The organism is Streptococcus marimammalium DSM 18627, from assembly GCF_000380045.1.
Lineage (GTDB): Bacteria > Bacillota > Bacilli > Lactobacillales > Streptococcaceae > Streptococcus > Streptococcus marimammalium.
The window spans coordinates 1-84,506 of record NZ_KB904359.1; the positions used below are offsets into that span (position 1 = coordinate 1).

Genomic DNA, 84,506 nt, shown 5'->3' on the forward strand with positions numbered 1-84,506 from the left:
CCTGAGATAGACACTAGACTTGGGGTATGACTGTTAGTAATATCAAAACCATTAATATCTGTTGTNTAGCCTAAAACAGCTTCTTCTGTCACACTATAAACAATCTTTTGACCATCTTTATATTCTGGTAAGTCTGTAAATGTATATGACCAGTTATCTGTAGCTGTGACTGTCTTAGTTTGACCTGTTGCAACACCATCTGCTAGAAGACTAATCACAATTTCTGTTGGACGAAGACCATCTTGGTTGTTGGCGTCATCCCATGTCTTAGTCCCTTTTATATTAACACTTTCTTTTAGATAACCAGCATTTTTTTGAATAATTGGTTGATCAATTGTTAAATCAAAATTATCTGTTGTGCCAGTTTGATTATCTATAATATGTGAACCTTGTATGTTTTCTTTCACATCCAGAAGTTTATAGCCGTCCGGTGTCAAAATCTTAATTTTATACTTACCATTTCGGTAAACATCCATGGTATAATATCCATTTTTATCTGTTTTGGTTGCGATAGGTTTCCCATCTAATCCTATCACTGGATTTCCTAAGCTATCAATCAATTGCACTTTATAATCTTTAAAAGGTCGATCGTTTTCTCCTCTTAAACCATCCTTTATTTCTAGATCTTCAAAAATATAACCTTCAACCTTATATTTAAACAATTCTATTGAAGCATTGTTTGATTCAGTAAATTCTAATTTTTTTGAAGTTGAAACTCCAAATGAATTAGTAGCGATTAAGCGTTCATTAACTGTATCTTGTAATCCATAACGCCCCAATTTTTCATCCTCTGGAGTTAAAAATGGAAGGAAAAATTCAACTGTTTTTCCAACTGGTAATGTAAAGCCATCAGTTAGAACAATTTTAAAAGCTTTTACTTGAGAATAATCTGATGGATTTGACAACCAATTAGCATTTTGATAAAAGTCCTCCATATTTTCTGTAGGTGTATCTGTTGTGTAGAAAACACTGTAACCTTCTGGTGCAACAATTGGTCCGTAGAGGTGTATGTTAAATTGTGATTTTCTTGGAATTCGTTCACCAATTAATTGATTGGTACCAACAGTTTTATCTCCAATATGTGGAAGAATATCTAGTAATACAAAAGTGCTGAAATCATCATCAGAATTATTAACAATAGTGAGACGATAGTCTCCTTTAGTTGCGATTTCTGCTCTTGCAATTGCTGGCGTTAAAGTGTAATCAACATCAAGATTTCCTTTAACAGTTTTTTTACTGATAAGTTCTTTTACAGGTGAATGATAAAAGTGACCTTGAGCTTTTGAAATAAGATCATCTGTTTTACCATTATTGTTGATATCGAAAATATCTTCTGTTACTTTGGAACTATCTGAAGCATTAATTGCTTTAATATCATCATTATTTTTCCATCCAACATATACCTCATTGATGTTTTCTCCTGGCATTGTATCCTTGGTCACTTCCATTTGATAATTAATTTGATAAGGAAAAGCATCTGAAGCTGTTTCTAAAGCTGTTGCGGTTACTGGAAGTATTTCCCAAACAAGTGCTGTTCGTCCAGTTCCTCTATAATTGAAAATAACCTTGGGTTCGTATAGACCATTTTTTAGACTAGAATGGTAGTGATAAGATCCTTTTCCATATTCAAGATTTAATATCGCAGAATGTGGAACATATTGAGTTCCTAGCGGTAATAAATCAACCATCTGAGTAAACTTGATTTCTGTTTCAGGTAACACACCATTCGCATTTAAATCAAGTGATACATCAATTTTTTCACCTGCACCAAATGTTTTATTTTCTGTCTTAACATTTTTTCTAACATGAAAAGTTTCATTTGGATCAATTAATACTTTATCCTCACTACGAATAATTTTAGTGACTTGGGGACCACCAACTTTATTGCCCAAAATCTCAGCTTCATTACTAAAAACATAAGGGGTAGTCAGTTTTTCTTTTGGATCCTTCATTTTCACATAAAGTGTCACTTTAAATTTCATATCTTCTGAGATTGTTGGTTTTAAAATACTCTTTTTTGAAGAAGTGTTTTCAGCTTCAATAAAGACTTTATCAACTTGACTATCAAATGTAAAAGTATAATCACTTTCTAGAAGAGAAATACTTTTTTTAACTAACACTTTCTCATTATTGCCTGTTTGTGTATAAATATTTATTGTCCCATCGAAAATATCGCTGGAAGTCTTTGGTAACATAATTTTTGAAAAATAAAGATGACTGTCTAGTCGACCATCAATTATCTTTAAATTTTCAATAGGTTTACTTGAAGAGTTGGTTACGAAAATATCCCAAGGTCCTTCCCATTTTTTAAGATAGTTTTCCTGATTATATATACGTTCCCATCCTTTTTTTTCAGCACTAAAAGCGTCTGAAACAGTTAATCTAAAAGTCATGCTGTCCTCATAAATAATACTATCTTCAGAAGCTCCTTTATTTTTTGGAATAAATTCTACCTGCATTTCATTAGTATAAAAATTAGAATCAGGGATATTTGGGTCATAAAGCTTGCCATTAGGAAATAGTAGGTGTAATTCTGGAGAATTTTGAAGATGATAACCTAGTTTAAAATCATCTAAATTAGTTGCTTTATAGGTAGCTGTTCTTGAGTTGGAATCATATGTCCAGTTTGGATTGTTAATTTCAGGAAAAATAGCACCTTCTGGAAGAGTATCTCTATAAATAATCGTCTCAATATCTCTATTACCAATAATATCTTCTATTGTTTTACTAATGTCAGTATGATGTCTGAAAGTAACTAAATCAAGTTTTGAAATATCATCACTTAGATAACCTGGATTTGTTGTGCTTTCTTGTCCACCAGAAACAATCTCTTGATCTGACCCTGAGAAAATAACATTAGCAATTTTAATTTGTTTTTCTGTTTCAACCTCTTTAATATGATAAGTATAATGGATGGTTTTTGAATCTAAAGGATTATCTATACCTTCAGCATAAATAGTTGCTGTTACGGGCAGGTGATAACCATTAGGTGTTGGTCCTGACGCCACGATAAATTTAGTTGGAAAACTAATATCTGTTCCGCCTGATAAATCTTTAAAATGATATTCAACGATATAATTATCTTCATTATCTTCTTTAATAGTGGCAGCTCCTTCAAGAGAATCAGGAGTTGAGGTAATAATCTCATCTTTTTTAATAAAGCTTTTATTAAATTTTAAAATAATGGTATAACTTTGGCTTCCTTGAGAAGAGGTTGTTGCAAAACGTACATAGGTCGCTGTTTGTTGTCCAGAAAAAAGAACTGTCTCCTCTTCTCCTCTTTGCCTGTTATAAAGTTCAAAGTATTCTAAAATAATGCCACTATTATCTTGATTTACCGGTAAGTTTTTACTTTTTATTGAGTCATCTGATAATTGATTGTTATTTAGATCAGTAGTCTGTTTTTTACTTGTTTCCACTAAAGTACTATCAATAGATGACTCTATATCTTCTGCAACGATCAATGAGGGGCTTGCTATTTGACTAAATAAAATAGTAAATAGCATAATACAATAAACTATCTTCTTTTTTAGAAAGAGAATCAAATTATTTTTTGTTTTCATATTTTACTCCTTGCTGTGATATGATTTCATTAGTTTTTAACTAATGACCTAGCATAAATAATTTAAAAAGCTAGTAAGGTGGTATATGCCACAAAACTGATAAGTTATTATGAATTTAAAAAATTATGATTAGTACCTCCTTAATTTTTATTATAAAAATAAAAAATCTTTTTTTGTGAGAATAATTATATGTTGAAATTGCTTTAAATATACTATTTTTTTTCAAAAAAGGAAAGAAATATATAAATATTTTAAAAAATAATTATCATGACTAACTGTTATTATCTTTTTTATTCTTTTTGTAAAAAACAAAAAAAGAAGACATAAATGTCTTCTTTTTTGTTGTTTATTCTTTTACTAATTTTTCCTTGATTTCATCATAAGAAAGAGCGTGAGCATCCTCTACTTCCTCTTCTAATGATCTTGGCATTTCACCAGTTTCATAGATAGATTTAATTTGTTGAGCATCAAGTGTTTCATATTTAAGAAGTGCTTCTGCAATCAACTTATGTTTTTCTCTGTTTTGATTGATGATGTCAGCTGCTTTATCACGCGCTTCATTTAAAAGTTCTCTCACTTCTTCATCAATCAAGAGAGCTGTTTGAGCAGAGTAAGATTTCTCTGGCGTCATTTGACCAGGCATCATAGCATGATTTCCTTCATATTGAACAGGTCCAAGTTTTTCACTCATACCATATTCCGTGACCATTGATCTTGCCATTTGTGTTGCTTGTTCAAAATCATTAGAAGCACCTGTTGTTTGAACATTAAAGATAATTTCTTCAGCGACACGCCCTCCCATAAGTCCTGCTAATTGTTCTTTTAAATCATCCTTAGATAGAAGATTTTGATCTTCCTTTGGAAGAGCAATCATATAACCACCAGCACGGCCTCTAGGAACGATAGTTACTTTATGAACAACACGAGCATTTGATAAAACAAGGCCAACAATGGTATGTCCTGCTTCATGATAAGCAACCATTTGACGCTCACGTTCAGAAATAGTTTTGTCTTTTTTAGATGGACCAGCAATCACACGATCTTCAGCCTCATCAATATCGCTAGCATCAATTTTTGTTTTATTTCTTCTAGCAGCAACTAAAGCAGCTTCATTAAGAACATTTTCTAGATCGGCACCGACAAAACCTGGTGTTTGTTGTGCAACAACTTTTAAGTCAACATCGTCTGCTAACGGTTTGTTTTTAGCATGAACTTTCAAAATTGCTTCACGTCCCTTAACATCCGGACGACCAACTAAAACTTTTCTATCAAAACGCCCTGGTCTTAAAAGAGCAGGATCTAAGACGTCACTTCGGTTTGTTGCAGCAATAACAATGATATTTTCGTTTCCTTCAAAACCATCCATTTCAATCAATAATTGGTTGAGTGTTTGTTCGCGTTCATCATTGCCACCACCCATTCCTGCCCCTCGTCGGCGACCAACCGCATCTATTTCATCAATAAAAATAATAGCACGACCAGCTTTTTTAGCATCTTCAAATAAAGATCTCACACGACTAGCACCAACCCCAACAAACATCTCAACGAAGTCTGAACCAGAAATACTAAAGAAAGGAACGCCTGCTTCTCCTGCAACTGCTTTTGCAAGTAATGTTTTACCTGTTCCTGGGGGGCCTTCTAAAAGAACACCCGCTGGAATCCTAGCACCAAGTGCCTTGTAGCGTTTGGGATCTTTTAGAAAATCAACAACTTCAATCAGTTCTTGTTTTTCTTCTTCTGCACCCGCAACATCTGAAAAACGAACTTTAACAGTTGTTTTATTGGCTGTTCTCGCCTTGTTTTTACCGATATTCATAGCACCACGAGCGCCACCACCTTGATTCATCATCATGGTGAAAAAGAAAATTAAAATGACAATGGGCAAGAAACCAACAATCAAAGATACCCAAGTACCAATAGAACTTTCTGGTTTAACAGTTATTGTTGTATTTGCTTCATCAGCAACTTCTTGTAATGTTTTTATAGAGGTTTCACTTGGTAAAATGATGGAAGTAAATTCTTTAACTTTTGTGCTTGAATTGCCAAAAAAAGCTAAATCATTATTATTTTCAATTGTTTTTTCAGTCTTATATTTTCCTTCAACAGAAATAATTCCACCATTAGGTTGGTAAGAAATGGAAGCCACTTCACCTTTTTTTATCTCTGAAACAAGGGTAGAGTAATTAATTTTTTGGGCTTGAGGTGATGAACCTCGTAAAAAATATTGTACTCCAAAAATAATGGAGATAATAATTAAAATATAGAGAAAAGGATTCTTGACAAACCCGTTGTTATTATTATTTTTCATTTCTTAATGATAAACTTTCTATGATTATTTTGAATAAACATCTTCTTTTAAGACACCTACATAAGGAAGATTACGATAATTTTCTCTGTAATCTAATCCAAAACCTACGATAAATTCATTTGGAACATCATAGCAAACATAATCAGCTTCAATAGCAACTTCTCTTCCTTCTGGTTTATCAAATAAGGTTGCAATTTTAACAGAATTTGCTTGACGATATTTAAACATATCTCTTAGATATTTAAGTGTTCTTCCAGTATCAATAATGTCTTCGATGAAAATAACATCACGGCCTTCAATGTTAGTATCAACATCTTTTAGAATTTTGACTTCTCCACTACTTGTAGTCCCACCATGATAACTAGAAACAACCATGAAATCAAGTTCAATTTGAGTATCAATGTGCTTAATCAATTCAGCTAGAAAAGGAATACAACCCTTTAAAACACCAACCAACAGTGGGGTTTTCCCCTGATAATCTTTTGTTAATTGTTGTCCCAATTCTTTAGCTTTTTTCGTAATTTCTTCTTGGGAATATAAGATTTTTTTAATATCTTTTTCTAACATCTTTTACCACTCTTTTATTCTTTTATTTTTTCAATAAGTAATGTAGCAATCATTATATCATTATTAGAGTGATTTCTCAAATATGTATCACCACCAACCATAACAAAAATAATAAAACCATCTTGTTCACCAATAATAGCATTTTGACGCTCCAAGAAAGAATATTTTCCGTCAATAAAAAGACGTCTAATTTTCTTAGAGTGACCGCTAAGTTGAATTTTATCCCCTTGTTTACGATGTCTTAAAGTAATTGGTGATTTGCTACTTAGAGAAATACCACCAACTTTATCTGAAAAAGAAAAATGATAGTTACTAAAATCTTCATTATTTCCGTATTCTAACACTTTTTTTGGTTTTTGACTATCAGTCTTTGGTTCCATTTTTTTTATGGTAAAACATTTGTAATCCTTAATCAAATAATAATTATTTTTTAGATAATGAGAATAGTTAACTTTTGTTTTAATAATGTGTAAAACATCTTCAAATTGATTTTTAGATAATTTTAAATCTACGAATTGTTCCAAGTAAGTTTGTAATAAAAAATATTGCACAGCATCAGATTGACTCAAAAAAACTTGACAATTCTGTGTTGAAATATCTTTTGTCAACAAATGTAAAGCTTGTTTTAATAATTTAATTTCTTTAGCTGTCTCAATAAGATGATGAGATAATTGAGGGTTTTCTTTTTTCAAAGAAGGAAGATACATATTTCTAATACGATTTCTAAGAAATGTATTAGAAATATTTGAGACATCTTCAAAATGAAAAACCCGTGGTAGATCTTTTTTCTTAATGGTTAGAAATGGTCTAATGAGTTCACCATTAAAAAAGGGTTGTTTTTCTTTTATGCCAGTTAAATGCATCAAACGGGACCCACGAAGTAACCTCATCAAAATTGTTTCTGCTTGATCATCTGCATGATGAGCAGTGACAAGTGCAGTATAGCCATATTCTAACATTATCTGTTTAAAAAACGTATAACGATGATTTCTTGCTCTTTCTTCTGAAAATATTTCTTTGAAATGACTAATATAAATGGGAATCTCGTGACTGGTTGCCCACTCTTTCAAATAACTTTCTTCTTCTTTTGAAGCTAAACGTTGATTGTGGTTAACGTGAACAATGGCAATGGAAATATTTAAGACTTTTTTATAAGCATATAAAAATTGCAAAAGTGCCATGGAGTCTGAACCACCTGAAACTGCAATCAATACCTTATTGTGTTTAGAAAAATAAGATTTTTTTTGAATGATTTTTAATAGTTGTTGATTGTTCATTTTAAAACACCATAAACATCATTTGCAATAGCTGTTATATCTTCGTAAGAAGCATGATTTGTAAAAATTGATAAAATAAACGGTTTTTCTGCATAGACAATCGCAACGTCATGTTTAAAATCGTAAGCATCTCCTATTTTGTGAGCCACTTGAACATTGATATCCTTTGAAATACGCTCGTTATCAAATTTTGTTTGAGAGAGGTAATCAATAATCATACCATTTTGATAATAAATAGCTTCCATCATAAGACCAGCTTGTAGGGCACTACTATTTCTATCAAGCATATCCCAATTAGTGCCAATAACCTTTGAAATACTTGTTTGATAATTAGCATCGTACTTATCATTAACATAATAACCTAATAAGTTACTAGCAACATTATCTGAATTTTGGCTAACTGCTTTTAAAAGGTACTCAAGAGTATATTCCTTGTCATCAGGAAACTTACTCATATCACCACTACCTTCTGTGTCATAAGCACCATCAAAGTTCATTGATGCTTCATTGTATTTAAAGCGATTTTCTAAAGAAAAAGTCTTGGTGTTAAGTTTTTCTTGAGCGTAGTACAAAATAGGAAGTTTTGTAATACTAGCTGAATACATGATTTTGTCAGCATTGATTTGTGACACTTCTTGACTTTCAAGATCCTTAACATAAACTGAAATATTTGCATTTTGATATTTTTCATTCAATATGTCTTGAACATGTGCCATGCGATTATCACTCTCAGAAAGTGTAGTAGCATCAATCCATCCTTTTTCTTCAACTTTATAATAAGTTCCATGGTTGGTTGTTGCTTTTTGTGTCACTTTAACACTTGTAAAATCAGCAACTGTTTTCTCTGATGGTTTCACACCCATTACAAAAGGTTGCTGGTAAAAAACAGCTTTTTTTCCTACCCAAAACGTACTCTCTACAGGCTCTTGACTTAAAATAACATCATCAAAAATTACATCGTGATTAGCACTAATAAAGCCACCATTTGATAACTCAAATATTGGCACGTTAGCATCATTGACAAAAAAACGGTTTAAACTAATTTGTGTGTTTGCGGTTAAAATTTTTAAAGGAATTGATAGATTCACATCTTCATAAATTTGAGTATTTTGTTTTAACACCGGATTTTCAGGGAAATAAGAAAAATATTCTAATTGACTGACAGGATTTTGTGTTAATTGATATTGTAAGCCGTTAGACAAAGAAACTTCTTTTTCCGTGCTAATGATGAAGAGAGGTAATAAAAAGATAGACATCACTAAAAAGAATGCGAATACTTTTTTCATTTCGTTTTTTTCCCTTTCTTCTTTGATTTTTCTTTTAATTGCTGATTTTTTTCAGATAATTCTTTTAGTTTATCATCTGAGTATGTCAAAAATTTTTCGATTGTATTAATTAAGTTTTTCATCATTTTGGTAGTAATTCAGGGGTTTGAAGAACAACTTCTCCCTCAAATTTATAAGAATATTTGGCACGCGCATACTTTTCAACATAATCTGTATCTTTTAAGCGATTAGCCAGTTCTTTTTTTTGCTTTGTTTCTTCTTCTAGAGTATTAAATTCTTTTTGCAATTCAATGATTTGTTGTTTTCTGTTTTCCAAAGCGACATAACTTGATACTAGGTTGTAGGTTGGTAAAATAAACAACAAGGTAATAACAATCAATATTAAACCAATAAAGCGATGATGTTTACGAATTTCTTCTTCTTCAAAACGTTTTCTTTGATTTGCATCTTTGATAAAGTCATTATTTAATTGAACAATATTAGGTTTTTTCATTTTTATCTATCCTTGTTTCACTAATGATTTCATACATTTTACTAGCATCTTCTTTTTTAGTGCTATCTTTCATCTCTATTACACGTACCAATAATAATTTGTTTCCAAATCTAATTTCAATAGTATCGTTATATTTTAATTTGGTAGAGCTTTTAGCCAGAATACCATTAATCTTTATGCGACCTTTATCTGCTACCTCTTTTGCAACTGGTCGTCTTTTTATTAAACGTGATACTTTCAAATATTTATCTAATCTCATAATATCCCTCACATCTCTTCATTTTATCACTTTTCTTTGTAGAATGGTAGAAAAGAAAATAATCTTTTATCAAAAATTTGCCAACTTTTACATAGTAAAAGAAAAATTCCAGCTCCTATAAAACTTGATAAGACTATATTTAAAAATAAAGCTAAACGACTAGTACTTGGTAAAAAATAACTAGTTATCAAAGTAAAACTTATCATTACAAGGACGGATAGAATAATTTTAGGTGTTAAAAGAGATAGTAAATTAACTTTTTCTTTTTTGAGGTAACAACTTAAAACAAGAATTAAAGCAAAAACTGTTGATAAACTAGCTCCAATAATCCCAAAAATTTCAGTTAAAGGATAGGTGAGAAATCCTTTTGCTCCAATTCCAATAAGAAGATAAAGTAAGGATTGTTTATTTTGACCTTCAATAAATAAGGTATGATGAAAAAATTGGATAAGACTAGTCAAAAAGATGATAAAAAGATAAATCATCAACGCATCAATACCAAGATTATTTTTAAATAAAAAATGATTCATTTTAGGTAAAATCGTTAAAAAACCAAGAGTTATCACGCCATTGAAATAAAAAATGAAAGCTAACAATAGTTTGTTTTCTCTCCAATAATCTTCTTTGTTTTGATGATAATATCGCGTTAACTTAGGAAGATAAGTAGTAAATAAAGCTGTTGAAAAAATGAGCCCAAATTGTATTAGGGGTTGCCCTCGATCAAAAATTCCTTTTTCAATTTCGGCTAAACTATTTGACATACCTTGAGAAACTAGCGCGTTTTTAATTAGAAACGCATCAATTAATTGAAATAGAAGTAAATAAATAGAAAAAAAGATAAATACAAGACTTGGAAAGCTAATATTTTTAAGGGTAGATAAATTTAAAGAACTGTTAGTTATGATTTTTTTAAAAGAAACAGGTACTTTTCTCATCAAGTAAATCAATGTAATGGTGCCAGCTAATAAATTACCAAAAATAGCAATAGTTGCTGTTTGATAAATCGTCAACTTCCAAACACTATAAAGGATTGCTGCTAAAATAATCACAGAAACTCTAATTATCTGTTCAATAACTTGGCTAACTGCTGTTGGTTGCATATTTCCTTTTGCTTGAGCTAATCCTCTATAAAATGAGATAAAAGGAATTAAGAGTACGGTTAAACCTACAATCTGAAGTGCTGTTCTTAAGGGGCTAGCTCCCATTAGTTGTGCTAAAAAATCACTAAAAAAGATTAAAATAAGTGACCCTATTCCTGAAATAAGACACTCTAGTTGAAATAAAATACCAAGTGTTTTTCTCTCTTGTTTTTGTGCCAAACTAGAAATGATATTGGGAAAGGCAATTAAACTTAAGGTAGTGATGATACCAATTAGAGGATAGATTTGTTGGTAAGCATAAAACCCTCTGTCTCCGACAATATTTTGATAAGGAATACGGTAGATGGCAGCTAAAATTTTCGATATCAAACCAGCTAGGACTATTAAAAAACTAGCTTTTTGAGTATAGTTAAGACTTTCTTTCTTTAATATCATCTAGTGCCTCTCCAAATTGTTTTAATTCTTCTAATATCACGTAATCTTTTTTGTTTCTAACATCGAAAACAATCTCAATTTTTCCTTGGTGTTCACTAATGCGAGCTTTTAGCTGAGTTTTCGAAATAGCTTCAAAGTAGTCTTGGGTGAGATAAATGCTTTGTGATTTTTTTTCAAATTGAATAGTCAAATAACCTTTATTTTTGTGAACACACGCTACAAATGCTCGATCCATATAACTTTTAATGAGAGCAATTTCTAAAAGATAAGCTACTTGATTAGGAAAGTCACCAAAGCGATCGATGATTTCTTCTTGTAGTTCTTGGTAGGTATCTTGATTATTAATTTCTCTAATACGTTTATAAATTTCAATTTTTTGACGCTCATCGGCTATATAATCATTAGGAAGATAAGCATCTATTTTTAAGTCAATTTCCGCATTACCTTTTTGTCTTTTTGGCAATTGACCTTGTTTACTAGCAATTGCTTCTTCAAGGAGTTGTGAATACATTTCAAAACCAACTGAGTCAATGAAACCACTCTGAGAAGCACCAAGAATATTTCCAGCACCTCTAATAGCTAAATCACGCATAGCAATTTTAAAACCACTGCCTAATTCTGTAAAACCTTTGATGGCTTCCAAACGTTTTTCTGAGACTTCTGTCAAAATTTTATCCGGATGATACATAAGATAAGCATAAGCTAAACGACTACTTCGACCAACACGACCTCTTAGTTGATAAAGAGTTGAAAGTCCCATATAATCAGCATTTTCAACAAATAAGGTGTTCACATTTGAAATATCAACACCTGTTTCGATGATTGTTGTGGCGACTAAAATATCATACTGCCCTTCAATAAAACTAAAGAGTGTATTCTCCAATTGAATATCACTCATTTGACCATGTACAAAACCAATATTTGCTTCTGGTACAAGGTCTTTTAACTCAGAAACTTTTTTTTCAATCGTCTCGACCCGATTATAAACATAATAAATCTGTCCACCACGATCAATTTCTCTTAGGATGGCTTCTTTAATAATCTCAGGGTTTGAAGGAGTAACATAGGTTTGAACAGGATAGCGATTGGTTGGTGGTGTTTCAATCAAAGAAAGATCTCTAATTCCTAACATTGACATGTGTAAGGTTCTAGGAATGGGGGTAGCTGTTAAGGTTAAGACGTCAACTTTTGCTTTTAATTGTTTTAATTTTTCTTTGTGCTTAACACCAAATCGTTGTTCTTCATCAATAATAATTAATCCTAAGTCAGAAAAAATAACATCATCTGATAAGATACGATGAGTACCAATTAAAATATCAACTTGCCCCTTTTTTAACCTATCAAGAGTTATTTCCTGCTCTTTTTTTGTTTTGAAACGACTAACTATGTCAACCATCACCGGATAAGCTTCAAATCGTTCTTTGAAAGTCATATAATGTTGTTGTGCAAGAACTGTTGTTGGGACTAGTATAACTACTTGCTTACCATCATTAACAGCTTTAAAAGATGCTCTCATAGCAACTTCTGTCTTACCAAAACCGACATCGCCTACAAGTAATCGGTCCATTGGTTGAGAACTTTCCATATCTCTTTTAACCTCTTTGATAGATCGCAGTTGATCAGGGGTTTCGACAAAAGGAAAATCCGCATCAAACTCTTTTTGACTATTATCATCTGGTGAAAAAGCAAATCCCTTTAACTGGCTTCGTTTAGCATAAAGTTTAATTAAATCATCTGCAATATCTTCAACCTGTTTAGATACTTTTTGTTTTGTACGTTGGAAGCGTCCATCATTTAATTTGTTAATTTTAGGCTCTTTGCCATCACTTGCAAGGTATTTTGAAATAAGATTAATTTGTTCAACAGGAATAGAAATACGATCTGAATTTTGGTACTGAATAGTAATATAATCTTTATGGATACCTGATACTTCAATGGTTTCAATACCTAAAAAACGACCAATGCCATGAATATGGTGGACAATATAATCACCTTTTTCAAGCTCACTATAGTTTTTGAGACGCTCTGCATTTGTCATTTGTGTCGTTCGTCTTTGGCGTTTTACTTTTTTATGAAATATTTCTTTTTCAGTGATAAAAACTAGTTTTTCATCAGCAAAATAAAATCCACTAGATAAAGATGATTGCATTAATTGAACGTGAAATGGAGCGATATGATTATTTTCAGTAATAGGAATATCTAAACCATATTCTCTAAACGTTGCTTGTAATTTAATCAGTTCTTTTTTGGTGCTTGATTGAATAATAACCGTTGTTTTTTGTTTTTGATAGCGATTAATCTCATCAACTAATAGAGGTAGTTGATTATAAAATTCTTGAATGGGATATTGATTACATTGATATAAGTCATCGAAAGTCAGATTACCTAACCCACGATGAATAGAAGTGAAAAAAGTTGCAGGCTGATACTTTTTAAATGTTTGAAAATGATCAGCAAAGTAGGTCACTGTTGAAAGTGACTGATTTTTTTGCAAATCATCTGTTAATAGTTGTGCACTTTCAAGCGTCAAACGTGTATTTTGATCGTTAATTTTTTGAAAATCATCAAAGAAAACAAGCGTACCCTTTGGAAAATAATCTTTTAGTGTCCATTCTTTTTCATAAAAGAGTGATAAAAACTGGCGATGGCGCTCTGGTTTATGAAATTCTTTGATTTCTCTTAAAATATCTTCTAAGAATGGTTTTTGTTCCTGATTAGCTACCTTTATCGCTTTTTCAATCTTAGAAGAAGCTCTCAAATAATCTTCTCTTGTTAGTAAGACATCATCTGCTGGATTGATATCTAGAGACTCTAAAGAATGAAGTGATTTTTGTGTCTCACTGTCAAATTGTCTTATACCATCAATCTCATCACCAAAAAATTCAAGTCGATAGGGAAATTCCTGAATAATGTCATAAACATCAAGAATATCCCCTCTTTGACTAAATTCACCTGGATTTAAAACTTGAGACACACGAACATAACCTATTTGATGAAGGTGATTAACCAACTCCTCGGGATTTTTTTCTTCACCAACCACTAGAGAAATGGTGGCTTCTTTAAACTGTTTTGGACTAGGTAACAAGACCCTAAGACCAACAATGGTTGTGACTAAAATGCCTTTTTTATTTTTATCTCGTAAGAATTTTAGACTTTCTAGCCGAGAAGAAGCTCTGTCTAAAGATGAAAAAATAAATTCTGCTGCTGGCACATCGTCAGCAAAAAAATGATAAATAAAAGTATCCTCAATCACACTTGAGAGATTTGCAATCAATTCTTCTGCTTGATGTTGTGTTGCTGTCACAATCACCAGTTTACCATCTTGTTCTTGATAAGCTTTAGCCATTACTAATGCTTTAGCAGAACCTGATAATCCCATGATAAGTTGACGTTTTTCTTGTTTAATTGTTTTTAACCATTTGGTGATAGTTGTATTTTGACCAATTAAGTCTAAAAGTGTTATCTTATCCATTATATTTTTGCATCATCTTTTCAAAATTTTGTTCGTGTAAGTAATCCTTGACAATAGTGTCAACCTTATCTAGCGTATTTAAGATACTTATCTTATTCTCTGTAGAAAATGGTGTTAAGACGTGTTTAATAACAGTCATTTTTCCAATAGGACGACCAATACCAACCTTAATACGCTTAAAGTCTTTAGTACCAATATGTTCTATAATACTCTTGATACCATTATGGCCACCTGCTGAACCTTTTTGACGTAGTCTTATTTTTCCAACGGCTAAGTCAAGATCATCATAAATCACTAACATATCATCAACTGACAAATTATAGTAGGTTAATAGAGCTCTCACTGCAATACCACTGTTATTCATAAAGGTAGTAGGTTTCACAACATATATTTTTTCATTATTGTAAAAAAAACTACCTATGTCGGCTTTAAAGACATTATCAGTTGTAAAGATTGTGTCAACTTCTTTGACAATAGTGTCAATTGCCATGAAACCAATATTATGTTTTGTTTCTTGATATTTACTACCAGGATTTCCTAATCCAACAATCATTTTTGTCATCTTTTTTTCCTTTACCTAAACACTAAAAGGGTTGGAAATAGTATTTCCAACCTTTTTAGTCATTAATTACACATTAAATCTAAATTCCATGATATCGCCATCTTGAACGATATACTCTTTTCCTTCTTCTCTTAAACGACCAGCTTCTTTAACTGCTTTTTCACTGCCATAGGTCATTAAATCATCATAACTCATGGTAACAGCACGAATAAAGCCTTTTTCAAAGTCAGAATGGATAATACCTGCTGCTTGAGGTGCTTTCATGCCACGTTTAAAGGTCCAAGCTCTCACTTCTTTTTCTCCAGCTGTAAAGTAGGTGCCAAGACCTAAAAGGTGATAAGCAGCCCTAGTTAGCTTATCAACACCTGATTCAGTTAAACCAATAGCTTCTAAGAATTCCCCTTTTTCATCATTATCAAGCTCAGAAATTTCTTCTTCTGCACGTGCAGAGATAACAACGACTTCAGCATTCTCAGTTGCAGCAAAAGTTCTAATTTGTTTAACATAGTCAATATTATCTGGATCAAAAACCTTATCTTCATCAACATTAGCCACATAAAGAACTGGTTTTGTTGTAAGAAGAAAGAGTCCTTTAACAACTTTTTCTTCTTCCTTATCAAAAGCAATAGTTCTAGCAGATTTTCCTTCTTCAAGGACAGGTTTTATTTTAGAGAGAACATTAAATTCGGCCACAGATTCTTTATCTTTTTGTGTACGAGCCATTTTTTCGACACGTGCATAGCGTTTATTAACAGATTCAAGGTCGGCTAAAATCAATTCTAAATTGATAGTCTCAATATCAGAGATAGGGTCAACAAAATCACTTTCACGCCCTTGTTCACGCATCACATTTTCATCATCAAAAGCACGAACAACATGGACAATAGCATCTACTTGACGGATATTGGCTAAAAATTTATTTCCAAGACCCTCACCTTTTGAGGCCCCTTTGACAATCCCAGCAATATCTGTAAACTCAAAAGTTGTTGGAACTGTTTTCTTAGGAATAATAATTTCAGTGATTTTTTGGAGACGTTCATCTGGAACTTCTACCATTCCAATATTTGGGTCAATAGTTGCAAAAGGGTAGTTAGCTGCTTCTGCACCTGCTTTTGTTATTGCGTTAAATAAGGTTGATTTTCCTACATTGGGTAAACCAACAATGCCTGCTGTTAAAGCCATAAAAATTCTATTCTCCATTCAAAAATTCAATCATTACTATTATAGCATATAATCAAGGGAAAAAGCCTGCAAGATTATTCTTAATAAGCTATACTTTTAGATGTAAGAAACAGTAAAATTAATAAACAATATTATTCTTTTAATATTTTCTTAAGTTTACGATTAAAATCATAGCGACTCATCATCACAATATGCTGACAATTGGTGCATTTTATCTTAATATCAGCTCCAACTCTCACCACTTCCCAACGATTGGCTTTTTTACCTGTAGCTTTGATGATGCAAGCATGTGTTTTTTTCATCTCCACTATAGAGCCTAAAACATACATTTTTAATCCTTTCTAGAGATAAATCTCTCTTTGTTCGCAACAAAGTGATAATTGGTTGGTTTCAATCACTTCACCATCTACTTGAACTATATTTTCTTTAATACTAGTAATAGTGACTTTTTTAAAGACCTTATGATTAATGGCAGTTGTATTTTGGTGTTTTTTGAAAAGAATTGCTAGTAGAGTCTTCACATTCTTCATTAATCCTTCATCTTCAAAATAAACACAGTCAATGTTAGTTCCAAAAGGACTAGCATTTGGCCAAACCACTATTCCTCCACCAAAATAACGACTATTAGCAAAGGATAAGAAAAAAATATTAGAAAGTGTTAATTTTTCTTGCTCTGTTTCTAGAAAAACAGTAGCAGTCGGAGTGCAAAACAAAGAAACAATACCATATAAAGGGTATACTAGTTTGCCTAGTTTAACCTTTCCTAGTATCGTTTTTAAAGGTGATGTTTCAGAAAAACTAATCACTTTAGCTGCAAAACCAAAATCAAGACTATTAATAATAATACCATTATTATAGTTAATGACATTGATAACCTGTTTTTGTTTTCGTTTGATAGCTAAAATAATATTATCAATATGATTAATTTTTAGTGATCTTGCAAAATCATTTCCTGATCCTGATGGGTAATAAGCAAAAGGAATATCTTTGGGTAAATGTGATAGGACTTTTGATAAAGTTCCATCACCTCCAATGACTAATATGGCATCCTCATTTTTGTTGTAAGAAGATAAAATGGCAGAAATTTGATTTTTTTCATCATCCACTTTAGTTGTAATGTAGAGTTTAAAGTCAATTTCAGGATAAATTTGTATTAGTTTTTCATACTTTTCAAGAGCAGACTTATCTCCTGAATTAGGATTAGCTAATAAGTATATTTTCATTAGTTAGTCGTCTTTTTCATTTTTTCTTAATTGGTACGTACAGGAGTGATAAGTTGAATGAAATTCTCTTTATCATCTGCAGGAAGTAGAGTAAATGGTCTTACCGGTGAAATAAACTGAATTTTTACTGTTTCACTCTTAAGAGCTTTTAAGGATTCAATCAAATAAGTTGGATTAAAGCTGATAATTAGATCTGAACCCGAAAGTTGAATCACATCTAATTCCTCATTTACTTTTCCAACTTCTGGTGAGTTAACATAAGCAGTCACTTTTTGTGATGTGATTTCTAATTTAACTGTACCATTTTGAGTCGCATTAGAAACCAAAAAGGCTCTCTCCATGGCTTGTTTTAAAGCACCTGTATTAAAGACTAAAGTTGTTTCAAATTGATTAGTTAGTAAACGATCAGTATCTGGATAATTTCCTTCTAATAATCTGGTGTAAAAATTAATACTTTCACTTCTAAACAACATCTGACTGCCAGAAAAGAAAACTTCAATGGTATCCACAGTATCTGAAAAAACTGAATTAAGTTCACGAAGAGACTTACTTGGAATGACTACATCAAAATTTTCTGAGGTTTTATCAAGAATCATTTTTCGTTGGCTAAGTCTATGTGAATCGGTAGCAACAGCCTTCAATTCATTATTGTTGGATAAAGTTAGATGAACACCTGTTAAGATAGGTCGACTTTCTTGGTGACTAGCTGCAAATACTGTTTCACTAATTAGTGTTTTAAATAATTCTGTTTTTAAAACAAGAGGATGAGTGGTTTCTATTTCTTGTAATCTTGGATAGTGAGAAACATCTTTTCCCTTTAGTGTGATTTCAGATTTACCACTAACTAGTAAAACTTGTTGTTGTTCAATTTCTTTAAATTCAAAAATAATATCAGGTAAACTTGATACAATATTTGTGAAAAAATTAGCATCTAATAAAATTGCTCCAGTTTTATTAATTAATAAACCTGCATCGTCATTATTAGATGAAATAATAGTTTCAATAGAAATTTGTCCATTAGAACCTGTCAAAATGAGAGATTCCTTATCTACTTCAATTTTAAAGCTAGAAAGAATAGGGATGGCATTTTTAGAACTAATAGCTCTTTTAGTTGTATTTAAAGCTTGAAGAAAAAAAGTTTTATTGATGGAAAAATGAATCATGGAACACTCCTTTATTTTATAAGTATTATATATAGTAATGGTAATAAGTCCTGTGTATAATGAGGAAAAATCATCAAATCCCTTACCTATCTAAGGGGAGAGTATGTTAATTACTTGTGGAAAAAGTTATTAATTAGCTATATTGTTATCCACAACTTTGTTTAATGGTGTTTTTGATAGATTTTATTTCAATCATTAAATTATCATCTTGTGCCAACATATTTTTAATTTTATTATAGGCGTAAAGAACAGTGGAATGATCTTTACCACCAAATTCTTTACCAATTTTAGGAAGACTGTTATCAGTTAACTCTCTAACTAAAAAAATGGCAACTTGTCTTGCAAGAACAATATTTTGATTTCTTTTTGTTGATTTGATTTCTTTAGTGGTAACACCATAAAATTTTCCGACTTGCTCTTGAATCATTTCAATAGGAATAACTTTGATGATTGTTTTTTCTTGTTTTCTAGCTCGTATAGCTTCTACTACCAATTCAATCGTAATTCTTGTTACTTTTTTAGTACTAGCAACTAAATTGATATCTTTTAGAGCACCTTCTAACTCTCTGACGTTTGAATCAAATTGACCAGCAAGATATTCAATTGTTTCTTGTGGAAAATCATAAGTATATTCTTTTATTTTTTCTTGTAAGATAGCTACACGTGTTTCAAATTCTGGCGGTGTGATATCTTGTGTTAACCCCCAACCAAATCTAGTAACAAGTCGATTTTCCAAATCATTCAGTTGATCAGGAGAGCGATCACTTGTTAAAACGATTTGTTTATTTTTATCTCTTAGTGCATTGAAAGTATGGAAAAATTCTTCTTGTGTACCAGGTTTTTTAGCTAGTGATTGAATATCATCAATTAATAGAACGTCTAAATTACGGAATTGATTTTTTAGCTCATCAATGGTTTTTAAACGAATATGAGTGACATATTCACTAATAAACTCTTCTGTTGTAATATATTTTATTCTAGCTTTTGGGTTATTTTCAACAATAAAATTACCAATGGCATTCAATAAATGTGTTTTTCCAAGCCCAGGTCCTCCCCAAATAAATAAGGGATTATAGGTAATACCAGGCGTTTCTGCTACAGCTCTTGCAGCAGCAAAAGCCCATTGACTACCAGGTCCTTGGATGAAATTATCAAAACGATATTTAGGATTTAAGTCGTTTTCAACTGGCACTGTTTCATAAAAAGGATGAGTTGATTGTGATAAAAATTCTGGCTGCTTAACAGATTCCGACTTTGTTAAAAAATCTTCAAAAACATATTCTGCTGTTATTTCAGCATCATAGATTTCAAAACCAGCAGTTAAAATGGCTGGTTTTAAGTTTTTTTCCCAAAAAAGTTTTTTATTTTTTTCTTCGATAAAGATAATTGCTACATTATTTTCAACCTTGATTAGTTTTGCATCGGCAATATAATAATCAAAAGCAGTTTGTCTTAATTTTTCTTGAGCTAATTCTATCAATCTGTTCCAAAAAATCTGCTCATTGCCCATCACAGTGCCTCCTAAAAGATTGTTCAGTTCTTACTATTTTAACACAAAAAAAAAAAGAAAGCCATCAAAATAGAAAGTTTAAAACAAAGTTATCCACAGTTGTTCAAAAACTATTAACAATATGAATATCACTTATCCACAACTTGTGGATAAGTGATACTTTTACTGTTTTTATTGGTTGAAATATAATTATTTATTGTTAATAAATGTGAAAATTAAAATTGTTTTTTAACAACTTAGTTTAATTTGTTGATAACTCTGTTGAAATCTTTTTCTGTTGAAAAGTTTATTTTTAGATAACCATTACCATTTTTATATTTAATGGAGACGGGAAGACCTAGACTTTTTTGTAATTCTTTTTCTTTTTCAAGGATAAAAATATCATATTGTTTTATTTTAGTGGCTTTACTACCATAAACTTTTTTTTCTAATTCACGAACACTAAGTGTATCCTTCAAAATTCTTTCAAACCAATAAAATTGCTTGTCTTTTGATTTGATACCAACTAATAATCTTGCGTGTCCTTGAGTAATCTTTCCTTTTTCAACTGCCTCAATTATCTCTTGTGGAAGATTTAATAGACGTAAAATATTAGTGATATAAGGTCGTGATTTCCCCATGTATAAAGCTAATTCATCATGTGTGAGTTGTTGTTGTTTGAGCACATTTTGATAAGCTTTAGCCTCTTCTATAGGATTTAAATCTTCTCGTTGAAGATTTTCAATAATGGCTTGTTTAATACTATCTTCGTCACCAATTGTTTTAATAATAGCTGGAATATTTTCCAAACCCGCTAATTTAGATGCTCTTAATCGTCTCTCTCCAGCAATCAATTCATAACCTAATATATCAGATTTTCTGACAATAATTGGCTGAATAAGACCATTTTCTTTTATTGATAGGCTTAATTCTTCTAGAGCTTGTTCATCAAAATGAATTCTCGGTTGGTAGGGATTTTTGTGAATATCCTTTATTGGAATTAATTTTAGTGATTCTTTCATTTTTCCTCTCAAACCTATTAAATACCTCTATAAATAGAGGTATTTAGATATCTATTAATTTCTTTTTAAATCATCAGTAGTTTTTGTTAGTTGAATTGTCTTTGTTAATTTCTTTTTACCACGATAGAAAGTTACTTTAATAGTATTATTAATTTGATGTTTATAAAGAACACTTTGTAAATCACTAGTTGTTTCAATTGTTTCTTCATCAATTGCAACAATAACATCATTTTTTTCCAAAATACCATTTGCTGGCATTCCTTCTTGTGTTGAAATAACGACAACACCACTTAGAACTGATTCAGGAATATCTAATTTACTAAATGATGAGGTTGGGATTTCATTTAGATTAGCCATTGATATACCAAGAGCTGGTCTATTAACAGAACCATTTGTTTCTAATTGATTAATAATAGAGACAACATCGTTTGATGGAATGGCAAATCCCATACCTTCGACGGCTACACTGTTTGTATAGTCACCACTGACAGTAATCTTACTAGAATTAATACCTATGACTTGCCCTTGAATATTAATGAGAGGTCCACCTGAGTTTCCAGGGTTTATGGCAGCATCTGTTTGTATGGCATTAGTGGAAATAGTTTCTCCGTTATCGTTTTTGGATGTAACTGTTCGACTAAGACTTGAGACAATTCCTTCAGTAACTGAGTTAGCATATTCACTTCCTAACGGGCTACCGATAGCAATAGCAGGTTCTCCCACATTGAGATTATCTGAATTTGCAAATTCAGCGACGATATCAACGTTTTCTGAAGAAATCTTAACAACAGCTAAGTCAGAATAAGTATCAGCTCCAACCAACTCACCAACAACTTTATTGCCATTACTTAGTAAAATTTCAATTTTTTGAGCACCACTGATAACGTGATTATTGGTTACTAAATAAGCATCATTTCCATCTTTTTTGTAAATAACACCAGATCCTTCACTATAGACAGTAAGACCAGAATCATCAACATAACGATCTTCATTTTCAGAAGTAAAGTAATCATAGTAGTTAAAACCATCCTGATTTTCCTGATAGTTGATAACAGAAACAACGGTATTTTGAATTGTTTTAACAGCATCAGTTGTTGAAGTTGTTGTATTATAGTTAGTATTACTTGTTTTAACTTGCGAGACAGATGTAGTATTAGAAAATAAATTATTACCATTTATTTGTAAGACGAAAAAGGTAGCAACAAAACCTCCTAGGAAACCAAATAGGATAATAAAAAAGAAATTAATGATTTTTTTGAAAAAACTAGATTTTTTTTTCACTGTTGTAACCTCCAAATTTTTCTTACATTCTATGATAGTTTGCTTAATTATACCTTAAATTATTTTAAAAAGAAAGTAATCCACAGGTTGTTGAAAACTTTTTTGAAAGGTGTGAAAATGAATGAAAAATAATATTAAGTTAGTATTTCCTTATAAAAGTTGTGCTATAATGTCATTATGAAAATAAAATTATTAGTGGTTGGAAAATTAAAAGAAAAATACCTCCAGGAAGGAATTGCTGAATATGTAAAACGCTTGGGACGTTTTACCCAGGTTGAAATTATTGAAGTATCAGACGAAAAAACTCCCAATCAAGCTAGCCAGGCAGAAAATTTTAATATTTTAGAAAAAGAAGAACAGCGATTATTGACTAAAATTGGTGAAAGAGATTATGTTATTGTTCTTGCGATAGAAGGGGAACAACTGTCATCAGAAAAATTGAGTCAAAAACTCTCACAAATCACACTTAAAGGCTATTCTACGATTACTTTTATCGTAGGTGGTAGTCTTGGTTTGAGTACTCATTTGAAAAAAAAGGCTAATCTATTAGTAAGTTTTGGAAAAATTACACTTCCACATCAACTGATGCGTTTAGTATTGGTTGAACAAATTTACCGTTCTTTTATGATTCAACAAGGTAGTCCTTATCATAAATAAAAACTCTTGGTTTTACCAAGAGTTTTTATTTTATTTATAGTATGATCTCAGCAGGATTCGAACCTGCGACCGTTCGCTTAGAAGGCGAATGCTCTATCCAGCTGAGCTATGAGACCAATTCAACCATTTCATTTTATCAAAAAAACTATCGATTTGTCAATAAGAAGATGTAAATCAATATTTTTAGCAAAAAATATCATATATTTTTAAAAAAAGGTAGACAAAATAAAATTATTTGTTATAATACTAAGAGTGCTAAGAAAAAATCTTATGACTTTTGGTCCGTTGGTCAAGGGGTTAAGACACCGCCTTTTCACGGCGGTAACACGGGTTCGAATCCCGTACGGACTATTTTTAGCTTTACTCTAATTGGTTATATTCCGGCATAGCTCAGTTGGTAGTAGCGCATGACTGTTAATCATGATGTCGTAGGTTCGAGTCCTACTGCCGGAGTGATAAGACTTATCCTAAGTTTACTTAGGATTTTTTATTTCTAAATACATATAATATAATAGTAAACCCTCTGAAACTTCAGAGGGTTTTTATTTACTTCCATAGTGCTTTTACTTTTTCTTGTACTTCTTGATTTTCTAAAAAATCGTCATAGGTTTCATCAATACGATCAATAACACCATTTTTTGAAATGACAACAATATGATTAGCTAGAGTTTGAATAAATTCATGATCATGACTGGCAAAAATGATATTTTCTTTAAATTTTTTCAGACCATCATTAAGACTAGAAATTGACTCCAAATCTAAGTGGTTGGTTGGGTCGTCAAGAACAATAACATTTGATTTTAACAGCATTAACTTAGAGAGCATAACGCGAACCTTTTCACCACCAGAAAGTACATTAACTGGTTTATTAACTTCTTCTCCACTAAAGAGCATGCGTCCTAAGAAACCTCTAAGAAAAGTATTATCATTTTCTTCCTTACTAGCAAATTGACGAAGCCAATCTAAAATAGAATCTTTACTTTCAAATTCACGAGAATTATCTTTTGGTAAGTAACTACGACTGGTTGTGATTCCCCATTTAATAGTTCCTTCATAATCAATATCTCCCATTAAAGCACGAATAAGGGCAGTTGTTTGAATATCATTTTGACCAATAATTGCTGTTTTATCACCTGGATAAAGAATAAAACTAATATTATCCAAGATGACTTCTCCATCAATAGTAACTTTTAAATTTTCGACTGTTAACAATTCTTTTCCAGTTTCACGTTCAGATTTGAAATTGATGAAGGGGTATTTACGGCTAGAAGGAACAATTTCTTCTAACTCAATTTTTTCCAACATTTTTTTACGTGATGTTGCCTGTTTCGATTTAGAGGCATTAGCTGAGAATCTAGCAACAAATTCTTTCAATTCTTTGATTTTTTCTTCTGCTTTAGCATTACGGTCTGATTGTAAACGAAGGGCTAATTCACTAGATTCTTTCCAAAAATCATAGTTTCCAACAAAGATTTTAATTTTTCCAAAGTCAAGGTCAGCCATGTGGGTACAGACTTTATTTAGAAAATGACGGTCATGAGAAACAACAATTACTGTATTTTCAAAATCAATCAAGAAATCTTCTAACCAACTGATTGATTGAATATCAAGACCATTGGTTGGCTCATCAAGTAAAAGCACATCAGGTTTACCAAATAAAGCTTTGGCTAGTAAGACTTTCACTTTATCACCGTTTGTTAACTCACTCAAATTAAGATAGTGTAATTCTTCAGGAATATTAAGATTTTGGAGTAGTTGCGCAGCTTCACTTTCTGCTTCCCATCCCCCCAACTCTGCAAAATCACTTTCTAATTCAGCAGCACGAACCCCGTCTTCTTCTGAAAAATCTGGTTTCATATAGATATCATCTTTTTCTTTCATAATACGATAGAGTTCTTCATTACCCATAATCACGACATCAATAGCTCTGATATTTTCATAGTCATAATGATTTTGACGAAGTACTGATAAGCGTTCATCCGGACCAAGCGACACATTTCCTGTTGTTGGTTCAATATCACCTGCAAGTATTTTTAAAAAGGTTGACTTTCCAGCACCATTGGCACCAATTAATCCATAGGTATTTCCAGCAGTGAATTTGATATTAACCTCATCAAAAAGTTTACGATCACTAAATCTAAGGGATACATCTGAAACTGTAAGCAATTTTTTACCTCATTATCTCTTTCTCATTTTCTTCATTCTACACGAAATTTGATTGTTTTTCAATGGTTATAGAAGAATGATTACATTGGATATAAGACATCTTCATCCATTATGTGGTGATCTTTGGTCAAACTAAAACCTCTTCCCATAACTTGTGAAGCAGGCATAATGATAACAAAAGCAGCTTCATCAATTTTTTGAATTTCTTTTTGTAGTCTAGGAATTTCATTGGTAAAAAGTGTTGTCATAATCATGTGACGTTGTTGTCCAGTAAAACCACCAGTGATAGGGATTTCGGTTACACCTCGTTCAATTATTGATGTAATGATTTCTTTGATTTGTTCTTGTTTACGTGAAATAATCATTACATTCTTAGAAGCTTTTAGACCAGAAAGTAAGACATTAATGACATAACCAATTGTAATAAGTGAAATGATTGAAAACATGACAGTATCAACATCAAAAGCAATTAAGCCAATAATAACTACAATTCCATCAACAATTGTCATAACAACCCCTAAAGAAAGCGAAGAGTAATTATAAATGATTTGCGTGATAATACTAGTTCCACCAGTAGAAGAATTTCCTAAAAAAACAATACCAAGACCAACTCCCATAATAACACCCCCAAAAATTGAGGCAAGAAGAGTGTTATGAGTAATGGTTGGTATTTTTTCTGTTAAACTAATAAAAACTGGAAAAATAAGAGAACCATATACTGTTTTAAAAAAAGTTGCTTTTCCTAGAAAAAAGTAACATAGCATTAAAAGTGGGATATTGGCAATCATGACAAAAACACCTGGCGACCATCCAAACAATTCATTGATTGCAATAGACAAACCTCCTAACCCACCAGAAACAATACGGTTTTCTAAAAACATGGCATTAATACCAATTGCAGCGATAAAAGCACCAATTGTAACAAATAACAAATCACGAATTTTATTTTTCATTGCTAATTCCTTTCAAAAGAATGACAAAGTCTATTATCCTATTTAAGAGGCACAACGTCAAGATATATGTTATAATTTTATTAAATTATATCAAAGGAGTTTAAAATGGGAAAACCTATTATTCTGACAGGAGACAGACCAACAGGTAAATTGCATGTTGGACATTACGTTGGTAGTGTTAAAAACCGTGTGCTTCTACAAAAGGAAAACAAATATGAGATGTTTATTTTTTTAGCAGATCAACAAGCTCTTACTGATAATGCTAAAAATCCAAAAAAAATTATTGAATCTGTTGGAGAGGTGGCTTTAGATTATTTGGCAGTAGGATTAGACCCTAAAAAATCAACTATTTTTCTTCAAAGTCAAATTCCAGAATTAGCAGAATTAACGGTTTATTATATGAATTTAGTTTCTGTAGCTCGTTTACAAAGAAATCCAACTGTTAAGTCAGAAATTGCACAAAAAGGTTTTGGAGAAAGTATTCCCACAGGTTTTTTCGTTTATCCAATTTCACAAGCTGCTGATATTACTGCTTTTAAGGCAAATCTTGTACCTGCTGGTTCTGACCAAAAACCAATGATTGAACAAACAAGAGAAATTGTTCGTTCTTTCAATCACACCTACAAAACTGATATTTTGGTGGAACCAGAAGGTATGTTTCCAGAAAATGAAGCTGCTGGGCGTTTACCTGGGTTAGATGGTAGTGCTAAAATGTCAAAATCGTTAAATAATGGGATTTACTTAGCTGATGATCCAGATACCCTTAAGAAAAAAATTATGAGCATGTATACCGATCCCAATCATATTCGTGTGGAAGATCCTGGAAAAGTAGAAGGAAACATGGTGTTTCATTATTTAGATGTTTTTGGTCGAAAAGAAGATAAAAGAGAAATTGAACGTATGAAAGAACAATATCAAAAAGGTGGTTTAGGTGATGTAAAAACCAAGCGCTTTCTTTTAGATATAATGGAACAAGAATTAGCACCAATAAGAAATAGACGTCTCGAATTTGCTAAAGATATGGGTGAAGTTTATCGTATGTTGGAAAAAGGCAGTGAACAAGCACGTGAAAAAGCAGCACAAACCTTATCTGAAGTCAAGTCAGCTATGGGAATTAATTATTTTAATAAGTTGTAAATAAGATTATTTTTTTGAGCTTAAAGTCATTGACAAATTATCTTAGCATGATATGATAGTAACAATCCATTTTAAGTATTATCACATTAAGAAAAGAGGAGTTGAACCATGTCAAATTGGGAAAAGAAATTTTTAAAAAAAGGGTACACTTTTGATGATGTTTTATTAATTCCAGCAGAAAGCCATGTGTTGCCAAACGAAGTTAGTATGAAAACAACACTTGCCCCCAATTTAACATTGAACATTCCTATCATTACAGCTGCAATGGATACTGTTACTGAAAGTCAAATGGCTATTGCAGTAGCACGTGCAGGTGGCTTGGGTGTTATTCATAAAAATATGAGTATTGAGCAACAAGCAGAAGAAATTAGAAAAGTAAAACGTTCAGAAAACGGTGTTATTATTGATCCATTCTTTTTAACTCCAGAGCATACCATTGCTGAAGCAGATGAATTGATGGGAAGATACCGTATTAGTGGGGTTCCTATTGTTGAAACCTTAGAAAATCGTAAACTAGTTGGCATTTTAACCAATCGTGATTTGCGCTTTATTTCAAACTTTAATCAGCCTATTTCTAATCACATGACCAGTGAAAATCTTGTGGTCGCTCCAATTGGAACAGACTTAGAAACAGCTGAGAAAATTCTTCAAGAACATCGAATAGAAAAATTACCACTTGTTGATGACAATGGTTGTCTATCTGGTTTAATAACTATTAAAGATATTGAAAAAGTGATAGAATTTCCAAATGCTGCAAAAGACGAATTTGGTCGTTTATTGGTAGCTGGTGCGGTTGGTGTCACTTCTGATACCTTTGAAAGAGCAGAAGCTTTATTTGAAAAAGGAGCAGATGCGATTGTTATTGATACTGCACATGGTCACTCTGCAGGTGTTCTTAGAAAAATTGCAGAAATTAGAAAATATTTTCCAGATAAAACCTTAATTGCGGGAAATATCGCTACTGCAGAAGGAGCACGTGCATTATTTGAAGCAGGTGTTGATGTAGTTAAAGTTGGGATTGGACCAGGTTCAATTTGCACTACTCGTGTTGTTGCTGGTGTCGGTGTTCCACAAATTACTGCTATCTATGATGCTGCTAATGTTGCTAGAGAATATGGGAAAACGATTATTGCTGATGGTGGTATCAAGTATTCAGGTGATATCGTTAAAGCTTTAGCTGCTGGTGGAGATGCTGTTATGTTAGGGTCACTATTTGCTGGGACAGATGAAGCACCTGGAGAAACAGAGATTTTCCAAGGTCGTAAATTTAAAACTTACCGAGGCATGGGAAGTATTGCAGCGATGAAAAAAGGTTCTAGTGATCGTTATTTCCAAGGAGCTGTTAATGAAGCTAATAAGCTTGTTCCAGAAGGCATTGAAGGTCGTGTTGCTTATAAAGGTGCAGCATCTGATATCATTTTCCAAATGTTAGGTGGTGTTAAGTCTGGTATGGGTTATGTAGGTGCAGCTAACTTGACAGACTTACACGAAAAAGCGCAATTCATTGAGATGACCGGTGCAGGCTTAATTGAAAGTCATCCTCATGATGTTCAAATCACTAATGAAGCACCAAATTATTCTGTTAAGTAAGATAAATTTAAGACACCGTTGCCATAGATGACAACGGTGTTTCTTAACATTAGTAATAAGTCTACACATATGTAAATGAAATTTACATATGTGTAAACAAAATGTAAAGGAGAAGAATGGAAGGAATATTATTCGCCCTCGTTCCTATGTTTGCTTGGGGAAGTATTGGTTTTGTTAGCAATAAAATTGGGGGGACAGCAAATCAACAAACATTTGGAATGACAATTGGTTCTCTGTTTTTTGGAATAGTTGTTTATTTAATAGCAAGGCCTCAACTATCCATTCAACTGTGGGTATTTGGGATAATAGGTGGCATTCTTTGGTCATTAGGTCAAAATAGACAATTTACAGCAATGAAACATATGGGTGTTTCTGTTGCTAATCCATTGTCAAGTGGTAGTCAACTTGTTTTTGGAAGTTTAATTGGTGCCTTTATCTTTCATGAATGGACAACTAGTATTCATTTTTCGTTAGGTAGCGTGGCTTTACTTTTTCTAGTGATTGGTTTTTACTTTTTAAGCAAAATTGATCCTATTAGAAAAGAAAAAGAAAATGAACTAACCAATTTTAATAAAGGGTTCATTGCTCTTACTTTTTCAACATTTGGTTACCTTTCTTACACTATTTTATTTAATAATATTATGATTTTTGATGTTTTATCAGTCATTTTACCTATGGCAGTTGGAATGATTATTGGATCTAGTTATTTTCTAAAATTTCAGTTAGATTTTTCACCTGTAGTTTTGAAAAACTCCTTGGTTGGTATTTTATGGGGATTTGGTAATGTTTTTATGTTGTTAGCCGCTTCTTCTGCTGGTTTAGCTATCGCTTTTAGTTTTTCTCAATTAGGTGCTATTATTTCAATTATTGGTGGTATAATTTTTCTTGGTGAAAAGAAAACTCAAAAAGAGACAAAGTGGGTTCTTACTGGCGTATTTTGTTTTTTAGTTGGAGCCATTTTATTAGGAGTTGTCAAGTCATATTAAAAAGCGGTTCATCAATGAACTGCTTTTTTTTGTTTAATTTTTCCGTTTTCAATATGGAATAGTTGAATATCATCTGGAACTTGATGGAGGTGATTTAAACTTGTTGTAGTGATAAATGTTTGAACATTTTTATGAATGTTTTCTAATAGCTTAAGTTGTCGATGATTGTCAAGTTCACTCATAACATCATCTAAAAGTAATATTGGATAATCATTTATTGTTTCTTTAACAAGGTCTATTTCTGCTAACTTTAAAGATAATATAAGGCTTCGATGTTGGCCTTGACTACCAAAGTTGGCACCTATATTGTTAATCGAAAACATAACATCGTCTCTGTGAGGTCCAATACCAGTATACTTTTTAAATAAATCTTTATCGAGTTGTTCTTTTAATTGTTTACGAAAGGCTTCTTCAACTGAATTTTCATGTGTAAACTTGACAGAAGGTTGATATGATATTGCTAATTGTTCTTGTTGATTTGAGATTTGCAAATGATGTTGCTTGGCTTTGCTTGACAACTTTTCAATAAATTTTAGTCGTTGACGGATAACTTGACTTCCATAAGTTATCAATTGTTCATCAAGAACACTTAAAAAGACAGGATCAATTTTAGTCGCTGTTTTGAGGTAACTATTGCGTTGTTTTAAGATGTGATTGTAATTTGACAAGTCAGTTAAGTAAAGCGGTTTAATTTGTCCAAGGTCTATATCAATAAATTTTCTTCTTAGAGTTGGTGAACCTTTAATGAGTTGTAAATCTTCAGGTGCAAATAAAATGACAGGAAGATGACCAATATAATCAGATAATTTTGATTGTTTTAGATGATTAACTTTTGTAATTCGTCCCTTATCTGATAAGATAATGTCAAGTTTTAATTTACCATGCAAACGATTAACATTACCTGAAACATTTAAATGATTCTGTGAGAATGCAATTAATTCTTTATCTGATTTGGTTCGATGACTTCTTGTTAGTGAAAGAAAATAGATAGCTTCAATGAGATTCGTCTTACCTTGTGCATTTTTACCTATAAAAATGTTAAGATGATGTGAAAATTTTAGGTTAGTGTTAGTATAATTTCGAAAATTTAGAAGTTTCAATGATTCAAGTTGCATGATTAAGTTCCTGGAAAACGAATAGCAGTTTTCGTTTTTTGATTATCTTTATTAAGTTTTTTAATTTTTTTTGCAATACATTCTTTTTCAATTAGATTTCTTTGATGTTCTTTTATTTCATCATTGTTAGGCATTGAGATTGAAATACTAATATTAATATCAGGAATTTCTACTAAATCACCTTTATAAATTTTTTTACCACGGCGATTCTCTTTGTTACCATTTAATAAAACTGTATGTTGAGCTAAAAAATGTTTAATGGCTCCTCCGGTTTGAATAATACCTTGTTCTTTTAATAAAGACTGTAAAGTAATGTAGTCATCAAATAATTTATAATCCATGTTTTCACCTTTCTAATAAATTATTATAGCACAAAAGAATGGAAAACAGACTTTTCTCGTTTTTAATTGAAACTATTTTATTAGCTATTTAAAAATTGTCAACATGTTTACAGTTGTGTTAATTATAATTATACCAGCAATACTATTTTAATAATTTTCAATACTAGTGTTATGGGATTAATGATACTGATTTTACTAATGCTAATATTGTTATAAAGTGTTATAATGAGTATTAATCAATGACTTTTAAAGGAAAAAACATGAAAATAACAGATGGTGTGACATTACATATTATTAAAACTAATCAATTTAAAACTAACCACCTGACCTTTCGTTTTTCAAGCCAATTAAATAAGAAAAACATGGCCAGTCGTTTTCTGGTTTCTAAAATGATTGAAACTGCTAATTCAAATTTTCCTAATACTACAAAGATAAGAGAAAAGCTGGCAGATTTATACGGAGCCACTCTTAGCACATCTGTTTTGACAAAGGGATTGATTCACATTGTTGATATCGATATTACTTTTTTGCCTGATTGTTATTTACTATCTAAAGACTCTATTCTTGAAGAGATTATTCAATTTTTATCCCAATTATTATTTGAACCCCTAATTTCTCTAGAACAATATGAATTAAAGACCTTCGAAGTGGTCAAACAAAATGCTATTCGTCAGTTAGAATTTGATTTGGAGGATCCATTTTATTATAGTGAGTTAGCACTCGATACTCTTTTTTTTGAGAGAGAAGAATTGAAGCTTCCTTATACTGGTTCAAAAGAAATGTTAGAAAAAGAGAATGCCTACACTTCCTATCAAGAATTTAAAAGAATGCTTACTGGTGATAGCATTGATATCTTTTTACTTGGCAGTTTTGATGATGCAAAAGTAATCGATTTATTTACTCAATTTCCTTTTAAAAGTAGACATAACGAAGCTTCTTTTTATCATGATCAAAAGATTTCAAATATTACTAATAAAAAAATTGAAGAAAAAAGCACTAACCAATCTATATTACAAATTGGTTATTCTTTTTCAAAACTAAAAAATCTCAAAGATTACTCGTCTCTACTTCTTTTAAATAGCATGCTAGGAGCTTTTTCACATTCAAATTTATTTACTGAAATCAGACAAAAAGAGGGATTGACGTACAGTATAGGTAGTGAAATAGATCCTTTTTTAGGAGCTTTATATATTTTTGCGGCAATTGATAGTCATCAAAGAAATAAAGTGATGACACTGATTAATCGTCAGTTAAATTTAATAAAATTAGGTAGATTTTCAACGGCTTTTTTAAATCAAACTAAGGAATTTTTAATTACTCAAAGAAAAATTATAAGAGACAATCCCAAAATGCTAATCGAAGAACGTTACAATCAAATTTTACCAGTAACTTACCAAAACATGTCAACGTTTATTGACAGCATTAACAGCATTCGTAAACGGGATGTTTTGGAAATTTCTAGCACAATAAAACTAAAATCAGTTTATTTTATGAGAGGAACTTTACCATGAGTGATTTAAAAAAAATAACTTATAGCAATATTGATGAAAATATTTTCTTCTCAAAACTTTCAAGTGGTTTACACTTATATTTGGTACCTAAAAACGGTTTTCAAGAAGTTTATGCTATGATGAGTTGTAATTTTGGTTCAATTGACAATCACTTTACAATCAATGGTAAGAAAAAATCAGTTCCTTTTGGAATAGCTCATTTTATAGAACATCAACTTTTTGATAAGGGGAGTCAAGGTGATATAGCTCAACAATTTTCTAAATTAGGTTCTGAAAGCAATGCTTTTACTAGCTTTGAAAAAACATACTATTATTTTTCAGGTAGTAATAATCTTTTAGCTTCACTTGAAATGTTGTTAACACTTGTTAGTAATCATGAGTTTACAGAAGAGTCAATTAAAAAAGAAAAAGATATTATTAAAAAAGAAATAAATCTTTATCAAGATGATCCTGACAACCGTCTTTACGAAGGGGTTTTAAAAAATATGTACCCTAAAACTTCGTTAGCAGAAGATATTGTTGGGACAAACCTTAGCATTGAAAAAATTACTGTAAAGCATCTTCAAGATTGTTTTTCATTTTTTTATCAACCATCTAATTTACAGTTGATTGTTATAGGTGATTTTGATATTAATGAGGTTTACAACAGTATATCAACAGTTCAAAATGAGTGGATAGCTGATAAAAAGACAATTATTGACAAATCACCTCTTTTTTTACACCCAATAATTAAAAAAAGGTCTATCATGATGCCGATTTCTATTTCCAAACTAGCAATTGGCTTAAGAAGAAATTTTTCTAATAAGATTTTTTCAATGAAAGAAAAAATACAAATTGATTTATTTTTTTCTCTTTTGTTTGGTTGGACTTCTCGTGATTATCAAAAATGGTACGATAAAGGAATGATAGATGATTCTTTTGCTGTTGAAATTACCTTGTCTAATCGTTATCAATTTATTGTTATTTCGCTTGATACTAATCATCCAATAGCTATGTCTAGCCATATTAAAAAAACATTAAAAAATATTTCCACTAAACATAATTTTACAAGTCAACAGCTTGAGTTGCTAAAAAAAGAAAGATATGGTGAGTTTATGAGAGGTTTAGATACATTGGATAATCTTGCTCATCAACTATTAGAAGTGGATGATCATTCTTACTTTGATTATCCTAATGTTTTAATGTCAATTACTTTAAATGAAGTTATTAAAGCTGGAAAAGAATTTTTAAATCAATCTGAATTGACAGAATTTATGATATTCCCAAAATAGTTAAAAATATTGATTTTAATTTGATATAATAGAAATATTAGAGAAAGGTTGGAATAAATTATGATGCAAAAAAGTATAGGAGATCTTTTAACAGAAGCGCGTGTTAAAAAAGGATTACAATTGGTTGATATTGCTAAAGATTTGGATATCGATGCTCAATATTTATTAATTATGGAATTGGGCCAATTTAGCTTAATCCCATCAGATCGCTTAGAAGAGTATTTAACACGTTATGCTACTGCTGTTAATTTGGATGGCAAATCATTATTAAATAAATATTACAATAAAGAAGTAATTGATGACACTATTCCTGAATTGCTTACAGAAGAACTCTTAGAGACCGAAAGTGATGATACAAGTAGTGACGACACTTCTGATACATTAGAAGAAGAAAACAGTGTTTCTGATGCCGTTGAAAGTGAAGCTGTATATACTATTTTTAGAGATAGTCTTAATAATAAGGCTCAAAATAATCACAATCAGCTAAATAATCATGTGGAAAAAAACAATCCTCTTGAGGAAATGATAACACCTTTGCTTGTTGAAGAAGAACCCTCTACTCCTTTAATTGAAGAAGATTCCTTTGAAGAGGATACATTAAGCAATCAAGATACAATGATTGCTCCTGCTGTGTTTTCAGAAACATCAGATAATGAAATAAAAAACAAAATTCCTTCAAAAACAAGCAGAAAATATCGTTCTAAAAATAAGCGAGAAGAAAAACGAACAAGTTCTTTCTTGCCCATCATCTTATTAAGTCTTTTGGCTGTTGGAATTGTTGTTTTTATTGGTTATTTTGTTATTAATCAAGTTCGCATTCCATTTATAAGTACTGATAATAATCCCTCAAGTAGTGTTTCTGAAACAAGTTCTAGCGAGACAACTGCAACAAATGAACAAGTAACGACAACAGAAGCTAGCAACGAACCAATAAATAACTCTACTCAAACAAACTTAGTCGTAACTGGCGGAGGAGATTCATTAAGTGTTAATGTTAAAAATGGCACAAGACCTGTTGAGGTGGTAATTTCGTTAGATGATGTTGAGAGTAGTTGGGTTTCTCTCACTAATTCATCGTTAGATGAAGGTGGTATTTTACTTGATGATCAAAATACTAGCTATACTGCAATTTTAACAGAAGGCACTACTTCTGCTGAATTAACTCTTGGAGTTAGTCGAGGGGTTAATGTTACTGTTAATGGCGAACAGCTTGATACTTCTCTTTTAGAAGGAAGCCCAAGTTATATTACTTTTACGATTGAATAAGAGGAAAAAATGATTAAGAAAGAAAACCTCCCAAATCTATTAACACTAGCACGCATTTTCGTAATTCCTTTGTTTGTAGTGTTAGCAAGCTTTCCAACCAGTATTTTATCACATAGGATTGCCGCTGTTATCTTTACCTTAGCCAGTCTAACTGATTATTTTGATGGCTACTTGGCGAGAAAATGGAAGGTTGTAACAAACTTTGGGAAATTTGCTGATCCTATGGCTGATAAAATCTTAGTTATGAGTGCCTTTATTATGCTAGTGGGCTTGCAATTAGTACCTGCATGGATAGCCGCTGTCATTATATGTCGAGAATTAGCAGTGACAGGATTACGTTTGCTATTAATCGAAAATGGAGGTAGTGTTTTAGCCGCTGCGCTTCCAGGTAAAATTAAAACAGCTACGCAAATGCTGGCAGTTATCTTTTTATTAAGTCATTTTGTAATTTTGGGAACAATATTTTTATATATTTCTCTTATATTTACCATATATTCAGGATACGATTATTTTAAAGGAGCAAGTTTCCTATTTAAGGATACGTTTAAATAAAAATGACTAATATTATTGAAGTTAAAAATGTGACATTTAGATATGATAAAGAACAAGAAAATCTAACACTAAATAATGTTTCGTTTCACGTGAAACATGGCGAATGGCTCTCAATTATTGGCCATAATGGAAGTGGTAAATCAACGATGGTTAGATTGATTGATGGCTTATTAGAAGCTGATTCTGGTGATATTTTTGTGTTGAATCAAAAAATAACAGAAGGCAATATTTGGGATATTAGACAAAAAATAGGAATGGTCTTTCAAAATCCTGACAATCAATTTGTTGGTTCCACTGTAGAAGATGATGTTGCTTTTTCACTTGAAAACAAAGGTATTTGTCACGATGAAATGAAAAAACGTGTGGAAGAAGCTCTTTATTTAGTCGGCATGAGTGAATTTAAAACTAAAGAGCCAGCTAGGTTATCTGGGGGTCAAAAACAACGTGTAGCCATTGCAGGTGCGGTTGCTATGAGGCCAGAAATTATTATTTTAGATGAAGCAACTAGTATGTTAGACCCAAAAGGTCGTCTAGAGTTAATCAAAACAATCAAAAATATCCGAGATCAATATGGTGTAACGGTTATTTCAATTACTCACGATCTAGATGAAGTTGCTCTAAGTGACCGTGTCCTTGTGATGAAACAAGGACAGGTAGAGTCGACAGCCACACCAAGAGAATTATTTGCTAGAGGAGAAGATTTATTAACGCTTGGATTAGATATTCCTTTTACTTCTTCTCTTGTTAACGCCTTAACATTAGAAGGGTTCAACTGTCAAGATGCTTATTATACAGAAAAGGAGCTAGAAGACTGCTTATGGGAATCACTCTCCAAAATGTGAATTTTACTTATCAAGAAGGTACCCCTTTTGAAGGAAGGGCTCTTTTTGATATTAATTTAACTATTGAAAATAAACAATTTACAGCTGTTATTGGGCATACGGGTAGTGGTAAATCAACTATTATGCAACTACTAAATGGTTTACATGTGCCAAGTGAGGGTGTAGTTTTTGTTGATGATACGATAATATCACCAGATTCTAAGACAAAGGATATTAAGTCTGTTAGAAAAAGAGTTGGCCTCGTTTTTCAATTTCCAGAAAGTCAGCTTTTTGAAGAAACTGTTTTAAAAGATGTTGCTTTTGGTCCACAAAATTTTGAAATTTCAAAAGAAAAGGCTGAGGAGATTGCTAAAGAAAAGTTAAAACTGGTGGGTCTTTCTGAAGATTTGTTCGAAAAAAATCCGTTTGAATTATCAGGTGGACAAATGAGACGTGTTGCTATAGCGGGTATTTTGGCCATGGAACCTAATGTTCTTGTGTTAGATGAACCGACCGCAGGTCTGGATCCAAAGGGACGACGTGAATTAATGACCTTGTTTAAACAATTATATGAATCTGGAATATCAATTGTTTTAGTAACTCACTTAATGGATGATGTTGCTAATTTTGCTGATTATGTTTATGTACTACAAGAAGGAAAAATTGTTTTAAAAGGGAAGCCAACAGATGTTTTTCAGCAAGTAGATTTTCTAGAAAATATTCAATTAGGAGTACCAAAAATCACCAAATTTGCCAAAAATTTAATGAAAAAAGGCCTTAAACTTGAGAAGCTACCAATCACAATAGAAGAATTTGTGGAGGCAGTTACAAATGGATAAACTTATTTTAGGGCGTTACATTCCTGGAAATTCAATTGTTCACCAACTAGATCCAAGAAGTAAACTATTAGCAATGCTTATTTTTATCTCAATTATTTTTTTTGCAAATAATGTAATTACTAATGTCATTCTTTTTAGTTTTACATTAGTGGCTATTTTGCTATCAAAAGTCAATATAGGATTTTTCATTAGAGGTGTAAAGCCAATGATTGGACTTATCTTATTTACCACTTTTTTCCAAATGTTTTTTATTAAAGGTGGAAATATTATTTTTGAATTAGGTTTTCTAAAAATTTCAGACTATAGTTTAGGCCAAGCTGCAATGATTTTTGTAAGGTTTGTTTTAATCATCTTTTTCTCAACTCTATTAACTTTAACAACAACACCTCTAAGTTTATCAGATGCTGTTGAATCTTTATTGACACCATTAAAGCCTTTTAAAGTACCAGTTCATGAAATTGGTTTGATGCTATCTTTAAGCTTAAGATTTGTTCCAACCTTAATGGATGATACAACAAGAATTATGAATGCTCAAAGAGCGAGAGGTGTAGATTTTGGTGAAGGAAATATCATTCAAAAAGTAAAATCCATTGTTCCTATTTTAATCCCATTATTTGCTTCAAGTTTAAAGAGAGCAGACGCCTTGGCAACTGCTATGGAGTCAAGAGGATATCAAGGTGGTGAAGGAAGAACAAAATATCGTCTTCTACACTGGCATTTAAAGGACACACTATTGATAATTACTTTACTAGGATTGACATTAGTACTTTTTTTATTAAAATCAACTTAAATTAATGCTTAAAATTATTGACACAATTTGACATAGTTGACAATTTCTTTAAAATAGAATATGATAAATTATGAATGAAAAACTTTTAAAAAGTTATTTTATAAACATTTAGAATAATCTAAATTAGATTAATTAATGTTATTGTCAATAAAGTAAACTGTAAACTTTAGACTTTTATTCATAATTTTTTGGAAACCTTTTTTTAATCAAATTGTAACATTAAAAAGGTAAGATAAGATGTATTCTAAAAAAGGAGACAAACTTCGTGTATAGAAGAAGTAAAATAAATATGTTGGAACGTAGAAAAAAAATACTACAAATGATTGTGGTTGTCATAACTCTTAGTTTGACAACTATATTTACAAGTAGACCTGTAAACACTGATTCCTATTTGGTTAAAACAGAAGTAAAAAAAGAAAAACTTTTATCTATTAGTGATTTTAAAAGTAAGAAGTCAAAGCAGACTTTGACTTCTAAAGCAAAGATTAAGAAGACTATTGAAACGACAATGACAACAATTGAAACAACAGAAGAAACTACTCAGTTTTCAAATGTTGAAGAACCTCAAGTCATTACAGAACCTTCTACAACGATTGTTGTAGAACAAACTGTTAGCGCTCAACCAGTTCAAGAAACGGCGCCAGCTACTACTTACCCAGTTGTTTTGGCTAATGGTAATACAGCAGGAGAGATTGGCTCACAAGCAGCAGCTCAAATGTCAGCGGCAACTGGTGTTCCTCAGCAAACTTGGGAATATATTATAGCTCGTGAATCAAATGGTGATCCAACAGCAGCCAATCCATCTGGTGCGTCAGGATTATTTCAAACAATGCCGGGCTGGGGATCAACTGCAACTGTTGATCAACAAATTCAAACAGCAATCAAGGTATACAATACCCAAGGCTTATCCGCTTGGGGTATGCAATAAGAAAAAAACACTTGAAATTAATTTTTCAAGTGTTTTTTAATATCTCCTGGTTCATGACAAATAATGTCAGCTCCTTTGTCTATAAGGTCTTTTTCTTTTCCAAATCCCCAAGTAACACCAAGTGTTGTAATATTGTTCTTCTTTCCACCAATCATATCATATATAGTATCTCCGACAATGATGGTTGTTTTCTTATCTAGAGAATGTTTCTTAATAGCAAAGTCAATAACATCGGCCTTATGATAACGTTTAGGTAATGCCCCGTAAATCCCTGTAAAGTACTCTTTTATATGGAGGTTTTCTAACATGAGGTTAGCCATTGGTTCGTTTTTACTTGTTGTAACATAAATAGGATGAGAAGACTTTTTTAAATCATTTAAAAGTGTAAAAATACCACTGTAAAGTTCAGTTTCATAGACCCCTTTTTCATTATAGTACTCTCGAAATGTTTTGACTGCCTTGTCAATATCCTTTTTTTCAGTATAAAACTTTGTAAAGGTAGTTTCCAGAGGTGGTCCAATATATTCAAGTAGTTGATTGTTAGAATGAGCAGGTAAATTAAGTTTTTCAATAGTGTATTTAAAGGCATTAAGAATACCTTTACTTGAGTTGGCAAGCGTCCCATCTAAGTCAAATAATAGGGTAGTCATAAACATCTCCTGTAAATAAGTTGTAAATTTTAATTGACAGACATGATTTGTCCTTGAAAATAAATTCAGCGACAAAAGGCATTAAAGATTTAATCTGTTCAAAGCTGTGATAGGTAAAGTTTTTTGAATAATGATGGATAAGGGTTGAAATAGCTGTTCCATGAGAACCAACGACGATAGTATTTCCTTTTTCTTTTTTTAAAAGTTTTTCAAGACCAATGAGCATTCGTCTTGTTACGTTGTTTAAAGATTCTCCGTTATGAAGCTTATAATTGAAATCCTGCCACTGTCTCCTACTAAATTGATTGAAATCTTCTATCCAGGTATCATCAATTTTTCTTTCTCGGAAAAGTGTTTCTGTGATGATAGTCATTTGTTGCTGGTTAGCAAAGTTTTCAATTGTTTCTATGGCACGCTTATAAGGACTTGAATAGATATTATGAATCACTTTATCTTTTAAAAACATTGTAACAAGTTTACTGTCATGTAAATCTTTTGTTGTCAGTTCACGAAGACGATCATCGTGGTTATCAAAGTTTGGTTGAGCATGCCTTACCAAGTAAATGGTGGTCATTTGTTCTTTCATGTTAAAAATCTCCAAAAATTTGCTCTGCATAGTGAAGACCAGTTGGTGTTGTAGCAAGCCCACCTTCTGATGTTTCTCTATGAGCAACAGGCATGCTAGCTCCAACTTGATACATAGCATCAATGACTTCATCAACTGGAATTTTAGAGGTAATTCCAGCAAGAGCCATATCTGCACAAACCAAAGCTAATGTTGCACCCATTGCATTTCTTTTCACACAGGGAACCTCTACTAATCCAGCAACTGGATCACAAATTAAACCTAATAAATTTTTAATGACAAAAGCTGTTGCTTGACTGGCTTGTAAAGGTGTTCCTCCTGCTGCCATTACTAATGCTGCCGCTCCCATTGCTGAGGCAGATCCTACTTCTGCTTGACATCCTCCTTCTGCTCCAGAAATTGAAGCATTGTTAGCAATGACAAGACCTATTGCACCTGCTGTAAAGAGAAAATCTAATTGTTCTTTTTCCCCTAGTTTTAATTTGTCAATGGCTGTTGTTAAAACGGCAGGTAAACAACCTGCGCTTCCTGCTGTAGGCGTGGCACAAACAAGTCCCATTTTCGCATTTTGTTCATTTACAGCAATTGCATTTCTAGCGGCTGATAAGACAAAATGGCCAGAGAGAGTCTTTCTTTTTTTGAGATAATTATCTAATTTTAAAGCATCTCCTCCTGTTAAACCACTAATTGATTTACTATCATTTAGTCCATCAATGACTGAATTTTTCATGACATTCAAATTCTTTGACATAATAGTCAGGATTTCAGTACGGCTTCTGCCAGTTAATTCTTCTTCTGTAGCAATCATTAACTCAGCTATACTACCATGATATTGTTCTGTTGCCTGTTCAACAAGTTCAGCAATACTATAAAACATCCAAAAACCTCCTAGGCAAAATAATTAATATTATAGATATGTGATACTTTTTGAATAGCCTTGACAGCATCTTGACAATCTCTTGAGTCAATTTCAATAATCATAATGGCTTTTGCTCCAGCTTTTTCTCTGGTCACATTCATTTGTGCAATGTTAATATTATAGTGAGATAAAATATCTGTGACTCGTGCTATCATCCCAGGGACATCTTTATGAACAATAATTAGTGTTGGTGTGTTCATAGTTAAAGAAACCGAAAAACCATTTAATTCAGTCACTTCAATATTTCCGCCACCGATAGAAACGCCAGTAATGCTCATTTCTTTCGATTTTTTCTTGACAACAATCTTGACAGTGTTTGGATGAGGGACATTACTATCTTTTAAAATATTCCAATAAATTTTAATTCCTTTTTGATGAGCTATTTCAAGAGAGTTTTTAATATCTGGATTGTCAGTGTCCATCCCTAAAATGCCAGCAACTAAGGCCATATCAGTGCCATGCCCTTTATAAGTTTTAGCAAAAGAGTGATAGAGATGAAAGGTAATTTCTGTAGGTTCTTCACCAAAGATAGAACCAACGACACGTCCAATTCGAACCGCTCCAGCAGTATGACTACTTGAAGGACCAATCATAACAGGACCAATAATATCAAAAACAGATTGAAATTTTAATGCTTTCATATTTTCTCCTCTAAAATGAGTTACATTATATTATACCAAAGATAAGACATTTAGAGTGTTTATTTTTTAATAGATTGTTAAAAATACGTAAAGCAAGTTTTTGACATCTTCCTAAATAGTGCTATAATAATGTTTACCTGTTTAACAGGATTTAAAATCGACCTTCAAATCGTTTTTTAAATATTACAGAAAATGGACCTTCAAATCCGTATTTCTAGGAAAAGATGGGAGAAAAGATGGTAGATAACTCTAAAACTCGTGTCATTGTCGGGATGAGTGGAGGTGTTGATTCATCAGTCACTGCTTTGCTTTTAAAAGAGCAAGGGTATGATGTTATCGGAGTCTTCATGAAAAATTGGGACGATACGGATGAATTTGGTGTTTGTACAGCAACAGAAGACTATAAAGATGTTGCCGCTGTTGCAGATCAAATTGGAATTCCTTATTACTCAGTAAATTTTGAAAAAGAGTATTGGGATCGTGTTTTTGAATATTTTTTGGCTGAATATAGGGCTGGTAGAACACCAAATCCTGATGTCATGTGTAATAAAGAAATAAAATTTAAAGCATTTCTAGATTATGCAATGGACTTGGGTGCAGATTATGTTGCAACTGGTCACTATGCACAAGTTGCCAGAGATGAAGATGGCCACGTTCATATGTTGAGAGGTATTGATAACGGTAAGGATCAAACTTATTTCTTAAGCCAATTATCACAAGAACAATTGCAAAAAACAATGTTTCCTCTAGGTCACCTTGAGAAAAAACAAGTCCGTGAATTAGCTGAACAAGCACATCTTGCTACAGCTAAAAAGAAAGATTCAACTGGTATTTGTTTTATTGGGGAGAAAAATTTTAAAACCTTTCTAAGCCAATACCTACCTGCTCAAAAAGGAAGAATGATGACAGTTGATGGCCGTGATATGGGTGAACATGCTGGCTTAATGTACTATACAATAGGCCAAAGAGGTGGTCTAGGTATTGGTGGGCAACAAGGTGGTGACAACAAACCTTGGTTTGTTGTTGGTAAAGATATTTCAAAAAATATTTTATATGTAGGACAAGGTTTTTACCATGAGTCATTAATGTCAACTAGTCTTGAAGCAACTAGTGTTCATTTTACAAGGACTATGCCCTCTGAGTTTACAATAGAGTGCACAGCAAAGTTTCGTTATCGTCAACCTGATTCTAAAGTAATTGTCCATGTGAAAGAAGATAGAGCTGAGGTGGTTTTTGAATCACCACAAAGGGCAGTTACACCAGGACAAGCAGTTGTTTTTTATGATGGAGATGAATGTCTTGGTGGAGGAATTATTGATAAAGTTTATAAAAACGATGAACTTTGTCAATATATTTAGAAACTTTACAATGTTGTCAACGATGTTGCTTGTTTGTGTAAAGGGAACATTGATAGCTCTTGTTGACAATTTTTAAGATTTTGATAAAATAACAGTAACAATAACTATGATGGTCAAAGCTCATGGATGTTGTAAGCTTTTTTGCTTACACTTTCAAAGCTTTGATCATTTTTTATTTTGAGAGGATAATATGACACATCATTTTGTAGAAAAATATGACATTATAGTAATAGGAGCAGGACATGCTGGTGTTGAAGCAGCGCTCGCTTCTAGTAGGATGGGCTGTAATACCTTATTAGCAACGATAAGTATTGATATGTTAGCATTTATGCCTTGTAATCCTTCTATTGGTGGTTCTGCTAAAGGGATTGTTGTCAGAGAAATTGATGCCCTTGGTGGAGAGATGGCTAAGAATATCGATAAGAGTTATATTCAGATGAAAATGTTAAACACTGGAAAAGGCCCTGCGGTTAGAGCTCTGAGAGCACAGGCTGATAAAGCTCTTTATTCTAAAAATATGAGACAAACAGTTGAAAAACAAGAGAATTTAATACTTCGCCAAACAGTGATTGATGAAATTTTGGTGGAAGAAGGAAAAGTTGTTGGTGTTAAAACAGCTACTAAACAAGCCTATTCAGCAAAAGCTGTGGTTGTAACAACAGGGACTGCTCTTAGGGGAGAAATTATTATTGGTGATCTTAAATATTCTTCTGGTCCAAATAATAGTCTCGCTTCAGTTAAATTAGCTGATAATTTACGAAAACTAGGATTAGAAATTGACCGATTTAAAACAGGGACACCACCTAGAGTAAAAGCAGACTCAATTAATTATGATAAAACAGAGATACAACCTGGCGATGGTACACCAAATCATTTTTCTTTTCTTTCTAAAGATGAAGACTATCTTAAAGAACAAATTCCATGTTGGTTAACCTATACTAACAAAGAGAGTCATGAGATTATTAATAATAATCTTCATCGTGCACCCTTATTCTCAGGCATGGTTAAAGGTGTTGGGCCAAGATATTGTCCATCTATTGAGGATAAGATTGTTCGTTTTTCAGATAAGGATCGTCATCAACTTTTTTTGGAGCCTGAAGGTCGAGACACTGAAGAAGTTTATGTACAAGGACTGTCAACTAGTTTACCTGAAGATGTTCAAAAGGATTTACTTCAATCAATTGCTGGGCTTGAAAATGCTGAATTAATGAGAACAGGTTATGCTATTGAATATGATATTATCCCACCTCATCAACTGCGAGCAACCTTGGAAACTAAGAAAATTTCAGGTTTATTTACAGCAGGTCAAATAAATGGAACTAGCGGCTACGAAGAAGCTGCTGGACAAGGGCTTATCGCTGGAATTAATGCTGTTTTGAAAATACAAAATAAGCCAGAATTTATCTTAAAACGTAGTGATGGCTATATTGGTGTTATGATTGATGATCTTGTTACGAAAGGAACCTTAGAACCATATCGTCTTCTAACAAGTCGAGCCGAATATCGTTTGATTTTAAGACATGATAATGCTGACATGAGACTAACTGAGTTAGGACACTCAATTGGATTAGTGGACGACGAACGCTATAGAGAATTTTTAAATAAAAAAAATAAGATTGACAAAGAGTTGACAAGACTTGACAGCGTTAAATTAAAGCCTGTTTCAAAAACAAATGAAAAGATTGTTTCATTAGGGTTTAAACCTTTAACTGATGCCTTGACAGCAAAAGAATTTATGCGTCGTCCCGAAGTTGATTATGATGTTATTACTCAATTTATTGGTTCTGGAGATGTTAACTTAGATGACAAGGAAATTGATTTTATAGAAACTGAAATTAAGTATGAAGGATATATCAAGAAAGCTTTAGATCAGGTTGACAAGATGAAACGAATGGAAGAAAAGCGCATTCCAAAAAATATGGATTGGGATGTACTTGATTCTATTGCAACCGAAGCACGTCAAAAATTTAAGAAAATTAATCCTGAAACTCTTGGTCAAGCAAGTAGAATCTCAGGGGTTAATCCATCAGATATTAGTATTTTGATGGTTTATTTAGAAGGAAAAAATAGATCTACTAAAAAATGTTAACCTACCTAGGATAAACAAAGATATGTCTATATTTTAAAGTACTTTTATGCTATAATGATGTATTAAGAGGTTTAAATATGAAAAGATTTCGATTAACAAATACTCACTTTATCATTATTGGTTTACTTTTATTAGCATTGATTACAATATCTGTTAGTTTTTTAACATCTAAATTTATGCTTTTTTTAGCATTTTTTCTAATAATGTCATTTGTTGTTGCTTTGTTTATCTACCAAAAAAGAACCTATGAATTATCTGAAACGGAACAAATTGGTCTTTTAAATAATCAAACGGAAATTAGTTTAAAAAATTTATTAGATCAAATGCCAGTTGGTGTTGTAAAATTTAACCAAACTACACGTGCTATTGATTGGTATAATCCTTATGCAGAATTAGTTTTTACTGATGCATCTGGAAAATTGATGATAAAATTATTAAAAATACGATTAGAGAAAAAGAAAATGGATCAATTGATCAGTCAATTATGATTGATGAAAAGCGTTATTTTTTTAATGTTGATTTAGAAGAAGGTGTTTTCTACTTTTTTGATAACGTTTCTTCTATTTCTCATAATAATGAGATGCCCTCAACGAGTCCAGTTATTGGAATAATTTCTATCGATAATTACGATGACATAACCAATAATTTACAGGATGCAGAAGTTTCTCAAGTTAATACTTTTATTGCAAATTTTATTACAGAATTTGCAGAATCGAGACATATTTTTTATCGTCGTTTTGATATGGATCGCTTCTATTTCTTTACGGACTATAGCATTTTATCAAAATTGATTAGCTCGCAATTCGATATTCTTGGAAAATTTAAAGTTGCTGCAAAAGAGAAAGAATTATCTTTAACAATTAGCATGGGAATTTCTTATGGTGACCAAAATTATTATGATATTGGTAACGTTGCTCAAAAAAACTTGAATATGGCTCTTGTTAGGGGTGGGGACCAAGTTGTTATTAGAGAAAATGGTGAGCATAAAGAATTCCTCTATTTTGGTGGTGGTAGTGTTTCAACTGTTAAAAGAACAAGAACACGTACAAGAGCAATGATGACAGCAATCTCAGATAAAATTAAAACGGTAGATTCTGTTTTTGTTGTTGGCCATCGTAATCTTGATATGGATGCCTTAGGAGCATCAATTGGGATGCAATTTTTTGCAAGCAATATTATTGATGATGCTTTTGCGGTCTATGATGATAAGAATATGAATCCAGACATCAAAAGGGCTGTAACAAGTTTACAAAAAGATAGTATGTTGCCACTGATTACTATAGAACAAGCTGAAAAGCTTGTAACTAAAAATTCTATATTAATCATGGTAGATCATTCTAAAACAAACTTAACTCTTTCAAAAGAGCTATATGACAAATTTTCTGAGGTCATTGTTGTTGACCACCATAGACGTAATGAAGATTTTCCAGAAAATGCTGTTTTATCCTTCATTGAAAGTGGGGCTAGTAGTGCCTGTGAGTTGGTGACAGAACTTATTCAATTTCAAAATGCTCGTAAAAAACAATTGAACAAAACTCAGGCTAGTATTTTAATGGCAGGGATAATGCAAGATACTAAAAACTTTTCAAATAGAGTGACTAGTAGAACTTTTGATGTGGCAAGTTATCTTGTAACATTAGGTAGTGATAGTTTTGAAATTCAAACAATTGCGGCGACAGAATTTGATGAATATAGACAGATTAATGAGTTAATTTTGGCTGGGGAACTCTTTAAACGAGATATTATAATTGCTTGTGGAGATGAAAATAAATTTTATTCCAATGTGATTGCCAGCAAGGCAGCTGACACAATGCTTGCGATGGCAGGGATTGAGGCTACTTTTGTTATTTCTAAGAATCCTAAAGGTCATACTACAATTTCATCAAGAAGTCGTAATAAGATAAATGTTCAAAAAATTATGGAAGAAATGGGTGGTGGAGGTCATTTTAATGTTGCTGCTTGCCAAAAAGAAGAACAGACCATTAAAGAAGTCTATCAATTATTAATTGAAAAAATAAATAAAGACAGAAGTCATCGAGAGGAGTACTAAGATGAAAGTTATATTTTTAGAAGATGTTAAAGGTAAAGGGAAAAAAGGCGAAATTAAAGAAGTTCCAACAGGATATGCTCAAAATTTTTTATTTAAAAAAAATCTTGCAAAAGAAGCAACTTCTCAAGCTATTAGCGAATTAAAGGGAAAACAAAAATCAGAAGCTAAACACCAAGCAGAAATCCTTGAGGCAGCTCAACAACTAAAAGAAATTTTGGATAAAAAAGAAACATTAATTATTTTTGAAGAACACGTGGGTCCAGATGGAAGAACCTTTGGCTCTATCACAAGCAAAAAAATTGCTGAGGAGTTGGAAGTACAATTTGGTTTAAAGGTTGACAAGCGCCATATTCAATTAGACCATCCAATTAGAGCCATTGGCCTGATTGAAGTACCTGTTAAACTCCATAAAGAAGTAGTTGGTCAAATAAAAGTACATGTCAAGGAACTGTAAATAAAATTGACATTATTGTAAACTAGGAGGTACCATGTTTTGACAGATGCTCAAGAATTGAGAATTCAGCCACAAGATGTAGTCGCCGAACAATCTGTCTTAGGCTCAATATTTTTATCCCCAGATAAATTAATTGTTGTTAGGGAGTATATTGAACCAGAAGATTTCTACAAATATTCTCATCGTATTATTTTTAAGGCGATGATTAGTCTTGGTGATAAGAATGATGCTATTGATGCAACAACGGTTAGAAATATTTTGGATAGTCAAGGTGATTTACAAAATATTGGAGGAATTTCCTATCTAGTTGAACTGGTTAATAGTGTTCCAACAAGTGCAAATGCTGAGTATTATGCTAAGATTGTTTCAGAAAAATCTCTTTTAAGAAATCTTATAAATCGCTTAACAGACACTGTTAATAAAGCATATGATGGCGCCTTTCTTTCAGAGGATTTGATTGCAAAAGCTGAACAGGACTTAATTGCTGTTAATGAACATAATCATCATAATGGTTTTCGCAAGATATTTGATATTTTAAAAACAAACTATGAAAATTTAGAAAGCCGATCTCAACAATCTTCTGATGTAACAGGTCTTGCTACTGGCTTTACTTACCTTGATAAAGTTACAACAGGATTTCATCCAGATCAATTGATTATTTTAGCAGCTAGGCCAGGTGTGGGAAAAACAGCTTTTGCTCTGAATATTGCACAAAACATTGGAACCAAGCAGAAAAAAGCAGTTGCTATATTCTCACTGGAGATGGGTGCTGAAAGTTTGGTTGATAGAATGCTTGCCTCAGAAGGAATGGTTGACTCTCATCATTTAAGAACGGGTCAATTAACTGATCAAGAGTGGCAAAGTTTAACCCTTGCTCAAGGAAATCTGGCAGAAGCACCAATATATATTGATGACACACCTGGTATAAAAATGTCTGAGATACGAGCTCGGTCACGAAAATTATCTAAAGAGGTAGATGGCAATCTTGGACTTATTGTCATAGACTATCTACAGTTGATTTCTGGTTCTAAATCAGAAAATAGGCAACAAGAAGTTTCTGAAATTTCACGCCAACTTAAGATTTTAGCTAAGGAATTAAGAGTGCCAGTTCTAGCTTTGAGTCAGCTTTCTCGTGGAGTTGAACAACGTCAGGACAAGCGTCCAATTTTATCAGATATCAGAGAATCAGGCTCTATTGAACAAGATGCTGATATTGTTGCGTTTTTATATCGTGATGATTATTATAGTCGTGATAATAAGGAAAATGAAGATGACAAGATTGTTGATAATACTGTTGAAGTTATTCTAGAAAAAAACCGTAGTGGTGCGCGTGGTACTGTTAAACTAATGTTTCAAAAAGAATACAATAAGTTTTCAAGTATAGCCCAGTTTGATGAGAAATAGGAGAGTGCTAAATGAGTGATGCATTTACTGATGTTGCAAAAATGAAAAAAATTAAAGAAGATATTAAGGCACATGAAGGGAAAATGGTTGAATTAACCCTAGAAAATGGTCGTAAAAGAGAAAAAAATAAGCAAGGACGTTTAATTGAAGTGTATTCTTCTTTATTTATCGTTGAATATAATGATCGCCCGCAAGATGATGATTCTTTGGAGAACTCTTATGTTGAATCCTACACTTATTCAGATATTTTAACAGAAAAAACACTTATCCGTTACCTTGAAGATGACAATGAAAGTACTTGTGATATGAAAGAAGAAAATAGCGAGCAAGACTCCCAAGAAATGTCGTTAGAAACTCAAGAATAAAGATATTTTCAGCAAGCTTAGGGTTTACAACTCTAGGCTTTTATGATATACTATCCTTTGTGTGAAATAGCAGCAGAAAAATATGAAGCTCGTCAACAGGTGGTTAGCTAAAAAGTAACCTTTGCTGTTTAGGCGAAAACTATCTGCACGAATCAGAATTTTTCAAGCATCTATTTCCTCATATTTTAAATAAATAGAGGAGGACATTTTTATGTCACGTTATACAGGACCATCTTGGAAACAAGCGCGTCGTTTAGGACTATCACTTACAGGTACAGGTAAAGAGCTTGCTCGCCGTAATTATGTACCAGGTCAACATGGACCAAACAACCGTAGCAAATTATCTGAATACGGTTTGCAATTGGCAGAAAAACAAAAACTTCGTTTTACTTATGGCTTAGGCGAAAGACAATTCCGTACACTCTTTGTGAAAGCAACAAAAATTGCTGATGGAACTTCAGGTTTTAACTTTATGCTTCTTTTAGAACGTCGTTTGGATAATGTTGTTTACCGTCTTGGTTTAGCAACAACTCGTCGTCAAGCACGTCAATTTGTTAACCATGGGCATATCCTTGTTGATGGTAAACGTGTTGATATTCCAAGCTACAGCGTAGAAGTTGGACAAGTGATTTCAGTTCGTGAAAAATCACAAAAAGTTCCAGCAATTCTTGAAGCTGTTGAAGCAACTCTTGGACGTCCAGCATTTGTATCATTTGATGCAGAAAAATTAGAAGGGTCATTAGCTCGCCTTCCAGAACGCGATGAAATTAACCCAGAAATTAACGAAGCACTTATCGTTGAATACTACAACAAACAATTGTAATATATTTTTACAAGTGATAGGCTCAAAAGCCTTGATACCAAGCACTTTAGGGAACAGCCTAGAGTGCTTTTTTATTTTTAAGTAGTTGTAAATAATAATAAAAACGCTAGTCAAGTAACTAACGTTTATTCTTAAAATAAGTTTTATTTTCTACCGTCATTTGTTTTTAATCCACCTTGAAAATCAGCTTCTATATTATCTACATAGTCACGATAGTAGTCTTCCAAATCTTTTTTAAGTTCCTGATAATCCTCTTCACTATAATTTTTTTCTTCAAAGAAAGCATTGAAGCGAGGCAAGCCTAATTCTTTTCTTAAGCGTTTAATGACTTCTTCTTTTGTCATGATTACTCCTTATTGTCTGTTAGTTTGTATTTGCATTAATAGTATTATTTTAACATAATTTTCTTTAGAGTGGTATTTTTCTAAAGAAAACCAAAATAAGCTAATAACTAAATATATTTCTATAATAGTAACAATGTCAATAAGCTTTACAAGACTGTAAAGCTATTAAAAAGTTATTAGACAAGTTCCAAAGACATCTTTATCATAAAGACTTGCTTTTTATTGTGAAACAATGTACAATACTGATGAAAATATTAATTTAAAAAGGAGAATATAATGAAAAAGAAATTATTTGTTTTCTTAGCTACTTTTTTAGCATTTTTCTCATTAGTAGCATGTGGAAAAACGAGTGAACCAAAAGAAACAACGACAGAGGAAGTTGTTTCTGGAGCAACTGAAAAAACATACACGGATCCTTCAAAATTAGAAGAGAATTATGATGTTATTATTGTCGGCTCTGGTGGTGCTGGAATGTCTGCAGCGATTTCGGCAAAAGATGCTGGTGCTAATGTGGTTATTTTTGAAAAAATGCCATATATTGGTGGTAATACAGCTAAATCATCTGCTGGGATGAATGCATCAGAAACTAAATTTCAAAAAGAGCAAGGTATTGAAGATTCCAATCAAAAATTCTTTGAAGAAACGTTTAATGGGGGTAAAGAAAGTAATGATGAGGCACTTCTTCACTATTTTGTAGATAACTCAGCCTCTGCTATTGATTGGCTTGATAGCATGGGTATCACACTTGATAATATTACAACAACAGGTGGAATGAGTGTTACTCGCACTCATCGTCCTTCAGATGGATCAGCTGTTGGTGGCTATCTGGTTGATGGATTATATGATAATATTATGGAACGTGATATCCCTGTCTTTGTGAATGCAGAAGTAACAGATATTATTGAAAAAGCTGGCCAAGTGGCAGGTGTTACTGTCAAAATTAATGATAAAGAAATGACTATTTCATCTAAAGCTGTCGTGTTATCAACAGGTGGTTTTGGTGCTAATATGGACATGGTGACGAAGTTTAAACCAGAATTAAAAGGCTATGTGACAACCAACCAAAAAGGTTCGACAGGAGATGGTATTGCACTTGCTGAAGACGAGGGGGCACAAACTGTCGATATGGATCAAATTCAAATTCATCCAACAGTTGAACAAGAATCATCATATCTGATAACAGAGGCTGTTCGTGGTGAAGGAGCAATCTTGGTTGATAACAAGGGAAATCGTTTCATTAATGAATTAGAAACTAGAGATAAAGTTTCAGCAGCCATTAATCAGTTAGACCCAAATCATGCTTTCGTTGTTTTTGATGATGCTCTTAAAGGACGTGTTCCTGCTATTAATAAGTATGATGAAAAAGGCTTAGTAGTAAAATCAGATAGCATAGAAGGATTAGCGAAAGAAATTGGAACAGAGCCAGAAACCTTGAAAAATACCTTAGAAAAATGGAATCAAGCGGTGGCAGATGCTTCAGACACTGATTTTGGTCGTACCACTGGAATGGAAAATGACTTAAGCACTGGACCATTTTATGCTATTAAAATTGCACCAGGAATCCATCACACAATGGGTGGTCTAAAAATCAATACCGAAGCTCAAGTTCTTAATAAAGATGGAAAACCTATCCCAGGTCTTTACGCTGCTGGCGAAGTGACTGGTGGTATTCATGGCCAAAATCGTATTGGTGGTAACGCGGTTGCAGATATCATCATCTTTGGTCGTCAAGCAGGTCAACAATCAGCACAATTTGTCAAATAATGATATTAAGAGTTCTTAGTGATCTAAGAGCTCTTTTTTCTGCAAAAAATTTGTTATAATAATGACAATAATCCTCATAAGAAAGCTAGTAGAAAACGGAAGTGAAGACCTTTCTAGCTAATACAAGGAAAAAACAAATGAAACAAGTGATTAGAACTGTCTTAAATGACCAAGAATTAAAAGACGTCAAAACCCTGGTTAAAAAATGTCAAGCCTATGATAAGACTTTTAAGGAACCTTACTTGTCAAATATGTTAAATTTTGACAGCCAATTACCGAGCTTCTTTTTAGGGTATGAAAAAGAAAAATTAATAGCTTTTCTTGGTGTTTATGCTGATAGTAAAGAGGCAGAGCTTAGTGTTTTGGTGGATCCAGATCATAGAAGACAGGGTTATGCAACCGTTTTGTATGATACGTTTAAAAAAGAAACAAAGAACTATCAGCTAGACCCACCTCTTTTTATCACAGAAGCCCAATTTTTGACTTCAAACCCTGATTTTCTCACCAATTTACAGTTACACCAACTGGAAGATACAGATATTTTGCTTGGACGAAACAGTGACCCTTTTGACGTGACGCCAAAAGAAGAATGGCAGGTTAAACAAGCAGCGCTTAGTGATGTTGATGCGATTGTGGCTGTCAAAATGTCTGCTTTTGATGATGAGACTAGAGAGGTTCACTATCAGTACGTCACAGAAGCAATTGCTGATAAAGATAGCCTACTTTATATCCTATTAGAAGAGGATAAAGTTCTTGCCTCTTGTACAGTAGAGATCAGTTCTGAGGATTATTATCTTTATGGCTTAGCTGTCATAGAAGCTTACCGAGGAAAAGGTATTGGTTCTTACTTGGTTAAGATGATGATTAACGACTTGATTCAAAAAGGTGCAAACTCTTTCCAAATTGCTGTAGATGATGACAATGTTGGTGCAAGAAGACTCTATGAAAAACTAGGGTTTACCTATCAAACGCAAATTGTTTATTTGAGAGAGAAACGATACTAATTAAATGTTACAATGATAAAAGAGCTCATAAAGTGAGCTCTTTTATACTTTAACTAACAGAAAAAAACTTGTTTTAAACGTATCGATGTGATATATTTATAACATCATAGATAATATTGCTAGTTTATAAGAAAGAAAGAGAAATGAAAAAATTTAAAACACTGCTTATTTTAGTCATGCTCATTATTTTTTTAGTGATTGATTACCAAATCATCTTTGGTCAAAACGATTTAGGTTGGTTAACCAAAGGGCTAATTGTCGGGATAGTTAGCATTGGTGAAGGAGTATCTATTGCAACCATTCTCATGACAGGGTCATATGATTTTGGTCGCAAAAGAGAATTTGGTATTGCTGAAAAATTACATTCTATTTTGGTCATGCTATCAACCATTATCTACACCATTGGTGTTTGGGCATCAACACCAAGTGTTGGTAAGTATTATGTGAAAGAAATCTTTTTGGGACTAGGACTTCTGGTTCAACTAGTCTTTTTATTACATTTTATCCTTAAGAAAACCAAGGAAAAACCGGATGAACGTTTTATCAGTAACTTAGCAAAAACAGCTTCAGTCATGTTTTCACTTAGCCTAGTGATTTTATTCATTTTAGCCATGATTCTTGCTTTAACAGGCTCTATTACTATTTTTCCGGGTTATCTCTTTGTTGTGGTTGGCCTTTTGGTCTTACTATTTGCCGCTGTCTTTTTCTTCTTTGAAAAATGGGGGTAACAATGGCGAAAGAAAGTCAGATTAGGACTAATTTAAAAGCCGTCAGAGAATCAGTTGGTATGACTCAGCAAGAATTAGCAGATTTGGTCGGAGTGAGGCGAGAGACGATTATTCATCTTGAAAACAATCGCTACAATCCTTCCTTAGAAATGGCACTAAAAATTGCGCGTGTCTTTGATATGACGATTGAACGTCTCTTTCAGTTGAAGGATTGATGACTAAAAACCTCCAAGAAATATTATTTTCTTGGAGTTTTTCTTATAGTTCTTTATCGTGTAAATTGAGAAAGAAGATATCCTTATCCGTCCATTTGCCATTTTCAAAACTGAATTTTTCTCTGGTCACTTCAAAGCGAAAATCCAATTTTTGGATTAATTGTTTTGATGGGTGATTTGTGGGGTTAATATGAGCTTCTATTCGATGAAAGTTGAAGTGGTCTTCAAGATAGGGCAGTAGATTAGAAAGGGCTTCATAAGCAATACCTTGACGCCAAAGGTAATTATGCACAGCATAGCCTAGTTCTCCCCAATTGAAATTGGCACGCGCCAATGTAGCAATATTAATCATTCCTAAATGATGATTATTTTTATCAAAAATGGCGAGAATGTAAGTGTCGTCCTTTTGCCATAGCTGATGGTGGTGCTCCACCAACTGGTTGAACCACTCTGTTGTCGCAATTGACATCTCTAAATGTCCCTCATCAAATGCGTGCTGGGACGGTAGACGGTTTGAGAATCCCTCAAACCAAGAGGGATAGTCAGAAACCTGTAAAGGTCTAATGATTAATCGTTTTGTCTCCAAGTAAAAATCAATGGTCATGTATTTGTCACACTCCAATATCAGATTTTGTGAGACTATATTTTAACGCCATCCTCACAAATTGGCGATTTTTTGTTTACTAGTATCATAAGCTTACCCTCCTTTTGATTGTTGTTTTATTGTATCATCTTTTATTGAAATGGTAAAAGATTCTATTCTTAAAATAGTTTGATAACATTATTAGGAGGTTAATTTTACTTGCCAAAAGTAGTTATAATTGAGAAAATAATAATGGAGAAAACAGATGATAGTTAAAATTGCATTGCTAGCTGATATCCACGGCAATTATGAGGCTTTAAAAGCTGTGGTTGAAGATGCCAAGAAAAATAAAGTGACTGACTACTGGTTATTGGGGGACATTTTAATGCCTGGACCAGGTAGTGAAAATATTTTTAGTTTGTTAGATCAATTACCAGTAACGGTCAAGATTAGAGGAAACTGGGATGATTGTTTGATAGAAGCTCTTGATGGAGAGTACACAACCAATTCCACAGACGAAATTTACCTATCAAGATTAGCACAATACTTGGAAAATAAATTACCCCCTCAACGCATCAAGGATATACGCGAGATGCCACTAAACGTACGAAAAAAGATTAATGGTTTAAGAATTTCTATCTCTCACCATTTACCAACCAAAAATTGGGGCAGAGAGTTAATGGTGACCAATAGCACTAAAGCGTTTGATGATTTATTTTTATCTCATCAAGATGACATCGCTATTTTTGCGCATGTCCATCAACCTCTTTTAAGATATAGCAGTAAAAACCAAATCATCATCAATCCAGGTAGCATTGGGGAACCTTATTACCCAAGAAAAGAATTGAGAAACGATTTGCGAGCACAGTATGCCATACTGACCATCGATGAACAAGGCTACTCTGATATTCTTTTTAGAAAGATTAATTATAATAAAGAACAAGAGCTCTCATTTGCTGCAGATGTACAGTTACCTTTTTTGGAATTGTATCAAGAATTGCTAAACACAGGTGTCAACAAGGATAAAGACCGTCCTTATCTACAAAAGATTATTGATGATTATCATTACAAAGAAGAAGTTGCTAAATGGCTTAGTGATAGGCATTCACAGCTAAAAGAGAAAAATGGATAGAGCTTTCAAACAATAACAACCCTAGAAAAAGTTATTTCTAGGGTTGTTTTATCTACATTTATTTCTTTTTTGCCACCAAGTAAAATCGGTGGATACGACCTTCCACAAAGCCATCTCTATCAATCATTTCTTGTGCCTTTAATAAATTATCAAAATGTTTATCCACAGAAAAACCGACAAACTCCCATTCGATGATTTTTGCAAACCAAACTAAGGCACCAATATCAAAGAAACGTATTGGTTGATAAACTTCACCACTTTCCAGAATGTCAAAGCCATTTGCTATCAATTCTTTTTCTCTAATGTTTAAAAAATGATTAGAATAAGGTAAGTCCTTGAGTTCTGGTAGCAGTAATTCAACCAGTTCTCTATCATTTTTAGCCCCAACTTGTTGGGTGATAAAATAACCGTCTTGTTTTAAGAGTCGATGTAGTTCAGAAGGTGTGTAATCACCGTGACGATTAGTGATGACATTAAAACTCTCATCCTCAAAAGGTAAAGGAGCTGCACCATCTGCCTCTTTCAAATCAATACCTAAGGGTAGTAGAAGCTTTTTACAATAGTCAACATTAGGTGGATAGCCTTCAATAGCAGCAGTTTTGTGATAGGGATGTTTTAATGATAGTAAAAACTCACCGCCGCCAGTTTCCATGTCTAAGAGATTCAAGTCATCCGTCAAGTATTTTTTAATAACTTGAGAAAAATCCCAAGGCAAATCATCTTCTTCAGCATAGCGATCTTTGATATGTGAAAAATCCCAGCCCTTAATATGAGCCATTTCTTCTTCTTTTTTCCACTCTTGATATAATTCTTCTTTTGTCATGGTTGTTTCCTAATTGAGTTTACAAATGGGTTGTTAGTTTGTTTGAAACTATTATACCATTAGATAGAAAACCAAAAAAGCCTTTGAAAGATTGATTTCATAGGCTTTTCTTTAATTCAATTATTTAACCTCAGTGAAAATAACGTGTTTACGTAATTTTGGTGAGTATTTTTTCAATTTGATACGGTCTGGTGTGTTACGTTTGTTTTTTGAAGTAAGGTACAAGCGTTCACCAGATTCTTTATGTTCAAGTGTGATATTTACGCGCATGTGATCTCCCTCCTATTATTCTGCTGAAGCAGCTTTGGCGATTTGACGTCCTTTGTAGTATCCTTTAAGTGATACGCGGTGAGAACGTGAGTAATCTCCAGTTGTTTCATCAAATTTAACAGTTGGAGCTGCTAATTTATAGTGTGTACGACGTTTATTCTTTTTCGCTTTTGAGGTGCGACGTGCTGGTACTGCCATGTTTATCTCCTTTTAATACTTATATTTGATTTTATATCAACTCCACTATAATAGCACACCTTTTTTGTAAAGTAAAGTTACTTGACAGTTTTTTTCAACTTTTTTTAAAAATAGCTATCAATATCCCTAAAAAACCTTTCTTTTTATGTTAAAATAGATAGGAATACGTCATGGAAGAGGACTCTTATGAAATTACAAAAACCAAAAGGCACACAAGATATCTTGCCTAAAGACTCAGTCAAATGGCAATATCTTGAAAAGGTGTCACGTGAAACATTTCAAAAATATCGTTACGAAGAAATTAGAACGCCTTTGTTTGAACACTACGAAGTGATTAGTCGTTCGGTTGGTGATACGACAGACATTGTTAGTAAAGAAATGTATGATTTTTATGATAAGGGAAATCGCCATATTACTCTTCGACCAGAAGGAACAGCTCCAGTAGTGCGTTCTTATGTTGAAAATAAATTATTTGCTCCCGAAGTGCAAAAACCAGTCAAGCTATATTACATGGGTTCTATGTTTCGTTATGAACGCCCCCAAGCAGGACGTTTGCGTGAGTTTCATCAAATTGGAGTAGAAGTCTTTGGCTCAAAAAATCCCGCAACAGACGTTGAAACAATTGCCATGGCTTATCAATTGTTTGAAAACCTAGGAATTTCTGGTGTAACACTTCATCTAAATAGTTTAGGAAATCCCGAGAGTCGAACAAATTATCGTCAGGCATTAATTGATTATTTAACCCCTTTACGAGATAAACTTTCAAAGGATAGCCAACGTCGTTTAGAAGAAAATCCTCTTCGAGTGTTGGATTCCAAGGAAAAAGAAGACAAGCAAGTTGTAGAGGGTGCCCCTTCTATTCTTGATTATCTTGATGAAGAAAGTCAACAGCACTTTGATACCGTTTGTCAGCTATTAAAAGCTCTTAGCATTCCTTTTGTGATTGATACTAATATGGTACGCGGGTTAGATTATTATAATCACACGATTTTTGAATTTATCACAACTGTTGATAAGACAGAATTGACCATCTGTGCGGGTGGTCGTTATGATGGGTTGGTTGAGTATTTCGATGGACCTGAAACGCCTGGTTTTGGCTTTGCCCTTGGAATTGAAAGATTACTGATGATTTTAGAAAAGCAAGGGGTTAATCTTCCTGTTACAAATGCTCTTGACGTTTATATCGTTGTTTTAGGCGACACTGTTAACGAAACAGCACTGACTCTTGTTCAATCACTAAGAAAACAAGGTTTTTCAGTTGAAAGAGACTACCTTGATAGAAAACTCAAAGCCCAATTCAAGTCAGCTGATATGTTTAATGCTAAAATAGTTATCACTCTAGGTGAGTCAGAATTAGCATCAAACAAAGTTGTTATCAAAAATAATCAGACCAGACAGGAAAAGGAAGTGGCTCTCAATGAACTAGAGGAGAGTTTTGTAAGTATTTATAAAGAACTAACACAAAAAAAATAATGGAGAAATTTATGAAGCGATCAATGTATGCAGGACGTGTTCGATTAGAACATGAAGGAAGTGACATCGTTCTAAAAGGATGGGTAGATAGGCGTAGAGATTTAGGGGGTCTCATCTTTATTGACCTTAGAGACCGTGAAGGGATTGTCCAATTGGTAATCAATCCAGAAGTGGCTAGTCAAGAAGTGATGTCTATTGCAGATAGCTTAAGAAATGAATATGTCATTGAAGTTACAGGTAAGGTTGAAAAAAGAGATCAAGAAAATCCTAAGCTAGCGACAGGGAAAATTGAAGTTCACGTTACCAATTTAACCATTTTAAACACAGCGAAAACAACACCATTTGAAATTAGAGATCACATTGAAGTGAATGATGATATTCGTCTTCGTTATCGTTATCTTGATTTACGTCGCCCTAGCATGCTAGAAAACTTTAAACTTCGTGCCAAGGTGACTCATATCATAAGAAACTATCTAGATAGTCTAGAATTTATTGATGTTGAAACACCAATGCTTTCAAAATCAACTCCAGAAGGTGCGCGTGACTACCTCGTTCCTAGTCGTATTAGTGAAGGGCATTTCTATGCACTGCCACAAAGTCCTCAAATCACCAAGCAATTATTGATGGCTTCTGGATTTGATCGTTATTATCAGATTGTTAAGTGTTTCCGTGATGAAGATTTAAGAGGAGACCGTCAACCTGAGTTTACACAAGTTGACCTTGAAACTTCTTTTTTATCAGAGGAGGACATTCAAACCATTGTTGAAGGGTTGATTGCTAAGGTGATGAAAGAAGTTAAAGGCATTGACCTTACACTACCATTACCAAGAATGTCTTATGATGATGCCATGAATTTATATGGTAGCGATAAACCTGACACAAGATATGACATGTTGCTACAAGATGTGTCAGAACTTGTTCGTAAGACAGATTTCAAGGTGTTTTCTGAAGCGCCAAGTGTTAAAGCCATTGTGGTGAAAGATGCTGCAAGCAACTATTCACGCAAAGATATTGACAAGTTGACAGAGATTGCTAAACAGTATGGTGCTAAGGGGTTGGCTTGGATAAAATATGTTGACAGCTTATTGACAGGTCCAATTGCAAAGTTTTTATCAACAATAACAGATGAGTTGACAGATGATTTACAGTTAAGCAATAATGATTTGGTTTTATTTGTAGCAGATGATCTTGCTATTGTAAATGATACATTAGGCGCTCTTAGAACACGAATTGCTAAGGAACTTAAACTTATCGATGACTCACAATTCAATTTTTTATGGGTGGTTGATTGGCCAATGTTTGAATGGTCAAAAGAAGAAGAGCGCTACACTAGTGCTCACCATCCCTTTACCTTACCACAAAAAGAAACGGTCTCAGAATTAGAAGGTGACTTGAGCAAAGTCAGGGCTGTTGCTTATGACATTGTTTTAAATGGTTATGAATTGGGCGGCGGTAGTTTACGGATCAATGAAAAAGATATGCAAGAAAGAATGCTGAAAGCCTTAGGCTTTAAGACAGAAGACGCCTATGAGCAATTTGGTTTTTTACTAGATGCCATGGATTATGGTTTTCCACCGCATGGTGGTCTAGCACTGGGGCTTGATCGCTTTGTGATGCTTTTAGCAGGAAAAGAAAATATCCGAGAGGTTATTGCCTTTCCAAAAAACAACCGTGCTGTTGATCCAATGACGCAAGCACCAAGTATTGTTTCTAAGAAACAATTAGAAGAATTATCTTTAACAGTAAAAAAATATGATTAAAAAAGCACCTTTAAGCAAACGTATTAGATTTGTTATTAATCGTTGGGCAAAAAAAGTAGGACTTCTTAATACATTAAGAAGTATTTCTAGAGAAAAATACGCAGAAAAGATTTCAGCAGCTGTTCTAACGGGGTTATTATTTAGTATTGCTGTTAATTTCTTTTTTCAATCTGGTCACGTTTATTCGAGTGGTGTGACAGGCCTGTCTCAAATCATCTCATCGGTCGTTTTTAGAACATTTGGATTAAAATTATCTGTTGCTTTTTTCTTCTACTTATTAAATATCCCATTACTTATTATGGCATGGTATCGAATAGGAAGAAAATTTACTGTTTTTACTTTTATATCTGTCACTCTAAGCTCGCTCTTTGTACAGTTTATGCCTCAAGCAACTTTAACGACTGACCCATTGATTAATGCTATTTTTGGTGGACTTTTCATGGGGGTTGGTGTAGGTCTTGGTTTTAGAGCCAACATTTCAAGTGGTGGGACAGACATTATCAGCGTCGCTATTAGAAGAAAAACAGGTAGAGATGTGGGTACCATCTCGATGACTCTAAATGGTTTCATTATGCTGTTTGCAGGAATTCTTTTTGGTTGGCAGTATGCTCTTTATTCGATGGTTGCCATCTTTGTTTCTAGTCGGGTAACAGATGCTGTTTTTACCAAACAACGTAAAATGCAAGCCATGATTATTACTGATAAACCCGAAAAAGTAATTCGAATGATTCATAAGAGACTTCATCGTGGCGTCACTTCTATCAATGAAGCAGAAGGTACTTATAAGCACGAAAAAAAATCTGTACTCATCACTATTATTTCACGAGCTGAGTACAACGAATTTAGAACAATTATGCAAAAAACCGACCCTACAGCATTTGTATCGGTCTCAGAAAATGTCCATATCATTGGTCGTTTTACAGAAGACGATCGATAAACTTACTATAGTATAGGAGAATAAATGAAACAAAAATATATTTTTCATCCCAAAAATTTTTTCTTTATCACCCTTGGTACTGCAATTTATGCCTTTGGTTTTGTTAATTTGAATATGCAAAACAAAATTGCTGAAGGTGGTTTGGCTGGTCTAACCTTAGTTTTTCACCATTTGTTTAATATTAACCCTTCTTATTCAGGTTATCTTTTGAATTTACCTCTTGTTTTATGGGGAGCTTATGTTTTTGGTAAAAGAGCGATGGCTTACACGATTTATGGGATTAGTACGATGTATTTATTTGTTTATATCTTTCAAAAAATACCCCTTAATCTTGATTTGCAACATGACTATCTTGTTATCTCCTTGATTGCAGGTATTGGCGCTGGTATTGGAAGTGGTATTGTCTTTCGCTATGGTGGTACAACAGGTGGATCAGATATTATTGCAAGAATTATCGAAGATAAGTTTGGTATTCAACTCAGTCAAGCTCTCTTAGGTTTTGACATTTTTGTTATGTTATTATCATTGACTTATGTTTCTGTTCCAAGAATGATGTATGCCTTAATTGCTAGTTTTATGTTTAGTCAAGTAGTTCACTTGGTTGAAAATGGAGGATATTCAGTTCGTGGGATGTTCATCATTTCTGATAAATCAGCTGAGATTGCTAAGTTTATCATTGAAGAGATTGGGAGAGGTGTTACTTATCTTCAAGGTGAGGGTGCTTATTCTGGTCATGAGAAAAATGTTATTTATGTAGCAATGTCACCTACAGAAATTCGGGAAGTTAAAAAAGTGATGGAGGAGATAGATCCTAGGGCTTTCATTTCCATCATGGCTATTGAAGAGGTCGTCAGTCCAGATTTCATCGTTAATCGTCGACCAATGCTAAAATTACCCAAGAAATAAAACAACTTCAGTCAACGACTGAAGTTGTTTTATTTCTTACATTTCATTTGGTGCTTCAACACCTAGTAAGCGAAGAGCTTCTTTTAATACAATACCTGTTGCATAAGATAATGCTAAACGACTATCACGTTCTGGGCTGTCGTTTAAGATTCGAGTATGAGCGTAGAAGCGATTAAAGCTTTGAGCCAAGTTGATGGCAAATTTGGCAATGACAGATGGTTCAAAGTTATCAGAACTTCTTGCAATTATACGAGGAAAATCTTGTAATAATTTCACAATTTCCCAACTATCAGAGTCGTTTAATTTATAATCACCACTAGTACTTGGTATAAAATTACCTTTTTTTAGAATAGATTGAATACGAGCATGAGCATATTGCACATAGGGACCAGTTTCTCCTTCAAACGATACCATTGTTTCTAAATTAAAGTCATAACCATTTGTTCTATCAGTTTTTAAGTCGTAGAATTTAATCGCTCCAACACCAACTGCTTGAGCAACTTTTTCTTTATTTTCAAGATTAGGATTTTTAGCCTCGATTTGTGTCAATGCACGATTGATAGCTTCATTAATAGTTGGCTCAAGAAGAATAACATTTCCTTTTCGTGTTGAGAACTTAGTGCCATTACTTGTTACAAGTCCAAAGGAAACGTGGCTAATATCCTCACTCCATTCATAAGACATCTCAGATAGCACAGCTTTTAGTTGTTTAAAGTGGGATGCTTGTTCTTGTCCTACGACATAGACAGCTTTAGCAAAATCATAGTGACGATGACGGTATAGTGCTGCCGCCAAGTCACGAGTAATATATAGAGTTGCTCCGTCAGATTTTTTAATAAGAGCAGGATGTTCAATGCCGTATTTTTCAAGATTAACGACCTGTGCTCCTTTGGATTCTTGTAAGAGTTTTTTCTCATCTAATAAATCAAGAATTTCTTGCATTTTATCATTGTAGAAGGCTTCTCCATTGTAACTATCAAAGGAAATCTTCATCAAATCATAGATACGGTTGAATTCAATCAAACTTTCATCACGGAACCATTGCCATAATTGAAGGGCTTCTTCATCCCCATTTTCAAGTCTTAGGAACCAATCTCTTGCCTCATCATCAAGTTCTGGATGATCTTTTACTTCGGCATTGATACGAACATATAATTTTAATAATTCATTGATGGGATCTTTTTCAACAGCTTTTTTATCACCCCATTTTTTGTAGGCAACTATTAACATCCCAAATTGCTTACCCCAGTCGCCTAAATGGTTAACTTTAATCGTTTTGTATCCCATTTTTTGGAAAATGTTAGATAAAGCATCACCAATAACTGTTGAGCGTAAATGTCCAATTGAAAATGGTTTGGCAATGTTTGGACTTGACATATCAATAACTATGTTTTTATTTTCACCAATATTTTGTTGACCATAATCACTACCATGTTTGATAACGTCCAATAAAATTTGATGAGATACTTTTTCTTTGTCCAAGAAAAAGTTGATATAAGGGCCAACAGCTTCTACTTTTTCAAAACCATCTTTATCTATCTTTTCTACAATTTCTTGAGCAATCATTTGAGGTGCTTTTTTTAATATTTTAGCTAAAGAAAAAGCTGGAAAGGCAAGGTCACCCATGTTTGAATTCTTAGGTGTTTCGAGTAAATTGAGAACTGTTTCAAATTCTAAATCAGCAACAGCAGTAATTTTTTTAGCAATAAGTTGTTTTGTATCCATCTTTGACTCCTAAACTATTAATTGTCACTTATATTTTAACATAAAAAACACTATTATGGCGGAAATATCTGTTAATGATGTAATTTTCCCTCATTAATTTGCTGAAATGTGGAAAATCAATGCTTATCATAAGAAAAAATAATGGAATAGCATAAAACAATCTTACTAAATGAGAAGAGAATTCTTTGTTGTGGCATAGTATAGGAGAAAGGTGCAAAATAAAGGAAAATTTGATATAATTTTAAGGATAATTATTCAAGATAGATATTTGCGATGAATAAAAGAGACTGACTAAAAACAATTAGTGAATTTTCGTTTGTAAAGAATAACAAGTCAAATGAATTAAAAAGAGATTAGCAGAAAAAGCTACTCTTGTAAGGCAAGCCATCCTATCAAGTGATTTATGAGCAATGAGCTCCAGGAAACATCATCAAGAGAAAAGTCAAGTATTTTATAGTTTATCATATTAACTCTATTGATATTTAAATCAATTGTTAAGAATATATTTTATTAGTGCCTTGAGCAGATTTTATAATAGGTATTCATATTAATTTTGGTGAAACCGACTTAATGTTATCTTTAATGACAATAAAAGCAATTTTATATTATAGATGAAAACAAACTATAGTAGTCCTTTAGTAAGAGAGGAAATAGGAAATGACTAAAGAAAAAATTTCTCCAGGGATGCAGCAGTATCTCAATATCAAAAAAAATTATCCTGATGCCTTTTTACTCTTTCGTATGGGTGATTTTTATGAATTATTTTATGAGGATGCTGTTAAAGCAGCACAAATTCTTGAAATTAGTTTAACTAGTCGTAATAAAAATGCCGAAAATCCAATTCCAATGGCTGGAGTTCCTTATCATTCAGCTCAACAGTATATTGATGTTTTAATTGAATTGGGTTATAAGGTAGCGATTGCTGAACAAATGGAGGATCCAAAACAAGCAGTGGGAGTGGTTAAAAGAGAGGTTGTCCAAGTGGTTACACCAGGAACAGCGGTTGACTCTTCTAAACCAGATGCAAATAACAATTATCTCATCGCTATTGATACCAATCAGGAATTTTTTGGATTATCCTATATGGATTTGTCAACAGGTGAATTTTATGCAAGTGTTTTACCTGATTTTTCAAGTGTTTGTAGCGAAATATTAAATTTAAAATCAAAAGAAGTGGTGGTAGGCTATCAGCTTGATGATGAGGATTATGATCTTCTGGAAAAGAAAATGAATATAATTGTTTCTTATCAATTTCAAAAAGAGGATCACCCTTTACTCAATTTAGATCTTCATCCATTAGAAATATCAGCAGCCTCTAAACTACTCTACTACATTAAAACTACACAAATGCGTGAATTGAGTCATCTCCAAAAGTTAGTTCATTATGAGATTAAAGATTACCTTCAGATGACCTATACAACAAAAAGTAGTTTGGATTTGTTAGAAAATGCTAGAACCAATAAAAAAAATGGTAGTCTTTTTTGGTTGCTTGATAATACAAAAACAGCCATGGGAATGCGATTATTGCGTCAGTGGATTGATCGACCACTCATTAATCAACAAAAAATTATTCAAAGGCAAGACATTGTTCAAGTGTTTTTAGAACAATTTATTGAGCGTAGTGATTTGACAGAAAGCCTCAAAGGAGTCTATGATATTGAACGATTAGCTAGTCGGGTTTCTTTTGGTAAGGCTAATCCCAAAGATTTAATTCAGCTAGGGCAGACCTTGTCTCAAGTGCCTTACATTAAAGCAATCTTAGAAGGTTTTTCTCACCCCAGTTTAGAGGCTCTTGTCAACGAGATGGATCCTTTGTCAGAATTGGAAGAATTGATACGTTTAGCGATAGATACCAATGCTTCTGCCACAATCACTGAAGGAAACATTATTAGAACTGGGTTTGATGATAGGCTAGATCACTATCGTAAAATCATGCGTGAGGGTACTAGTTGGATTGTTGATATTGAAACTAGGGAAAAACAGGCAACAGGCATTTCAACTCTAAAAATCGATTACAATAAAAAAGATGGCTATTATTTTCACGTGACCAATTCTAATCTTAACCTTGTTCCTGATTATTTTTTCAGAAAGGCAACCCTAAAAAATTCAGAGCGTTTTGGTACAGCAGAATTAGCTAAAATTGAAGGTGAGATGCTTGAGGCGCGTGATTATTCTGCACAATTAGAATATGATATTTTTATGCGTGTGAGAAGTCAAGTAGAAAAATATATTGCTAGATTACAAAAACTGGCTAAACAAATTGCTACAATTGATGTTTTACAGAGCTTAGCCCAAGTGGCTGAAAATAATCGCTATGTTCGTCCGACATTTAATGAATTAGGGAAAATTCAAATTGAGCAAGGACGACATGCGGTTGTGGAAAAAGTCATGGGAATACGAGAATACATTCCTAATAGCATTATTTTTGATGACTCAACAAACATCCAATTAATTACCGGTCCAAACATGAGTGGTAAATCAACTTATATGAGACAACTTGCCTTAACGATTGTAATGGCACAGATTGGCTCTTTTGTTGCGGCTCAAACGGCAAATCTTCCAATTTTTGATGCTATTTTCACCAGAATTGGTGCAGCAGATGATTTAATTTCAGGGCAGTCAACCTTTATGGTGGAGATGATGGAAGCTAACCATGCTATCAAACGAGCAAGTAAAAATTCTCTCATTTTATTTGATGAGTTAGGAAGAGGAACAGCAACTTATGATGGAATGGCTCTTGCTCAAGCTATTATTGAGCACATCCATAACCACATTACAGCTAAAACAATGTTTGCTACTCATTATCATGAATTGACAAGTCTGTCAACTAGCTTGACACACCTTGTTAATGTCCATGTATCAACCTTAGAGAAAAACGGAGAAGTCACTTTCCTTCATAAGATAGCAGATGGCCCTGCTGATAAATCTTACGGCATTCATGTTGCCAAAATAGCCGGTTTACCAAAAACATTACTCAAGCGAGCAGACACTCTTTTAACCAAATTTGAATCAAATGCTGTTATTCCTGTGTCAACTAAGAAGACAATAAGTTCTCAAGTTAAACAATTACCTCTTATTGAAGAAGAGCAACAAACAGTTTTAGAGAGATTAACGACACTTGATGTGATGAATATAACACCAATGGAAGCCTTGAAAGAATTGTTAACTTTACAAAAAATATTAAAAAAGTAAGAATTGAATAATAAAGATAAGTCACAAAATAGAATTTCTTTTTTCTTGTTTTGTGACTTATTGACTATGATCAGTTGAAGAAGTCTCTCAATTTCTTTCTTTTTTGTGTGGTATAATAGAAAAACAATAGTAAGACTTAATTTATTCCTATCAATAATCACTAAAAGAAGTTGATGTGATAATAAAATCAAGTTTAGAAATTTTAATGATAGTGGCTTAATCATTATCTGAAGTTATTATTGAAGTACAGATTGATTTATATCGAATAAATAAGCTGTTAAAGTTTTAAAAGAAGAGTTGTAAATAATTAATTAACTTCATTATTATAAAATAAAAGTGACAAATGTCTTAGAAAAGGTGAAGAGTATTATGCCTAAAATTATTGAATTACCAGAAACACTCGCCAACCAAATAGCAGCTGGTGAAGTGATTGAGCGTCCAAGTAGTGTTGTTAAAGAATTGATAGAGAATGCTATTGATGCTGGAAGCACCCAAATTACAATTGAACTCGAAGAGTCAGGATTGAAAAAAATTCAAGTCACTGATAATGGTGAAGGAATTTCCAAAGAAGATGTGGCTTTAAGTATAAAACGTCACGCCACAAGTAAAATTAAAAGCCAGTCTGATTTGTTTCGGATTAGAACACTGGGATTTCGTGGTGAAGCCCTTCCCTCGATTGCATCAATTAGTTTAATGACTATTAAAACTGCAACAGCTTTTGAAGAAGGCGGCACTTTGTTGATTGCTAATGGTGGTCAAATTGAACAAGAAGAAGTAATCTCAACACCAGTTGGCACTAAGATTATTATTGAAAATCTCTTTTTCAACACACCAGCTAGATTAAAGTATATGAAAAGTCTACAGGCAGAACTAGCTAATATTGTTAATATAGTCAATCGTTTAAGCCTTGCTCATCCAGAAGTTTCATTTGTTTTATTTAGTGATGGCAGAGAGTTAATTAGAACTGCTGGAAGCGGAGATTTACATCAAGCTATTGCAGGTATTTATGGTGTTAGTACAGCTAAGAAAATGGTCGCTATTTCAGCATCTAATCTTGATTTTGAGGTATCAGGCTATGTTAGTTTGCCAGAATTAACAAGAGCTAATCGTAATTATATGACGCTTTTAATTAATGGTCGCTACATTAAAAATTTCTTACTTAATAGGGCTATCATTGATGGCTACGGAAGTAAACTAATGGTAGGACGTTTTCCAATTGCTGTCATTGATATTCAAATTGATCCATATTTGGCAGATGTCAATGTTCACCCGACTAAACAAGAAGTTCGTATTTCTAAAGAAGGTGATCTGATGTCTCTCATTAAAACAGCTATCTTTGACAGTTTAAAAGAACATGATTTGATTCCAGATGCGCTCGAAAATCTAGCAAAATCAAGTATAAGAGGTTTTCCAAAACCGGTTCAAACTAGTCTTTCCTTAAAACAAACCAATCTTTATTATGATAATGATAAAAAAGATTTCTTTGTTCGCTCTAGTGAAGAAATGGATACCTATGTAGAAGAAAACCAGTTTTCTCAACAAGAAAATAAAATTGACAATTCGCTTGACAATACTGTCAAGACATTTCCCTCTGTCAAGTTTGCTAATCGAACACATTGGCACGATTTTAATGGTGAGCACCCTGAAATTGATATGACTAATAGCGATAAACTAAAATTTCTCTTAGATAATCTTGAAAATGAGGAAGCGTCTGTTTTTCCAGAATTAGAATACTTTGGGCAAATGCATGGCACTTACCTCTTTGCTCAAGGGAAAGAAGGACTTTATATCATTGATCAACATGCTGCTCAAGAAAGAATCAAGTATGAATATTATCGTGACAAAATAGCGGATGTCAATACAAGTTTACAGCAATTGTTAATGCCTTATCTATTTGAATTTCCAACAGATGATTTTCTTAATCTGCAAGAAAAAATGCCTCTACTTAATCAAGTTGGCATTTATTTGGAACCTTATGGTGAAAATACTTTTATTTTACGAGAACATCCTATATGGTTTAAGGAAGAAGAGATTGAATCAGGTGTATATGAAATTTGTGATATGTTGCTACTAACTAACCATGTTTCTATTAAAACTTACCGTGCTGAATTAGCGATTATGATGAGTTGTAAACGAAGTATTAAAGCAAATCATACTTTAGATGATTACTCAGCGAGACATCTTATCAATCAATTGGCTCAGTGTCAAAATCCATATAATTGTCCACATGGCCGACCAGTTTTAGTGAGTTTTTCAAATTCAGACATGGAAAAAATGTTCCGTCGTATTCAAGAAAATCATAAAAGCTTAAGAGAACAAGGCAAATATTAGAAGAGAGAGACAATGTACGAATATATCAAAGGAACCCTTACAAAAATAACAGCTAAATATATTGTGGTAGAGGTATCAGGAGTTGGCTACATCATCCATGTAGCTAATCCTTATAGTTTTTCAAATCAGGTTAACCAAGCGATAAAAATTTACCTCTATCAAGTTGTTCGAGAAGATGCTCATCTTCTTTATGGTTTTCATAGTGAAGAAGAAAAAACTATTTTCTTAAATCTTATTTCAGTGACAGGTATTGGTCCAACGTCTGCTTTAGCTATTATTGCAGCAGATGATAATGAAGGATTAGTCACGGCCATTGACAACAAAGATATTACTTATTTGATGAAGTTCCCTAAAATTGGGAAAAAAACAGCTCAGCAAATGATTCTTGATTTAGCAGGTAAATTTGTTGATAACGCAATAACAAACAAGGGGAAAATGGGAACAAAAGCCTCAACTACTAATCATGCTTTAGAAGAGGCGATGGAAGCTCTTAATGCTCTTGGTTATAAAGCTAGTGAATTGAAAAAAATTTATACTTTCTTTGAAGGAACAAGTGAGACGACACAAGACTATATTAAAGCATCACTTAAGATGCTAATTAAATAGGAGATGACTATGAAACGTTGTGGCTGGGTAAAAAAACAAAAGATAGATATGATTTACCATGATACCGAGTGGGGACGGCCATTACACGATGACCAAGCCCTATTTGAATTATTTTGTTTAGAAACTTATCAATCTGGCGTTTCATGGTCAACAGTCTTACACAAAAGACAAGCTTTCAATCAAGTGTTTAAAAAATTTGACTTTACTAAAGTATCCCATATGACAGATGAAGAGCTTGAAACCTTGATGTTTGATAGTTCTATTATCAGACATCGTGGAAAGCTCTTTGCGACAAGAAATAATGCTCAACAATTTTTAAAGATTCAAAAAGAATTTGGTTCTTTTGATGACTACATTTGGTCTTTTGTTAATCATAAGCCCATCAATCATAAGATTAGTCATTATCAGAATACATCAAGTCAGACTCCTTTATCAAAACATATTGCTAAAGAACTGAAAAAGCGTGGTTTCAAATATGTTGGGCCGACCATGATTTATTCCTTCATGCAGGCAGCTGGTCTTGTCAATGACCATGAAGTAGAATGTTTTTTTAATCCTAATCATATTTAAAAAAACATAACAGTTTACGAATAAGAGAGTGAGGCACTTGTTATGAAGGCAGAAATTATAGCGGTTGGAACAGAAATTTTAACGGGTCAGATTGTTAACACCAACGCTCAATTTTTATCTGAAAAATTTGCTGAAAATGGAATTGATGTCTATTTTCAAACAACAGTAGGAGATAATGAAGAGCGATTATTATCAGTTTTATCTGTTGCTAAACAACGTAGTGAACTGATTGTTTTGTGTGGCGGTTTAGGACCGACAGAGGATGATTTGACTAAGCAAGTTCTAGCTAAATTTTTAGAAAAACCCTTAGTGGTTAATCAAGAGGCAATGAGTAAACTAGATGACTTTTTTGCAACTAGACCAAATGCTTCAAGAACTGCAAACAATGATCGTCAAGCTCAAATCATTCTAGGTGCTAAAGCCATTCAAAATCCCACAGGTTTAGCTGTGGGAAGCATGATTGAGGTTGATGGTGTCACTTATGTGGTTTTGCCGGGACCTCCTAGCGAACTAAAACCAATGGTTAATCAGTTTTTATTACCTTTATTAAAGAGTGATACCAAACTTTATTCTCGTGTTTTGAGGTTTTTTGGTATTGGTGAGAGTCGTTTGGTAACCGAATTGGCTGATATTATTACGCACCAAACTGATCCAACAATAGCTCCTTATGCAAAAGTTGGGGAGGTGACTCTTAGACTATCAACCAAGGCAAATAATCAAGAAGAAGCGAAACAAAAATTAGATGCTCTAGAACGAAAAATCCTTAACACCTCTGATCTCAAAACTTATCATTATGGTTATGGTGATGAGAATTCAATGGCTAAGGTCGTTTTTAATAGTCTTCGACAGAAGAAAAAAACCGTGACAGCAGCAGAAAGTTTAACAGCAGGTTTATTTCAATCACAACTTGCTGAATTTCCTGGTAGTTCCTCTATTTTTAAGGGTGGTTTTGTCACCTATAGCATTGAAGAAAAATCACGAATGTTAGGTATCTCTATAGAAGAATTAAGAGAAAATGGCGTTGTTAGTGCTTTCACAGCAGAAAAAATGGCAGAAAATAGTAGACGTCTCACCGATTCAGATTTTGCTGTTTCACTAACTGGTGTTGCTGGTCCAGATACCCTAGAAGGTCAACCTGTAGGAACTGTCTTTATTGGTTTAGCAACAAAAGATTCTGTTTTTTCTCAAAAAATAATGATTGGAGGACGTAGTCGTTTAGATATTCGTCATATTGCTACCATGCATGCTTTTAATATTGTGCGTCTGACTTTATTAAAGCACTAAAGTTTAGTATAATGGAACAAGTATAGAAAATAGGAGAAATCAATGGCAAAAAAATCAAAGAAAACAGAAGAAATTTCTAAGAAATTTGGTGATGAGAGGCAAAAAGCACTCAACAATGCACTAAAAGATATTGAAAAAGATTTTGGTAAAGGAGCAGTGATGCGCCTTGGTGAACGTGCTGAGCAAAAAGTTCAAATTATGAGTTCAGGAAGTTTAGCTCTAGATATTGCTCTTGGTGTGGGTGGCTATCCTAAAGGTAGAATTATAGAAATTTTTGGTCCAGAAAGTTCAGGGAAAACAACAGTTGCTTTACATGCTGTTGCTCAAGCACAAAAAGATGGAGGTATTGCAGCCTTTATTGATGCCGAGCATGCTCTTGATCCGGCATACGCTCAAGCCTTAGGTGTTAACATTGATGAACTTCTTTTATCCCAACCAGATTCTGGTGAACAGGGACTAGAAATCGCAGGAAAATTGATTGATTCAGGAGCTGTTGATATCGTTGTTATCGACTCGGTTGCAGCTTTAGTGCCACGTGCAGAAATTGATGGTGATATTGGAGATAGTCATGTTGGTTTACAAGCTCGTATGATGAGTCAAGCCATGAGAAAATTATCAGCTTCAATCAATAAAACAAAAACGATTGCTATATTCATCAACCAATTACGTGAAAAAGTAGGAGTTATGTTTGGTAATCCTGAAACAACACCAGGTGGACGTGCTCTTAAATTTTATTCTTCTATCCGATTGGATGTGAGAGGAAATACACAAATTAAAGGTTCTGGTGAGCAAAAAGATAGTAATATTGGTAAAGAAACTAAAATTAAAGTGGTTAAAAACAAGGTTGCACCACCATTTCAAGTTGCTCTTGTTGAAATCATGTATGGTGAGGGTATTTCACGAACTGGGGAATTAGTTAAAATTGCTAGTGAGCTTGATATCATTCAAAAAGCTGGTGCCTGGTATTCTTATGAAGGTGTTAAAATTGGACAAGGATCAGAAAATGCTAAAAAATATCTTGCTGATAATCCAGAAATTTTTGATGAAGTTGATCGTAAAGTACGTATTAAATTTGGTTTAATCGAAGATGATACATTAAAAGAGCAAGTATCAGAAAGTAAAGAAGAAGTAAACAAGGATATTGCCTTAGATTTTGATAGTATTGAGATAGAAGAATAAAATCAGTCTAAAGACCGACTTTCAATTAGAGTCTTTTATGATACAATAATAGTATCATGTGGTAGAAAGCGAGAATAGACATGATCAAAATTTATACGATTTCAAGCTGTACGAGTTGCAAGAAGGCAAAAACATGGCTAAATGCCCATAAATTGCCTTATAAAGAACAAAATTTGGGAAAAGAACCTTTAACTAAAGAAGAAATTTTAACAATTTTATCCAAAACAGAAAGTGGTGTTGAAAGTATCATATCTGCTAAGAATAGATATGCAAAAGCCCTTAATTTTAATATTGATGATCTGAGTATCAATGAAGTCATTAAAGTTATCCAAGCCAACCCAAGAATTCTAAAAAGTCCTATCTTGATTGATGATAAACGTCTTCAAGTTGGTTATAAAGAAGATGATATTAGAGCTTTTCTTCCTCGCTCTATTCGTAATATAGAAAACGAGCAAGCACGCCTACGAGCTGCTCTATAAATAATATTTTATAAGAATATGTATCACAAAACCTGTCTTTTGAGGAGACAGGTTTTGTTAATACTATATAAAATTTTTTAAGATTGGTTTTAACAATATATCGCATCAATAAGTATTCAACCAGTGTTTTATTCTTGTTTAATAATGTAAAATATAGTATAATGAAATACGATACTTAATAACGAAAGAAGGTGTAAGTATGGGATTTACAGACGAAACTGTTCGTTTTAATTTGGATGATGGCAATAAGAAGGAAATTAGTGAAACACTAACATCAGTTTATAGTTCCCTTGAGGAAAAAGGTTACAATCCCATCAATCAAATTGTTGGATATGTACTAAGTGGTGACCCTGCTTATATTCCACGTTATAACAATGCTAGAAATCAAATTAGAAAGTATGAGCGAGATGAGATAACTGAAGAATTGGTACGGTACTATCTCAAAGGAAATGGGATTGATATTAAATGAGAATAATGGGATTAGATGTTGGCTCTAAAACGATTGGCGTAGCTATTAGTGATCCACTTGGTTTTACTGCTCAAGGGCTAGAAATTATCAAAATCAATGAAAATAAAGATGAATTTGGTTTTGAGCGCTTAAGTGAATTGGTAAAAGAATATCGCGTGGAAAAATTTGTGATTGGTCTTCCTAAAAACATGAACAACACCAGTGGCCCTCGAGTAGAAGCCAGTCAATCTTATGGTAAGCAACTTGAGAAACTGTTTGGTTTACCCATTATTTATCAAGATGAGCGATTATCAACTGTGGAAGCTGAAAGAATGCTTGTTGAACAGGGAGATATAAGTAGAAACAAACGTAAAAAAGTTATTGACAAATTAGCTGCCCAGCTAATCTTGCAAAATTATCTAGATCGTATCTATTGATTGATCCATATTAAAGGGGAAGAATATGACAGAAACACACAACAACCAAGAACATGATGTTATTACATTAGTTGATGAAGAAGGAAATGAAACCTTGTTTGAAATTCTTCTAACCATTGATGGCACAGAAGAATTCGGTAAAAATTATGTTTTACTAGTACCTGCTGGTGCAGAAGAAGATGAAGATGGTGAAGTTGAAATTCAAGCTTATGCCTTTACTGAAAATGAAGATGGCACAGAAGGAGAATTAGAGCCAATCCCAACTGACTCTGAAGCAGAATGGGATATGATTGAAGAAGTCTTTAATACTTTCATGGAAGAATAATAAAGAGGATATAAATCTATAAAAAATGCACCTAAAAATATGAACGACACCCTAAAAGATGGCTCTATTATATAACTTTTTGGGTGTTTTTTGTGTGAAATTAATTTTAAAAATTGTGAGATTATTGTTTTTTATGTTTCGATTTCACTTAATTTACAATAATGTTTAATAAAGTTTTTCTGAAGATAATTTCAAGCTACCAATATACATAGTAATCAAGTATAGCAATACCAGTATGCTTTTTATCATCTTTTTTGAAAAATAGGAAATAAGATCTTATATGTTTTATAAAAGCAATAATAAGTTTATGATGACCTCCTTTTTTGCATTTAAAAAAATGAACTATTTTATGGAGTTGAAACTATCATTAAAGCATTAAACTGAAACTAAAAAGACTCAATCCAGTCTCATACAAAAATGAGTTATTCGATTAAATGATAATCTCAAATTTTTGGGTTAAATTAGACTTTTCCAAGAATTTTAAATAACAATAAGAAATTGACTAATCAAAAGTTTTTGCTATACTTAAATAATAAGAACGTTCAGAAAGGAAAGAGGATATCAAATGTCATCTATTTCATTAGAGAGTTATAGTGAGAAATTGTCAGATTCATCTTATAAAGAGGAAATACCTCAAAATCTTTATCTTAGTAGAAAAGCTAAAAAAAGATCAACTAAACAGCCAAAGATGAAAAAAAACAATGTGAAAGTGCCACTTTTTCATCATTTTTATCTAATGATTTTTAGTTTGATTATTTCTTTGTTTAGTATTGTTATCCCTTTTTTCTCAAATTTTGCCAATGGAATTCAATCTCAAAATCTTTATACGGGCTTTATGTTAATACATGGGCAACTCCCATATACAGATCTTTTTGTAACAGGGGGATTTCTATATTATCTCACTATTTCCTTAAGTTATCTATTAGGAAGTGAGCTATGGTTATTGCCCATACAAATTTTATCATTTTATATTTCAGGTATTTATCTCTATAAAATTGTTGTATCTCTAAGTAGCAAAAACGGCCTAGCTTTTACAGGAACTTTAATTTTTTATCTTTTAAATGCTTCTCTTGGATTTGGTGGACTCTACTCAATACAATTGTCCTTTTTATTTTTTTTGCCAGCAATATGGTTCTTATTAAATTACTTTAAAGGTAAAGCTAAAGATGAAGGATTTATTGTTTATGGGATATTGTGTGCTTTTGCTATTTTATTTGATTCTAGAAACTTATTATTTGGACTTGTAGCTTTCATCGTTTTAAGTATTTATAATTTAGCTCATAAATATATTGCTAGAGGATTTTACCAATTACTGTGCTTACTGTTTGGTTTGCTTCTCGTATTTTATACCGTGGGTTTCCTGGCTTTTAATATGCAAATTGTTGTTCCATATATACACCAAACTCTTTTTTACCCAATTACTTCTTTTAATATAACTCTTGAAAATTTTCTTTATAACCTTGCTTTCTATGTTATCTTTACTCTCGGTTCAGGAATCTTGATGGGGGTCTTACTATTTCCGTTGCTACTTAAAAAAACAAAAAACAATCATGCCATTAAATGGGTTTTCTTTTTATCACTATTTTCTTATTTCATTTTAATAGTTCTGACAAAAAATTTTGCTACCTATCACATATTACCAATGCTTCCATTTGGTTTAGTTTTGACGATTCTCGTTTTAAATCGTATGACTGATGAAGATAGTATTGAAGAAAAAGCACACTATCGTCAACAACCAACAGATAGCGCCTTCAAAGGTTTTAGTACTTTGATGCTAAAACATTTACTGGCTCCTCTCTTAGTAATGGTTTATGGAATTGGTCTACCTGTCTATCAATACCTTATGAATATTCCGCTTTACCAAGAAAGAGAAATAGTTGCTTCTTATATTGCAAGTAATACTTCGGAAAATGACTCTATATATGTCTGGGACAGTGTTGCAACAATTTATCAAGATAGTAAACGACAATCAAGTTCTCACTTATCTCTTCCTTTTATCAATACTTCTGATACTGTAAATCAAAAACGATTAGAAGATGAGTTACTTCAAAATAAAGCTAGCTATCTTGTTGTGAATAACAACTTAGAACTTCCCCAGGTGGTAAAGAGTGCTCTTGACAGTCATTATCAACCGATTGTGTTAGATAACATTAAACAATTAACTGTTTATCAACTAAATTCTTAAAAATCAATATGTTGTGTCTTTTAAAAAAATAAACACAACATATTGATTTTTATTTTGCTTATGATATAATATTTCTTAAAATAACATTAGAAAAGAAGGTAAAGAAATGGTCAAATCACTCATTACAGTTATTAAGCGTGATGGTAGAAAGGTGACATTTGAACCTGATAAAATTTTTCAAGCACTTTTAAAAGCTAGCAATCAGGTGACACCGTTAACACCATTTGTAGAAGAAAAACTAAGAGAGATTACTGAAAGTGTTGTTACAGAAATTTTTGAACGCTTTAATAAAGATGTTAAAATCTATGAAATTCAAAATATTGTAGAACATCAATTGCTTGAAGCAAATGAATATGCCATTGCAAAAGCTTATATCAACTATCGAACAGAGCGTGACTTTGATCGTTCCAAGGCAACAGATATTAATTACACAATAGATAAACTAATTAACAGAGATCAAAGTGTGGTTAATGAAAACGCCAACAAAGATAGTAATGTCTTTAATACGCAACGTGATTTAACTGCTGGTATTGTTGGAAAATCAATTGGTCTTAAAATGTTGCCATTACATGTGGCAAATGCGCACCAGAAGGGTGATATACATTTCCATGATTTGGATTATAGTCCCTATACTCCAATGACTAACTGTTGTTTGATTGATTTTGAAGGGATGTTAAAGACAGGTTTTAGAATAGGAAATGCTGATGTTGAAAGTCCAAAATCTATTCAAACAGCAACAGCTCAAATTTCACAAATCATTGCTAACGTTGCTTCCAGTCAATACGGTGGTTGTTCTGCCGATCGTATTGATGAAGTTTTAGCCCCTTACGCTAAACTTAACTATGAAAAGCATATGAAAGATGCCGAAAAATGGTTAGCTGAAGATAAAAGAGAAGACTATGTGCGTGAAAAAACACTTAAAGATATTTATGACGCCATGCAAAGTCTTGAATATGAAATCAATACACTTTTCACATCCAATGGACAAACACCGTTTACTTCTCTTGGTTTTGGGCTAGGTGAGGGATGGTTTGAACGTGAGATACAAAAAGCTATCTTAAACATTCGTATTAAAGGGCTTGGAAAAGAACAACGCACAGCTATTTTCCCTAAATTGATTTTTACTGTTAAACGTGGTCTTAATCTAGATCCTGATTCTCCAAACTATGATATTAAGCAATTAGCTCTCGAATGTGCAACAAAACGCATGTATCCAGACATGTTGTCTTATGATAAAATTGTAGAACTAACTGGTTCTTTTAAAGTTCCTATGGGATGTCGTAGTTTTCTTCAAGGATGGAAAGATGAAAACGGCAAAGATGTTACTTCTGGGCGTATGAATCTTGGTGTTGTCACTGTTAACCTTCCTCGTATTGCATTAGAATCTCAAGGTGACATTGAAAAATTCTGGGATATTTTTAGTGAACGTATGTCTATTGCTAAAGATGCACTTGTTTATCGTGTAGAACGTGTTAAAGAAGCAATACCAGCAAATGCTCCTATCTTATATCAATATGGTGCTTTTGGGAAACGTCTTCCTAAAGACGGAAATGTTGATGATCTCTTTAAGAATCGTCGTGCCACTATTTCTCTAGGTTATATCGGCTTATATGAAGTGGCAACAGTCTTTTATGGCGGTCAGTGGGAAACTAATCCAGCAGCGAAAGACTTTACGATTGATATCATTCATCAAATGAAGAGCCTTTGTGAAGACTGGTCAGATGAGTTTGGTTATCATTTCTCAGTCTACTCAACACCATCAGAAAGCTTGACAGATCGTTTTTGCCGCCTAGATACTGAAAAATTTGGTGTTGTTGAAAACATTACAGACAAAGAATATTACACGAATAGTTTCCATTATGATGTTCGTAAAAACCCTTCACCATTTGAAAAATTAGATTTTGAAAAAATCTATCCAGAGACTGGTGCAAGTGGTGGTTTCATCCATTATTGTGAGTATCCTGTTTTACAACAAAATCCTAAAGCCTTAGAGGCTGTTTGGGACTATGCTTATGATCGTGTTGGGTATCTAGGAACTAACACACCAATTGATCGTTGCTATGAATGTGAGTTTGAAGGTGATTTTGAACCAACTGAACGTGGGTTTAAATGCCCTAATTGTGGCAACACCGATCCAAAAACAGTAGATGTGGTGAAACGTACTTGTGGTTATCTAGGCAACCCACAAGCAAGACCAATGGTTAATGGTCGTCATAAAGAAATTGCTTCACGTGTTAAACATATGAATGGTTCAACAATGAAAATAGACTGATTAAAAGATAAATAGGTTGCTAAGTAGCAACCTATTTAAACAGGAGAAAGACAAATGGGGAAATACCAATTAGATGATAAAGGTAAAAAGCAAGTACAACGTTTTCACGAGAAAAATTCTTATTTAAAAAAAAATAAAAAAGAGCAGATTAATGGCTTAAAAGAAATTTTTTTAGATAAATTAACAAGGAGAAAATCTGATGATATTAAGAAGACCTGACTTGGGTGACGAAGAGACCATTACAGAGATGATAAATGAATTTGAAGGCCATAACAGTCAGCATGATGGTGGCTTTTGGACCCCACACGAATTTTCTTATAATGATTGGTTGCAACAAAACCGTGAGTATGAAATAGGAATTATTCCTGGTCTTTTAGTGCCTTCTATTCAGTTGGTTTCTTTTGATGCTAATAACAGAGCCCTAGGTTTTTTAAGTTTACGTCTTCGCTTGAATAATATTTTACTGCAAAAAGGAGGTCATATTGGTTATAGTATTAGACCAAGTGAGCGTGGCAAAGGCTACGCCAAAGAGCAACTAAGGCAAGGTTTGAAATTAGCCAAAGAAAAAAACATCATGTCGGTTTTATTGACTTGCCATAAAGATAATTTAGCCAGCAAAAAGACCATTCTATCTTGTGGTGGTATTCATGAAGATACTCGTGAAAATGTAGAGCGATATTGGATTGATTTGGAGGGATAAGATGAATAATCCTAAACCTAAAGAATGGAAGAGTGAAGATTATAGTCAAGGGTATATTTCTGATTATAAAGCTTTTAATTTTGTGGATGGTGAAGGAGTGAGGAATTCGCTTTATGTGAGTGGTTGTCTCTTTCATTGTCAAGGATGCTACAATCAAGCAACTTGGAATTTTCGAAATGGTGTGCCCTACACAAAAGAATTAGAAGAACAGATTATGGCTGATTTGGCAAAACCTTATGTACAAGGGCTTACTCTTTTGGGAGGGGAACCCTTTTTAAACACAGGTATTTTACTGCCTTTGGTCAAACGGATTAAAAAAGAATTGCCTGAAAAAGATATTTGGTCATGGACAGGTTATACTTGGGAAGAAATGATGCTTGAAACACCTGATAAATTAGAATTATTGAGCTATGTTGACATCTTGGTTGATGGACGTTTTGACATCACTAAGAAAAATTTAATGCTTCAATTTAGGGGTTCTTCTAACCAACGTATCATTGATGTCAAAAAATCCTTAAATAGCAAATCAGTGGTTATTTGGGAAAAACTTAATGATGGTAAGGCAATCTATGAACAAGTGTCAAGAAATTATTTAGCATAAAAAGTAAGAATAATGAATTATTTGATCAAAAATAAAATTGCTAATCTAATATAAATTAGCAGATTTGAAAATTGGTTTATCTTTTGGGTAAGGCACTGTCAAATAAATTTTTGGTTTTATACTATATCAGTTTGGAGGCTAAGATAAAAAATCCTAGCCTCTTTTTATATTTCTTTGACAAAAACCAGTTTATTAGATTTAGATAAATCTTTACGATAAGAAAAACCATTAAAACTCAATTTTTTAAGGTCTGAAAGTTCTTGAGCTTGTTGCTTAATGGCTGTTGCTAAAAAAGTGCCTCGTCCTTTTTTAGAAATAGTAGAATGTGTTTTTAATTGCCCTTTTTTAGATTCCATAAAAACAACACTAGTCAGTTGTTCTCGAATAGATTTAGAAAAAACATCTTCAAATTCTTTAGATAATAAAGAGATGTAAATTTCCGTAGAATTAATACTAGCATCAAAATCCTTTTGCCAATATTTTTTGAGGGATTTTCCATCAATAGTGAGTTTTTGTGAGAAATCTAGACGGTGTGGTGCAATAGGTTCTAATGCAGAAATAATACCATATAAAGAAGAAGTGATTAAAACATTTGAATTCATCTGCTCTAGCTCACTAGCAGAAAATTTTAAATAATTGATATGGCGATACATCAAACCATTAAAAAGAGAAATAGCTGGGTAATAATTAGCTTTGTTGTTTTGCATATTTTGAATTCTATGCCATTCTTTTTTAGCAGCTTCAGGCTTTATTTTATAAAAATGAGCTAGTTCACCAGGCGTCATTTTTGCTAATACTGCAATGATAGTTTTTGTTTTTTGATTGATTGGAGCAGGCGTTACTTTTTCTATCATTTCAGTCATTTCTTTTGCAGTTGGAATTAAAAATTTCATACTCATCTCCTTATCATTTTTCTATTCTAGATTATTTTATATAAAAGTCAAATAATTTATTTTCTATATAATAATGAAAGACTTTATTTGTCTTAGTTTAAAGGGATAAAAGATTTGGTTAAGTTCTTTTTATTCATTGGGTAAATTCGAAATTTTGAAATAAAATGATGATTTCTTGTGTTTATGGATATGTTTACAAAAAAATAGAATAAGTTGCAATTTTTTTAAAAAAGTATTAGAATGTTAATGGCTGTAACAGACAGTTTGTATATTTTATAAGCATAAAAATTGTAAATAATTTCATTACCCTAAAATTCTTTAAGTTATTGTTATTATTTACCATTTTAATCTATGAAATATAAAAGAAAGGAAAAAATATGAAGAAAAAATTATTAAAAGTCGTATCATTACTAATATTAGTAATAACAACTTTTTCACTTATTAAAACTCCTAGCGTTGCCGCGACAGAGCATGATAATGTCATTACAAATATGTCTTTAACAAGTGAATCTGGAGGAGAATTGCCTGATAGCATAGGTCAATGGGTAAATTTTCGAATAAATGCTGATTTTGCTTTGCCAGATAATGTAGTTCATCAAGGGGATACTACCACTATTCAATTGCCTGATAAGCTTACTTTTCCTCAAACGACAGCCTTTGAAGTGAAAGATCCAGATGGCAACTTAGTTGCAAATGCAACAATTAATTCTGATACTAAACAAGTAGTATTAACTTATACGGATTATGTAGAGACACACTCTAATGTAACTGGTAAATTATTTTTTTACTCTCGCGTTGATTTTATAGTGACTGATGTGGCTGAAGAAATAGATGTTAATATTCAAGTCGGTTCAAAAACGTTTGTTGCTGGTAGAATTAATTATACTGGAGTTCAAAAACCTGATGCATATTTACTAGAAAAATCGGGTTGGGCAGAAAATGGGGATTCTCAGACTGGTAATTTTGCGATAGCTGTTAACCGTATAAATCAAGCTCTTAATAACGTTGTTATAACTGATACCCTTAAAACTCCAGGGACATCCTATAAGAAAGATTCAATCCAAATTTACAAAGGAACATGGGCTTTCATTCAAGGAGATTGGAGATTAACAAATCGTCAAGAAGTTACTCAAAACTATACGGTAAACATTGATGAGACAAATAATTCATTTACGGTTGCTCTAGGAGATATGTCTGAAAATGATAACTTTATGATTATTTATAAGACAAATGTTTCTTATGTCCCAACAGATGGTGAACTTTTTGAGAATAATGCTCAATTAACAGCAACAGATCATGGTACAACTGAAACTAGAACTAGTTATCGCTATTTAGAGGCAGGTGGTAGTGCAGAGGGTTATGTCTACACTATAAAAATTTATAAAATTGCTGAAGCTGTAGATGGGCCTATTCCCCTTGAGGGAGCCGTTTTTGATGTTTTTCGAAAAGCTAACGGCCAAAAAGTGGGTACTTTGACAACAGACACTGATGGAATTGCTTCTATTGGTAATCTTTTAAAAACAGATTATATCCTTAGAGAAGTTACTGCTCCGACAGGTTATGAACGATTAACTAGTGATATTGAAATTACACCAAAAGATTTTGATGATAATAAAATTGCTGAGAAGACCGTTATCAATAGATTAGCTAAAACTTCTATTAGCGGTCAAAAAACATGGAACGATAACAATGACCAAGATGGTAAGCGTCCCAAACAAATTATTGTTAAATTATTGGCTAATGGAGTCGATACAGGCAAAACTGTAACTACAGATGTATCAAAAGGTTGGGCATATACCTTTGATAATCTTGATCAAAGAGATGCACAAGGTGCACCAATTCAATATTCTGTAGCTGAAGAGGATGTACCGGAATATAGTGCTGTTGTTACAGGATATGATATTACTAATACTCATACGCCAAGTGTGACAGAAGTTTCAGGTAAGAAAATCTGGGATGATGCCGACAACCAAGATGGTAAACGCCCAGCAGAAGTTGTGGTTAATCTCTTAGCAGATGGTCAACCAACAGGCCAAAAAGCTACAGTTAATGAAGCAAGCAATTGGGCTTATAGCTTTACTGATTTACCNGAATTTAAAGATGGTCAAAGAATTGTTTATACTGTGACAGAAGATGTTGTTGCAGATTATACAACAACTATTGAAGGCTTTAATATCACTAATAGTTACCAACCAGGT

At 32.9% G+C, this 84,506-nt stretch carries 75 protein-coding genes, 3 tRNA genes and 2 pseudogenes; 46 read left to right on the plus strand and 34 right to left on the minus strand.

The window, feature by feature from the left end; translation table 11 throughout:
- The 18 genes from A3I1_RS08630 to A3I1_RS0106325 all read right to left on the minus strand — a co-directional run.
- The coding region (locus A3I1_RS08630; protein ID WP_018370426.1) for a Cna B-type domain-containing protein at nucleotides 1-3,563 on the minus strand (3,563 nt) is incomplete at its 3' end.
- A gap of 346 nt (nucleotides 3,564-3,909) precedes the next feature.
- Entirely contained in the window at nucleotides 3,910-5,871 is a 1,962-nt protein-coding gene (ftsH, locus tag A3I1_RS0106245; protein WP_018370427.1) for an ATP-dependent zinc metalloprotease FtsH, read from the minus strand.
- Between the two features lie 24 nt (nucleotides 5,872-5,895).
- A complete protein-coding gene (hpt, locus tag A3I1_RS0106250) occupies nucleotides 5,896-6,438 on the minus strand; it encodes a hypoxanthine phosphoribosyltransferase (protein WP_018370428.1) in 543 nt (180 codons plus the stop codon).
- A gap of 14 nt (nucleotides 6,439-6,452) precedes the next feature.
- On the minus strand, nucleotides 6,453-7,715 hold the full coding sequence (tilS, locus tag A3I1_RS0106255) for a tRNA lysidine(34) synthetase TilS (RefSeq protein WP_018370429.1): 1,263 nt from the start codon (nucleotides 7,713-7,715) through the stop codon (nucleotides 6,453-6,455).
- Nucleotides 7,712-9,001, minus strand: coding sequence for a serine hydrolase (locus A3I1_RS0106260; RefSeq protein WP_018370430.1), 1,290 nt, complete (start codon nucleotides 8,999-9,001; stop codon nucleotides 7,712-7,714). The genes tilS and A3I1_RS0106260 overlap by 4 nt, the downstream gene beginning before the upstream one ends.
- Nucleotides 8,998-9,123, minus strand: coding sequence for an SP_0009 family protein (locus A3I1_RS0106265; protein WP_026216794.1), 126 nt, complete (start codon nucleotides 9,121-9,123; stop codon nucleotides 8,998-9,000). Before A3I1_RS0106265 ends, A3I1_RS0106260 begins: the two co-directional genes overlap by 4 nt.
- Complete coding sequence (locus A3I1_RS0106270) at nucleotides 9,123-9,494, minus strand: FtsB family cell division protein (RefSeq protein WP_018370432.1); 372 nt, start codon at nucleotides 9,492-9,494, stop codon at nucleotides 9,123-9,125. The genes A3I1_RS0106265 and A3I1_RS0106270 overlap by 1 nt, the downstream gene beginning before the upstream one ends.
- Nucleotides 9,481-9,753 (minus strand): RNA-binding S4 domain-containing protein, encoded by a 273-nt coding sequence (locus tag A3I1_RS0106275; RefSeq protein WP_018370433.1) that lies wholly within the window; start codon nucleotides 9,751-9,753, stop codon nucleotides 9,481-9,483. Before A3I1_RS0106275 ends, A3I1_RS0106270 begins: the two co-directional genes overlap by 14 nt.
- Nucleotides 9,754-9,779: 26 nt before the next feature.
- Nucleotides 9,780-11,288, minus strand: coding sequence for an oligosaccharide flippase family protein (locus A3I1_RS0106280; RefSeq protein WP_018370434.1), 1,509 nt, complete (start codon nucleotides 11,286-11,288; stop codon nucleotides 9,780-9,782).
- Nucleotides 11,263-14,760 (minus strand): transcription-repair coupling factor, encoded by a 3,498-nt coding sequence (gene mfd, locus A3I1_RS0106285; protein WP_018370435.1) that lies wholly within the window; start codon nucleotides 14,758-14,760, stop codon nucleotides 11,263-11,265. The genes A3I1_RS0106280 and mfd overlap by 26 nt, the downstream gene beginning before the upstream one ends.
- A complete protein-coding gene (gene pth, locus A3I1_RS0106290; RefSeq protein WP_018370436.1) occupies nucleotides 14,753-15,322 on the minus strand; it encodes an aminoacyl-tRNA hydrolase in 570 nt (189 codons plus the stop codon). Before pth ends, mfd begins: the two co-directional genes overlap by 8 nt.
- 66 nt (nucleotides 15,323-15,388) lie before the next feature.
- Nucleotides 15,389-16,504, minus strand: a complete 1,116-nt coding sequence (gene ychF, locus A3I1_RS0106295; RefSeq protein WP_018370437.1) for a redox-regulated ATPase YchF — start codon at nucleotides 16,502-16,504, stop codon at nucleotides 15,389-15,391.
- A 131-nt stretch (nucleotides 16,505-16,635) separates the two neighbouring features.
- Complete coding sequence (locus tag A3I1_RS0106300; protein ID WP_018370438.1) at nucleotides 16,636-16,833, minus strand: DUF951 domain-containing protein; 198 nt, start codon at nucleotides 16,831-16,833, stop codon at nucleotides 16,636-16,638.
- 12 nt (nucleotides 16,834-16,845) lie between these two features.
- A complete protein-coding gene (locus tag A3I1_RS0106305; RefSeq protein ID WP_018370439.1) occupies nucleotides 16,846-17,727 on the minus strand; it encodes a diacylglycerol/lipid kinase family protein in 882 nt (293 codons plus the stop codon).
- A gap of 26 nt (nucleotides 17,728-17,753) precedes the next feature.
- Nucleotides 17,754-18,890, minus strand: a complete 1,137-nt coding sequence (gene dnaN, locus A3I1_RS0106310) for a DNA polymerase III subunit beta (RefSeq protein ID WP_018370440.1) — start codon at nucleotides 18,888-18,890, stop codon at nucleotides 17,754-17,756.
- Nucleotides 18,891-19,035: 145 nt separating this feature from the next.
- The gene (gene dnaA, locus A3I1_RS0106315) at nucleotides 19,036-20,403 is read right to left on the minus strand and encodes a chromosomal replication initiator protein DnaA (protein WP_149031809.1); all 1,368 of its coding nucleotides are present in this window, start codon (nucleotides 20,401-20,403) and stop codon (nucleotides 19,036-19,038) included.
- 233 nt (nucleotides 20,404-20,636) lie between these two features.
- The gene (locus tag A3I1_RS0106320; RefSeq protein WP_018370442.1) at nucleotides 20,637-21,401 is read right to left on the minus strand and encodes a ParB/RepB/Spo0J family partition protein; all 765 of its coding nucleotides are present in this window, start codon (nucleotides 21,399-21,401) and stop codon (nucleotides 20,637-20,639) included.
- A 54-nt stretch (nucleotides 21,402-21,455) separates the two neighbouring features.
- Nucleotides 21,456-22,682 (minus strand): S1C family serine protease, encoded by a 1,227-nt coding sequence (locus A3I1_RS0106325; RefSeq protein WP_018370443.1) that lies wholly within the window; start codon nucleotides 22,680-22,682, stop codon nucleotides 21,456-21,458.
- Nucleotides 22,683-22,859: 177 nt separating this feature from the next.
- Between A3I1_RS0106325 and rlmH the strand changes: the two genes are divergently transcribed.
- A complete protein-coding gene (gene rlmH, locus A3I1_RS0106330; RefSeq protein WP_018370444.1) occupies nucleotides 22,860-23,339 on the plus strand; it encodes a 23S rRNA (pseudouridine(1915)-N(3))-methyltransferase RlmH in 480 nt (159 codons plus the stop codon).
- A gap of 42 nt (nucleotides 23,340-23,381) precedes the next feature.
- On the opposite strand, the gene A3I1_RS0106335 is transcribed toward rlmH, so the two are convergent.
- A tRNA-Arg gene (locus tag A3I1_RS0106335) sits at nucleotides 23,382-23,455 on the minus strand.
- A 163-nt stretch (nucleotides 23,456-23,618) separates the two neighbouring features.
- On the opposite strand from A3I1_RS0106335, the gene A3I1_RS0106340 reads away from it, so the two are divergent.
- Together A3I1_RS0106340 and A3I1_RS0106345 are read left to right on the plus strand one after the other, a co-directional pair.
- Nucleotides 23,619-23,690: transfer RNA gene (locus tag A3I1_RS0106340), tRNA-Glu, on the plus strand.
- Nucleotides 23,691-23,718: 28 nt separating this feature from the next.
- Nucleotides 23,719-23,792 (plus strand) — tRNA-Asn (locus tag A3I1_RS0106345).
- Between the two features lie 93 nt (nucleotides 23,793-23,885).
- Here the strand turns inward: A3I1_RS0106345 and A3I1_RS0106350 are convergent.
- Nucleotides 23,886-25,505, minus strand: coding sequence for an ATP-binding cassette domain-containing protein (locus A3I1_RS0106350; RefSeq protein ID WP_018370445.1), 1,620 nt, complete (start codon nucleotides 25,503-25,505; stop codon nucleotides 23,886-23,888).
- An 80-nt stretch (nucleotides 25,506-25,585) separates the two neighbouring features.
- Nucleotides 25,586-26,458, minus strand: coding sequence for a YitT family protein (locus A3I1_RS0106355; protein ID WP_018370446.1), 873 nt, complete (start codon nucleotides 26,456-26,458; stop codon nucleotides 25,586-25,588).
- Between the two features lie 105 nt (nucleotides 26,459-26,563).
- Between A3I1_RS0106355 and trpS the strand changes: the two genes are divergently transcribed.
- The 3 genes from trpS to A3I1_RS0106370 all read left to right on the plus strand — a co-directional run bounded on the left by trpS (nucleotide 26,564) and on the right by A3I1_RS0106370 (nucleotide 30,171).
- The gene (gene trpS / locus A3I1_RS0106360) at nucleotides 26,564-27,595 is read left to right on the plus strand and encodes a tryptophan--tRNA ligase (RefSeq protein WP_018370447.1); all 1,032 of its coding nucleotides are present in this window, start codon (nucleotides 26,564-26,566) and stop codon (nucleotides 27,593-27,595) included.
- 108 nt (nucleotides 27,596-27,703) lie between these two features.
- The gene (guaB, locus tag A3I1_RS0106365) at nucleotides 27,704-29,185 is read left to right on the plus strand and encodes an IMP dehydrogenase (RefSeq protein ID WP_018370448.1); all 1,482 of its coding nucleotides are present in this window, start codon (nucleotides 27,704-27,706) and stop codon (nucleotides 29,183-29,185) included.
- A gap of 116 nt (nucleotides 29,186-29,301) precedes the next feature.
- Entirely contained in the window at nucleotides 29,302-30,171 is an 870-nt protein-coding gene (locus A3I1_RS0106370) for a GRP family sugar transporter (RefSeq protein ID WP_018370449.1), read from the plus strand.
- Between the two features lie 11 nt (nucleotides 30,172-30,182).
- Here the strand turns inward: A3I1_RS0106370 and recF are convergent, their stop codons facing one another.
- Nucleotides 30,183-31,286, minus strand: coding sequence for a DNA replication/repair protein RecF (recF, locus tag A3I1_RS0106375; protein ID WP_018370450.1), 1,104 nt, complete (start codon nucleotides 31,284-31,286; stop codon nucleotides 30,183-30,185).
- Nucleotides 31,287-31,288: 2 nt separating this feature from the next.
- Nucleotides 31,289-31,627 (minus strand): S4 domain-containing protein YaaA, encoded by a 339-nt coding sequence (gene yaaA, locus A3I1_RS0106380; protein WP_018370451.1) that lies wholly within the window; start codon nucleotides 31,625-31,627, stop codon nucleotides 31,289-31,291.
- 260 nt (nucleotides 31,628-31,887) lie between these two features.
- On the opposite strand from yaaA (A3I1_RS0106380), the gene yfmF reads away from it, so the two are divergent.
- The 8 genes from yfmF (at nucleotide 31,888) to A3I1_RS08645 (ending at nucleotide 39,605) form a co-directional block, all read left to right on the plus strand.
- A complete protein-coding gene (gene yfmF, locus A3I1_RS0106385) occupies nucleotides 31,888-33,138 on the plus strand; it encodes an EF-P 5-aminopentanol modification-associated protein YfmF (RefSeq protein ID WP_026216796.1) in 1,251 nt (416 codons plus the stop codon).
- Nucleotides 33,135-34,409: an EF-P 5-aminopentanol modification-associated protein YfmH gene (yfmH, locus tag A3I1_RS0106390; RefSeq protein ID WP_018370453.1), complete on the plus strand. Its 1,275-nt coding sequence runs from the start codon at nucleotides 33,135-33,137 to the stop codon at nucleotides 34,407-34,409. Before yfmF ends, yfmH begins: the two co-directional genes overlap by 4 nt.
- Nucleotides 34,410-34,469: 60 nt before the next feature.
- Entirely contained in the window at nucleotides 34,470-35,675 is a 1,206-nt protein-coding gene (locus tag A3I1_RS08265; protein ID WP_018370454.1) for a helix-turn-helix domain-containing protein, read from the plus strand.
- Nucleotides 35,676-35,684: 9 nt separating this feature from the next.
- On the plus strand, nucleotides 35,685-36,227 hold the full coding sequence (gene pgsA / locus A3I1_RS0106400; RefSeq protein WP_018370455.1) for a CDP-diacylglycerol--glycerol-3-phosphate 3-phosphatidyltransferase: 543 nt from the start codon (nucleotides 35,685-35,687) through the stop codon (nucleotides 36,225-36,227).
- Nucleotides 36,228-36,229: 2 nt separating this feature from the next.
- Nucleotides 36,230-37,069 carry an energy-coupling factor ABC transporter ATP-binding protein gene (locus A3I1_RS0106405; protein ID WP_018370456.1) on the plus strand — a complete coding sequence of 280 codons (840 nt, stop codon included), beginning with the start codon at nucleotides 36,230-36,232 and terminating at the stop codon, nucleotides 37,067-37,069.
- On the plus strand, nucleotides 37,045-37,887 hold the full coding sequence (locus A3I1_RS0106410) for an energy-coupling factor transporter ATPase (protein WP_018370457.1): 843 nt from the start codon (nucleotides 37,045-37,047) through the stop codon (nucleotides 37,885-37,887). Before A3I1_RS0106405 ends, A3I1_RS0106410 begins: the two co-directional genes overlap by 25 nt.
- Nucleotides 37,880-38,677 carry an energy-coupling factor transporter transmembrane component T family protein gene (locus A3I1_RS0106415; RefSeq protein WP_018370458.1) on the plus strand — a complete coding sequence of 266 codons (798 nt, stop codon included), beginning with the start codon at nucleotides 37,880-37,882 and terminating at the stop codon, nucleotides 38,675-38,677. The genes A3I1_RS0106410 and A3I1_RS0106415 overlap by 8 nt, the downstream gene beginning before the upstream one ends.
- A 289-nt stretch (nucleotides 38,678-38,966) precedes the next feature.
- Entirely contained in the window at nucleotides 38,967-39,605 is a 639-nt protein-coding gene (locus A3I1_RS08645) for a transglycosylase SLT domain-containing protein (RefSeq protein WP_018370459.1), read from the plus strand.
- Between the two features lie 17 nt (nucleotides 39,606-39,622).
- Here A3I1_RS08645 and A3I1_RS0106425 read toward each other — a convergent pair whose 3' ends face one another.
- From A3I1_RS0106425 to sdaAB, 4 genes are read right to left on the minus strand one after another with little or no spacing between them, the layout of a single operon-like run.
- Nucleotides 39,623-40,255 (minus strand): HAD-IA family hydrolase, encoded by a 633-nt coding sequence (locus A3I1_RS0106425; protein WP_018370460.1) that lies wholly within the window; start codon nucleotides 40,253-40,255, stop codon nucleotides 39,623-39,625.
- Nucleotides 40,236-40,841: a histidine phosphatase family protein gene (locus A3I1_RS0106430; RefSeq protein ID WP_018370461.1), complete on the minus strand. Its 606-nt coding sequence runs from the start codon at nucleotides 40,839-40,841 to the stop codon at nucleotides 40,236-40,238. The genes A3I1_RS0106425 and A3I1_RS0106430 overlap by 20 nt, the downstream gene beginning before the upstream one ends.
- A gap of 1 nt (nucleotide 40,842) precedes the next feature.
- On the minus strand, nucleotides 40,843-41,718 hold the full coding sequence (gene sdaAA / locus A3I1_RS0106435) for an L-serine ammonia-lyase, iron-sulfur-dependent, subunit alpha (RefSeq protein WP_018370462.1): 876 nt from the start codon (nucleotides 41,716-41,718) through the stop codon (nucleotides 40,843-40,845).
- An 11-nt stretch (nucleotides 41,719-41,729) separates the two neighbouring features.
- Nucleotides 41,730-42,401, minus strand: coding sequence for an L-serine ammonia-lyase, iron-sulfur-dependent subunit beta (sdaAB, locus tag A3I1_RS0106440; RefSeq protein ID WP_018370463.1), 672 nt, complete (start codon nucleotides 42,399-42,401; stop codon nucleotides 41,730-41,732).
- A 236-nt stretch (nucleotides 42,402-42,637) separates the two neighbouring features.
- On the opposite strand from sdaAB, the gene mnmA reads away from it, so the two are divergent.
- The 7 genes and pseudogenes from mnmA (at nucleotide 42,638) to rpsD (ending at nucleotide 50,944) form a co-directional block, all read left to right on the plus strand.
- The gene (gene mnmA / locus A3I1_RS0106445; protein ID WP_018370464.1) at nucleotides 42,638-43,759 is read left to right on the plus strand and encodes a tRNA 2-thiouridine(34) synthase MnmA; all 1,122 of its coding nucleotides are present in this window, start codon (nucleotides 42,638-42,640) and stop codon (nucleotides 43,757-43,759) included.
- 190 nt (nucleotides 43,760-43,949) lie between these two features.
- Nucleotides 43,950-45,848: a tRNA uridine-5-carboxymethylaminomethyl(34) synthesis enzyme MnmG gene (mnmG, locus tag A3I1_RS0106450; protein WP_018370465.1), complete on the plus strand. Its 1,899-nt coding sequence runs from the start codon at nucleotides 43,950-43,952 to the stop codon at nucleotides 45,846-45,848.
- A 77-nt stretch (nucleotides 45,849-45,925) separates the two neighbouring features.
- Nucleotides 45,926-47,898: pseudogene (locus tag A3I1_RS08165) on the plus strand (GGDEF domain-containing protein).
- 1 nt (nucleotide 47,899) lies between these two features.
- A complete protein-coding gene (gene rplI, locus A3I1_RS0106460; RefSeq protein WP_018370467.1) occupies nucleotides 47,900-48,352 on the plus strand; it encodes a 50S ribosomal protein L9 in 453 nt (150 codons plus the stop codon).
- A gap of 39 nt (nucleotides 48,353-48,391) precedes the next feature.
- Complete coding sequence (gene dnaB / locus A3I1_RS0106465) at nucleotides 48,392-49,756, plus strand: replicative DNA helicase (protein ID WP_018370468.1); 1,365 nt, start codon at nucleotides 48,392-48,394, stop codon at nucleotides 49,754-49,756.
- 11 nt (nucleotides 49,757-49,767) lie between these two features.
- Nucleotides 49,768-50,046: pseudogene (locus tag A3I1_RS08025) on the plus strand (Veg family protein); the annotation flags it as partial.
- Between the two features lie 286 nt (nucleotides 50,047-50,332).
- Complete coding sequence (rpsD, locus tag A3I1_RS0106475) at nucleotides 50,333-50,944, plus strand: 30S ribosomal protein S4 (protein ID WP_018370470.1); 612 nt, start codon at nucleotides 50,333-50,335, stop codon at nucleotides 50,942-50,944.
- A gap of 143 nt (nucleotides 50,945-51,087) precedes the next feature.
- Here the strand turns inward: rpsD and A3I1_RS0106480 are convergent, their stop codons facing one another.
- The gene (locus tag A3I1_RS0106480) at nucleotides 51,088-51,288 is read right to left on the minus strand and encodes a hypothetical protein (RefSeq protein ID WP_018370471.1); all 201 of its coding nucleotides are present in this window, start codon (nucleotides 51,286-51,288) and stop codon (nucleotides 51,088-51,090) included.
- A gap of 276 nt (nucleotides 51,289-51,564) precedes the next feature.
- On the opposite strand from A3I1_RS0106480, the gene A3I1_RS0106485 reads away from it, so the two are divergent.
- The 4 genes from A3I1_RS0106485 (at nucleotide 51,565) to A3I1_RS0106500 (ending at nucleotide 54,999) form a co-directional block, all read left to right on the plus strand.
- Nucleotides 51,565-53,052 carry a flavocytochrome c gene (locus A3I1_RS0106485; protein WP_018370472.1) on the plus strand — a complete coding sequence of 496 codons (1,488 nt, stop codon included), beginning with the start codon at nucleotides 51,565-51,567 and terminating at the stop codon, nucleotides 53,050-53,052.
- Between the two features lie 137 nt (nucleotides 53,053-53,189).
- Nucleotides 53,190-54,056, plus strand: coding sequence for a GNAT family N-acetyltransferase (locus A3I1_RS0106490; protein ID WP_018370473.1), 867 nt, complete (start codon nucleotides 53,190-53,192; stop codon nucleotides 54,054-54,056).
- Between the two features lie 143 nt (nucleotides 54,057-54,199).
- Nucleotides 54,200-54,784, plus strand: coding sequence for a DUF3796 domain-containing protein (locus tag A3I1_RS0106495; RefSeq protein ID WP_018370474.1), 585 nt, complete (start codon nucleotides 54,200-54,202; stop codon nucleotides 54,782-54,784).
- 2 nt (nucleotides 54,785-54,786) lie between these two features.
- Nucleotides 54,787-54,999: a helix-turn-helix transcriptional regulator gene (locus A3I1_RS0106500; protein ID WP_018370475.1), complete on the plus strand. Its 213-nt coding sequence runs from the start codon at nucleotides 54,787-54,789 to the stop codon at nucleotides 54,997-54,999.
- Nucleotides 55,000-55,042: 43 nt separating this feature from the next.
- Here the strand turns inward: A3I1_RS0106500 and A3I1_RS0106505 are convergent, their stop codons facing one another.
- A complete protein-coding gene (locus A3I1_RS0106505; protein WP_018370476.1) occupies nucleotides 55,043-55,603 on the minus strand; it encodes a GNAT family N-acetyltransferase in 561 nt (186 codons plus the stop codon).
- Between the two features lie 244 nt (nucleotides 55,604-55,847).
- Here A3I1_RS0106505 and A3I1_RS08030 point away from each other — a divergent pair, with 244 nt between their 5' ends.
- Nucleotides 55,848-56,714 (plus strand): metallophosphoesterase family protein, encoded by an 867-nt coding sequence (locus A3I1_RS08030; protein WP_018370477.1) that lies wholly within the window; start codon nucleotides 55,848-55,850, stop codon nucleotides 56,712-56,714.
- A gap of 58 nt (nucleotides 56,715-56,772) precedes the next feature.
- On the opposite strand, the gene A3I1_RS0106515 is transcribed toward A3I1_RS08030, so the two are convergent.
- The 3 genes from A3I1_RS0106515 to rpmF all read right to left on the minus strand — a co-directional run bounded on the left by A3I1_RS0106515 (nucleotide 56,773) and on the right by rpmF (nucleotide 58,005).
- Nucleotides 56,773-57,537 carry a class I SAM-dependent methyltransferase gene (locus A3I1_RS0106515; RefSeq protein WP_018370478.1) on the minus strand — a complete coding sequence of 255 codons (765 nt, stop codon included), beginning with the start codon at nucleotides 57,535-57,537 and terminating at the stop codon, nucleotides 56,773-56,775.
- 120 nt (nucleotides 57,538-57,657) lie between these two features.
- A complete protein-coding gene (rpmG, locus tag A3I1_RS0106520; protein WP_018370479.1) occupies nucleotides 57,658-57,807 on the minus strand; it encodes a 50S ribosomal protein L33 in 150 nt (49 codons plus the stop codon).
- Between the two features lie 15 nt (nucleotides 57,808-57,822).
- Nucleotides 57,823-58,005 (minus strand): 50S ribosomal protein L32, encoded by a 183-nt coding sequence (gene rpmF, locus A3I1_RS0106525; protein WP_018370480.1) that lies wholly within the window; start codon nucleotides 58,003-58,005, stop codon nucleotides 57,823-57,825.
- A gap of 186 nt (nucleotides 58,006-58,191) precedes the next feature.
- Between rpmF and hisS the strand changes: the two genes are divergently transcribed.
- The 4 genes from hisS to A3I1_RS0106545 are packed head-to-tail and all read left to right on the plus strand — an operon-like array spanning nucleotide 58,192 to nucleotide 63,081.
- On the plus strand, nucleotides 58,192-59,478 hold the full coding sequence (hisS, locus tag A3I1_RS0106530; RefSeq protein WP_018370481.1) for a histidine--tRNA ligase: 1,287 nt from the start codon (nucleotides 58,192-58,194) through the stop codon (nucleotides 59,476-59,478).
- A gap of 11 nt (nucleotides 59,479-59,489) precedes the next feature.
- A complete protein-coding gene (gene aspS / locus A3I1_RS0106535) occupies nucleotides 59,490-61,238 on the plus strand; it encodes an aspartate--tRNA ligase (protein WP_018370482.1) in 1,749 nt (582 codons plus the stop codon).
- The gene (locus A3I1_RS0106540) at nucleotides 61,231-62,175 is read left to right on the plus strand and encodes a YitT family protein (protein WP_018370483.1); all 945 of its coding nucleotides are present in this window, start codon (nucleotides 61,231-61,233) and stop codon (nucleotides 62,173-62,175) included. Before aspS ends, A3I1_RS0106540 begins: the two co-directional genes overlap by 8 nt.
- Before the next feature lie 24 nt (nucleotides 62,176-62,199).
- Nucleotides 62,200-63,081: a YitT family protein gene (locus A3I1_RS0106545; protein WP_018370484.1), complete on the plus strand. Its 882-nt coding sequence runs from the start codon at nucleotides 62,200-62,202 to the stop codon at nucleotides 63,079-63,081.
- 36 nt (nucleotides 63,082-63,117) lie between these two features.
- Here A3I1_RS0106545 and argS read toward each other — a convergent pair whose 3' ends face one another.
- Nucleotides 63,118-64,806, minus strand: a complete 1,689-nt coding sequence (argS, locus tag A3I1_RS0106550; RefSeq protein ID WP_018370485.1) for an arginine--tRNA ligase — start codon at nucleotides 64,804-64,806, stop codon at nucleotides 63,118-63,120.
- Between the two features lie 657 nt (nucleotides 64,807-65,463).
- Here argS and mutS point away from each other — a divergent pair.
- The 15 genes from mutS to nrdG all read left to right on the plus strand — a co-directional run bounded on the left by mutS (nucleotide 65,464) and on the right by nrdG (nucleotide 81,415).
- On the plus strand, nucleotides 65,464-67,998 hold the full coding sequence (gene mutS / locus A3I1_RS0106555) for a DNA mismatch repair protein MutS (RefSeq protein WP_018370486.1): 2,535 nt from the start codon (nucleotides 65,464-65,466) through the stop codon (nucleotides 67,996-67,998).
- A gap of 369 nt (nucleotides 67,999-68,367) precedes the next feature.
- Entirely contained in the window at nucleotides 68,368-70,329 is a 1,962-nt protein-coding gene (gene mutL / locus A3I1_RS0106560) for a DNA mismatch repair endonuclease MutL (RefSeq protein ID WP_018370487.1), read from the plus strand.
- Between the two features lie 12 nt (nucleotides 70,330-70,341).
- Nucleotides 70,342-70,935, plus strand: coding sequence for a Holliday junction branch migration protein RuvA (ruvA, locus tag A3I1_RS0106565; RefSeq protein ID WP_018370488.1), 594 nt, complete (start codon nucleotides 70,342-70,344; stop codon nucleotides 70,933-70,935).
- A gap of 9 nt (nucleotides 70,936-70,944) precedes the next feature.
- Nucleotides 70,945-71,505, plus strand: a complete 561-nt coding sequence (locus A3I1_RS0106570) for a DNA-3-methyladenine glycosylase I (protein ID WP_018370489.1) — start codon at nucleotides 70,945-70,947, stop codon at nucleotides 71,503-71,505.
- 42 nt (nucleotides 71,506-71,547) lie between these two features.
- Entirely contained in the window at nucleotides 71,548-72,789 is a 1,242-nt protein-coding gene (locus A3I1_RS0106575) for a competence/damage-inducible protein A (protein ID WP_018370490.1), read from the plus strand.
- Between the two features lie 42 nt (nucleotides 72,790-72,831).
- Nucleotides 72,832-73,968 carry a recombinase RecA gene (gene recA / locus A3I1_RS0106580; protein ID WP_018370491.1) on the plus strand — a complete coding sequence of 379 codons (1,137 nt, stop codon included), beginning with the start codon at nucleotides 72,832-72,834 and terminating at the stop codon, nucleotides 73,966-73,968.
- 80 nt (nucleotides 73,969-74,048) lie between these two features.
- Complete coding sequence (spx, locus tag A3I1_RS0106585; protein WP_026216797.1) at nucleotides 74,049-74,447, plus strand: transcriptional regulator Spx; 399 nt, start codon at nucleotides 74,049-74,051, stop codon at nucleotides 74,445-74,447.
- A gap of 199 nt (nucleotides 74,448-74,646) precedes the next feature.
- Complete coding sequence (locus tag A3I1_RS0106590; RefSeq protein ID WP_018370493.1) at nucleotides 74,647-74,916, plus strand: IreB family regulatory phosphoprotein; 270 nt, start codon at nucleotides 74,647-74,649, stop codon at nucleotides 74,914-74,916.
- Nucleotides 74,913-75,332 (plus strand): Holliday junction resolvase RuvX, encoded by a 420-nt coding sequence (gene ruvX, locus A3I1_RS0106595; RefSeq protein ID WP_026216798.1) that lies wholly within the window; start codon nucleotides 74,913-74,915, stop codon nucleotides 75,330-75,332. Before A3I1_RS0106590 ends, ruvX begins: the two co-directional genes overlap by 4 nt.
- A 25-nt stretch (nucleotides 75,333-75,357) precedes the next feature.
- A complete protein-coding gene (locus A3I1_RS0106600) occupies nucleotides 75,358-75,657 on the plus strand; it encodes a DUF1292 domain-containing protein (protein ID WP_018370495.1) in 300 nt (99 codons plus the stop codon).
- Between the two features lie 565 nt (nucleotides 75,658-76,222).
- Nucleotides 76,223-77,842 carry a hypothetical protein gene (locus A3I1_RS0106605; RefSeq protein WP_018370496.1) on the plus strand — a complete coding sequence of 540 codons (1,620 nt, stop codon included), beginning with the start codon at nucleotides 76,223-76,225 and terminating at the stop codon, nucleotides 77,840-77,842.
- Between the two features lie 106 nt (nucleotides 77,843-77,948).
- Entirely contained in the window at nucleotides 77,949-80,114 is a 2,166-nt protein-coding gene (gene nrdD / locus A3I1_RS0106610) for an anaerobic ribonucleoside-triphosphate reductase (protein WP_018370497.1), read from the plus strand.
- Nucleotides 80,115-80,168: 54 nt separating this feature from the next.
- Nucleotides 80,169-80,333, plus strand: a complete 165-nt coding sequence (locus A3I1_RS08535; protein ID WP_018370498.1) for a hypothetical protein — start codon at nucleotides 80,169-80,171, stop codon at nucleotides 80,331-80,333.
- Nucleotides 80,314-80,814 carry a GNAT family N-acetyltransferase gene (locus tag A3I1_RS0106620; RefSeq protein ID WP_018370499.1) on the plus strand — a complete coding sequence of 167 codons (501 nt, stop codon included), beginning with the start codon at nucleotides 80,314-80,316 and terminating at the stop codon, nucleotides 80,812-80,814. The genes A3I1_RS08535 and A3I1_RS0106620 overlap by 20 nt, the downstream gene beginning before the upstream one ends.
- 1 nt (nucleotide 80,815) lies before the next feature.
- On the plus strand, nucleotides 80,816-81,415 hold the full coding sequence (nrdG, locus tag A3I1_RS0106625) for an anaerobic ribonucleoside-triphosphate reductase activating protein (protein ID WP_018370500.1): 600 nt from the start codon (nucleotides 80,816-80,818) through the stop codon (nucleotides 81,413-81,415).
- A gap of 164 nt (nucleotides 81,416-81,579) precedes the next feature.
- Here the strand turns inward: nrdG and yaaA (A3I1_RS0106630) are convergent, their stop codons facing one another.
- The gene (gene yaaA / locus A3I1_RS0106630; RefSeq protein ID WP_018370501.1) at nucleotides 81,580-82,308 is read right to left on the minus strand and encodes a peroxide stress protein YaaA; all 729 of its coding nucleotides are present in this window, start codon (nucleotides 82,306-82,308) and stop codon (nucleotides 81,580-81,582) included.
- A 491-nt stretch (nucleotides 82,309-82,799) separates the two neighbouring features.
- On the opposite strand from yaaA (A3I1_RS0106630), the gene A3I1_RS08035 reads away from it, so the two are divergent.
- Nucleotides 82,800-84,506 (plus strand): Cna B-type domain-containing protein (locus tag A3I1_RS08035; protein WP_473965400.1); only part of this gene is annotated, 1,707 nt, incomplete at its 3' end.

Coding starts and splice junctions, on each gene's coding strand:
- ftsH (WP_018370427.1), bottom strand. CDS start 5,871: ATGAAAAATAATAATAACAACGGGTTTGTCAAGAATCCTTTTCTCTAT.
- hpt (WP_018370428.1), bottom strand. CDS start 6,438: ATGTTAGAAAAAGATATTAAAAAAATCTTATATTCCCAAGAAGAAATT.
- tilS (WP_018370429.1), bottom strand. CDS start 7,715: ATGAACAATCAACAACTATTAAAAATCATTCAAAAAAAATCTTATTTT.
- A3I1_RS0106260 (WP_018370430.1), bottom strand. CDS start 9,001: ATGAAAAAAGTATTCGCATTCTTTTTAGTGATGTCTATCTTTTTATTA.
- A3I1_RS0106265 (WP_026216794.1), bottom strand. CDS start 9,123: ATGAAAAACTTAATTAATACAATCGAAAAATTTTTGACATACTCAGAT.
- A3I1_RS0106270 (WP_018370432.1), bottom strand. CDS start 9,494: ATGAAAAAACCTAATATTGTTCAATTAAATAATGACTTTATCAAAGAT.
- A3I1_RS0106275 (WP_018370433.1), bottom strand. CDS start 9,753: ATGAGATTAGATAAATATTTGAAAGTATCACGTTTAATAAAAAGACGA.
- A3I1_RS0106280 (WP_018370434.1), bottom strand. CDS start 11,288: ATGATATTAAAGAAAGAAAGTCTTAACTATACTCAAAAAGCTAGTTTT.
- mfd (WP_018370435.1), bottom strand. CDS start 14,760: ATGGATAAGATAACACTTTTAGACTTAATTGGTCAAAATACAACTATC.
- pth (WP_018370436.1), bottom strand. CDS start 15,322: ATGACAAAAATGATTGTTGGATTAGGAAATCCTGGTAGTAAATATCAA.
- ychF (WP_018370437.1), bottom strand. CDS start 16,504: ATGGCTTTAACAGCAGGCATTGTTGGTTTACCCAATGTAGGAAAATCA.
- A3I1_RS0106300 (WP_018370438.1), bottom strand. CDS start 16,833: ATGTATGTTTTAGGCTCTATAGTGGAGATGAAAAAAACACATGCTTGC.
- A3I1_RS0106305 (WP_018370439.1), bottom strand. CDS start 17,727: ATGAAAATATACTTATTAGCTAATCCTAATTCAGGAGATAAGTCTGCT.
- dnaN (WP_018370440.1), bottom strand. CDS start 18,890: ATGATTCATTTTTCCATCAATAAAACTTTTTTTCTTCAAGCTTTAAAT.
- A3I1_RS0106320 (WP_018370442.1), bottom strand. CDS start 21,401: ATGAAAGAATCACTAAAATTAATTCCAATAAAGGATATTCACAAAAAT.
- rlmH (WP_018370444.1), top strand. CDS start 22,860: ATGAAAATAAAATTATTAGTGGTTGGAAAATTAAAAGAAAAATACCTC.
- A3I1_RS0106355 (WP_018370446.1), bottom strand. CDS start 26,458: ATGAAAAATAAAATTCGTGATTTGTTATTTGTTACAATTGGTGCTTTT.
- trpS (WP_018370447.1), top strand. CDS start 26,564: ATGGGAAAACCTATTATTCTGACAGGAGACAGACCAACAGGTAAATTG.
- guaB (WP_018370448.1), top strand. CDS start 27,704: ATGTCAAATTGGGAAAAGAAATTTTTAAAAAAAGGGTACACTTTTGAT.
- A3I1_RS0106370 (WP_018370449.1), top strand. CDS start 29,302: ATGGAAGGAATATTATTCGCCCTCGTTCCTATGTTTGCTTGGGGAAGT.
- recF (WP_018370450.1), bottom strand. CDS start 31,286: ATGCAACTTGAATCATTGAAACTTCTAAATTTTCGAAATTATACTAAC.
- yaaA (WP_018370451.1), bottom strand. CDS start 31,627: ATGGATTATAAATTATTTGATGACTACATTACTTTACAGTCTTTATTA.
- yfmF (WP_026216796.1), top strand. CDS start 31,888: ATGAAAATAACAGATGGTGTGACATTACATATTATTAAAACTAATCAA.
- yfmH (WP_018370453.1), top strand. CDS start 33,135: ATGAGTGATTTAAAAAAAATAACTTATAGCAATATTGATGAAAATATT.
- A3I1_RS08265 (WP_018370454.1), top strand. CDS start 34,470: ATGATGCAAAAAAGTATAGGAGATCTTTTAACAGAAGCGCGTGTTAAA.
- pgsA (WP_018370455.1), top strand. CDS start 35,685: ATGATTAAGAAAGAAAACCTCCCAAATCTATTAACACTAGCACGCATT.
- A3I1_RS0106405 (WP_018370456.1), top strand. CDS start 36,230: ATGACTAATATTATTGAAGTTAAAAATGTGACATTTAGATATGATAAA.
- A3I1_RS0106410 (WP_018370457.1), top strand. CDS start 37,045: ATGGGAATCACTCTCCAAAATGTGAATTTTACTTATCAAGAAGGTACC.
- A3I1_RS0106415 (WP_018370458.1), top strand. CDS start 37,880: ATGGATAAACTTATTTTAGGGCGTTACATTCCTGGAAATTCAATTGTT.
- A3I1_RS08645 (WP_018370459.1), top strand. CDS start 38,967: ATGTTGGAACGTAGAAAAAAAATACTACAAATGATTGTGGTTGTCATA.
- A3I1_RS0106425 (WP_018370460.1), bottom strand. CDS start 40,255: ATGACTACCCTATTATTTGACTTAGATGGGACGCTTGCCAACTCAAGT.
- A3I1_RS0106430 (WP_018370461.1), bottom strand. CDS start 40,841: ATGAAAGAACAAATGACCACCATTTACTTGGTAAGGCATGCTCAACCA.
- sdaAA (WP_018370462.1), bottom strand. CDS start 41,718: ATGTTTTATAGTATTGCTGAACTTGTTGAACAGGCAACAGAACAATAT.
- sdaAB (WP_018370463.1), bottom strand. CDS start 42,401: ATGAAAGCATTAAAATTTCAATCTGTTTTTGATATTATTGGTCCTGTT.
- mnmA (WP_018370464.1), top strand. CDS start 42,638: ATGGTAGATAACTCTAAAACTCGTGTCATTGTCGGGATGAGTGGAGGT.
- mnmG (WP_018370465.1), top strand. CDS start 43,950: ATGACACATCATTTTGTAGAAAAATATGACATTATAGTAATAGGAGCA.
- rplI (WP_018370467.1), top strand. CDS start 47,900: ATGAAAGTTATATTTTTAGAAGATGTTAAAGGTAAAGGGAAAAAAGGC.
- rpsD (WP_018370470.1), top strand. CDS start 50,333: ATGTCACGTTATACAGGACCATCTTGGAAACAAGCGCGTCGTTTAGGA.
- A3I1_RS0106480 (WP_018370471.1), bottom strand. CDS start 51,288: ATGACAAAAGAAGAAGTCATTAAACGCTTAAGAAAAGAATTAGGCTTG.
- A3I1_RS0106485 (WP_018370472.1), top strand. CDS start 51,565: ATGAAAAAGAAATTATTTGTTTTCTTAGCTACTTTTTTAGCATTTTTC.
- A3I1_RS0106490 (WP_018370473.1), top strand. CDS start 53,190: ATGAAACAAGTGATTAGAACTGTCTTAAATGACCAAGAATTAAAAGAC.
- A3I1_RS0106495 (WP_018370474.1), top strand. CDS start 54,200: ATGAAAAAATTTAAAACACTGCTTATTTTAGTCATGCTCATTATTTTT.
- A3I1_RS0106500 (WP_018370475.1), top strand. CDS start 54,787: ATGGCGAAAGAAAGTCAGATTAGGACTAATTTAAAAGCCGTCAGAGAA.
- A3I1_RS0106505 (WP_018370476.1), bottom strand. CDS start 55,603: ATGACCATTGATTTTTACTTGGAGACAAAACGATTAATCATTAGACCT.
- A3I1_RS08030 (WP_018370477.1), top strand. CDS start 55,848: ATGATAGTTAAAATTGCATTGCTAGCTGATATCCACGGCAATTATGAG.
- A3I1_RS0106515 (WP_018370478.1), bottom strand. CDS start 57,537: ATGACAAAAGAAGAATTATATCAAGAGTGGAAAAAAGAAGAAGAAATG.
- rpmG (WP_018370479.1), bottom strand. CDS start 57,807: ATGCGCGTAAATATCACACTTGAACATAAAGAATCTGGTGAACGCTTG.
- rpmF (WP_018370480.1), bottom strand. CDS start 58,005: ATGGCAGTACCAGCACGTCGCACCTCAAAAGCGAAAAAGAATAAACGT.
- hisS (WP_018370481.1), top strand. CDS start 58,192: ATGAAATTACAAAAACCAAAAGGCACACAAGATATCTTGCCTAAAGAC.
- aspS (WP_018370482.1), top strand. CDS start 59,490: ATGAAGCGATCAATGTATGCAGGACGTGTTCGATTAGAACATGAAGGA.
- A3I1_RS0106540 (WP_018370483.1), top strand. CDS start 61,231: ATGATTAAAAAAGCACCTTTAAGCAAACGTATTAGATTTGTTATTAAT.
- A3I1_RS0106545 (WP_018370484.1), top strand. CDS start 62,200: ATGAAACAAAAATATATTTTTCATCCCAAAAATTTTTTCTTTATCACC.
- argS (WP_018370485.1), bottom strand. CDS start 64,806: ATGGATACAAAACAACTTATTGCTAAAAAAATTACTGCTGTTGCTGAT.
- mutS (WP_018370486.1), top strand. CDS start 65,464: ATGACTAAAGAAAAAATTTCTCCAGGGATGCAGCAGTATCTCAATATC.
- mutL (WP_018370487.1), top strand. CDS start 68,368: ATGCCTAAAATTATTGAATTACCAGAAACACTCGCCAACCAAATAGCA.
- ruvA (WP_018370488.1), top strand. CDS start 70,342: ATGTACGAATATATCAAAGGAACCCTTACAAAAATAACAGCTAAATAT.
- A3I1_RS0106570 (WP_018370489.1), top strand. CDS start 70,945: ATGAAACGTTGTGGCTGGGTAAAAAAACAAAAGATAGATATGATTTAC.
- A3I1_RS0106575 (WP_018370490.1), top strand. CDS start 71,548: ATGAAGGCAGAAATTATAGCGGTTGGAACAGAAATTTTAACGGGTCAG.
- recA (WP_018370491.1), top strand. CDS start 72,832: ATGGCAAAAAAATCAAAGAAAACAGAAGAAATTTCTAAGAAATTTGGT.
- spx (WP_026216797.1), top strand. CDS start 74,049: ATGATCAAAATTTATACGATTTCAAGCTGTACGAGTTGCAAGAAGGCA.
- A3I1_RS0106590 (WP_018370493.1), top strand. CDS start 74,647: ATGGGATTTACAGACGAAACTGTTCGTTTTAATTTGGATGATGGCAAT.
- ruvX (WP_026216798.1), top strand. CDS start 74,913: ATGAGAATAATGGGATTAGATGTTGGCTCTAAAACGATTGGCGTAGCT.
- A3I1_RS0106600 (WP_018370495.1), top strand. CDS start 75,358: ATGACAGAAACACACAACAACCAAGAACATGATGTTATTACATTAGTT.
- A3I1_RS0106605 (WP_018370496.1), top strand. CDS start 76,223: ATGTCATCTATTTCATTAGAGAGTTATAGTGAGAAATTGTCAGATTCA.
- nrdD (WP_018370497.1), top strand. CDS start 77,949: ATGGTCAAATCACTCATTACAGTTATTAAGCGTGATGGTAGAAAGGTG.
- A3I1_RS08535 (WP_018370498.1), top strand. CDS start 80,169: ATGGGGAAATACCAATTAGATGATAAAGGTAAAAAGCAAGTACAACGT.
- A3I1_RS0106620 (WP_018370499.1), top strand. CDS start 80,314: ATGATATTAAGAAGACCTGACTTGGGTGACGAAGAGACCATTACAGAG.
- nrdG (WP_018370500.1), top strand. CDS start 80,816: ATGAATAATCCTAAACCTAAAGAATGGAAGAGTGAAGATTATAGTCAA.
- yaaA (WP_018370501.1), bottom strand. CDS start 82,308: ATGAAATTTTTAATTCCAACTGCAAAAGAAATGACTGAAATGATAGAA.